The 115,343-nt window shown below is 52.1% G+C and carries 68 protein-coding genes (1 of these 68 running past the window's edge); 58 read left to right on the top strand and 10 right to left on the bottom strand.

Annotation, left to right across the window (positions count from 1 at the left end):
• From DQG23_RS33585 to DQG23_RS33565, 5 genes are all read left to right on the top strand, one after another.
• On the top strand, positions 1 to 2,172 hold the 3' portion of the coding sequence (locus DQG23_RS33585; protein WP_113035411.1) for a helix-turn-helix domain-containing protein. It extends 165 nt beyond the left edge of the window; only the last 2,172 of its 2,337 coding nucleotides appear in the window; the start codon falls outside the window, past its left edge; its stop codon occupies positions 2,170 to 2,172.
• A 213-nt stretch (positions 2,173 to 2,385) separates the two neighbouring features.
• Positions 2,386 to 3,303, top strand: a complete 918-nt coding sequence (locus DQG23_RS33580) for an ABC transporter permease (RefSeq protein ID WP_113035410.1) — start codon at positions 2,386 to 2,388, stop codon at positions 3,301 to 3,303.
• A gap of 16 nt (positions 3,304 to 3,319) precedes the next feature.
• Positions 3,320 to 4,207 carry a carbohydrate ABC transporter permease gene (locus tag DQG23_RS33575; protein ID WP_113035409.1) on the top strand — a complete coding sequence of 296 codons (888 nt, stop codon included), beginning with the start codon at positions 3,320 to 3,322 and terminating at the stop codon, positions 4,205 to 4,207.
• Positions 4,208 to 4,297: 90 nt separating this feature from the next.
• A complete protein-coding gene (locus DQG23_RS33570) occupies positions 4,298 to 5,890 on the top strand; it encodes an extracellular solute-binding protein (protein ID WP_113035408.1) in 1,593 nt (530 codons plus the stop codon).
• 130 nt (positions 5,891 to 6,020) lie between these two features.
• On the top strand, positions 6,021 to 7,985 hold the full coding sequence (locus DQG23_RS33565; protein WP_113035407.1) for a hypothetical protein: 1,965 nt from the start codon (positions 6,021 to 6,023) through the stop codon (positions 7,983 to 7,985).
• A 75-nt stretch (positions 7,986 to 8,060) separates the two neighbouring features.
• Here the strand turns inward: DQG23_RS33565 and DQG23_RS33560 are convergent, their stop codons facing one another.
• Positions 8,061 to 8,672, bottom strand: a complete 612-nt coding sequence (locus tag DQG23_RS33560; protein ID WP_113035406.1) for a TVP38/TMEM64 family protein — start codon at positions 8,670 to 8,672, stop codon at positions 8,061 to 8,063.
• A gap of 467 nt (positions 8,673 to 9,139) precedes the next feature.
• Here DQG23_RS33560 and DQG23_RS33555 point away from each other — a divergent pair, with 467 nt between their 5' ends.
• The 6 genes from DQG23_RS33555 (at position 9,140) to DQG23_RS33530 (ending at position 24,354) form a co-directional block, all read left to right on the top strand.
• The gene (locus DQG23_RS33555) at positions 9,140 to 15,865 is read left to right on the top strand and encodes a X2-like carbohydrate binding domain-containing protein (protein ID WP_113035405.1); all 6,726 of its coding nucleotides are present in this window, start codon (positions 9,140 to 9,142) and stop codon (positions 15,863 to 15,865) included.
• Between the two features lie 362 nt (positions 15,866 to 16,227).
• The gene (locus tag DQG23_RS33550) at positions 16,228 to 18,588 is read left to right on the top strand and encodes a helix-turn-helix domain-containing protein (protein WP_113035404.1); all 2,361 of its coding nucleotides are present in this window, start codon (positions 16,228 to 16,230) and stop codon (positions 18,586 to 18,588) included.
• Positions 18,589 to 18,877: 289 nt separating this feature from the next.
• Complete coding sequence (locus tag DQG23_RS33545; RefSeq protein WP_113035403.1) at positions 18,878 to 20,491, top strand: type 2 periplasmic-binding domain-containing protein; 1,614 nt, start codon at positions 18,878 to 18,880, stop codon at positions 20,489 to 20,491.
• Positions 20,492 to 20,666: 175 nt separating this feature from the next.
• Positions 20,667 to 21,629: an ABC transporter permease gene (locus tag DQG23_RS33540; RefSeq protein ID WP_238178160.1), complete on the top strand. Its 963-nt coding sequence runs from the start codon at positions 20,667 to 20,669 to the stop codon at positions 21,627 to 21,629.
• Positions 21,630 to 21,644: 15 nt separating this feature from the next.
• Positions 21,645 to 22,535 (top strand): carbohydrate ABC transporter permease, encoded by an 891-nt coding sequence (locus tag DQG23_RS33535; protein WP_113035402.1) that lies wholly within the window; start codon positions 21,645 to 21,647, stop codon positions 22,533 to 22,535.
• Positions 22,536 to 22,737: 202 nt separating this feature from the next.
• A complete protein-coding gene (locus DQG23_RS33530; RefSeq protein ID WP_158560829.1) occupies positions 22,738 to 24,354 on the top strand; it encodes an amidohydrolase family protein in 1,617 nt (538 codons plus the stop codon).
• 148 nt (positions 24,355 to 24,502) lie between these two features.
• Here the strand turns inward: DQG23_RS33530 and DQG23_RS33525 are convergent, their stop codons facing one another.
• The gene (locus tag DQG23_RS33525) at positions 24,503 to 25,366 is read right to left on the bottom strand and encodes an AraC family transcriptional regulator (protein ID WP_113035400.1); all 864 of its coding nucleotides are present in this window, start codon (positions 25,364 to 25,366) and stop codon (positions 24,503 to 24,505) included.
• 379 nt (positions 25,367 to 25,745) lie between these two features.
• Here DQG23_RS33525 and DQG23_RS33520 point away from each other — a divergent pair, with 379 nt between their 5' ends.
• Together DQG23_RS33520 and DQG23_RS33515 are read left to right on the top strand one after the other, a co-directional pair.
• Positions 25,746 to 32,111 (top strand): S-layer homology domain-containing protein, encoded by a 6,366-nt coding sequence (locus DQG23_RS33520; protein ID WP_113035399.1) that lies wholly within the window; start codon positions 25,746 to 25,748, stop codon positions 32,109 to 32,111.
• 42 nt (positions 32,112 to 32,153) lie between these two features.
• Positions 32,154 to 33,506: a neutral/alkaline non-lysosomal ceramidase N-terminal domain-containing protein gene (locus tag DQG23_RS33515; protein WP_113035398.1), complete on the top strand. Its 1,353-nt coding sequence runs from the start codon at positions 32,154 to 32,156 to the stop codon at positions 33,504 to 33,506.
• A gap of 90 nt (positions 33,507 to 33,596) precedes the next feature.
• On the opposite strand, the gene DQG23_RS33510 is transcribed toward DQG23_RS33515, so the two are convergent.
• Positions 33,597 to 34,985, bottom strand: a complete 1,389-nt coding sequence (locus DQG23_RS33510; protein ID WP_113035397.1) for an extracellular solute-binding protein — start codon at positions 34,983 to 34,985, stop codon at positions 33,597 to 33,599.
• Between the two features lie 249 nt (positions 34,986 to 35,234).
• On the opposite strand from DQG23_RS33510, the gene DQG23_RS33505 reads away from it, so the two are divergent.
• Entirely contained in the window at positions 35,235 to 36,233 is a 999-nt protein-coding gene (locus tag DQG23_RS33505) for a Gfo/Idh/MocA family protein (protein WP_113035396.1), read from the top strand.
• 119 nt (positions 36,234 to 36,352) lie between these two features.
• Here DQG23_RS33505 and DQG23_RS33500 read toward each other — a convergent pair whose 3' ends face one another.
• On the bottom strand, positions 36,353 to 37,222 hold the full coding sequence (locus tag DQG23_RS33500) for an AraC family transcriptional regulator (RefSeq protein ID WP_158560828.1): 870 nt from the start codon (positions 37,220 to 37,222) through the stop codon (positions 36,353 to 36,355).
• A 306-nt stretch (positions 37,223 to 37,528) separates the two neighbouring features.
• Between DQG23_RS33500 and DQG23_RS33495 the strand changes: the two genes are divergently transcribed.
• The 7 genes from DQG23_RS33495 (at position 37,529) to DQG23_RS33460 (ending at position 53,639) form a co-directional block, all read left to right on the top strand.
• Positions 37,529 to 38,869, top strand: coding sequence for a neutral/alkaline non-lysosomal ceramidase N-terminal domain-containing protein (locus DQG23_RS33495; RefSeq protein WP_113035394.1), 1,341 nt, complete (start codon positions 37,529 to 37,531; stop codon positions 38,867 to 38,869).
• A 766-nt stretch (positions 38,870 to 39,635) separates the two neighbouring features.
• A complete protein-coding gene (locus DQG23_RS33490; RefSeq protein WP_146762436.1) occupies positions 39,636 to 45,761 on the top strand; it encodes an S-layer homology domain-containing protein in 6,126 nt (2,041 codons plus the stop codon).
• A gap of 222 nt (positions 45,762 to 45,983) precedes the next feature.
• Complete coding sequence (locus DQG23_RS33485; RefSeq protein ID WP_113035392.1) at positions 45,984 to 47,669, top strand: hypothetical protein; 1,686 nt, start codon at positions 45,984 to 45,986, stop codon at positions 47,667 to 47,669.
• Between the two features lie 172 nt (positions 47,670 to 47,841).
• Positions 47,842 to 49,248 (top strand): extracellular solute-binding protein, encoded by a 1,407-nt coding sequence (locus DQG23_RS33480; protein WP_113035391.1) that lies wholly within the window; start codon positions 47,842 to 47,844, stop codon positions 49,246 to 49,248.
• A 666-nt stretch (positions 49,249 to 49,914) separates the two neighbouring features.
• Positions 49,915 to 50,877 (top strand): ABC transporter permease, encoded by a 963-nt coding sequence (locus tag DQG23_RS33470; RefSeq protein ID WP_420330265.1) that lies wholly within the window; start codon positions 49,915 to 49,917, stop codon positions 50,875 to 50,877.
• Between the two features lie 50 nt (positions 50,878 to 50,927).
• On the top strand, positions 50,928 to 51,809 hold the full coding sequence (locus tag DQG23_RS33465) for a carbohydrate ABC transporter permease (protein WP_113035389.1): 882 nt from the start codon (positions 50,928 to 50,930) through the stop codon (positions 51,807 to 51,809).
• 213 nt (positions 51,810 to 52,022) lie between these two features.
• Positions 52,023 to 53,639, top strand: a complete 1,617-nt coding sequence (locus DQG23_RS33460; protein WP_158560827.1) for an extracellular solute-binding protein — start codon at positions 52,023 to 52,025, stop codon at positions 53,637 to 53,639.
• A 195-nt stretch (positions 53,640 to 53,834) separates the two neighbouring features.
• Here the strand turns inward: DQG23_RS33460 and DQG23_RS33455 are convergent, their stop codons facing one another.
• Positions 53,835 to 54,710 carry an AraC family transcriptional regulator gene (locus DQG23_RS33455; protein WP_113035387.1) on the bottom strand — a complete coding sequence of 292 codons (876 nt, stop codon included), beginning with the start codon at positions 54,708 to 54,710 and terminating at the stop codon, positions 53,835 to 53,837.
• A 420-nt stretch (positions 54,711 to 55,130) separates the two neighbouring features.
• Between DQG23_RS33455 and DQG23_RS33450 the strand changes: the two genes are divergently transcribed.
• Positions 55,131 to 56,189, top strand: a complete 1,059-nt coding sequence (locus DQG23_RS33450) for an alpha-amylase family protein (protein WP_113035386.1) — start codon at positions 55,131 to 55,133, stop codon at positions 56,187 to 56,189.
• Between the two features lie 273 nt (positions 56,190 to 56,462).
• Entirely contained in the window at positions 56,463 to 57,701 is a 1,239-nt protein-coding gene (gene pepT, locus DQG23_RS33445) for a peptidase T (protein WP_113035385.1), read from the top strand.
• A 377-nt stretch (positions 57,702 to 58,078) separates the two neighbouring features.
• Here pepT and DQG23_RS33440 read toward each other — a convergent pair whose 3' ends face one another.
• Positions 58,079 to 58,912, bottom strand: coding sequence for an alpha/beta fold hydrolase (locus tag DQG23_RS33440; protein ID WP_158560826.1), 834 nt, complete (start codon positions 58,910 to 58,912; stop codon positions 58,079 to 58,081).
• 273 nt (positions 58,913 to 59,185) lie between these two features.
• Between DQG23_RS33440 and DQG23_RS33435 the strand changes: the two genes are divergently transcribed.
• Positions 59,186 to 65,437, top strand: coding sequence for a DUF4838 domain-containing protein (locus DQG23_RS33435; protein ID WP_113035383.1), 6,252 nt, complete (start codon positions 59,186 to 59,188; stop codon positions 65,435 to 65,437).
• A 171-nt stretch (positions 65,438 to 65,608) separates the two neighbouring features.
• On the opposite strand, the gene DQG23_RS33430 is transcribed toward DQG23_RS33435, so the two are convergent.
• Positions 65,609 to 66,274, bottom strand: a complete 666-nt coding sequence (locus tag DQG23_RS33430) for a sulfite oxidase-like oxidoreductase (protein WP_113035382.1) — start codon at positions 66,272 to 66,274, stop codon at positions 65,609 to 65,611.
• 730 nt (positions 66,275 to 67,004) lie between these two features.
• Here DQG23_RS33430 and DQG23_RS33420 point away from each other — a divergent pair.
• From DQG23_RS33420 to DQG23_RS33310, 21 genes are all read left to right on the top strand, one after another.
• On the top strand, positions 67,005 to 67,940 hold the full coding sequence (locus DQG23_RS33420) for a dihydrodipicolinate synthase family protein (protein WP_113035415.1): 936 nt from the start codon (positions 67,005 to 67,007) through the stop codon (positions 67,938 to 67,940).
• Between the two features lie 466 nt (positions 67,941 to 68,406).
• A complete protein-coding gene (locus DQG23_RS33415) occupies positions 68,407 to 70,008 on the top strand; it encodes a response regulator (protein WP_158560825.1) in 1,602 nt (533 codons plus the stop codon).
• Positions 69,992 to 72,763, top strand: coding sequence for a sensor histidine kinase (locus tag DQG23_RS33410; RefSeq protein WP_158560824.1), 2,772 nt, complete (start codon positions 69,992 to 69,994; stop codon positions 72,761 to 72,763). Before DQG23_RS33415 ends, DQG23_RS33410 begins: the two co-directional genes overlap by 17 nt.
• Before the next feature lie 714 nt (positions 72,764 to 73,477).
• The gene (locus DQG23_RS33400) at positions 73,478 to 74,440 is read left to right on the top strand and encodes an ABC transporter permease (RefSeq protein ID WP_113035377.1); all 963 of its coding nucleotides are present in this window, start codon (positions 73,478 to 73,480) and stop codon (positions 74,438 to 74,440) included.
• A gap of 19 nt (positions 74,441 to 74,459) precedes the next feature.
• Complete coding sequence (locus tag DQG23_RS33395) at positions 74,460 to 75,356, top strand: carbohydrate ABC transporter permease (RefSeq protein WP_113035376.1); 897 nt, start codon at positions 74,460 to 74,462, stop codon at positions 75,354 to 75,356.
• A 120-nt stretch (positions 75,357 to 75,476) separates the two neighbouring features.
• The gene (locus DQG23_RS33390; RefSeq protein WP_113035375.1) at positions 75,477 to 77,186 is read left to right on the top strand and encodes a type 2 periplasmic-binding domain-containing protein; all 1,710 of its coding nucleotides are present in this window, start codon (positions 75,477 to 75,479) and stop codon (positions 77,184 to 77,186) included.
• Between the two features lie 57 nt (positions 77,187 to 77,243).
• Entirely contained in the window at positions 77,244 to 78,311 is a 1,068-nt protein-coding gene (locus tag DQG23_RS33385) for a sialidase family protein (RefSeq protein WP_113035374.1), read from the top strand.
• A gap of 13 nt (positions 78,312 to 78,324) precedes the next feature.
• On the top strand, positions 78,325 to 79,665 hold the full coding sequence (locus tag DQG23_RS33380; RefSeq protein WP_113035373.1) for a sialidase family protein: 1,341 nt from the start codon (positions 78,325 to 78,327) through the stop codon (positions 79,663 to 79,665).
• 1,472 nt (positions 79,666 to 81,137) lie between these two features.
• On the top strand, positions 81,138 to 82,238 hold the full coding sequence (locus DQG23_RS33370; protein ID WP_113035371.1) for a Gfo/Idh/MocA family protein: 1,101 nt from the start codon (positions 81,138 to 81,140) through the stop codon (positions 82,236 to 82,238).
• A gap of 17 nt (positions 82,239 to 82,255) precedes the next feature.
• Positions 82,256 to 83,347 carry a Gfo/Idh/MocA family protein gene (locus DQG23_RS33365; protein WP_158560823.1) on the top strand — a complete coding sequence of 364 codons (1,092 nt, stop codon included), beginning with the start codon at positions 82,256 to 82,258 and terminating at the stop codon, positions 83,345 to 83,347.
• Between the two features lie 587 nt (positions 83,348 to 83,934).
• Positions 83,935 to 84,804: an AraC family transcriptional regulator gene (locus DQG23_RS33360; protein WP_113035369.1), complete on the top strand. Its 870-nt coding sequence runs from the start codon at positions 83,935 to 83,937 to the stop codon at positions 84,802 to 84,804.
• A 174-nt stretch (positions 84,805 to 84,978) separates the two neighbouring features.
• Entirely contained in the window at positions 84,979 to 86,001 is a 1,023-nt protein-coding gene (locus DQG23_RS33355; RefSeq protein WP_113035368.1) for a response regulator transcription factor, read from the top strand.
• A complete protein-coding gene (locus tag DQG23_RS33350) occupies positions 85,998 to 87,815 on the top strand; it encodes a cache domain-containing sensor histidine kinase (protein ID WP_113035367.1) in 1,818 nt (605 codons plus the stop codon). Before DQG23_RS33355 ends, DQG23_RS33350 begins: the two co-directional genes overlap by 4 nt.
• A gap of 94 nt (positions 87,816 to 87,909) precedes the next feature.
• Positions 87,910 to 89,451 (top strand): extracellular solute-binding protein, encoded by a 1,542-nt coding sequence (locus tag DQG23_RS33345; protein ID WP_158560822.1) that lies wholly within the window; start codon positions 87,910 to 87,912, stop codon positions 89,449 to 89,451.
• Between the two features lie 86 nt (positions 89,452 to 89,537).
• Positions 89,538 to 90,446 (top strand): ABC transporter permease, encoded by a 909-nt coding sequence (locus DQG23_RS33340; protein ID WP_113035365.1) that lies wholly within the window; start codon positions 89,538 to 89,540, stop codon positions 90,444 to 90,446.
• A gap of 1 nt (position 90,447) precedes the next feature.
• Complete coding sequence (locus DQG23_RS33335) at positions 90,448 to 91,317, top strand: carbohydrate ABC transporter permease (RefSeq protein WP_113035364.1); 870 nt, start codon at positions 90,448 to 90,450, stop codon at positions 91,315 to 91,317.
• Between the two features lie 164 nt (positions 91,318 to 91,481).
• Positions 91,482 to 92,477, top strand: coding sequence for a LacI family DNA-binding transcriptional regulator (locus tag DQG23_RS33330; RefSeq protein ID WP_158560821.1), 996 nt, complete (start codon positions 91,482 to 91,484; stop codon positions 92,475 to 92,477).
• 502 nt (positions 92,478 to 92,979) lie between these two features.
• Positions 92,980 to 94,017 (top strand): alpha/beta hydrolase family protein, encoded by a 1,038-nt coding sequence (locus DQG23_RS33325; RefSeq protein WP_113035362.1) that lies wholly within the window; start codon positions 92,980 to 92,982, stop codon positions 94,015 to 94,017.
• Positions 94,018 to 94,072: 55 nt separating this feature from the next.
• A complete protein-coding gene (locus DQG23_RS33320) occupies positions 94,073 to 95,308 on the top strand; it encodes a Gfo/Idh/MocA family protein (protein ID WP_158560820.1) in 1,236 nt (411 codons plus the stop codon).
• On the top strand, positions 95,305 to 96,270 hold the full coding sequence (locus DQG23_RS33315; protein WP_113035360.1) for a Gfo/Idh/MocA family protein: 966 nt from the start codon (positions 95,305 to 95,307) through the stop codon (positions 96,268 to 96,270). The genes DQG23_RS33320 and DQG23_RS33315 overlap by 4 nt, the downstream gene beginning before the upstream one ends.
• A gap of 95 nt (positions 96,271 to 96,365) precedes the next feature.
• Positions 96,366 to 98,459 (top strand): hypothetical protein, encoded by a 2,094-nt coding sequence (locus DQG23_RS33310; protein ID WP_113035359.1) that lies wholly within the window; start codon positions 96,366 to 96,368, stop codon positions 98,457 to 98,459.
• Positions 98,460 to 98,727: 268 nt separating this feature from the next.
• Here the strand turns inward: DQG23_RS33310 and DQG23_RS33305 are convergent, their stop codons facing one another.
• Positions 98,728 to 99,387, bottom strand: a complete 660-nt coding sequence (locus DQG23_RS33305) for a GntR family transcriptional regulator (protein WP_158560819.1) — start codon at positions 99,385 to 99,387, stop codon at positions 98,728 to 98,730.
• A 231-nt stretch (positions 99,388 to 99,618) separates the two neighbouring features.
• On the opposite strand from DQG23_RS33305, the gene DQG23_RS33300 reads away from it, so the two are divergent.
• From DQG23_RS33300 to DQG23_RS33250, 11 genes are all read left to right on the top strand, one after another.
• Complete coding sequence (locus DQG23_RS33300) at positions 99,619 to 100,758, top strand: mandelate racemase/muconate lactonizing enzyme family protein (RefSeq protein ID WP_113035357.1); 1,140 nt, start codon at positions 99,619 to 99,621, stop codon at positions 100,756 to 100,758.
• A 20-nt stretch (positions 100,759 to 100,778) separates the two neighbouring features.
• Positions 100,779 to 101,795 carry a zinc-dependent alcohol dehydrogenase gene (locus DQG23_RS33295; protein WP_158560818.1) on the top strand — a complete coding sequence of 339 codons (1,017 nt, stop codon included), beginning with the start codon at positions 100,779 to 100,781 and terminating at the stop codon, positions 101,793 to 101,795.
• Between the two features lie 47 nt (positions 101,796 to 101,842).
• A complete protein-coding gene (locus DQG23_RS33290) occupies positions 101,843 to 102,544 on the top strand; it encodes a PIG-L deacetylase family protein (RefSeq protein ID WP_113035355.1) in 702 nt (233 codons plus the stop codon).
• 21 nt (positions 102,545 to 102,565) lie between these two features.
• The gene (locus tag DQG23_RS33285) at positions 102,566 to 103,699 is read left to right on the top strand and encodes an alpha/beta hydrolase family protein (RefSeq protein ID WP_113035354.1); all 1,134 of its coding nucleotides are present in this window, start codon (positions 102,566 to 102,568) and stop codon (positions 103,697 to 103,699) included.
• Between the two features lie 238 nt (positions 103,700 to 103,937).
• The gene (locus tag DQG23_RS33280; RefSeq protein WP_113035353.1) at positions 103,938 to 104,603 is read left to right on the top strand and encodes a Crp/Fnr family transcriptional regulator; all 666 of its coding nucleotides are present in this window, start codon (positions 103,938 to 103,940) and stop codon (positions 104,601 to 104,603) included.
• A gap of 101 nt (positions 104,604 to 104,704) precedes the next feature.
• Positions 104,705 to 105,550: a DNA alkylation repair protein gene (locus DQG23_RS33275; protein WP_113035352.1), complete on the top strand. Its 846-nt coding sequence runs from the start codon at positions 104,705 to 104,707 to the stop codon at positions 105,548 to 105,550.
• 219 nt (positions 105,551 to 105,769) lie between these two features.
• Positions 105,770 to 106,939 (top strand): DUF2515 domain-containing protein, encoded by a 1,170-nt coding sequence (locus DQG23_RS33270; protein ID WP_113035351.1) that lies wholly within the window; start codon positions 105,770 to 105,772, stop codon positions 106,937 to 106,939.
• Positions 106,908 to 107,318, top strand: a complete 411-nt coding sequence (locus DQG23_RS33265) for a CBO0543 family protein (RefSeq protein ID WP_238178159.1) — start codon at positions 106,908 to 106,910, stop codon at positions 107,316 to 107,318. The genes DQG23_RS33270 and DQG23_RS33265 overlap by 32 nt, the downstream gene beginning before the upstream one ends.
• Positions 107,319 to 107,615: 297 nt before the next feature.
• Positions 107,616 to 109,571: an ATP-dependent DNA helicase gene (locus DQG23_RS33260; RefSeq protein WP_113035350.1), complete on the top strand. Its 1,956-nt coding sequence runs from the start codon at positions 107,616 to 107,618 to the stop codon at positions 109,569 to 109,571.
• A gap of 439 nt (positions 109,572 to 110,010) precedes the next feature.
• Positions 110,011 to 110,256 carry a hypothetical protein gene (locus DQG23_RS41955; RefSeq protein ID WP_146762432.1) on the top strand — a complete coding sequence of 82 codons (246 nt, stop codon included), beginning with the start codon at positions 110,011 to 110,013 and terminating at the stop codon, positions 110,254 to 110,256.
• Positions 110,257 to 110,412: 156 nt separating this feature from the next.
• Positions 110,413 to 111,204, top strand: a complete 792-nt coding sequence (locus DQG23_RS33250) for an HAD-IIA family hydrolase (protein WP_113035348.1) — start codon at positions 110,413 to 110,415, stop codon at positions 111,202 to 111,204.
• Between the two features lie 44 nt (positions 111,205 to 111,248).
• Here the strand turns inward: DQG23_RS33250 and DQG23_RS33245 are convergent, their stop codons facing one another.
• Positions 111,249 to 111,608, bottom strand: a complete 360-nt coding sequence (locus DQG23_RS33245; protein WP_113035347.1) for a hypothetical protein — start codon at positions 111,606 to 111,608, stop codon at positions 111,249 to 111,251.
• Between the two features lie 6 nt (positions 111,609 to 111,614).
• Positions 111,615 to 113,003: a class II fumarate hydratase gene (fumC, locus tag DQG23_RS33240; RefSeq protein ID WP_113035346.1), complete on the bottom strand. Its 1,389-nt coding sequence runs from the start codon at positions 113,001 to 113,003 to the stop codon at positions 111,615 to 111,617.
• A 399-nt stretch (positions 113,004 to 113,402) separates the two neighbouring features.
• On the opposite strand from fumC, the gene DQG23_RS33235 reads away from it, so the two are divergent.
• Positions 113,403 to 114,149: a sugar phosphate isomerase/epimerase family protein gene (locus DQG23_RS33235; RefSeq protein WP_113035345.1), complete on the top strand. Its 747-nt coding sequence runs from the start codon at positions 113,403 to 113,405 to the stop codon at positions 114,147 to 114,149.
• Positions 114,150 to 114,307: 158 nt separating this feature from the next.
• Positions 114,308 to 114,979 carry a class I SAM-dependent methyltransferase gene (locus DQG23_RS33230; protein WP_158560817.1) on the top strand — a complete coding sequence of 224 codons (672 nt, stop codon included), beginning with the start codon at positions 114,308 to 114,310 and terminating at the stop codon, positions 114,977 to 114,979.
• The last annotated feature ends 364 nt before the right edge of the window (positions 114,980 to 115,343 follow it).

Below are 115,343 nucleotides of genomic sequence, written 5' to 3'. Positions count from 1 at the left end.
CAAATGAAGGATCAGATGGATCAGCTCATCCAACAAATCGAAGGCAGTACGACGCAATTCTCCTTTCAATCGAATGTGCTCGATTTCGCGAATATCGGCGAGGAGCCTCCGCTCGGTTCCCTGCTTACTTCCGCGCGCTTGATGAACGATATATCGTCCATGAAAAATTCCTTGCATTCCCTGGACTCCATCTACTTGTACCACATCCCGCAAAACATTTCGATTTCTTCCAACTATATCGTGACCGTAAGCGATATGAGCTTTCCGGACAACAAATGGATCGCCGCGGTTGAGGAAGCGGTCGAACAAAAGATTCAAACCTTCTGGATCGCTCCCCGAACGATTAAGGAAGCCGGCGCGGAAAAAAACGTGTTTACGTATATCCGCATCTTGCCTCCTCTATATACCGAACCGAAGGCTGCGCTTGTCATCAACGTGGATGCCGGGTTTATCCACGATATGATGCAAAGCTTTCCGCTCGACGCGGATGGGCAGCTGATCGTGTTCACGAACGACGGCAAGCTCATTACGCAAACAGGCAAGCCGCCGGCCCCTAATTCGGACATCATTCAGCGGCTGTTGTCGTTCAAATCCGATCAGCTGTCGGAAAATAACAGCGCTTTGCTGAGCAAACCGGATGCGTTTGTCACGCTCGAGCACTCCGCTTTGAACGGGTGGAATTACGCGCTGCTAATTCCCGCGAAGGTGCCCGCCGAGAAGGTGCGGCTGCTGAAACAAGCGATTATCGCCCTCTCGATTTTCCTGTCGCTGTTCGCTCTTCTGACCGCTTATTTTAGCTTTCAGCGATTTCAACGAGGCGTTCGCCGCATATTCGAATTGTTGACGAAGCATGACGAGGGGACCCGCGACGCGGAACCGGATTTGCCGGGAATTCCCTATCATGCGGAAGTGCAGAGCATTGAACATCGCGTCTCCTATTTATTGAAGGAAGTAGACTCGGGGCGGGCGAGATGGAAAGAGCAGCTGCCCTTGCTGCGGTCCCATTATTTGCTCTCGGCCATTGTCGGAAGCTACAGCTCGGTGGAGGCGTTGTCCGCCTTGGACCGGCAAAAAACCTTCGAAGCGTTCGATTTCCCCGTTTTCTCCGTGCTGGTCATCGAAATGAACGAGCCTGCGGAGGACAGCCGGTTCGGGCCCGGAGACGAAGGTTTATTTATCAATGCCGTATCCAATATCGCAAGCGAGCTCCTGAACCGCTACAGGACGGAAACGATCGTATCGAAAACAAGCGCGATCCTCATTCTGAATATGCAAGACGATACGCAGCCGAGCGAAATATTGCAGGCGGCCGAATTGATCCGGCAAGCGATCAAAAAGTATTTGAAGCAGACCGTTTCCATCGGTGTCGGCCCCAAAGTGCAATCGTTCCAAGAGTTGTCGGCAAGCTACCGGGAAGCGATTCAGGCGATGCATTTGTACGGAACGAAAGCCGGCGATGAAGTGGTAAGGCTGGACTATGACCGCTCGAAAGATTATAAAACCATTCATTACCCTGCCCATATCGAGCAGGAATTGACGGAGCGGTTTCGCGTCGGCGACCAGCACGGCGTAGCGGCAAGCTTGCAGCAATTCGAGCTCCACTTTGCTGCGAACCCGATTTCGTTCTCCTTGCTGCGCACGTTTTATTTGCAGCTGCTCGTTACGTCGATTCGGATTGTGCAGGGATACGATCAGGAGCTGGAGACGATTTTCCCGAACCGCAATCCGTATGCGGAGTTTTTGCAATTGGAACGAAGCGCCGAGCTGAATGAATGGTTGCAAAAACAGTTTTTCGAACCGGCCATCCGCTTTATGGAGTCGGTAAGGAAACGCAAAACGAAAGAAACCGTCGCACATGTGCTGGATTATATTCATCGCAACTACGCGTCGGATCCGGCATTTAAAACGGCGGCCGAGCAATTGGAAATCAGCCAATCGTATTTGAGCCAATTGTTTAAAGAAGAAATCGGCGAGACCTATACCGACTATTTGACCAAATATCGGGTAGCGCAAATCAAGAAGCTCCTGCTCCGAACGGAGCTGACGATTGCCGACATCGCCAAGGAAGTCGGGTACGGCAACGCGCAGCAGCTGATCCGGGCCTTTAAGAAGCTGGAGCAAATGACGCCGGGCGAGTTTCGGACGCTTCACAAACAAAATTCCCCCGAATAGCTGAGCGGCGTCGCACCGAACATTTGAACATCGTTTCGTAATGCAAGGTTGCCTCAAAGCCGCGCGCCATATCGGGTTTACGTTTGATCGGATCGAAACGCTTCGGCGGTTCGATCTTTCTTTTTTCCTGCTAAACATTTGAATATCGACTTGTAACGAAAGATCGGGCTATGATAGGCGGCATAAAGACAACACGGAAAGGATGCCGACAGGATGGCAAATGCCAAATTACGATCTCTTTGGAACACGTATAAAGAAAACAAGTTTTTAATCGCGCTGTTTTTGCCCGGCTTCTGTATCTTTTTCTTATTCGCATATGTGCCGATTTACGGGCTGCAAATCGCATTTAAGGATTTTCACGTGTTGGAAGGCGTGTGGGGCAGTCCGTGGGTTGGATTCGACAATTTCCAGCGGCTGTTCACGGGACACGGATTCACCAATGCATTGCGGAATACGATTGTGATTTCGCTGCTCAAGTATTTGATTACTTTTCCTGCTCCCATTATTTTGGCGCTTATGCTGAACGAGGTGCGGAATGTGATGTTCCGCCGGGTCATTCAGACGATATCGTACTTGCCCCATTTTTTCTCTTGGGTCATTCTGGCTTCGATTCTTTTCGCCTTTCTGGGATTAAACGGCGCGGTGAACGCGATCATCGGCCTATTCGGGTTCGAGCCGGTTCTTTGGCTCCAGCAGCCGAGCAAATTTTACGGGATTCTCATTTTATCCGATATTTGGGCAGGGGTCGGCTGGGGCTCCATCATTTATTTCGCCGCATTATCGGGCATCGATCCGACGTTATACGAAGCGGCCATCGTTGACGGCGCAAGCCGCTGGCAGCGGTTGTGGAACGTCACGATTCCCGGCATCATGCCGACAATTCTCGTGATGCTGCTCCTCAGTATCGGCAGCTTCCTGTCGGTCGGTTTCGACCAGATCTACAATCTGGTCACACCGATGACGAGCAATGTCGGCGATATTTTGGATACCTACGTGCTGCGGAATTTGCTTTCCATGGATTACGGCTTGGGAACTGCGGCAGGCTTGTTCTCTTCCGTATTCGGACTGGTTCTGATCTTCACGACGAACTGGCTGGTGAAGCGGTACGACCGCGATCAAGGACTATGGTGAAAGGAGGGGCGATACAATGCATGCGATCAAAAAAACAACGGGCGAACGCTTGTTCAATTTCGTGAACATCTTTCTGTTATGCTTGCTTGGTGTCTCAACGCTTTATCCGTTTCTTTATGAGCTGACGCTTTCGTTAAGCCCTCCGGAGGTAGCCGTGCAGTCCGGCTGGCATCTGTTCCCTTCGGACCCTACCCTGCAAGCTTATGCGCAGATTTTGAAGCGAAGCGAGATTCAGGATGCGTATTTGATTACGATTGCGCGCACCGTCGGCGGCACTACGCTCGCTTTATTGCTCACGTCGATGGTCGCGTATCCGCTTTCGAGGAAGAGGTTTCCGCACCGGGGGATGCTAATGTTCCTGCTGATTTTCAGCATGATGTTCGGCGGAGGGTTGATTCCTTCCTATCTGCTCAAGAAGGAACTCGGCTTGATCGATAATTTTCTGGTATATATTGTTCCTGGCGCCGTCAGCGCATTTAATGTCATCATTATGCGAAATTTCTTTCAATCGATTCCGGAGGAATTGATCGAATCGATCAAATTGGATGGCGCCAGCGAACGGGTCGTATTGTTCAAGCTGATCATTCCGCTCAGTCTGCCCGTATTGGCGGTTGTCGGTTTATGGACCGCGGTCGAGCAATGGAACGCCTGGTTCGATTCGCTCATCTATACGAACAAACCGAATTTGCAAGTGCTGCAGCTCTTTCTGCGCCAGGTGGTCATTACCGAGACGAGCTCGTTTCTCGGCGACGTGTCCAGGGAAATGAACGCGCAAAAGGCCATGACGCCGGAATCGATGAAAGCGGCTACGGTCATGATCATTTCCATGCCGATCGTTATCCTGTATCCGTTTATTCAACGCTTTTTCGTCAAAGGCATTATGCTCGGTTCCGTCAAAGGGTAACGCTTGGACCAAAAGGAAATGCTTGACGCAGGTATGTCGCCGGACGGCTTCATATAAACGTATGAATCATTAAGGGAGGGAATAAGCAATATGAAAAAACAAGGAAAACGTATTGCCGAAAGCCGGTTTTTAGTAGGGGGAATTACTGCTGCCGCTTTACTTGCCACCGTTCTTAGCGGATGCGGCAAGAGCGAAACGGAGAAACCTGCGGCAAGCTCTTCGCCTGCGCCGAAGCAGTCGGAGGCGGCAAAAACGTCAGAACCGCCAATGGAAATCAATTGGATGCTCCGTACGAATGTCAGCGCGCTTCCGGAAAATTCATACGGCCAGAAGTACATTGAAGAGAAGTTTAACGTCAAATTAAAAGTAACGTCGATCGGTTACGACGATTATCAGCAGAAACAGAAAATTTTGCTTTCTTCCGGCACCGTTCCCGATGTCTTCTATGCCGCAACTCCGGCGGACTTGAAAAAATTCCAATCCATGGGCATTTTGGCCGAAGTGCCGATGAAATCGATCGAGCAGCACGCACCCGGTATTTTCGCTGGGATCAACAAGTACGCCGCAAGCAGCTGGTACATTCCGAATGTCGAGGGCAAAAACTACGGATTGCCGACGTATTATTACTCGGGTCAATTTGCCAGCAGAGCAGTATGGCGCACGGATCTGCTGAAGAAAGCCGGCATCGATAAAATTCCGGATACGCTTGAAGAGCTGGAGGCAGCGTTTGCCGCGCTTAAGAAAATCGGCGTAACCGGCATGACCAGCCGGGGCAATTCCGAATTTGCGGCCTTCCTGCAAATTTTCGGCGCTCATGGCGTCATGCCGACGCAATGGGAGCTGAAGAGCGGCAAGGCGGTCAACGGCGCCACGCAGCCGGAGGCCAAACAAGCGCTGACGCTGCTCGCCGACTGGTATAAGAAAGGTTATATCGATCCCGAGTTCGTAACCGGCAAGGACACCCAGCAGAAGGTGCTGGACGGCAAAGTGGCGATGTTCGACTATGTTGGCGCAGACACGTTCCCTTCGTGGGTGGAAGCCCAGAAGAAGGCTAACCCGGATGCGAAAATAGAAATGGCTCCGCCGCCGCAAGGTCCGGGTGGAAGATCGACTTGGGCATGGGGATTAACGGGCAATTCGTGGGTATTCGGCAAGCAGTTGGAGAAACAGCCGGAGAAGATGAACAAAATCCTTCAAATTTTCGATAAGCTGCAAAACGATGAAGAACTGTACCGCGGCATGTTCTGGGGCGTGCAAGGTACGCATTGGGATTATATCGATCCTGCCAAGGGCGTAGAGGGCGGACTCAAATACCTCCCGCCGTACAATGACGGAGCGGAAAGGGATAAGCTCGGGATGGACGGCAGCTATGCCAATCTGTTCGTTCAGCAGCCGAATCCGGCAATTGCCGACAAATATTACGACCAGGCGCTGCTGAAGGTACAGAGAGAATACAATTATCCGCGGGTAGGCTTGTTCGGCAAGGCGGACGCCGTCCCGGACGCCGGGAAATATTGGCCGGATATGATGAAGCTGAAGGTTGAAACGTATGCCAAGATCGTCAACGGCACCTTGCCGGTATCTGCGTTCGACGACTTTGTGAAGCAATGGAACGACTTGGGCGGTACCGTGCTTGAGAAAAATGCCAATGAGCTTTATCAGCAATTGAAGATCGACAAGTAAAAGACTAGGACGCTTCGCAACAATCTTGTCCTTCATAAAATGCTTTCCTCCAAGTGAAATCGTTCCGTATGCCAGGATGATTTCACTTGGGATTTTATTTTAATATGGTGATTTAAAAGGAGCAGGTGCAATGTTCTACGATGTGCCAGGTCAAATCGAAAGACAGCGGCAAATATACGCCAAGCTGGCGGCGTACAGTTTGGACTATTTCGACGAAGCGGGCCGGTGGATCGGAGCGGAGGCGCCGCCTAGACTGAGAGAGCGGTTGTGGTACGCAATTTCTTACGTTTCCGGCGGGAATGCGGAAGCGATCAAAACCGCCAACCGGATTATAGCCGCATCCGCGTTCGCCGCATGCCACTTTACACCGATGGCCGCGTTGCAGCTTTTAGTAAAATACAAACGGTACCTCGACGATCAGGCGATCGGCGCGCTGGAAGCTTATTTGCTTGATGTGCTGGATTCGTTCCGGCATACCGATCTTGAATTCCGCGGCGCCAACGACAATTTCCCGACGATGGGATGTTATACGCTGCTTGCGGCCGGAATCTACTTCAGCCGCCCGGACGATTCCGCGCTGGCCGTCCGCCGCATGCATGACTTGAAAGACATGCTGACGCGCCGAGGGTTTATGAGCGAATTCAACAGCCCGACATACTCGCCCATCCAAGTTTATTGCATGGCGGAAATCGCGGAGCTGGTTGAGGAGCCGACGATTCGCATGTTGGCGCTGCAGATCGAAGAGCGGTTATGGGCCGATGTGTGGAGCCATTATCATCCCTCCACGTATCAGACCGCCGGTCCTTATTCCAGGGTATACGAAGTCGACTCGACGGCGCATACCCATCAATCGCGGTTCATTTTGTATGCGCTTCTGGGCGACAAGATGGCGATCAACCCGATGAACACGTTATTTTCCTCCAAGTACGGCAAAACGGACGAATTGGTTCATAATAACTTGCCTTTCATGCAAGTAAGCGTCGGGTGGCTGCTGAATACGACCTTCCATTGCCCGGACTATTTAGTGGAGCATGGACTTCATAAAACTTATCCTTACCGCGTGCAGGGTACTTATGAACTTGCATCGTCAACCGATCATCCGCAGCCGGCCGATCCCGCCGTTTCCGACAATATTGTGGAATTACCCGCCGGTTCGGGCAGCAACTCGACTTATATGACTGCGGACTACGCTCTCGGCGTCATTGCGCGCGAATTCCGGACCGGTGTCTTTACCGATTCCTTTCACCTGCTTTACCGGCGGAAGGAGCATGTGGCCACTCAAGCGGATGTGGCGACGGTATACGCCAACTACATCGTGAACGACAAAAGACCAAGCGAAATGAATCAATACGTCGGGTTGAATTGGCTCAATTGGGTCGACTCCATACTGGACGAAGGCCGAAAAATCGGCATGCAGCACGACCGGACAGCGATGCTGCTGTATAAGCCCAAGCTGTGCTTGAGCGAACAGGTCACAAGCTTGAAGCTGACGCTTCTGTTTCCCGCGCGATACGGCTTTGTCGAAGAAGTTTGGCTGGGCGAACGGAACCTGTCCGGCCTGGAGGGCGGCAGTGTGGAGCCTTGCCCGGTGTTCGTGAAGGATGGCCCGGTCTATATGGCCTTCTTCCCGCTTCTATTCGGCAATCATGGACGAGATAAAGCGGTAAAAGTGGAGAGGATCAACGATTACCTTGCGGTATCCTTCTACAATTATGAGGGAGAAGCGCGCGATTTTGCCAAACGCGGCTTTTTGCTGACGGGGAACGGCTTTGTTGCGGAAGTGCGCAGCGAAGCGGAAGTAGGCAGCTTTGATAACTTCCGGCACATGTTCCAGGACGGGAAGATCGTCGACGAATGGGCCTACGGCAATGCCATTACCTCCATGCGCCGCACCGTGTACGAACGGGACGGGCTTAAGATGGAGTGCATCTGGAGTCCGCTTACCGAAGGGGTGAAGATGGCGGCCATCAACGGAAAAATCCCCAAAGAACCGTTACTCGCGATTACCGGACTCGATACCGCCCGGCTTCCTTTTCTCGAAGACGAGGCAAACGGCTCCGCGCCCCGAGGAAGCTGCAGTACGGCTCCGCGGTAAAAGCCCTGTACCAAAGAACCGGTTTCCTCGACATGATTGTCGGCGAGACCGGTTGTTTTCGTTGCGCGGCAGGACCTACAAAGCAGAAAAGTAACGGCGGTAAATGAGATAGGTGACCAATAAAAACGCGGCGTATATGCCGATGACCGTCAGCAGCCGTAATGTGTCGGAAAATAAATATTGGCCGATATAAGCATAAACGAGCATGGCCGGAATTTTGCCGATCGCGGATGCCGCTGCGTAAGTCGGAAGACGAATGGAGAGCAGCGCCGAATAAACGTTGACTGCAGCCTGCGGCAGTACGGGGATGATGCGGGCGAAAACGATCGTCCAAAACGGATGCCGCTCCATCTTTTGCTGCAGCTTTTCAAGCCGGCTGAATTTGGATAAGTAAGCGCGGGCTTGCTTTTGGAAGAAAAATTGCACGAACAGGTAAACGATCACGGTTCCGACGGATGCGGCCAGCCAACTGATAAAGGCGCCAAGCAGCGGTCCGTATATGTATCCGAAGATCCCGATGACGATTTTGAATGGAATGACGGGAAATAAGATAAAACCTACGGCAATAAGAAAAATAAGGACAAGCGGCGCGTCCCCGCTCCGAAGCCAATCGATAATTTCATCCCTATAGATGAAGCATAGAATCGCGGACACCGCGTAACCAAAAATTGCGACGAATGTTCTCATGTTACTAGTTTACTTTACGGAGTCGGATCTAATCAATGAAGCAGTTCGGGCTCGACGAAAACGAACGACGCAGCAAACAGCCAAGCTAATTAGCCGGCTGTTTTTTTCGTTGTCCGGCAGTCTGTCCGAAAGTGAATCATGCTGCGGAATCACAGCACCAAATGTGCAGTTTGTTCCAAAAGTACAGTCGATTTCTAGCATGGAACTATCCGATTTTACAGTATACCTGGCAGAACGGCTATGAAATGATGGAAGCGTGCTTGCAATCGGCGTGAGAATACGCGAAGGGCAGGCGGAATCCCGATCATAGCTTGGGAGGGGCGATCAGGAGTTTGTAAGCGTTTTCTGTCGATTCAAAAAATGCGTTCTGTTAAAAAGGAGGTATTCGGAGGAGATCTGAAAGCTATTCGTGTTTCATTGCTTGATTTAGAGAATGGATTAATTGAAGTCAAGGAGGAATCAGTTACATGCTGCCTTATCTAACAAGGCCTCGTTCCGTTCGCAAATTCATCCTGCTTGTCACGGTATTCTGTATGATAATCGGCTATTGGCCAACCCCTTCCTATGCGGAGAACGGAGGTTCGCCGGCGGATTTTTCGACGATGGCAATCGGGGTAACCAATATGGTTTATAACCCCGGTTTTGAAGACGGCGCTTCTTCTCCTAGCCGATGGACATTGAATAAGGTCAATACGAATGGCGCAGCGGAGCTCGATCTCGCGACGGCGAATAGCGGCAGCCGTTCGGTAAAGCTGACGGTTCCTACCTCTGCGGACAGAGCCCTGGCCACACAAGGGAGCATACCTGTGGAAGCGGGCGAAGCCTATGATTTTAGCGTGTATTACAAAACGGAAAATTTACAAGGCCAGCCGTTGATTCAACTGTCATGGTATAACGGCTCGACTTACCTGAGCGCCGAGAATATACGAGCGAATCAAGTTGTAAACGATTGGACGAAGCTTGCCGCATCCGTTCAGGCGCCGGCGAACGCGACCATTGTGACCATTTCCCTGCACAATCTTTATACGCCTGGGACTGTTTGGTTTGACGATGTATCGCTTGCCAAGGCACAACCGTTTGCGGCGATCTCTCCAACTTCGGCGCAGTTCGATAAGTTTCCGCTTAATCAACAGGATATTCAGATTAACATGACAGTCCTTCATACGACGCTAACGGCGATATCGAACGGCGCGCATACGTTGACATCCGGTGCCGATTATACGGTGTCCGGCGATGCGGTCACGATCAAAAAAGGGTATTTGGCTTCACTTCCAGAAGGCTTGCAAGAGCTTGCCTTTTCCTTCAGCTCCGGTAAAACGCTTATGCTGCAAATTACCATAACCAATGGAACGTCTGCAGGCGGAAATGTGGTCGATAACCCCGGTTTTGAAGACGGCGCATCTTCCCCTGCCGGATGGACTTTGAATAAGGTGAACACGAATGGGACAGCAGAGCTCGATCTCGCGACGGCGAATAGCGGCAGCCGTTCGGTAAAGCTGACGGTTCCTACCGCTTCCGACAGAGCTGTGGTTACACGGAGCGGCGTCCCGGTGCAAGCGGGCAAAAATTATAACTTTAGCGTCTATTATAAAACGGAAAATTTGGCCGGCCAGCCGCTCATTCAGCTGTCCTGGTATAACGGTTCGACTTACCTGAGCGCGGATAGCGTTCGAGCCGATCGGAATGCGAGCGAATGGAAAAAGTTCTCCATGAATGTGCTGTCACCCGTGAACGCTACATCGGTCGTCATATCTTTGCACAATATTTATACGCCCGGGACGGTTTGGTTTGACGATGTTTCGCTTCATAGAATCGTATTAAATTCTTCCATATCGCCTTCTTTCGCTGCATTTGATCAAAATATTCCCGCTCAGCAGGATATACCCGTGGTCATATACGCGAATGGCAATACGCTGCGAGAAATTAGATCCGGCGGCGGTATTCTGGAAGCAGGCACAGATTATACGCTGGAACAAAATCAAGTGATCCTGAAAAAACAATACTTATCGCAGCTCCTCTCGGGAGTAACGGCCTTCGAATTTGCATTTAGCGAAGGGGCCGATCAATCGTTTTCCTTGTTGATCGTCAATTCCACAAAATTACTCGCTTCTGATGTTACATTCGATAAGAACGAGTTGCTGCGGCAGCCGTTAACGATTGATTTTAAAGAAAGCGAAGGGGAACTGACAGCGCTTCGGATCGGGAATCAGCTGTTGACTTCTCAGCAATATTCGGTTCAAGGCAATCGCGTGACGCTTAACGAGGGTTACCTTGCTTCTTTAGCGACCAAGATGTATGGCTTGTCTTTTGCGTTCTCAAGCGGTTCCATAGCATCTGCGGCACTGACGATTATCGATACGACGACTCCCTTTACGACCAATTTGTTGAACAATGCGGGCTTTGAAGAAGGGGGCGGCTCGCCCGATTCTTGGCAATTCTCCAACGACGGCACAATCGGAAGCTGGAGCTGGGACGACTCCGTTTCCCATGACGGCAATAAATCCATAAAGCTGATAAACGGCCATGAGACCGATATATCGAGCATCATACACCCGTATACAGTCATCGTACCGGACAATGCTTATCAAGTGGAGACGTTCTATCGGACGGACAATCTGCAAGGCGACGTTGCGATGTCGATCGAATGGTATTCAACGCCTGATTCCGCGGGCTTCCTTTCCCGAGAGATCGTTACGGGTGTACGGAATGGAAACGATTGGCGTAAATTATTCCATGAACAGATTGCGCCGAGAGATGCCCGCTACGTCAAGGTCTCCCTTATGGTAAAGGAAGGAACGGGAAGCGTCTGGTTTGACCAGGCGAGATTGGTTAACCATAATCTGCTGCGCAACCACGGGTTTGAGAAAGGAGATTCCGTCCCGGATTCATGGGTGTACGATAAACAAGCGACGAACGGCTCGATGGAACTCGTTTCTGACGAAACGTATACCGGAGCAAAATCCTTGAAAGTAACAAGGGCTTCTCAAGACGACATTGCGATCGTTTCGCAGCCGAATATTGCCGTATTTGGCGGGAAAATGTACAACGCTCAGCTGCGCTACAAGACGGAGAACGGTGCAAGCGCAATCGCTCTCGTATTCGAGTGGTTTAATGAAGCGGGCGAACGATTGCGGCTAGATGAGATTACAGGCGCCGCCGCATCGGAATGGAAGCTTCTTACCGCTCAGAAATGGGCTCCGGAAGCGGCAACGCAATTAGACATACAGATAAAACCGGTTGGCGGACCGGGCGGCGTATGGCTGGACGAAGCGGAGCTTCGGCAAACGCTGGTGGATTCGGCGCGAAATTTAGTTCCCGTGACGGATCTCTACGATGTGAATGAACAGATGGAGCCCGCAGACTTCTGGTCGCTGATGCCCGGCATCGAATTGAATCCGCCGGCGGCTTCGGTATGGACGCAAAAACCGTTAGCCGACTATTACTTCGGTCCCACCGAGGGCGAAGCGCTCAATTACATTACCTTAAGCACGCCGGAGCTGACATTGGCTAGAGATGCGACGGTTCCTGTAATGAACGGATTGCTCGGGCAAGCTATAGCGCCCGGAATGCCGCTTGCAATTGCCGGGGATATCGAGTTCAATCCGTTATTAAGCGCTCATGCCGGGTACAGCAACAAATATTTTCCAAGAAGCATGCAAAGGTATGTGCAAAGCGAATACAATCCGTCTTATGTACTGACCGGAGAACCATATTTTAAAGAGAGATCGAATGAATTGCTTCAATACTTATTGTTCTCTCAGTGGCAGCCTGACGGCAGCAACCGGTTTGTATCTAAATACTTTCCTTCTCAATATGTGCCGCATCCGGAATGGGCAGGCGGATGGGACGATGTATTCGACTGGGAGTGGTTGGATGGTTATGGTTACAAATGGAGCTTGCATGAACCGGATCATCATGTGAACAGCCAAATCGCCTCGACCATGATTAACTCTTATGAATTATATGGAAACGCAGATTATTTGCAGGCCGCAAAAAGCTTCTATTATAACCAAGTGCCGCGTTACGGGTTCCATAAAGGGGTATGGAATAATCACGTGTATTACTGGACCGAGTATAATCCGTCGGGAGCCTCGGCCGGCATCACGAGCGACGATTCTACCGATAACGTTAGCTCGCTTGTCATGCTGACAGCCGCCAAATTGGGTTATTACGAGACGGACCCGCAGTTGAAGGCGCAATATTTAGAATATGCCCGCGGATTGTTATGGTACTTGGTGCGGGAATTTTACCTGGAAGGAAGATGGTATTACGACGGTTTCGAGAATAAGCTGAATCCGGATCGATTTGCCGTCTCGCATGATGGCGTCGTTATCCAGGATGCTTACTTGGCCATAGTTTATTTGTACAAGGCCGGCGTGGATATTTCCGAATTTTTGCAATACTTGTCCGGCGTTGAGGAAGAATATTCCGAAATATGGGCGCTGCTCCAACGCAAAGCGTATTTGAAAATGGCTAAAATATACGACGGAGAGCCTGCTCCGAATTCGCCGGTTACATTCAGCACGTTTGTACACACGATGAGTACGGATTTGAATGAAGTTCGCTTCCAAGATAAAATTCCAGCGGGTTTTGTAGAGCAAGAGACGTTGGATATTCGCATTTCCAAAATCCTGCCGCCTGACGGCAATAACCCGAACTGGACCATCGATCCCGAAAATGACGTCGTGTTTACCATCACGCCCGCGCAACTGGAAGAAGGCGTGATTATTCCTTTCGCGATGCCGAAACGGACGACGTACAAAATTGCCTATGAAGCAGTAGCAGCTTCCGGCTTCGACAGGGCGAAGGCAGTCGACGAGGATTCGTCCGTATCCGCTTGGATCGTGGATGACGACAATACGGCTACATTCGTTAGACTTACTTCGGGAACGAGCGGGGAAAAGACGAAATCGCACACAATGCCGTTAAACATGCCTTCCAGAGTGAACGCGGAAAACTTCTTATCTTTTAGCGCTCAACTGCTGTTCCCGTTCGGAGACGAAACTTCAGCCGTTCTCGAAACGTCCCCGGCACCTGCAGGAACGGTCTACCGGCACGATGACGACTGGGGAGATCTTGCCGCCAGCAAATATATTTATCCCATTCAGTCGTTATATCCGGTGAAAGAACCTGTCGGTCTTCAGATGTACAGCGATTCTTACGGGGAAAAAGGAAGAGTGCTGTCGGCGACGAAAGCCGGCGATTACGTGGGGCTGGAATTCGAGCTTTTCCGTCCGGCTGAGGAATATACCGTATTCGCGTATTATGCGAAGGATGATTCCCGCGGCATAGCGGCTATGTATATGGACGGGGAACGGATTGGCGCGGATTTTGATCTTTATGCGAGCAAAAATACGGCTTACGACGCTCCCGTTCCTGTTGCGGTCGATATGGGAGCCCAAACGTTGGATGCCGGAAAGCATGAGCTCAAGTATGAGGTCATCGGCAAAAATACATCGTCCAAAGGTTATGAAATCGGCCTATACGAAGGACTCATTCTTCAGCCGACAAACCTGTCTTTGCCGTCATTCAGCGTCTATGCGAACGGCGGCAAGATGAAAGAAGGGGCGGTTTTCAAAGAGGGAGACAATGTTATTTTTACTGCCAAGCTTCAGGATGGGAACTGGCCGGGTGTGAGGGTAGAAACGTTTATCGACGATGTTCCTTATGAAGGCGGGGAACTCGAGATGGATGGAAGCGCGAGCGACCATGTACTGAAGGTAGTCGTTTCGGATGCCGCCGCAAACCGCAAGGAAAAAATATATCCGTTTACGGTTTTGGCTAACGATCGCGTAATGAATAACAATGCCAACTTAAGCGACTTGAAAGTAGACGGTTTAACCATTAGCGGTTTCAATGCCGATGTGGTGAATTATACGGTTTCGCGACCCGAGGGAACGAGCAGTATTCCAACCGTAACCGCGGCTGCAGAAGATGCAAATGCAGCGGTCGATATTGAAGCGGCGGCGGCATGGTCCGGCAAAACCAAAATTACGGTCACAGCCGAAGACGGCGTTACCCGCAAAACCTATACGGTTCATTTCATTCTAGTGCCGAATGCTGTTGAAAATACGGGAACGAATGAACCGGGAGCCGGGCAAGCTGTCGTTGAGAAGCCGCCGGCTCCGAAGCCGAATCAAGACGGGATCGTTTTCCTGGCACTGCAAGCAGGGCAGACGGAAATGACGGTATCCCGCGAATTGTTGGAAGAAGCCGAACAAATAGCGATCGTTAAAGACGGTTTAACGCTTTGGCTATCGAAAGAGGCGATGGGGCAGGTAAGAGAACTTTTGAATTTCTCAGCAAATAAGGAGGAAAAACTGGTCGTCTCCATTCAAGCCGGGTGGGGTGAAGCGGAAAAACAGCAACTTGCACAGTTGAGCGAGCAAGCGAATGCCGAGTTGAAAGCAGCAAGCGCCGTATACGATATCCGGCTGTCCGCTGTAGAAGACGGCGAACATTTAGCGCTGCCGCTGACGGTCAGCTTAGCCTACGATGAGCAAGCCGATGCAGGTTTAATCGGGGTATATAGGCTGGGAGAAGACGGAAAACTCGAATATTTGGGCGGCAAGGTAAACGGCGATCGGATCGAAGCGATGCTGCCACGCCCCGGTAAAGTGGTCGTGCTTGCCTATGACAAAACGTTCGAGGATGTCCCGGCCGGACACTGGGCTTACCGGATGCTGAAGGAGACGGCTGCCCGCCATCTCGTCGAAGGAGTATCGGACAACGCATTTGAGCCGTCCCGCGATGTGAATCGTGCCGAGTTCGCAACCCTGCTCGTCCGCATGCTGGGACTTGAGACGGGTGGAACGGTATCGTTCGCAGATGTGGATCCGGATGCATGGTACCCGGGATACGTCGCAGCGGCGGCCAAAGCCGGGCTTGTCAATGGTACGGATACCGGCCTATTTGCACCGGAACGAACCATTACCCGCGAAGAAATGGCGGTCATGCTCGTTCGCGCCTACGCTCTGAAACAGGGAAGCAAGAACGAACAAACGCCGATAGCTCCGATAGCCGCGTTCGCCGACCGCGATTTAACAAGCGAATGGGCGCGGCAAGCGCTGGATGCCGCAGCGTCGCTTGGGCTGGTTGCCGGCAGAAGCGGCGACAGGTTTTTTCCGCTTGGCTCGACGAATCGCGCCGAAGCGGCGCAAGCGATTTATAATCTGGCGAAGCTGGATTCCTGATCGTTTGCAGGTGCTCAAACCGTTATCCTATGCCGGCAGGCTTTCTCTGCCGGCATTTCGACATGTCAGCACGTATATCGCAGATGCGGCTCCATTTCCCGGTAAACGCGCCGTCTAGAAAACGGCGAAGCCGTTTATCCTTGGTTTATCAGAAAGTATATCGTGGAAGCGGCTCTAAACCTCGGTAAACGTGCCAGTCCTTAAGGACGGCGAAGCCGTTTATCCTTGCTATGTGCAGCGCTGCCGGCATTCCGCAATTTTGCAGTCTATTCTCGTATTTTACAGTTTACGGTTCGTCCATTTCTGTATAGGATTAAACTAACTTTCGGAATGCCGGATCGTCGGGAGAAGGAGTAGAGCAGATGAAATGGATTCGCAAGGCAGCATCAAGAAAATACTGGCTGAAAATGTTTCTGTCCGTCGTCCTTTTATCCATTCTTTTTATTGTAATCGTTTCCACAGCGTTGTTCTACAATTCCAAATCGACGCTATCCAGCATCCAATTCGAGGCGAACGGCAAGATGCTGGACCAGGTCATCTATAACATCGATTTTACGAACAAATTGCTGCAAACCTTGATTGCATCCACCTATTCGGATTCGAGAACGGCCTATTTGATGGACACGGCGCAAACGGAGGCGTACAAACGGTATCCGAGCATTATGTCGTTCGAGAAAATTATGAATTCCTCGCCGCTGCTGCAGGCGGTAACGGTCTACAACGCGCATAGCGGCTGTTATTATTACTACGCCGACAATGAGGTGTTGGATTGCAAAGGCGACGGCATGTCGGGCAAGCTGGATCATTATTTGCGTACGGCGAAGCATATTCCGAAGCTGCAGCTCGTGCCGATGTATTTCGAGGACGAACCGGAAGGCGGCCGGAAAGCCAGCCATTTTTCGTTCTTCATGTACACGAAGGATGAAACGTCCGGAGACCGGGGAAGCATGCTTATTTTTCATGTGAAGCCGGAATGGCTCTTTGCCAATATTTCCGAAATCAATCGTCTCACCAAATACGCGAACAGCAAAATCATGATTCTCGACAAAAACGGCATTGCCCTGAACGCATGGAATGACGGCGAATTCAGCTCGCAGTACCAACTGGCCATAAGTGAAAAAATAGGCTTCGAGAAGCTTCGGAACGGAGAGCCTTCTTCCTTCTTTCTCAATGAAACGGATAACGGCACAAATTTGATCACCTATGCCACGTCGCAAGCTAACGGCTGGACGATCGTCAGCATTCAGCCTTACGATACCGTCATGAATGTGATCGGCAGAATGCAATCGTTCTCGATCACGATCATCGCGCTGGTGCTGTTAGGCGTGCTGGCAAGCTCCATCCTGCTCGTCTCGCGCTTGTACAACCCGATCGCGAGGGTATTGTATCAAATTCGCCGAAGCATCCAGAAGGAGGGGACGGCGAGCAACAGTACGCTGCTTGAGCGAAGAGGGGAATTCGGATTTATTTCGTCGATGTTCGAGGAAGCGATGACCGAAGTGCGCATGCTGAAGGTCGACAAACAGGCTCAGAGCGCAATCGTCAAAAGCTATTTTTGGCGCAAGCTGATCCTCGACAGCTCCAATATTACGCTGGAGGAGCTGCAGGCGCAAACGGATGCGGCCTTATCCGAAAGCGAGAAATACGTGCTGTGCTTGCTCAAGCTCGACCGTTATCACGAGTTTACGTCCAAGTTCGATCAAGCGGAACGGAAGCTGTACAAATTTGCGATCGGCAACATCGCGCAGGATCTGCTTTCCGAATGCTCCGTCAGCCATATCGTCGATATGGGAAACGATCATCTGATCATCCTGGTCAGGATCGGGCAGTCCGAAACGGACGCTTATGCCCGCATCTGCGAATCGCTGCAGGCTTTGCAGGGAACGGTCAGAGCTTATTACAAATTGGGGCTGACTGCGGTCATAAGCGACGAAACGGTCGGACATCGGGACATTACACAGCAATACGAAGCGGTTATGGACCATGCCAAATACAGGCTCGTTTTCGGCAAGCACTCGCTCATCACCCCCGCCATGATCCGGGAGCGCTTGGAAAATACGAATATTCGGTTCCCGGCGGAATGGGAGCGAAAGTGGGTCGAGGCGTTCAAGTCGGCGGATTACAGCATGTATCAATCGTATTTGTCGCGATTTTTCGAACGGATGGCACAGCTGAATTACGACAACGTGATCGATCTGTTATTGCATTTGCGGGTGCTGGCCAATCAAACGATCCAGGAAATGAACCGCAATACGCAGCGTCAACGCTCTTTGGAGATGGGCAATTTCCTTCAGCAGATTATGGTGCAGGAGACGCTTGAGGATATAAGCCGGCTGTTTCTCGACTTGTTTCATGAAGTATCCGAGAAGAGGCAGAGCAGGTCGCCGGACAATCAGGCGAATCGACGCCTTGTCGTCGATACGATTAAAGAAATCGTGGAACAGCAATATGCGGACCCCAATTTATGTCTGCAAACGGTGGCCGATATGGTCAAGCTTTCCCCGGCATACGCCGGCAAGCTGTATCGCAGCAGCGAAGACATGTCGGTAGCCGAATATATAACGGCAGTCCGTTTGAATCATGCGATCCGTCTGATGGAGAACAACAGCCTAAGCATCAACCATATTATGGAGAGCGTCGGCTTCAGTAATCAGAGCTATTTCTTCAAGCTGTTTAAGCGCAGATTCGGAGCGACGCCGAACGAGTACCGTTCGAATATTTAAAGCTTACAGGGCACCTGCTTCTTGGAAGCGGGTGTTTTGTTCAAATAGAAGCGATTCTTGGATAACGGGGGCTCCCCCGAAAGTAATAGGAATAAGCTGCAGAGGCATGCTTCACTTTTGGGGGGGCTTTGTTGTAGATTGCCCGAAATTACAGCAGCATCAAAAAGTACAGTCCAAAAACAATGGCCGAAAAGCCCGTTTTTGCAGTATACCGGGTGCAGCTTGCCGTGAAATGATTAGGATGCGATCGAACAACTACCATACAACACTTTGGAGGGGATGTTGACAAATGAAAAAGAGAAGCATGATTTTGGCGTTGACAGCGGTTGCGCTCGTTGCCGTCGGATGCACGAAGCAAGCTGACACGCCGCCTTCGGCGAAGCCGGGCGAGGCGTCTCCCGGGGCGGGGACGGCCAAACCGGAAGCCAAAATGAAGCTGAATTGGTTCGTCGACGGCGATCAGGGAAGCTTGCTGCCGAAGGATGCGAAGGACGATTTTGTGAAACGGACGATCGAAGAGAAATTCAATGTCGAGCTGACCGTGCAAAGCTACCCGATGGGTGCGGACTACGACAACAAAGTTTCCCTGGCGCTGGCCAGCGGCGATGTGCCCGACATGTTCGTAGGCACAGGGATATTCTCCCAAAAATTAGCTAAGGACGGCTTGCTTGCCGTGATGACACCGTATGTCTCTCCGCAAACGATGCCGAATTACTACAAGTATTGGATGACGGACGAAGTCGAAATGAGGACGTTCCAGATCGAGAACGATTTTTACCGGGCGCCGCTACCTTATAATAAAAAATCCAGCCTAGCGTACTACATTCGCAAGGATTGGCTAGATAAATTCGGCTTGCCCGTGCCGACCTCCTACGATCAAATGATGGAAGCGATGAAGAAGTTTACGACCGGCGACCCGGATGGGAACGGCAAGCCGGATACGTACGGCTATTCGACAAGCGGGAGCGGAACGAGCTTTCCGCGCGATTTTCCGCAATTCCGCAATAACGGCTTGTACACCTACTATTTCGTCTCGAACGGAAAGTTTATCGATGTTGCGACCGATCCGGGGGTAGGCAAGGTTGCAGACGAGGTTCTGCAAATGATCGACGAAGGCTTGGTCGACCCGGACTGGTTTCTGAACAAGGCGCCGCAGGTAATCGATAAGGCGGTGCAGGGCAAAGTCGGCATTGTGTATTCCGCGCTTCCGAACTTTGCGATGGAAAGCGACCCGAACAGCGTACAGGCGAAGACGAAAGGATTAAACCCGAAGGCGGACTGGGTGCCGTTCAATCCGTTTCCGGGCAAGCCGTTCTATACGGAGAACGAGGCCGGGAATTCGTTTCTGTTCAGCACGAAGACGGCCAAGGACAATCCGGAGAAAATCAAGAAAACGGTCGAGATTTTGGACTGGCTGGCCGGCGAGGAAGGCTTCCTGCTTACGCAGCTCGGATTGAAAGACAAGCACTATACGATGAACGGCAAAACGATCAATTGGAATAAGGAGCAATTCAAGAAGGACGTAGTCCAGAACGGTAATTTCTTGACGATTTACGATTTCTTCTCGCCGAACGCGCCGGAGAAATTCGGCTTTACCGTCAACGATCCGGACTTGACGCCCCGCGATGCGGAAATCCAAGCGTATCTAAAATCCAATTTTATTTATGCGCCGCCGGTAGGCGCCAGCACGACTCCTCCCGCAGGCACGAATCTCGGCGAGATGCGGGGCAAGATGAACGAATATCACGTGAAAATGCTGTTTGAGGACAAGTCCGGCACAAATTGGCCGAAATACCGGGAAGAGCTGATGACCAAGTATAAAGCGAAGGAAATATTCGAGGCTTACGCCAAACAAATTAGCGATGCGACGGGCAAGCCGGTCGAATTTGTTTCAAGCAATTGACGATAGCCGCAGGGAGATCGAACATCCTGCTCTCCGGCAAAACCGGGGGCAGGATGTTTGTCCAACTATGAAGGATAAGCTTCACATTTTCCAATGCGCAGCTTTCAACGCTAAACGAGTCGTCATGAAAGACGGCGAAGTTGTTTATGCTTGCAGAGCGTGAAGGAGCAAAAGAATGCTGAACAGAGCGAATGCACACATGCGTTTACCGTCAACCGACCGGCGCCGGATCGGCCAGCCGTTAAGGAAGAGGATGCTTGCCAGCCGATGGTTTTATTTGATGATGCTGCCGGGCATCGCCTACTATATCATTTTCTGTTATTTGCCGATGGGCGGACTGATGATTGCATTTCAAGATTACAATTTGTTCAAAGGGGTTTGGCACAGCCCGTGGGTCGGGTTCAAGCATTTTCAGACCGTGTTCGCGTATCCGGATTTTCCGGTCATTCTCAAAAATACGCTGATCATCAGCGTTTACCGCATTTTATTCAATATGATCCCGGACGTTATGCTTGCTCTGGTGTTGAACGAAATTCGTCTCAAATGGTTTAAAAAAATCGTGCAGACGATCACATACGGACCGCATTTTTTATCATGGGTTATCGTTTACGGCCTCGTATATGCCTTTCTTGCACCCGGGTCGGGAATCGCCAGCGGCTGGGTCCGGGATTTGTGGGGGATGGAGCTCAATCTTCTCGTCGACAAGGATTGGTTTCGCACGCTGCTGATCACGTCGGATTTATGGAAAAACGTCGGCTTCGGCGCCATCATTTATTTGGCGGCGCTCGCGAGCATCAACACGGAATTGTACGAGGCGGCGGTAGTGGACGGAGCGGGCAGGTGGCGGCAAATGTGGCATATTACGCTCCCGGGCATCCGTAACGTATTCGTGCTGCTGCTCATTTTGCGAATCGGCCATATTCTCGATGCCGGGTTCGAGCAGATTTACATTTTTCTAAATTCCCGCGTGTACCAGGTCGGCGACATAATCGATACCTGGGTGTTCCGGCGCGGCTTGGAGCAGCTGGATTACAGCGTGGCGGCGGCGGTCGGTTTTTTCAAATCGGTCATCGGGCTCGTGCTCGTATTCGGCGCAAACAAGCTGGCCAAAAAAATGGGCGGGAACGGCTTATGGTAGAGAGGAGCGGAGTTCATGTCGTTTGTGCTGCACAGATCGAAAGCCGATAAGTCGGTCGATGCGCTGTTTTACGCCGTGCTCGGTTTGTTCGCGCTGAGTACTTTATTTCCGCTGTATTACGTATTTATTATGTCGGTCACACCTTACCAGGAAGTGATGAAGCACGGGGGATTCGTGCTGTTTCCGCAGCAGTTCACACTCGAGGCGTATCGTGAGATTTTCTCCAGCAACCGAGTGCCGGACGCCTTCAAAATAACGCTGACGGTTACGACGATCGGCACCTTCCTGAATTTGCTCGTTACGACGCTGCTTGCTTACGCCTTGTCGAAGAAAACCGTTCCGGGCAGAAGCTTCATCCTGATGGGCATCGTGTTTACGATGCTGTTCAACGGAGGGCTGATTCCGACCTACCTTGTCGTGCGCGGCCTGGGTCTCGTCGATACGATTTGGGCTTTGATGCTGCCGAGCCTCGTATCCACCTTCAATATGCTCATTATGAAAACGTATTTCGACAACTTGCCGGTTGAAATCGAAGAAGCCGCCAAGGTGGACGGATGCGGGGACGTGCGTACGCTGTTTCAGATCGTGCTGCCTCTCTCCGCCCCGACGATGGCGACCATCGGGCTGTTCTACGGCGTTTCGAATTGGAACGCATACTTTGCCGGCATCATGTATTTGAACGACAAGACGCTGTATCCTCTGCAGGTCGTGCTGCAAAATATGATCCGCTCGCCCGATGTCAGTCAGGAGCTGGAGGTGCGCAATCCGGCGATGTTTATGCAGCTGCCGCCGGAAACGATCAAGATGGCGACCGTCGTCGTCGCGATCGTGCCGATTTTACTCGTGTATCCGTTCCTGCAGCGGTATTTTATCAAGGGCATGCTGCTCGGTTCGGTTAAGGGGTAAGTGAAACGGAACAAGGAACATACATGGCTGGCGAGTTTTGGCTTTGCGTTTCCCCAATCCGAAGGCCCATACAATCAAGGAAATGCGAAACAAGATGTTTGAAGCAGGCCATGTTATGTCCTTGTGCAGTGGAACGGGCCTTCTCAATCTTTTCTGCCGAACATATAGTCTATCAGATTACCGAAATCGGAGGCGTTCCTTTATGGATAAAACGGAATCGCAGTTCGCTCGATCGCCGCTGCAATTTTTCGACTGCAATTCGAATGTCGGCAAGATCGGGTATAAGCATCGTTTGCAAATGTGGCGGACGGAGGATATTCTAGCCGAGATGGACCGGGCAGGCATTGCCGGAGCGTTGGTGTATCACGGGATGGCAAAGTCGCACTCTCCATCCTATGGAAACGGCGTATTGGCGGGGGAGCTGCAAAAAAGTCAGAGACTGTTCGGCTGCTGGGCGGCGATGCCGGATCAGGCGGGCGACTTCCTTTCCCCGGAGACGCTTGTTTCCGAGTTGAAGGCGAACGGCATTCGCGCCGTGAAAATATTCCCGAAAACGCATCAATTCGATCCCGACCGGCGGACGGCAGGCAAGCTGTTTGCCGAGCTGGAACGGCAGCGTATTCCGCTGCTGGTCGATGCGGCGGAGCTAACGTTCAGCCAGCTTGCGGATATGCTGGCGGATCATCCCGAGCTGACTTTACTGCTGCAAGGACAGCCCTGGAGTCAAGAACGGCGTTTATTTCCGCTAATGGACGAATACCCGCAGCTGTGCATCGAGTTTTCTGCGCTGCAGAGCAATGCCATTATCGAAACGGCTTACGAACGCTACGGGGCGGAACGGCTTTTGTTCGGGAGCGGCATGCCTTTCAAAAGCCCGGGAGCGGCAAGATCGCTGATCGATTACGCGCAAATTCCCGAGGAAGCGAAACGGCTTATTGCGGGCGGCAATTTATGCCGGCTGCTTGGCGTGACGCTTTCCCATACCGCTTTGCCGGCCGAAGACGAAGTAACGGCCCGGGCGTCGCTCGGCCTGCCGATCCAAATTCCCGTTTACGATTCGCATACGCATCTGATCGAAGACGGGGGAGGAACAGGAAGCGGGTTTCCGATGCTGCGCGGGGACATCGATAACATGATCAAAGCTTACCGCGCGATCGGCATTCGGAAAATGTCCATTGCGCCTTGGGCAGGCATCAACGGCGGCGATTCGGAAGCGGGCAATACGATCGCCGAACAGGCGATTGGGAAATATCCGGACGAAGTCGAGGGTTACGTCGTCATAGATCCGAATTATGTGACGGACGTCGAAGCGGAGGCGCGCAAATGGCATGTAGAGAAGGGCTTTAAAGGTATGAAGCCGTATTACTTCTTGTCCCGGACGCCTTACACGGCACCGGTCTATGCGCCTTGGTGGAAGCTGGCCAATGAGCTCAGGCTGTACGCGCTTGTCGATCCGGCAGGACAGAGCGACAGCGTCTACACATCGCAAATCGAAGAGCTTGCCGGCCGGTATCCGGAAGTTTCGATCTTCATGGACCATGCCGCAAGAAGCTGGGAAATTGCCGAGCTGTACGCGAAGGTTGCGAACCGGTTCGACAATGTGTATCTGCAGCTGACCTATACGTCCGTAACGCTCGGCTCTATCGAATATCTTGTCCGCGAAGCGGGCGTCCATAAGATCATGTTCGGCACCGATTCCCCGATGCGCGATCCGCGGCCGCAGGTCGGCTGGCTCGCTTACGCCAATCTGTCCATTGAAGAGAAGAAGGCGCTTTTCGGCGGGAATATGAAAAGAGTTTGGGACCGCTGTCTTGTATAGCAGTTTCCAGGCTTCCGGCGTTTGACGGAAGGAATACATATAAAGGCCCGGCATCCGCTATTTGCGGAAGGCCGGGCTTTTGTGTCGCGTAACCCATATCGCCATAAGCTTATACCATTTAGGACGGCGGGGCCGTTTATCCTTGTCCCTACTCTTCGTTGCGATATCCGTTCGCCGACATTTCCGCGTATTTCTTGAACAATCGAGAGAAGTAGGTATGATCTTCATAGCCGAGCATTTGCGCGATCTCCTTAATCTGCAGCTGCGTCAGCCGGAGAAGCTTTTTGGCCTCCGCAATTTTAAGCCGATTTACGTATTCGTTCAAGGAATAGCCGGTGTTCTGCTGAACGATCCTGCGTAGTGTAGAGCGCGACAAATGATGACGCATCAGCACCTGTTCCTCGTTCCATTCTTTGTAAAGGTTTTCCGAAATATCATGGAGAACGCGGCGCACGAATTCGGGTTTACGGTCGCGGGACGCCGCTCTCAACCCTTCATTGGCGGCATTGAAGTCATAGATAAGCGATTCCAGCAGCAGTGCCGCGCGATCGGCGCTTTCCGGGACGCCGCTCTCGAGGTAGTCTCCGATCGTCTCTATTTTGCGGATCCACTTGTTGTCCACTCCGATCCGATAAACGTTGTTCGGCTGCAGAATATTGTTGGCGATCCATTCCTGCACTCTGCTGCCGTGGAAATGTATGTAATACTCGTCCCAATCGCCTCCGTCTTCGGGACCGTACCGGAATGTGCTTTTGGGCCATTCCCAAAATAAGCTCCCCGCTTCCAGTTTTTGCACCGGACCGTTGCCGGCCTGATAGTATCCCGTTCCCCTTACAATATAGGTGAACGCCCAATGCTTGTCATTCATTCCTAACACCTTAACGGTTCGGCCCGGTAAATATCCGAAATGGGTAACGGTTAATCCTTTGATCCGCAGCAGGGAAGGATCTGCTTTCGCTTCCTCGATTCGAATCGGAAGAGGACTGATTACATAGTCCAACATTTTGGCCATTGGCGAGTTACCCTCCGATCATGTGCGTTGGTGAACGCATAGGAAGCAAATTCCTGTTCTTCCATTCTATCAGATGAGTGAAACGGGGGAATAGGAATTTAGATAGAAATACGTTAGATCCCTGTAATGAGCGGTCAGAGTGAATTTTCAAACTTTGTCTCAGACTGCATCTTTTTTTGAAAATAAATCGCTGATCACACATTTTTTTGAGAAAATAGTCCAATTTCATGGTCACTATAAGCGTTCTCATATAGGGGTCAACCCGATAAAATGGGGACGAGCTTCAAAAGGCCGATACCTAACCGATGGAAGAAACGGATCGGACCGGGGGGCGGCAGTTTGCCGGGAACGGAATATCCACTATTTAAGGAGGCAAGGTATGAGAATGACCGTGAAGGTTCCAATGTTCAAAAGGCTGGCATCGATGATGATCATTGCAATACTGTTTTTCGATTGCTTATCGAAAGCGCTTACTCCGCATGCCGCTTATGCGTCAGACGGCGGAAACGCGGGCAGCGTAACGCAGAGCGCGTATGGCGCCGGAGAAGCTGCGGCGGACTTTCGGTATGCGTTTAAAGACGCGAATAAAATTCCGGAATTATCGGTAATCGAAGAGGAAACGGAGATGGGTCAATACGGCTGGGATTATCAGGCATACGGCATTAAAGCGGAAGCATACAATGCCGGAGAACATATCACATTCGGCTTCGACGTTCCGGCCGATGGATTTTATGCCGTGTATTTCAAAGGTCTGAATTCCTCCGGCGGGGGCTTAGGCGAAATCCGAATAGACGGTTCGAAGTTGGATAGCTACAATTTTTACGGGCCGTCGACGGTAGAAGGACAGGATATGTATTTGTGGACGATCGGGCTGACGAAGGGCGTGCATAAGCTTTCTTTGACGGCTGTGGCAAGGCCGAACGGATCTTGGGGGATGAATATGTACCCGATGACGATGAGGTTAGTGGCCAAGGAAGGCTTGCCTGTGCTGGAAAGCGTACAAGCCGAAGCCGACAAACAGCTGCTCATGGTTGGACAGCAGGCGGCTTTGTCGGTGAAGGTAACGTATGATGACGGGTATACCGGTGCTATTAAAGACGGTCTTATTTCATTCGGCAGCAGTGACGAACAGGTTTTACAGACAAACGCGAACGGTCAAGTAACGGCGATAACGCCAGGAACGGCCGATATTATCGTAAAGGCAAGCGTTCGCGGTACGGAGCGGCAAACCTCGGTGCCGTTTAGCGTAACCGACAAGCAGCTAGGAAGTCTAGATGTAATTGCCGCTCAGCCGGAGCTTGTGGTCGGCCTGTCGACAACCTTGACCGTCACGGGCAAGCTGACCGACGGAACGCCGATCGGACTGGATGACGTGCAGCTCAGGTACCGCAGCCTAGACGAAAGCATAGCCAGCGTCGATGCTTTGGGGAATGTCAAGGCGGTTGCGGAAGGAACGGCCGGGATCGAGGTTGAAGCGACGCTCGGCGGGGCCGTCGTCAAGCAAACGGTAACGATTACCGTCGTTAAGGTAGCGCTCGCTCAAGTCATGATCACGCTGCCGCGCGAGCAGGTATATCCCGGACAAGTTACGAAAGCGAAAGTGACAGGCGTGATGAATAACGGGGCTGCGGCCGATTTATCGGAAGTAGGAACGCAGCTGACGTTTACGAGTCTTGACGAACGGATTGCAGCAGTCGATGCTGACGGAACGATTCGTCCCGCAGTGCCGGGCGAAACGGAAATTCAAGTGCGGGTCGTTCGCGACGGGGGAGAGAAAACAGCCAAGGCGAAGCTGGTCGTTCTCGACGACACGAATATTCAAAACGCGAAGGAGCGTACGACGGTGTATACGCCGGAGAAAATCGCAAACGCAAGAGCGAATATCGATCGCTTCGAATGGGCGAAGGCGGAACGGGACAATGCGGTTCATGAGGCTGACAAATATGTGGCGCTTGGATACGACTTTTGGTGGAATTTGATTACTACACAGGAACTTCCGCGGGGATCCGCCGTTAACGAGGAAGCGGGCAGCCCGATAACAGGCAGGGAAATCGACCGATACGGCTTTTATCCTTATTCTTACGATCCGGCGGGCGATCCCTGGAAAATTACGGATCCGAGCAGCGGATATAAGTTTCCTACCAACGACTTTGCCGCTTATTACAAGAGCGGGTTGAACGTACAAGGGGAATTCGACCCGGCGCGTGCGGACCGCAGTCTTCTCGTCAATACGCTGTATCCGGAGAAAGGCGAGAAGTGGGGTGTCGACGACGGCTTCGGCTGGACGGACGAAAAGGGCAATAAATATACCTTCGTAGCTTATTACAATCACTGGGCGATTTGGAACGGTGAAAAAGGGGTTATTGTCAAAGCGTTAAACGCTTTGCGCGATGCATATGTGTATACGGGGGACTTGAAATACGCCCGTACCGGCGCAATTCTGCTGGACAGAGTCGCCGATGTATACCCGGATATGGACAGTACGGTCTTCAAATGGGATGACGGCTTTCGTAACTCGCATGGCGGCACGGGAGTAGGGAAGGCGATCGGCTCTATCTGGGAAACGCTGCTTATCCCCAGCTTTGTTAAAGCGTACGACGCTTTCTTTCCGGCGATGGACGACCCTGAAATCGTAGGATTTCTGAAAGAGAAGGCAGCCGAACACCAAATAGCCGTTCCGAAATCGACGGCCGAGGCCGTTCGCAAAAATATCGAGGACGGTATACTCAAGCAAGTATACCCGGCTGTCAAGCAGGCTCAAATCAGAGGAAATACCGGTATGCACCAGAGCGCCTTGGCGCTTGCGGCAGTCGTTTACGATACGTTTCCCGAGACGAAGGAATGGCTGGATTTCAATTTCCAGGCGGGGGGCTTGGAAAGCTCGCCATGGCGCACTACCGGCGGTAATTTGCTTCCGCTGCTTGTAAACGATCTGGATCGCGACGGACTAGGCTATGAAGCCTCGCCGGGTTATAACCGGCTCTGGTTCGAGCAGCTCAAGCAGGTGGCGGATGTGTTGATCGGCTACGATAAATACCCTGCGGCCGATATGTACCAGCATCCGAAATTCAAAAAAATGTTTACGTCTTTCCATCCGCTGATCTTATCCGAGCGTTATACCGCGAATATAGGCGATAACGGCAATACCGGAAAACCTGGCTTAGTCTTGTCCTATAATGATTTTGTCGCTGCCTTCGAGGCATACGGCGATCCGGAATTCGCGCAGCTCGCTTATTTGTACAACGGCAACAGAACGGACGGGATCCGCGGCGATATTTTCTCGGCCGATCCGGAGAAGGTATCGCGCGATATCCGTCAAGTTGTCGATCAGTACGGGCGCGTGAAGGCGAAGAGCGGCAATTTGACGGGCTTCGGCTTTACGGCGCTTCGCGACGGCGTCAATTACGCGATATCGGCGGGAATCTCGTACTCATTCATTGGGATGAGCCCGTCGGAAGCGTCGGTCGCATTCAAAAATTTTCCGGCCAGCGGTACCGTTCAGTTGGAAGCGGAAACGGATGGCGCTGTGCTTTCATACGAATTCGAGGTTGCCGAAGGCGGGACGTACGATCTTGATCTGCGGGCGTTTAAAGCGACGAGCTATGGAATTTACGACATTTATCTCGACGGCCGGAAGCTGCGCGAATTCGATTTTTACGGATCGAGCGGAGCCGCTACGAAGCAGGAGACGATTGAGGCTGCTTCCAGGCTGGAAGCGGGCAAGCATACGATATCGTTCGTCGGGACAAAGAAAAACGACAAATCGAGCAATTATAAACTGGGCGTCATCAGCCTGATTATGCTTGACGCCGAAGCGCGGCGGCAGCAGAACGACGCAGAGCTGAAAGGCAATACGCTTCGCGACCTGACGCTTTACTACGGGCGCACCTCAGAGAGCCATGCCCACCGGGACGCTTTGAACTTGGGCCTGCATGCATTCGGCTTGGATCTGGCTCCGGATCTCGGTTATCCCGAGCGTACCGGCGAATGGCCGACCAGGCAGGAATGGTCCAGCAATACGATCAGCCATAACACGGTTGTCGTCGATAAGGTCATGCAAGAAGGCATCTGGGACGGCACTCCGCTGCACTATGACGGCAACGGCGATGTACAGCTGATCGATGTCGACATGCCGGCGGCGTATCCGCAAACGGATATGTACCGGCGCACCTCGGCCATGATCAAGGTTGACGATATGAATTCCTATTACGTCGATTTGTTCCGAGTGAACGGCGGCAGCGAGCATCATTTCAGCTTCCATGGCGGAGAAGGGACCGTAACGACGGAAGGGCTGCAGCTGACGAAGCAGGCTTCCGGCACCTACGCGGGTCCGGACATCGCTTACGGACAGCGGCCGGACAGCGTACCGGGATGGGGCTACAAGGGAAGCGGTTTTCATTACTTGGCCAATGTCGAGAAGGATCAAGCGCCGGCGGGGCCGTTCAGCGTCGATTGGAAGCTTAAGAACGACGGGACGCTGCCTGCGGACAAGGAGCCGCATCTGAAGCTTACGATGCTGAATAAAGTGAACGACGTCGCTTTGGCTGACGGCATACCTCCGGTCAACGGCTCGAATCCGGATAGCTTGAAATATATGATTGCCCACCGGAAAGGCAGCGGTTTAAACAGCTTGTTCGCTTCCGTTCTGCAGCCGTATTTGAACGAAGCGTTTATCGCAGCGGTCGAGCAGGTTCCCGTTCTGGCAAACGGACAGCCGGTAGGCGACGATCAAGCTGCCGCCGTCAAGGTTGTGCTGAAGAACGGCAGAACCGACTATATCGTACAGGCGCTCGATTCGAAAACGGTCTATACAATTGACGAAGCTATCGTCTTCCAAGGATTTTTCGGCGTATATTCGGAGAAGGACGGTTTGCCCGTATCCGGATATGTGAACGACGGGACGATGATCGGCCGTGCGGACCGGCTTTACGTTCAAGCCGAACAAGGCCAAATAACCGGCAAGATCGCCGATTTTACCAAGTCGCTTTCGATGGCAAATGAAATCGTTGTCGAGGCGGATTTGCAAGGGTTGGATCCAAGCAAGCTTGCAGGAACGAGCATTTATGTTGCAAATGACGGCAAGCGGAACGCCGTTTATGAAATTATAGGCGTAACCAGGCTGGACGAAGGCAAGTACAAGTTCGACATCGGCGACATTACGCTGATTCGCAGTTATTTGGATAGTAATGACTTAAGCAAGGGCTTCGTTTACGACATCGCAGCAGGTCAGTCATTCGTGATTCCTCTGTCGGCCAGCCGTTCCGCTTCCGAACCGGAAGAACCGGCAATTGAGCTGAAAACGCTAAGCATTTCGGGACTGCCGGCGGCGTTGAAAGCAGGCACAAAAGCGTCGGCGGCGGTAACCGCAGGGTATGATGACGGCTCGGAAGCCGATGTTACGCCATTTGCCGGCTTTGCAAGCAGCAAGGAAAGCGTGGCGGAAATCGCCGCTAACGGTACGGTGACTGCAAGAACGGCAGGGCAAACGGTTATCACCGCCACTTACGGAGGACTGAGCACGGCATTTACGTTGACTGTACTGGCGGACGACCGTAATCCGGGCGTGCCTCCGGCCACGGGTACGGATCAGCAGTCCGGTTCGGATACGAACCAGCCGAATTCGAGCATGCTGCTGGAGCTGATGCCCGCGCAAGCACTAGCCGAAAGCGGCAAAATGCCGGCAGTCAGTCTGCCTGCGGGCAAGCAGGGCGTCGTCATTGCGGCGGCCATCGTCCATAAATTGGCGGAAACCGGATTGAATATTACCGGCGATGCGATTGAGCTAACGATTCCGAAGGACGTGTTCGGCGAGCTTTTGAAGCGCGCTTCCTCCGAGGGGATGATGAATGCCAAGGTGACCGTATGGTTGATGCCGCTTAACGAAGCGGACGAGGATAACATGCTTGAACAGGTGAAGGTATCGGGCAATGTCGTGCTGAAGCCGGGAGGCGGGATGTATGAATTGAAACTGACGGCGGAGGAGAACGGCGAACGGATTTCGCTGGAAGTTTTCCCGGCTCCGATCCGTGTGAAGCTTAAAATCGCGCAAGGAGCGGACGACAGGCTGCTCGGCGTCTATTTGATCGGCGAGGACGGCGAATTATCGTACATGGGGGGACAAAAAAGCGGCGAATATATGGAGGCCGATCTAAATCATTTTAGCACCTATGCGCTTCTGGAGTACGCCAGAACCTATGAGGACGTAGCGGACGGCTACTGGGCCGCTGAAGTTATCAAGGAGCTGTCGGCCAAGCATATCGTTACCGGCACGACGGATACGTTGTTTGCCCCGCTCAGAGAAGTTACGCGCGCCGAGTTTGCCGCATTGCTGACAAGGACATTAGGCTTGCGCGAACCGGCGGGTCAAACGGATGCTCTGATTTTTGCCGATGTTCTGCCGGAGCAATGGTATGCCGGAGCTGTAGCGGCTGCCGTCAAGGCGGGGCTGGTCGAAGGTATCGGGGCTTCGCAATTCGCTCCCGACCGTCCGGTGAGCCGCGAGGAGATGGCGGTTATGCTGGTTCGCGCTTACGAGCTATCGACGGGAAGGAAAGCGGAGCCGGAGGAAGAAGCGTCTTTTGCGGATCGCGATCAGGCAAGCGATTGGGCGCTGCATTCTCTAGCGGCCGCTGAGAAACTGGGCTTACTCGCCGGGCGGGAAGACGGCATGTTCGTTCCCCGCGGAACGCTCAACCGTGCGGAAAGCGCACAAGCGGTTTACAGACTGGTGCCTATGAACCAATAATGCATGTGTCTATACAGATCATAAGCAAAGGGGTTCTTATAGATGAGATTTTGTCTAACAAGCGAGGTTATGACACCGGATAAGCCTATTTTCATGCATGGTTTCGGCAGCAGAACAAGCAAAAGCGAAGGCGTTCACGACCAGCTCTATATTAAGGCTGCCATGTTGGAAGCGAACAAGACGCTGCTGATCCTGACGATCGACGCGCTCGGCTCGGACCGCAGCTTCGTCGTCGGCATCAAGGACGCGCTGAAGGAGAAATTCGGTTTTGAGCATGACGAAGTGCTGATCAATTTCTCGCACACGCATCATTCTGTCTTCCTGACAGGAATGGATGCCGGGTTGCGCCGCGGCGCGTACAGCATGGCGCAAGAGGGATGGACCGAGAGCGAAGAGGAGCTCGATTACAGCGAGGATGAAGCTTATTACCTTTTCATGCGGGACACGATCTTGCGAATGACGGAATACTGCCGAGATCATTTGGAGGAAGGCGAGCTTGCGATCGGGCGGGGGAAATCCGGCTTTGCGGTCAGCAGACGCAAGCCGGTCGGCGACGGGGTTGTTTGGGCGCCTTATTACGAAGGCGAAATCGATAAGGAATTGCTTGTTTTGACGCTTACGGACAGCTCGGGCGCGATGAAAGGCATTTTGTACAATTACGGTTGCCATACGACGGCCATGGGACCGGACAATCTGCTGCTTTCCAACGACTTTGCCGGTCAAACCTCGCGCGTGCTTGAAGAGGCGTATCCGGACGTAACCGCAATATTTCTCCAAGGCTGCGGGGGCGAATTGAAACCGTTGCGAAGCGCGGCAGGCAGCGTATTCAAAAGCTTGTCTATCGCGGAAATGGAAGAGGCCGGAACGGAGCTTGCGAATGATGTGAAAGGCATTTTGAATCGAGGGGAGCTTAGGCCGGTACGCTGCAAGTTTAAGACGGCAATGGCGGATCCGCTTTTATATACGGAGCAAACGGAGGCCGCGTTTTATGATCCGATGACCAATCATCCCGACTATAATGCATTTTATTGGAATGCTGCGAAACGGACGATTAGGGCGATCGAGGACGGCACGATCAAGGATCGTCTGCCGCATTGCATTTGCATTTGGCAGCTTGACGACGATACGAAGCTGGTGGCGATGGAGGGGGAAGTTTCCACCGAGTACTCGCTGCTTGTCAAAAAGCTGATCGGCAGTTCGTGTACGGTCCTGACGCTAGGTTATACAAACGGCGTATACAGCTATGTGCCGACGCGCAAAATGATCCGCGAAGGCGGATATGAGGCGGGATGCAACTTTTTCTTTCATTTGCGGGGGCCGTTCGTGCCTGAAATCGAAGACATAATCGTCGGGCAAATCGTTCGTTTGGACTATAACCTGTCGAATGCCGAATAACGTGTCGAATGCGGAGGTGCCGGGTACCGGCACCTCTTTGCGTTGGCATGAGGGCTTCGGAGCTTACGAGTCCTTTTTTACTATCGTCGTTCATTCTTCCTTGAACAAATCCTTCGCCCGCTCGCAAAGCTCCTCCTCGTCGATCAGATCCGACCAGTACTGCTTCAACAGCTGCCGCAGCTTTGCGAAGGCTTGCCTGGAAAGATTCAGCTCCCGGTGCAGCCGGTACGAGAACATAATTTCCCGGAACAGAAAATACCGCGACGGACGGTTGAGCGCTTCCCCGGGCCGAAGCGGCTGCTCGGCCGCTTCCTTGAGAGCGGGCAAGCTCAGGGTTAGCTCCCTGATCAGCTGCTGCGCGCGCGGCGAGCCGAAATAATCGGCGAGCAGAAGAGCGGCCTCCTTTTCCTTGGCCAGCCGGTTAACGGCAACGCCGATAGCGTGAATCAAAGAGCGGGGCTCGTGCAAATACGGCAAAGGCGAAATATCGTACCGGATATCCGAGTGTTTGATTTCGTTGAGCGTCATGTAGTTGGTAAGAATCATCGACACTTTGCCCTGCATGAACAGCTCGTTGACGTCCCGATTATTTTCGGATAAATAGTTCAGGTAAACGTCGCTGTTTGTAAGAATCGATTTGCATAATCGGATGCTTTCCAGCAGGCGGGTTCCGGACAGATGAAAAAGCCCGTCGGCGTCCGGCTCGAATTTCATGCCGCTCTGCAGCAGAAAAGCCGGCCAGCGGTTGTCCGACAGCAGGTGAAAATAAAAGCCGTGCCGTTTGCCCGGTATGGTCAGCGCAGCCGCGGCATGCAGCGCTTCGCGCCAGGTCCAGCTTCCGTCCGGCTCCGGTATACCCGCTTCGATAAAGTGATCCCGGTTGTAAGCCAGCAGGATCGGGGAAAAGATGACGGGTTTTGCGAACTGCTCGCCTTCCCAAGCGAAAGCGTCGTTTGAGAACGCATATGCCCCTGGATTTGCGGCTGCCGGCTCCAGCAAATGCGTGGAACGGGTATCGACCATATCCATAAAAATGGCGTTATTGATCGTAAACACATCGACGGCCGCACTCTGCAAATAATCGTTTATGATTTCGTGATCGGTGGAACGCAGCGGTACTGCTTTAACATGGATAGTTGGGTGCAGAGCTTCAAAATCCTTCAACAGATGCGAAAGCATGAAGTCGCGTTCGATCGAGTGATGATGGCCGAAGGTAACGGTGACGGACGATCCGGCATTTTCGGTGACGCGGCTGCCCACGCGGTTGATTTTGACGATTAAGCCTTCTGCAATCAGCTGATCGAGTCCTTTGCGGACGGATTTGTTGCTTAACTGGAACTTTTCCACAAGCTCCGTCTCGGAGGGAAGAAAATCCCCTGCTGTATATTTGCCTTCGCGAATCTCATCTCTAAGGCGCGCTACCATATAGTCGAGCCTGCGCTGAAACGTTTTGCGGCTCGGTTGGTTCAATGGCTCCATTCTGGTTGTCCCCTTCCAAACCGTATAGAAGAACTATATCGAAAATAGGTCGAATTGTACAGCAGACAGCTGTACATAAGCGTTGAAAAAATGATGTTGACACCTACAGGTACTGTACGTAAACTATACTCGTAACATATACAGTAATATATACAGTAGATTTGAGTTTAATGGTCTTTTTCATGAAAGATGTACAGCAGAAGTGCTTGGACGGTAACCAATTGAGAGGCGAAAGGGAGTAGACTATCCATGAAGCAAATTAAAGCGGGCATCATCGGCTGCGGCAAGCTGGCAAGAACGCATGCGGATTGCATCAAGCAGCTGGACGGAATGAGCTTGACGGCATATTGCGACGTATTTGAGGAAAATGCGCACCGAATGCTGGCGGATTACGGCGGCGATTACGCCACCTCCGACATCGACAAGCTTTTGGCGGATGAAACGCTGGACGCGATCTATATTACGACCCTGCACGATACGCATGCGGAGTATTGCATTCGGGCGCTTGAAGCGGGGAAACATGTATTGGTTGAAAAACCGCTCGCCATGTCGCTTGAGGAATGCATGAGAATCGGCGAAGCCGTAAACCGCAGCGGCAAGAAGCTGTTCACCGCTTATAAAATGCGCTACTTCGACATGCTCTGGAAAGCGAAGGAGCTCATTCCGCAGCCGGTGATGGTCACGATGCAAATGATGGACGACCGTTGGGGCGAAGGACTTTGGGTGAACGATCCGGTCAAAGGAGGCGGCAATGTCATCAGCCAAGGCTGCCATTCGACCGATATTATGAGGTTCGTGGCAGGCTCCGAGCCCGTAGAAGTGTACGCGGCAGGCGGCAACTATTATCAGTCGTCGGGCGTTATCGACAACCTGGCGGCCGTATTCCGGTTCGAGAACGGTGCGGCAGGCAATTTAATTCAAGGGGATAGCTCTTGTCCGACGGTAACGAGCAAGTTTTTTATGCAGCTTTTTGCGGAGAACCGCTCGATTACGATATCCGACCGTTTGACGACGTTGACTTATAAAGAAAACGGAAAAGATCCCGTCGTTTACAAAGGCTCGGAAACCGGATTTCTCGAAGAAAACAAAGCGTTTCTCCAATGCATCGTCGAAGACAAACCGCCGATGATCGATCACATCGACGGCCTGTATGCTACGCTGATGGTGCTGCAGGCGATCGAATCGCTCAAAAGCGGCAAGCCGGAGCCGATCAAAGCGGTTGTCGAGCAGGCGATGGCGAAGCTGTAGCATTCGGAAAAATGAAGTCATGACGCTTATACGAAAACCGCCTCATGCGCAAGCGCAGGGGCGGTTTTTAGCGGTTTGGCGGACGATTCTCATGAAACGGTTACGGCCCGATCGGCGCTTCAGTTCAAATTATTGCGGAACTGGTTGGCGGAAGTGCCGGTATACTTTTTAAATAATCGCGAAAAGTACGCGTTATCCTCGTACCCGAGCATTTGCGCGATTTCCTTGATTTGCAGCTCGGTCAGCCGGAGCAGCTTTTTGGCTTCGGTTATTTTAAGCCGGTTGACGTATTCGTTCAAGGGGTACCCCGTGTTTTGCAGCACGATTCTGCGCAGCGTGGAGCGGGACAGATGATTGCGCTCCATCGCTTGTCCTTCGTCCCACGGCTGGTACAAATTGTTCGCGATATCCTCAAGTACCTGAAGGACGAATTCCGGCTTGCGGCTCGGCCTGCTGCCCGATTTGATTCCTTCGTTTGCAATGCAGAAATCGTAAACAAGCGATTCGAGCAGCATTGCCGCGCGATCCCCATTTTCGGGAATGCCGCTTTCGATGTAGTCCCCGATCGTCTCGATTTTGCGGATCCACGTATTGTTAACTCCGATCCGGTATACGCTGTCGGTTTGAAGGAGTTTGTTGTCCAGCCATTCCTGAACCCGGCTGCCGTTAAAAGTCACGTAATATTCATCCCAGCCGGCCTCCTCCTCCGGTCCATACCGAAACGTCGTTCCGGGCCATTCCCAGAACAAGCTTCCGGCTTCGAGCTTTTGAATGGGACCGTTATCGACCTGGTAAAAACCTTTCCCGCGAACGATATACGTAAACGCCCATTGATTATGCGTAATGCCTTTCGTCCTTAACGTCCGTCCGGGCAAATGTCCGAATTGCGAAACGGTCAGCCCTTTTATTCTGAGCAAGGAGCTGTCCAATTTGAGTTCTTCAATCCGAATCGGAATTGGACTGATCATATAGTCCAACAGTTTTGTCATAGAAGACAACCCTCCATTATATTGCATGGTTCAGGGATGTAAGAGAAGTCGTAATCCATTGTACCAGATAAGTGCCGACAGGCTCAAAGGGATTTGATTCAAAAGATATTAAATACAGATGAATCGAGCATATAATCCAATTTATTGGTTATGGGGGGCATTCCGCAGGAACGTCCTTTCACGTAGAATGAGCTTACGTCGAGGATCCGTGTCCCAGTTCATGCTTACGATGTCGCTTTCTTCGAAAACGTCCGGGAAGGCGAAGCCGTTTATCCTTATTTTAAGCTGAAGAAAGAGGGGAGCCGAATGAAGGCTGGAATCGGCACGGCCGATATTACGCCGGATACGGGCGCGCATACGTCTTTGTATATCGGTTACCGCATCACCGAAATTGTAACGCCGCTGCGGTTAAAGGTATGTTTGCTGCAAGATGACGGCGGCGAAAAGGCGGCCATCGTATCGGTTGAGACGATGTGCTTGTACGAGCGGGTGATCGACGATATACGATCGAGAATAGCCGAGGCAGCCGGAATGGCGAAATCGCGTATTTTTTTGAATGCTACGCATACGCATTCTTCGCCTTATTTGAATCGCTCGGTGCAGGAATATTTACAGCCGTCGGGGCTGCAGTTTCTGGATGCCGACTACTATGCCAAAGTGCTGTCCGCAGCGGAGCGGGCCGCCAGGGAAGCCTTGAGCGGGCTGACCGACGTGCGCATCAAGCGTTCGTCGGCACCGGTTAGCGGCGTCGCTTGCAACAGGCGGGTCAAGCTTCCGGACGGAACGATCGGAACGCGCTACGGGAGAGGAGTATCCGCGGAGCTGCGCGCGCTGCCGGACGGTTTGATCGACCCGGACGTATATTGCGTCTGGTTTGTGGATGACCGGGAAAAGGTGGTAGGGAGTCTGCTCCATTACGCCTGCCATGCGACATCGTATAACCGGTACGATCATATTAGCTGGGATTATCCCGGCTATGCGGCGGCGGATGTGGAGCGTGAGCTGGGCGGAACCTGTCTGTTTCTGCAGGGCTGCGCGGGAAATATCAGCCCCGGCAAATATACGGTCGGCGAACCGCTCGACGATTGCATCCGGCTCGGGAGACGAGTGGCGGAGGCTGCCGTAAGCAGCTACGCGGACGCTCGTTACGCGAAAGGCGACGGACTGCTCGTCGAGTGCGGCAAGCTGCCGGCGGAGCTTCGCATTTTGCATACCAAGGAAGCGTTGGAGAAGATGCTTGGGGAAGAAATCGCCAAGTTCCGCAAGGAACGCGAGCTGCACCCGCAGCGGTACGGAGGGGCGGATATCGTCAGCCTTGCGGCGCGGATCGGGCTCGTCGAGCGGTATCCCGGTTTGCGCATGCCTGCGGAAGCGGCGGCTGTGAAGATAGCGGACGTTTTGCTCGTTTTTTTGCCGGGCGAAATGTTCATCGAATCCGCCCTAGCGCTCAAAAAGCGGTTTCCGGAAACGGATGCGCTTATTATGGCTTATGGCGACGCTTCGCTTGAATATATTCCGACCCGCGAAGCGTTTAACGAAAAGGGCGGATACGAGACCTGTGAGGAATGGTGCTTCTCCGCGCCGGGCAATGCGGAAGCGCTGGAGTCGCTTGCGGGCGGGATGATGGAGAAGATTATTTGTGGCTAAGTTGAAAGGGCTGCTCCGGAAGCGAACGGTTTGCTTTCGGGGCAGCTTTTTTGTGTCAGACGATGCGGGAACAGTACTTGTTAATAAAACATACATGGCTATGCGGCTATTCTTGTCCTTACCGCCATTGTTCTGCACGGGAAGGAAGGTAATGAAAAAAAGGCGGTAATAGGATTTTATCTGGAGACATAATGAGGAAAAGGTTACTATTCGTTGCGCAAAACTCACTATTTCTATTCGAAAATCCGTGTAATAGTGAGATAGTGAGGCAAACGCAATTATCAGTGAGGCAAACGAAATTGATCGTAACGTTTGCCTCACTATGTGGCGGGAACGATCATTTTAGCGGTGAAATAATAAGGATAGCCTCATGAACAATAAGCTTTTCCCCACTAAGCGCACGCTCTGCGCATAACCATTTCGATATCCGGGTTTGCTTCGTAACCAGCTCTTCATTAATCCCCTAGTTTAAGACTTGATCCCGTATTAAGCCGTTATGGATCAGCCACGAGGTCTTGTGGTGCAGCGTTGTATCACACAGTTGATTTTGAGCTTCTTTATCACTCAATATCATCCTGTAAAATACCTGTATTAATTTTCTTGTCTATGTTAATATACATGTTAAATACAGGTATTATTTTAACTTAAGCGTTTACAAATTCTATACCGAAAGGCGGTGCGCGGCTCATTCAAGAAAGCGGATGTAGAATCGGTGAGGAAGATCGAGCCGATCAGAACCGATCATTTTTATTATGGAGGGGTAAACGTGTTAAAGCGAAAAGCAATCATTTTATGGTTATGTTTGAGTATGCTGATGCTTTCATTCGGGCAAATGCCGAGCGGATATGCAGACGGAGCGGAACAACCGGAAGGCGCCGGATTGGCGAATGCGGGCTTTGAAGCGGCCGGTTCGCCGGGCAGCGTTCCCGGCTGGACGCAAATTATCGGTCAGGGGAAAAACGTCAGTTATACGGTCGATTCCGCCGTTTATCATGGAGGAGCCCAAAGCTTGAAGCTGATCGACAATGACACCGTAAATTTAACGGTGGAGAGCGTTAAGGTTCCGGTAACGGCAGGCGAGCTTTATAAAGCGGAGTCGAGCTGGTACATAACAAGCGGAGCGGCTCAGCTTCAGATCCGCTATTACGACGCTTCGGGAACGCGAGTCGGACTGTTCGAGCATGATCCGAATTTTACATCCGAGCCCAAAAACGTTTGGCAAACGCTTTCCGTACAAGCGGCAGCTCCGTCCGGAGCGGCGTTTCTAACGGTCGTTTTATCCACAGGCAAAAATACAAAAGGAACGATGTACGCAGACGACATCAAGCTGAGCCGCGTACTGCCCGTCGCCAACCCGGGCTTCGAGGACGTTCAAACCGGTCAGGACGTGCCCGGCTGGACCCAGTTTGATCGTGCCGGCAAAAGCGGCACTGTTACGACGGATACTTACGCTGCAGCCGGAAGCGGCAGCTTAAAGATTGACGATCAGGACACAACGAGCGATTTTGGCGTTGAAAGCGTCAAAATGGCCGTGTACGGCGGGAGTCAGCTCCGGGCTTCCGCTCAGTTAAACATTCAGGGAGGGCTTGTTCAGCTCCAAATCCGTTACTATGACAGCGCGGGCAAGCTTATACCGGGTTCCATTTCCGTCAACGATCCGAACTATACGAGCGGACCGATCGGCGAATGGCAGACGATTGCTTTTCAAGCGCAAGCTCCCGCTGGAGCGGAAAAGGCTTCCATCGTGCTGGTTAGCGGCAAAACGAAAAAAGGCTTCAGCTATTGGGATGACATCCGTTTGGAGGAGATCATGACGGAAAGACAAACGGTTCCGAATCCCGATCCCAGCCCGAGTCCGAGTTCTAGCCCAAGCCCGAGCTCAAGCCCAAGCCCAAGTCCAAGTCCAAGTCCAACACCTGCCGGGAACGCGAATTTGCTTAATGCAAGCTTCGAGCAGCCGCTGACAGAAGGGAAAATTCCCGGCTGGAAAGTCAACGCGGGTTCGCCCGGGTTGAGCGCCGATACGGCAGCCGCCGGGAGCCAAAGCTTGCTCATTCACAATGTGAATACGACGGGCGGCGGCATCAACATGGAAAGCGATCCGATCGATGTGGAAGAGGGGGCGGCTTATCGTCTCTCCGCGCAAGCATACCTGGAAATCGGAAATCTCGAAGGGCTGTACGCGTATGTTTACGATGCCGACGGCAAGCTGATCAAAAGCCAAGACGGCAAAGATTTTCAAGCGTATTTGTCCTTGTTGGCGACTAAGGCGCCTATAGGCAAGTGGGCATATATCGAGACTAAGCTCACCGTTCCGTCAGGCGGTAAAAAGCTGAAGATATCGATTATTCAATCCAATAAAAAAGATTACCGGTATTATCTCGACGATTTGAGCGTTTTGCGGACGCTTTCCAATGAGGACATGGAAAAACCGCTCGCAGACGGCGTTATCCCCGGCTGGAAAAAGTTCGCTGCAAGCGACGCCTCCAGCTTCTCCATAACAAACCAACGGGCCTTCGGCGGCAACAATAGCTTGAAATTCGTCAATACGCCCGGCGCTTACCTCAATGTAGTGAGCGATATGATTCCGGTCGAGCCCGGAGCGGTTTATACCGCACTATCCAAAACGTACATTCAAACGGGCTCGTCCGGTATGTACGTCCGTTTTTTCGATGCGAACCGGGCCTATATCGGCAAGCAAAATTGGAGCATCGTAGCTTCGCCGACCGATACATGGTTCGATCAGTTCGTCAAATTTACGGTGCCCGAAGAAGCGAGGTTCGCAGCCGTCATGTACGCGGGAAGCAACAACAGGGTGTACGAATACTACGTCGATGACGTTCGCATTTTGCGCGGCGATCATGAGGTAAAGGAAGTAGAGACGCCTGACAATTCGATCGTCAAAATCGGCGAAGATTTAGGCGTACAGATTCAGAAGGCGACCTTGATGCGCGGCGCTTACGGCAAAGACGGCCAAGGACGCGACGTGATCTACTCGGTGGCGGTCGGCGCACCGGCGATGTTTACGATCATCGATATAGCGACGGAAAAGGTGCTCAAAAGCTATCCGATGCCGGACGTGACCGGGGCTTGGTCCGTAACGACGTCGAGCGACGGCTCCGTTTATTTGGGCGGATACAATAAAGGCCTGCTTTACCGCTATATTCCGCAAACCGACGAGCTGATCAACCTCGGCCATCCGCTGCAGACGATGGACAGCGTGCTTTATCCGATGGCAAGCGGCAAGGATGGCATCATGTACGGCTCGACGTATCCGACCGCCGTGTTATACGAATATAATCCGGCGACAAACGCGTTCAAAAACTACGGGACGATGTCGTTCGGCTCCAGCGGCGAAAGATGGACTCGCGTTGTCGTCTATGACGAACAGACGCATAAAATCTATGCGGGTGTGGGCAATACGCCACGTCTTTTGGAATACGATCTGGCGACCGGAAATAAGCGGGACCTGCTGCCGGCGAAGTTCAACAATATCATCGCGGTTTACGATTTGAATCTGGCCGGCGGCAAGCTGTTTGCGCGTAAGGAAGCGAATAACGCGAACGAATATTTCGTCATCGACGTAGAGTCAGGCCAGCTGGTCGAAGTGACGAACGGAGACACGGGAGCGAAAGCCGATGTGTTTACGAACGTTTCCCGAGGCGTTTCGCCCGTATCGCCTGTCGCGAACAAAATCTATTTCGCGGGGCTCGGCGGCGAGCTGTTCGAATACGATCTCGATACGAACGTATACCGTTCGCTCGGCGCTTCGATCGAAGGAGCGGCGATCTCGTATTCGTTCGTCGAGCTGCATGAGGAAGGCTTCCCGGGTTACAGTCTGGTCGGCCTGTCCGGAAACGACGGGAAGCTCTATAAGTACAATTTGACGACCGGGGCCGTTCGGGTTACGGATGTGAAGGTGCCGGCCGAGCCCGTCATGATTCACGACATCCTGCAAGGACCGGACGGCAGCATTTATACGGCGGGTTATCTGCAAGGAAATCTCGGCAAGTATACGCCGTCAAGCGGGGAAAATCGTTATTTTAACGGCATCGGCCAGGGTGAAGGAATGGCTGCGACATCGGATAAACTGTTCATCGGCGCTTATCCGGATGCCAAAATATACGAATACGACTTGAACGAACCGTGGAACAGGTCGAATCCGGAGCTGCTGAATCCGAAGCCGATTTTCAGCATGACCTATAATCCGAATATTCCGGGATACACCTTGCAGGACCGGCCCTTTGCCGTAGAGACGGCCGAAGAGCTGAATAAATTGTTTGTCGGCACGGTCCCGAAAAACAGCTTGCTCGGCGGCGCTTTGGCGGTTTACGATTACGCGCAAAGAGGCGAGCCGGACATTTATTGGAATATCGTGCCGGATCAGAGCATCCTGTCGCTTGTATACAAAGACGGCTTGCTCTACGGCGGGACTTCGATTCACGGAGGCCAGGGCGGAACGCCGAAGGCGGCCGAAGCAAAGCTGTTCGTGTGGGACGTCGCTAAAGGGGAGAAGGTGTTCGAGATCGTTCCGGTTAAAGGCGGCCAGGCGATCACAGCTCTCCATCTCGGTCCGGACGGCAACATTTGGGGATTATCGAACGGCGCGCTGTTCATTTTCGACCCGGCTACCTGCGAAGTCGTTTACAGCAAGAACGAATTTCCGGACGCAAGCGGCAGATGGATCGACGGCTCCATGACGACGGGAACGGATGGCAACGTTTATGCGACGGTTGCAGGGAGATTTTTCAAAATCAATGCCGCGACGAAAGCCGTTACCGTATTGGCGACGGAAGCCCGTAAGGTGGCGCAGGACGATTTTGGCCGGTTTTATCTATATGCCAATCCCGAAGGGCCTAATTTATACCGCTATACGATTCCCGAGCTTGTGCTGGGCCTGGCAGGCGCGGAATTGACCGCATCGTCTACGGAACTGAAGGCTGGGGAACAAACGGAGCTGTCGATAAAAGGATTGCTGGAGAAAGGGCGGACGACGCGCGATATGTCGGGAGCGCAAGTGACGTATTCGGTTAGCGGCACGGGCGCGGTATCGATCGAGGACGGCAAGCTGTCGGCGGTACGCGCGGGAGAAGCGCAAATCACTGCTTCGGTAACGCTGAACGGCGCAACCGTGCAATCCAATACGTTAACCGTTCGAGTAGCTGCGGAAGCAAGCGCAGCTTTGTCCGGATTGACGGTCAGCACCGGAAGCCTGAGTCCGGATTTCCAACCGGATGAGCTGCAATATGCGGTTCGTGCCGTTCACGAAACGGAAAACATAACGGTTACGGCTATTGCCGCCGACGTGGGAGCATCAATTACTGTGAACAGGCAGTCCGTGCCAAGCGGCGGCATTTCTCAGTCGATTGCGCTCCGTGAAGGAACGAACGAGATCAGTATAGTCGTATCGGCTGCGGACGGATTAACGACCAGGGGGTACAAGGTAACGGTAATCAGAGAGGAGGCTTCCGAGCCGACGCCGACACCATCGCCGACACCGACGCCGACGCCGACACCGACAACATCGCCGACGCCGACAACATCGCCGACACCGACGCCGACACCGACACAATCACCAACACAATCGTCATCGCCAAACGCCTCCGCGGCGCCGTCGCAGTCGCCTAAGCCGGAGACGAATACTGAAGTCGTCGTCAACGGAAAAGCGCAGACCGATCTGGCGGCGATAAGTAAGGAAGCCGATGACCAAGGACGCGAGGTCGTGAGCATCCGGCTGAATCCGGCTAAGTTGGCTGCTTATCTGCAAACGGCAGAGGATCGCTCCACTTTCGTTATAGAGGCGGAGGCAGCTGACCGAATGATTGGGGAGCTGACAGGCGAATCCGTCAAGCAAATGGATGAACACGAAGTGGTGCTGGAGATCCGAACGGCTATCGCCGCCTACAGGCTGCCGATGACGCTTGCCGGGATCGGGGAAATCGCGTCACGCTTGGGCGCAGATGCGTCGCTGGACGAGATCCGCATTCGCATCGAAGTCGCAGCCGGCTCCAACCAGAGCGTTCAAGCGCTGGAAAACGCGGCGGGCGAGGCCGGTGTCCTGTTGGCTGCGCCTCCGGTCGAGTTTACGCTGACGGCGGAATTTGACGGCCGGACCGTTACCATCGACAGCTTTACCGGTTACGTAGAAAGGGAGCTTCGCATTCCGGCCGATAACGATCCGTCCCGCATCGCTACGGCGGTCGTTCTGGAGCCGAACGGCAGCTTGCGGCATGTGCCTACGCGAGTCGTCCAAAGGGACGGCGTTTGGTACGCAGTCGTTCGCAGTATGACGAACAGCGTTTATGCGTTGATTTATAACGAGGTCGCATTCGCAGACACCGCATCGCATTGGTCGCAGGCATCGGTTCATGCGCTCGCTTCCCGCCTTATTCTGCAAGGGGAGCCGAACGGGTTGTTCGCGCCCGACCGCGCCATGACGCGCGCCGAGCTCGCAGCCGCGTTATTGCGGACGCTCGGATTGCCTGAACGGATGGCAGCCGCTCCCGGTTCGTTCGCCGATGTTGCATCAAACAGTTGGTATGCGGATACGGTTGCCCAAGCCGCAAGCTTCGGCTTGCTTGAGGGTTACGAGGACGGAACGTTCCGTCCGGAAAGCCTCGTCACTCGAGCCGAAGCGTTCGTCGTGCTGCAGCGTGCGTTTGCATTTGCCGACATGAATGAGAACGCTCCGGATATGGAACGGCTATCCGCGTTCAGCGATGCGTCGAGCTTACCGGAATGGGCGGCAGCATCCGCCGCCGCTCTTGCCGCGGCAGGCTTGCTGGAAGGCGACGACGCCTCTAGGCTAATCCCGGAGCGTCATGTTTCCCGTGCGGAGGGTGCGTCGATGTTAAGGCGTTTGCTCGAGCGCGTGCAAGCCGGCAAGGAGTAGCTTTTTCAGCTGCAAGTCCAAGCTCGGACAAGAAGGCCCGGATGTATTCCGGGTCTTCGGATATTAGAAGAGACTCGCTTCGTTCGTGGACGAAGGGAGGAAACAAGCCGGATAACGGCTGGCATACAATGTTGACAGCATGTTTGTATACCTGTAGTATACAAGTGTGTTAAAGTGAAAAAAAACTAGCATAAATGACTACTGGACAGGAGAGTGGCGAACATGAAAATGGCGCGTGTTGCGCTTTTACTTGATACGATTGCAGCTGAACGCCGCTGGAAATACGGGGTCGATGTATTTGAAGCTTATGTCGGGGAGATGCTGAAAAGCTCCGGCATTCCGTACAGTGAAATCCATACCGCGGAAAAATTGTCCGAGCAAGGATATGATGTCGTAATCGCAGCGTTGTCCGAGGAGAGCGAGGAGTCGATCGGACAGCTCTTGCAGTATGCCGAGCAAGGGGGAACGCTGATCTCGAGCGGCGGATTGAACCGGATGGCCGGGAGGCTGTCCTGCCGGGAAATAGCGGGAGAAGCCGGTTATGCGGAAATCCCCGAATACGCGGGAGAGCCGCTGCGTTATTTAAAAGCGAAGCCGTGGCTGCCGGTTTCCGCCGATGGGGCTCATGCCGTTAAAGGTGCCGGACAACTGCACCGTCATACGCGTGAAGGGGAACCGCTCGCGCCCGCGATACTTGAGATTTCGGTCGGCAAAGGCAAAGTCATCCGCTGGAACGTCGATATTCCGTATACGATCGTCGGTTTTCAGCAAGGGACGGGACCGGTTGTCGAGGACGGCATACCGGCGCCGGACGGAACGGGCAGCTTGGACGAAGGCATTTTGAAGGCGGACGACCGCTGCGAAATGGATTGGGAGCTTGACCGGAAACGGACGGAAACGGGTTATCCGTACTACGCGTATCCGTACGCGGATTGGTGGAGGGATGCATGGGTAAGCGTCCTGCTGAAAGCGGTCGTCGCCAAAAACATGACGCTTCCGTTCGTCGATTATTGGCCGGACGGGGTCGAGCGGGTTGCGATGATCTCGCATGACAGCGATGTGAATGCGGACGAATCCGCGTACGAAACGCTTTCGGTGCTGAAGGAATGCGATGTCCGTTCCACATGGTGCATGATCGAGCCGGGCTATTCGCCGGACGTCTACGAGCAGGTCAAAGCCGAAGGCCACGAGCTGGCTTTTCATTATAACGCATTACATTTGGATAAAGGGTTTTGGGCACAGACAGAGTTCGAACGTCAGCTTGCTTTTATCCGCGAGAAAACAGGCGTGCCGATCGTGTCGAATAAGAATCACTATACCCGCGTGGAGGGCTGGGGCGAGCTGTTCGAATGGTGCGAGCGGAACGGCATACGGAGCGACCAAACCCGCGGACCGAGCAAAAAGGGCAACGTCGGCTTCTTATTCGGAACATGCCGTCCGTATTATCCGATCGCAAGATTCGATGACCGCAACAGGCTATACAACGTGCTTGAAATCGGCTTTTTGACCCAGGATTTGGAGCATCCTTCTCTTCCCGATACGAGCGTCATAACGCCGTTTTTGGAAACGGCAGCCGGCGTTCGGGGCGGCGTCGCCCATTTCTTGTTCCACCAATATCATATATTGAACCAGGCGCATGTAGCCGATGCGCTGCGCGAGGTTGTCGGCAGCGCGCGCAAGCGGAATTTTACGTTCTGGACTGGCGAGCAAATATTCCGCTGGGAAGAGTCGAGAAGAGCCGTCTCCATCCTGCCTGACGAAAGCGAAGGTTATCGGATTGAGCGCGCCCAGCCGGGAACGGTCGTATGGGTGCCGGTTCCCGATGGTGCCAAGGCGACGAAGGAAACGAACCTCTTGTTCGGCGTAACCTGCGAACGGCACGCCGTCACAGCAGAAGCGAGCGTATAACGGAGCGCTTGGCGGCTGTAGCGGACGGCTGCGACAACGAAAAAAGCGGCAGCGGAAACATGCGAAAGGTAGGGGAATAGCCGGGCAATGCGTCAACAGGGCGCTCCGCATGACTTTTGCCTCCCGGACATGGTATACTTGTAAATTATTGAAATGTATAGGGGCGGTATAAGTGCTTGGGAGACGAAACGAATTTAAAGAGCGTTACGACCAATTCCATAAGCAGCTTCGAGACGAAATTGTCAGCGGTCAGCTCAAGCCCGGAGAATTTATTTTGCCCGAAAATACGCTAAGCGAGAAATATAACTTAAGCCGCGTTTCGATTCGCAAAGTGCTGGCCGATCTGGTCGATGAAGGGCTGATCGAGAAAATTGCCGGCAAGGGCAATCGCGTTGTTATCCCCGAGGGGGAGCTGCCTGTTGAAACGCTTCATATTGCCTGGTTTTCCGGTTCATACGAGATCGAGATCGTACGCAGGATCATACGTTTGTTCGAGGAACGCCATCCGTTCGTGCGTATTGAGCTTTCGGTGCTTTCGGTCGACGATTACACCGAGACTCTGATCCGGCTGATCGAGCAAGATCAAGGGCCGGATGTATTTATGATGTCGGAATCGCATTACCGCGCGTGGGTCCAAAGCGGCCGGACGGATATGCTTGCCGGTTACGTTCCTCCTCATTTGAATCCCGAAAGCACGAGTTATGCGGAAGTATTCGCGCTTTTTGCTCACGATGGCCGTATGCTTGCAGCGCCGTTCGTATTTTCGCCGGTCGTGATATGTTATAACCAAACGATTATGCAAAATAAAGGAATGGATCAGCCTATCATCGAAAGCTGGGACGATCTGCTTGAAATCGCCCTTCGCTGCACGGGAACGCCGAATGCGGACGGGATTGTCGAGCAGTACGGGTTTTGCTTCTCGTCGTCGATCAACCGGTGGCCGGTGTTCCTGATGCAAAACGGCGGGCAAATCATTTCCCCCGAAAACGGGCGCAGCACATTATCGCTGCCGAGCAACGTCGAAGCGTTGGAGTATTGCGTTCAGCTTATGTATAAGCATCAGGTTTCGCCTATATTTACGCACGGAAGCAATCACTTGGCGGAAAGCTTGTTTGTCAAAGAACGCATCGCCATGATTATGACCACGTATTACTTTATGAACGAATTTCGCGACCATCCGATACAATGGGATGTGCTCCCGACATCGCAAAATACGCTGCTCCTTGGGGGCGGCCTTGCGATTAACGGCATGAGCTCCAAGACCGAGCTGGCGCAGAGGGTCGTCGATTTTATGACGGGCGAGGAAGCGCAAAAGCTGTTGAAGCAGCAAGGCTGCACGATACCTGCCCTTCGCTCCGTCGCAGAGGATACCGGCCTGTATAACCCGGAGGTGCATCCGCCGCATTACCATCGGTTTATGGACGTGCTGCCCAAGGCGAAGCCGCTTACGAGCCTCGGACTGATGCAAAACGGGATCAATATGCTGTACGACGAGCTGAACCTGCTGTGGGCTAACATGGAAAGTCCGGAAAATGCCTGCAAACGAATAGAAGTTTTATTGAATGAAACGAATCCATAAAACCGGAAGGGGTGCCGCCTCAACCGGTTTTTTTTAATGTCTGAAAGTATATCCTCCGCTGATTGTTCGATTTCGCGGTAATCGCGCCAGTCCTTTAAAGGACTGGCGCAGCCGTTTAGCCTTGTGATGAGCGAACGAAACGAGGGCGACAACGGGGGACGGGGACGTTAGGGAAAAAAGGAAGACGCTGCGCCTTACTCCTGCCAGGCATTCGAATGGGAACTTAATGTTATGCATCGTTACATTAGGAGGACTCCCTAACTCCAATTGTTCTGGATTGGATTAAGTGTTGAAAATTAATCGTCATATATTTCATAAACGATAAACATATAATCCAACTTTTGAACACAGGGTTCATTCACATTGCGAATTTGCTTTGATAAAATCATAAACAACAAGAGCGAAAGGACAGCGGAAAATAAAAGACATCTGAAGTTTATATCCTTATATGGATATAAATAGCGCAATGTAAACGCTTTATGTTTGATCGTTTGCTCCAAGCGCTTCAAGCCGCATTTTGCGCAAGATTTCTGTGTGTTCCAATTATTATGAATATAAAATCCAATACAACGATGTTATTTTACATGACATTGGTATTTGACGACGGCAAAAACATCAATCGCCATAGTCGGGATATGTATTGGCAGAGACTAAGGGGGGCTTGTTTTGAACGTGCTTGAGAAAGAAACCTCTGCGGTGATGGCTGCGGCCGTACCGGGGAAAAAATCCTTTTTTCGGAAGCGCATATGGAACGAACGCTATATGTATTTGCTTGTGCTGCCGGGACTGCTTTATTTCATCGTCTATCGCTATATTCCGCTGCTTGGCTCGGTAATCGCTTTTCAGGATTACAGCCCGTTCTCCGGATTTCTGCACAGCGAATGGGTGGGATGGCGCCATTTTGCCAAAATATTCGAAGATCAGGAAGTCATCCGCGTCTTGTATAACACGCTGTTCATTTCGTTCATGCAAATATTGTTCGTTTTTCCCGCGCCGATCCTGCTTTCTCTGATGCTGAACGAAGTCAGGGGCCGGGCATTCAAAAGAATCGTGCAATCCGTCGTTTATTTGCCGCACTTTTTGTCCTGGGTCGTCGTCATCAGTATCGTTACGGCGCTGCTCCGAAATGCGGGTGTTATCAATCAGCTCCTCCATTTGCTTTTCGGCATGGAGCCGATTCCTTTCCTGACAAGCACGGACATGTTCGTACCGTTAGTCGTTTTCGAGGTCATCTGGAAGGAAACGGGCTGGGGCACGATCATTTTTCTCGCCGCTTTGGCCAGCATCAATCCGGAGCTTTACGAAGCGGCCGTCATGGACGGAGCCGGGCGTTTCCGCAGAATTTGGCATATTACGCTTCCGGCATTAAAAAGCACGATCGTTATCCTCCTGATCATGCGGCTTGGCAGCGTTCTCGATACGGGCTTCGAGCAAATCTTCCTCATGTTGAATCCGTTCAACAAAGAGGTTGGCGACGTCCTTGACACTTTCGTTTATTACAAGGGGATTCAGCAATCCGACTTCAGCTTTGCGACCGCCGTCGGCCTGTTTAAAGGAGTTGTCGGTCTCATCCTGGTCGTAACGGCGAACTATTTCGTGAAGAAGATGGGCGAAGACGGGCTTTACTAGAAAGAGGATCGTCAGGCGCTTTCAGATTACAGGCAAAGGGGATCGTAGCAATGAAACATCGAACATGGGCCGAAAAGATAGGAGATTCGATCAACGTTTTGCTTCTCGTTGTCGTGGCCGTCATTATGATTTTTCCTATCCTATATATATTTTCCGTATCGTTCTCTTCTCCTAAAGATATCATGACGAAATCGTTTATTTTGTGGCCGACCAACTGGGATGCCGGCGCTTACACGTACATCATCGAATCGCCGTCTTTCCTGCGATCTCTGATATATACAGTCTATATCACGGTTCTCGGCACATTTACGAACCTGTTTTTCACCTCAACGATGGCTTACGCACTGACGAGGCCGATCGTCGGGCAGAAGACGATGGTATTTATGGTTTTGTTCTCGATGCTGTTCGGAGCGGGGCTCATTCCGTCGTATCTGATTGTTAAAGAAACGGGCTTGCTCGATTCGATCTGGGCGCTCATCATACCGGGCGCGATCAGCTCGTACAATTTGATCATCATCCGGCAGTTTTTCTACAACATCCCGCAGGAGCTTACGGAGGCGGCGATCATCGACGGTGCGACGGGCCTGCAAATATTCCGGAAGATCGTGCTCCCGCTTTCGAAGCCCGCTCTCGCGGCTTTCGGCTTGTTTTATGCGGTAGGACACTGGAACAACTATTTCAGCGCCATCCTTTACATCAACGATCCGGCCAAATGGCCGATCCAAGCGATCCTGCGGCAAATCGTCATCGTAAACCAGCCGGCTTCAGCCTTAAACGGGGATAAAGTCAGACAGTTGATGGAGAACCCGCCGCCGATGGAATCGGTGCAGATGGCTGCGATTTTGGTTGCGACGCTGCCGATTTTGCTGGTGTACCCTTTCCTGCAAAAGCATTTCGCCAAAGGCGTACTGTTAGGCTCGGTTAAAGGCTAGCGCGTTTATTCGGAGAATTGACGGTACCGGCGTTCGCCTGCCAATCGGCGGCGTTCGGCGAGCAGCATTCGATTGAAAGGGGTGATGCCGACTTTTGGACAGCTGCTTTTTGTTCAACGAAAAGGAAGCGTTTAGGGCAGCGAAGCCGTTTATCCTTCCAATGTAAGGGCTTATGGGGTATTGCCAAATATTTTTAAAATGGGGGAAATTCCAATGACAACAAGTTTGAAAAAAGTGTCGGCCTTCGCGCTTTCGGCTGTCATGCTCTCCGGGGTAGTAGCTTGCTCTTCCACGAAAGAACCGGAAACGAAAGCTTCGGATAAGCCGGCCAGCAGCAGTCCGGGCGCAAGTCCGGAGGCGACGGGCTCCGCAGGCAAAAAAATCGCGATTTCGTCGATGACCTTTACGTACGGCAATCCGTCCCCGGTTGACGGCCAAGGCTTAAAAATGGTCAATGAAAAATTCAATGTGGATCTTAAGCCTTCGATCATTCCGTATGCCGACTACCAGCAAAAGCTGGCCGCTACGGTCGCTTCCGGCTCCATTCCCGATGTGGTCATGATCGAGGATCCGTCGCAAGGCTTCTATAAATGGGCGAAGCAAGGCGCGTTTCTTGATTTGAAAGAGTATATCGACAAATACGAATCGTTAAAACGCGTACCGAAGGAAATATGGGATGCGGTTACGGTTGACGGCAAAATCATCGGGATTCCGCGATATTATCCCGCGATCTACAACGATCAGATTATGATCCGCAAAGACTGGCTGGATAATCTGGGCCTGAAGGAACCGACCAATTTCGAAGAGCTGAAGCAAGTGGCTATCGCTTTCACGAAGAACGATCCCGATAAGAACGGCAAGGACGATACGTACGGCATGGTCATGTCCGCTAACTTATGGCCGTATTATAACGCATCCGCCTACTACACGGGCACGGCCTGGTATCATAAAAACAGCGACGGCCAAATCATTCCCGGTTATATCGCTCCTGCGCGCAAAGAATACATTTCATTCCTGACCGACGTCTATAAAGCCGGCGCGATGACCAAAGACTTCCCAGTCATTAAAAATGTCGTCGATTCCGCCAAAGATTTCTGGACGAGCAAGGCCGGCATTTACCGGATCTCGGCTAGAGGCATGAGCGAGACCGATATGAAATCGCTTACCGACGCGGCTCCGGGCGCCAAAGTCATTCCGATTCCGCCTTTCAAAGGAGCGGACGGCTCGCAAGGTCATGTCGCGCAAGCGGGCTACTACGGCATCACCACCCTGAGCGCCAAGCTGAAGGGCGACAAGGACAAAATCGAACGCATTTTGCAAATGCTCGACTTTGGCCGCCAGTTTTACGCGCTTGACCAGCGTAACGATTCCAACAAAGATTACGACTGGCTGTACGGCTTGAAGGGGCAAGGCTACCAGATTACGGACGGAAAAGTGACGCCGTCAAAGCCGGAGGAAGGCAAAGCGCCGGTCAATTACTTGGTCGATATCGTGGGTTGGCCGAAGCAGGATGCGGATAACCAATATTCGAAAATTTACATTGCTCCTCAACTGAAGGAAGCGATTGAAATCGTCGAAAAATACGATGGAACCTACAAACATTTCGTCGATCCGACGTTCCGCGTTTTTGTCGAGTCGCTCAGCACGAAATATCCCGAAATCGTCCAGAAGCACATCGACGAAGAAGTCAAAATTGTCGTAGGCGAGCGTCCATTGTCCGATTGGGATAAGCTGCCGCAAGAGTTTATGAACAAAGGTGGTGCCGAGATCGTGAAAGAAGTGAATGAAGCGATTAAAGCGGCCGGCTTCGATCCGCTTTCTTGGAAATAGAAACTAGAGCCTAGACGAACGATAAAACCCTTCGATCACCCCTGTGCGGGATGGATTGAAGGGTTTTTCCAAGTTGGAGGCTTTAGGGCCGGCGGGGAGAGCCGCAATTCCGGCTTCGGGCGTACATGCCGGGGCCGGGTCACGGGAGCACCTTTGCTATCCGATGTTACCGTGGGGGCATGAGCCGGTCTTTCTTCAATACTTAGTCGTCTTTTTCCGGTACGATAACGCCGATTCGCCCGTGTATTTTTTGAACAGCCTAGAAAAGTACGTGATATCCTCGATGCCGAGCATTAAAGCGATCTCCTGGATTTGCAGCGAAGTATGGTTCAGCAGCTTTTTGGCTTCGGCTATTTTCAGGCGGTGTATATATTCGTTCAAGGAATAGCCGGTGTAATGGTGAACGATTCTCCTCAAAGTCGAACGCGAAACGTGGTTCCGCTCCCACACCTCCTGCTCGTTCCACTCCTGGTAAAGGTGATTGGAGAGATCCTCCAGAATGCGCAGGGCCAAATCCTGTTTGATCGTATAGCGGTCGGCGGCGCTGTTGATGAAATGGGTTTGTGCAAGATCGTACACCAGCGATTCCAGCAAAAATGCGGCACGATCGGCGTTATCCGGCACACCGCTTTCCAAATACGCTCCAATGGCGCCCATTTTGTGGGACCAAAGCGGATCGCTGCCCACCTCCATTACGCTTTCGGTTGCGAAGATGCCGCTGTCGATCCATTCCTGAACGCGCATGCCTTCGAAGCATACGTACTGCTCGTCCCAATCCTCGCCGGGATAAGGGCCGTAATTAAACTTGGTGTCCGGCCATTCCCAGAACAGGTTTCCGGCCTTCAGCTCCTGCACGGGTCCGCCTTCGATCTGATAGGTGCCCCTGCCTCTTGAAATGTATGTGAATGACCAAAAGTCGTTTTGATTGCCTTTCATCTTGACGGTTCTGCCCGGTAAATGGCCGTATTGCAGCACGGTCAAGCTTTTAACCTTCAATTTAGCGCGATCGACCTTCAGATCCACAATTTGAATAGGCTGCGGACTGATCACATAATCCAAAAACGTGGCCATGAAGCCTCATGCCTCCCGTATACGTCGAATGTTTTACCTTGCGATTACGAGCTTTTGTTGCCGAAAGCCGAGAGGATGCCGGAAAGCTGTGCCGGAGAAATAGATGTTGATTATATAATCCAAACACATGGCTATAGAAAGCATACCCTCCCATCGCAATCGCTGATATTGTGAAAGTGACCGATTGCTATTACTATAAACCAACCTTTCGATTTGCGCTACGGAGGAAAACAGGATGATTGACAAAACCGATCGGAGTTCGGAAAAGGTCCAGACGCAAGGCGAACTTCCGCTTCCCGTATCGGTGAGCATGCAGGGGAAACGCAAAGGGAGCCGTTTTGGGCGTGCCTGAGTAAACCGTTTTATCGCGGATGTAGAACAAACTTTTGACATGATCATTTGCTTAAGGAGTGAGTTATGATGACGACTAATCAATCGAATAAGCTTGTAAAAGGCATCGCTTACCACGGTAACAGAATATTGCGGCATGTAGAAACCGATCTTCGCGACATCGTCAATCATCATTTCAACCTGGTCGTCCATATGTTTTCGCATACGGACTGGGATCGTCACCGCAGCATCATGAAGGAAATCGTGCAAATGACCGAAGATCACGGCTTGGATGTTTGGATCGACAACTGGGGGCTTGGCGGACCTCCGGGGGATAAATCGCATTTCTTGGCCTATTACCCGGACAGCCACCAGGTTTATTCGGACGGCACGGTCGACCCGGTCAGGGCATGCTTGAACAGCCCGCATTTCCGCAGCTTTACGAAGGAATGGATCGACGTCGTGCAGGATATCGGCGGGAAAAGCATTTTTTGGGACGAGCCGCATTTGGCCGCCAAATCGATGGAGAACGGCAAGCCGAAGGTGTGGACTTGTTACTGCGAACGGTGCAAAGCGTTATTCCGCGAGCGTTACGGAAAACCGATGCCGGCAACGTTCGACGAGCAGGTGGAACAATTCCGCATCTGGTCCGTCGTCGATTATTTCCGAGAGGTTACGGCGCACAGCCATCAAAAGCAGATGGAAAATATCGTCTGCGTCATGCTCGGAGGCTCATACGGGATCAATCTCGACTCCATCGAAGCGATTTGCAGCCTCGATTCGCTGAGCAATATCGGCTCCGATCCGTACTGGAGCCATTACCCGGAAGCTCACCCATACGATTTCGTCTACGAAAGAACCAAACGGAATCTGGAGGTTTGCGAGAAGTTCAACAAAGACCACAACATTTGGATACAGGGCTACGGCACGCACAAAGGAAGGGAAGAAGAAATCATTTGGGCGACCGACGCAGCCTATGATGCTGGAGCGCGGAACATTCTCGTATGGGGCTTCCGCGGTTCCGAATCCAATGACTATCGGGCTCATTATCCGGACATGACGTGGAATGCGATCGGAGAAGCGATGCGCCGAATCTCCGACAGGCATCGCGATGAAATCAGACGGCAAAGGCTCGCCGGATTGAAGTAGTGAGAATGCGCCGGGGACGGCAGCGATGCTGTTGTCCTTCGGCGTCTTTTTGCGTCAGAAAGTATATCGTGGAAAAGGCTCTAAACCTACGGTAAACGCCGGCGTCAAAGACGCCGATAAGCGTTTATTCTTGTTCGTTTGGGGGGGAGGGGAGAGCCAAGGTTATGTTCGCTTATCGAGCAGCCGATCCGAGCAGGTTAGGCGGAGATCAATCGCAGGTTTCCCATGAGGCAGCCGTTGTATTAGAATGATCGTAAAGGAGCTGATTGAAGCGTGAAAAATGAGATCATAACAAGATTTACTTCCTACGTGCAGGTGGATACCCAATCGGATGACGGCAGCCAAACTTGTCCGACTACGCCCGGGCAGCTGACGCTTGGCCGCATGCTTGTCGAAGAACTGAAGGAAATCGGCATGGAAGACGTGACGATGGACGAGCACGGTTATGTCATGGCGACGCTTCCCGCCAATACGGACAAGCCCGTGCCGACGATCGGCTTTCTAGCGCACATCGATACGGCGACCGATTTCACGGGCGCGAACGTCAAGCCGCAGATCGTGGAGCGATACGACGGCAAGGACATTATTTTGAACGAAGGGATGCAAATCATCTTGTCTCCGCGGGACTTTCCGGAGCTGGCCGGATACGAAGGGCATACGCTGATCACGACGGACGGCACGACGCTGCTGGGGGCCGACGATAAAGCTGGGATGGCCGAGATCATGACCGCAATGGCCTATTTGATCCGGCATCCGGAAATCAAGCGCGGGAAAGTGAGAGTGGCGTTCACCCCCGATGAAGAAATCGGAAGAGGCCCGCACCGCTTCGACGTGGCGGCTTTTCAAGCAAGCTGCGCCTACACGATGGACGGAGGAGCGCTCGGCGAGCTGCAATACGAGAGCTTTAACGCGGCTGCCGCACGTATAACATGCAAAGGGAAAATCGTGCATCCCGGCTCCGCCAAAGGAAAAATGGTGAATGCCGCCAAGATCGCGATGGAAATCAACGGCAGACTGCCGATCGGCGAAGCGCCCGAGTTTACCGAAGGGTATGAAGGCTTTTATCATCTTCAGTCCGTTCACGGCGATGTGGAAGAGACGAAGCTGCAGTATCTCATCCGGGATTTCGACCGCGAACGGTTCGAGGCGAGAAAAGCGGAGCTGATTCGTATCGTCGAGGAGCTGAGAGCAGTTTACGGAGAAGAACGGATCAGCCTGGAAATACGCGATCAATATTTCAATATGCGGGAGCGAATCGAGCCTGTTATGGAAATCGTCGATATCGCCCATCAGGCCATGACGAACTTGGGCATCGAACCGATCGTACGGCCGATCCGCGGCGGTACCGACGGCTCCCAGTTGTCCTATATGGGACTGCCGACGCCTAATATTTTTACGGGCAGCGAGAACGCTCACGGTCGTTACGAATATGTCTCGGTCGATACGATGCTCAAGGCGGTTGAAGTGATCGTAGAGATCGTCCGGCTTTTCGAACGGAAGGCGGAAGCGTAAGGAAGCTGAATTAATCCGAAGCTCTGGCGGTTTTTGCCGCGCAGCTTTTGTTATCCCTCGCTCTTTCAATCGTCGCGGCTTATGCCGCTCTTTATGCCCAGTCCGCCAGCAGGGTGGAGAAGCGGGCTAATAAAAGAAGCTGTCCGACGAGGTCTTCATGACCGAAGGACAGCTTTTTCGTTTTGAAAATAGCCGTTGCAAATGGGCTTTTTCGGACTGGAGGATAGAAAAGTACGACGCACTCGATACCAATTGGGCGGAATCGGACTGCAGCGCACGGAAGCGGCGAACAGGGATGTGAGGTTGGGATTCCATCCTCCGTCTTTTCCAAAAGTGTTTTTAATTCAACAGAAATCGCGAGCGTCCCAAAGGACAGTTTATCCTTGGCGGCTGAAAAAATTCAAAAGCGCTTCTTTGACTTGTTCCCTCGGTTCAAAGACGTCATGCCCCGCCTGATGAACCCGAACGATCTCGGGATTGTAGTTAAGATATGCGTTTATTTGTTCGTCGTTAAGCAGTGAACCAGGTTCCATTCCTTTAAGGATCAACATTTTCCCTTGGATATTGTCTAGCGCCGGCGTAAGATCGTAATCGGCGGATTCGAGCTGAAGCCTGACGGGAAAGTCTTTTGAGTATCTTTTTTGGATTACACCCGCTTTTTCAACATAATAGGTTTCTTTGCCGGCCTCGAACGCTTCTCTGCTTAATAGCTCGGAGGAAGCCAGCACGTTATATAAACTTTCCCAAGAGTCATATAGCTTGTATGCGTTCACCATACTTTTAGCCCAATCTTCGTTGAACTTCGTATAATGTGCCGGGTAGTCGCCGATGACAAGTCCTTGAACGCTGTCGGGATTTCGCAAAGCGTATTGCAACGCGTAAGCCGTACCTCTTGAATAGGCTATAAAGTGGGCTTTACTTATTCCTAGACGAATCATTACAGCCTCAATATCGGATGCCATATGCTGTAATGAAAACCCGGCTTCCGGCAAACCGCTATCCCCGCACCCTCTAAAGTCAATGGCAACCACATGTCTTGGCTTCTCAAGTTTCGCGGAAGACAACTCGTCCCCGACCCACTTGTACATCCTTGCATTGGAGAGATTGCCATGTAAACAAATGACGGGGAGCCGATCGCTTGCCGTCTGCGGCTTCCATTCCAAAAAATGAAGCTGGAATCCGCCTTCTCTTTCTATGAAATTGCTCTTCATGACCATCTCATCCTCCCTTGCATTACTTTACCTAATTATAATTCAAAAATGGCAAGAAGCGTAATAGAGAGCAATAGAGTGCGGAACAAGACAAGTATTTGCCCTTGTTCGGGACGACCGTTTTACATAAAGTAAATATATACATTCGAATGTAATGTCTGTGGGATAGGAGGGGCGTCGCTACTACGTAAACGTATCGTCTTCCATACCACGCAGCCTGCTGCGAGGTTATTTCGTGCTGCCCATTTGGCTACATTCTGTTGGAGGTGTCATGTGAAATCTAAAAAATATAGTCGAAAGCTGATCGTCGTTCTGATGACTTTTTGTTTGCTTTTTACAACCGTTCAGCATGCGTTCGCGGATGAAAATCTCAAGCGGAATTCTTCAGACATTGCCGAGGGAAATGCCCTGCCTGCCGACGCTTCCGCTCGCCCGGCGGCTTCCTCCTTGCTTTCCGATATGAAGGGGCATTGGGCTGAAAAGCAGGTGCTTGACTGGCTGCATTCAGGCCGAATACAAGGCTATCCGGACGACACATTCAAACCTGATCAGCCGATAACGAGAGGGGAATTTATCGCTTTAGTCAACCGTTCCTTTGCTTTCGAAGAGAAGGCGCCCGTCAGCTTTACGGATTTGCAGGCATCGGACTGGGAATATGAAGAAGCGGCCAAAGCGGTGAAAGCCGGTTATATGGAAGGTTATCCAGACGGTACGATCGGTTTGAAGCATCTGATCAGCAGGCTGGAAGCGGCAGCTATGATTGCCCGGCTGCTGAAGCATGACGAACAGGTTGACGATACGGCTGCTGCTGCGTTCCGTGATTACGAACAAATCGCCGAATGGGGACAAGCCGCTGTCGCGCTAGTTGCCGGCAAGCAAATCATGGTGGGATACGAGGATCAAATCTTCCGTCCGTCGGCACCCATAACGCGAGCCGAAACTGTCGTATCGCTCGCTCGAGCGTTATTGCCGAGGAGTTATGAGAAAGCCGGCCTATATGGACCTGCTGCCGGGAACGAAACGGTTCGTGGAGATGTTGCGGTTAACGCCGGCGAAGTCACGCTGCGGAATATGACCATAACCGGAAACCTGCTGCTCGCGGAAGGAATCGGCGAAGGCGACGTCACCTTGGAAAATGTGACGGTGCAGGGAGTAACGAAGGTGAACGGAGGAGGCCGAAACAGCGTCCATTTCCGGGACTCCAAGCTCGGGAACGTTATCGTTGACAAGCGTAACGGAACGGTCAGAGTCGTATTGGAAGGATCCACAACCGTCGTAAAGCTTACGGTCATTTCTTCGGCGATACTTGAAACGGCGGATTTGACAAGTCAAGGCGCTGCGGAAGTGCAGCTCGGCGAGGAATTGCCTGCCGATGGAATCGTAGAGCTGAAAGGCAGCTTTGAAGCCGTGAATGTTCTTGCGAAAGGCATCAGATTGGAAATCTCGCAAGGGACGGTTAAGCGGCTGCATGTGTACGAACAGGCGACCGGTATCGTTCTGGACACCGGAGATGACGCAGCCGTTATACTACTCATTCTTGACGCCGTCATTCAAGCGCTTGGCCAAGGCAGAATTGAAAGCGTAACCATTGCGGAGAAAGCGAATACGTCTGTGTTTGAAAAGCAACCTCTTAAGAAAAATGGAAAGGGCGTTACGAGTCCGAGCCCTGGCGGCAATACGGCGACGCCTAGCCCGGGCGGCAATACGGCGACGCCGAGCCCGGGCGGCGGTACGGCAACGCCGAACCCGGGCGGCAGTACGGCAACGCCGAGCCCGGGCGGCAGTACGGCAACGCCAAGTCCGGGCGGTGGTACGGCGACGCCGAGTCCGAGCGGCGGTACGGCAACGCCGAGTCCGGGCGGCAGTACGGCAACGCCAAGTCCGGACGGTGGTACGGCAACGCCGAGTCCGAGCGGCGGTACGGCAACGCCGAGCCCTAGCTCGACACCGACGCCGGATCTGAGGATTGTCGATAATGGCCAGGGACAAGCGGTAATCGTCATTGAGCCGAGTGCAGCCGACCAGGTTATTGCGGCAGCGAATACGTTGGCCGAGTATGTTAATAAATCTACGGGCGCAGCGCTTCCGGTACTGACTACGACGGAGCTCGCCGCAGCCGGCAGCCAGTATGACGGCGACGTGCGAATTTATGTCGGCTCCCAAGCTCCCGACGCGCAAGCTGCAGTCGCAGCAGAAATGCAAGGCTTAAAGGACGACGGGTTCGTCATTCATCCGTACGAGGATACAATCGCTATTGTCGGACCAACCGGATGGGGGACTCAATTCGGCGTCAACGAATTTCTGGAGCGTTATTTCGGCATACGCTGGCTGATGCCGGGGCCGGATGGCGAGGATGTGCCGCTGCACACCACAATCGACATTTCTGCAGAAAGCGTTCGCATCGATCCTGCGACGATTTCGCGTTCTTATTTTTACCTGAATACGCCGGCCAATATGGAGTGGGGACGCCGTAACGGCATACATGACAACATCCAATTTCATCATAATCTGGCCAATTTATTTGATCCGACAGATGCGGAGCTAAAGCTTCATCCCGAATATTATGTAGACGGCGTGCTGCCCACGCACCCCTATGAATGGCAGCCTTGCTTCAACGACACGACAGCTGCAGTCGCGATCGGGAGGATTAAGCAATTTTTCGATGCGAATCCCGGCGTTAGCTCGTATTCGCTAGGAATTAATGATAGCGAGAATTATTGCGCAGCCGATAAATTGCTTGCCGGCGGCGAACTCAATTCCAACGGATTTTTGAATATGTCGGAAGTATATTACCCGTGGGTTAACAAAATAGTTGAGGGTGTCCTGGCGGACGAACGCTACGAAGATAAATATTTCGGTCTGCTGGCGTACTGGAGCGTGTACGATCCCCCGACAACCGTGCAGTTGAATCCCCGCGTGATCCCTTATATTACGGATGACCGCATGTCCTGGGAGGATCCGACCTTAGCGGCTGAAGGCATGCAGATAACCGAAGCGTGGGAGGACGCAGCCGAATATGTAGGATGGTATGAATATTTATACGGATCTCCGTATAACGTACCCCGGGTTTACATGCAGAGGATGGCGGAAAACTATAAATACGCTCAGGATCACAGCGTTATTGCCCATGTGGCGGAGTTGTTTCCGAACTTCAGCGAAGGACCGAAGCCGTGGGTATCGGCCAAGCTGCAGTGGAACGCCGATCAGGATGTAGACGATTTGCTGAACGAGTGGTATGCGCAAGCGGTCGGTGTAGAGGCGGCAGCCGATTTGAAGGCGTATTACGATTTGTGGGAGGATTTTTGGACTACTCGTATCTTTGAATCGGAATGGTATCAAAGATGGAAGCAGTCGGATCCTAGAAGCAATTTTATGAGATTCGATCAGCCTGATTATTTAGAAGCGGTAACGAAGGAAGATATAACAGAAAGCAGACGATTGCTGGAACAGGCAGTGATTAAAGCGCAGACAAGCAAGCAGAAAAAACGGGCCGAGCAGCTCCTTCGCGGCTTTGAGTTTTACGAAGCTTCCGCACTCAGCTATCCGCGAACCGGTGCCGTTGCCGCACCGACGAACGGGACTGAAGCGCTTGTCATGCTGGACGACATCAAGCTTAGCTTTGAGATGGTGAAGAAGCGGTTCGTTCTGCCGTCCGAGTTTGAAGGGGATCCCATTCTGAATATACCGCTTGCGCCGCCGAAAAACGGCGGAACCTGGGACGGCATACAGACCGCGCTTATTACGGCATTGCAAAGCTATATAGCAGCGCATCCGGAAGACACAGCCGTCAGTGAAGGCTTGGACGAATTTTTGGCCTTTATCAATAATACCGACTATTCTGCAAAAGCAGTCAAAACGACCGCGGGCAAATCGCGAATTTTGCAATCGCTTGATTTCAACGAGGGACCATGGAGGGACGCCGAACCGTTCAGCGATTTTATGGTGATGGGTACCCGAATCGATGTGCCGGATACGACAAAGGTTTATCTGCTTTGGGATGATGTGAATCTCTACGTCGGCTATGAAAACTTCGACAGCAATATCGGCGGAATGATTGCTAGCGACTCTGCCCCTAATTTTTGGTGGAGCAGCGGTGCGGACGATTCGGTTGAAACCTATGTGACCTCCGATCCGGATGTAAGCTTTAAAGGATTTTTCTCCAACCCGAAGGATGTCAGGTTCAGCTACCGGAAAATCGGTTCCGGGGGTCCTGCTCCGAATGCCGGTGAAGTATGGGAAACGAATTCCGTCAAAAAAAGCGATCGCTGGAATACGGTTCAAGCGATTCCGTTTGTAAGCATCGGCATCGATCCGAATGAGACGGATGCATTGAAGGGGTTCTTTTTGCGAAATTATCATGGACAAAAATGGTTTTTGAGCTGGGGAGGCGGGTATCCTTGGCAGGCGGCGTATTTTAACCCCATTCAGTTGGTTATGCCGAATAATTTAGTGACGGACCCGTCATTTGAAATAGGGGAGCCGAATGATCCCGTATTGTCGGCGAATTGGTGGTATTGGGGGGCTGATCCTTCGAATCCCGGCAAGCGGACATCGGAAATCAAGCGTTCCGGAAGCTACAGCTTTGATGCCGGAAGCCCGTCGCATGCGGGGCTGGTTCAGGATGTGCCGGTTTCAAGCGGAAAATACAAATTCACGATGTATTATTATGTACCCCAAGGCATGGAAACCACAGGCTCCATTCAATTTTGGGGTACGGTTAAGGATCAAGTCGGAGGAACGAATTTGGCTGCCGCGGTTTCGGACGCAGCGCCGATTTCCGATTCGGAGAGCGGCTGGGTAAAGTTCGAATACGATTTTGACATTCAACCGGATTATGCCGGCGTACAGCCTCATAATTTAAATTTTACGGTTGTCGTTCACGATCTGGAGCCGGGCGAGAAGCTGTATATCGATGACATTGCGATCAACAAGCTGCCAGATTATTCGGTGCATGCCGAGCCGGGTACGGTACATGTGTTATTCAATAATACTTACGTACAGGCGCCGGATATGAGTAAATTCACCGTGCAGCAGCAAATCAACGGGCATGCCGCAACGCCGGTAACGCCTTTGGCATTACAATGGGATTCCTCAACGAAGACGGCATCATTAACCGTTCCGGTCATTGCGCCGTCTTCGGAGCAGCAAAACGTCTGGTACCTTGTAACTTACGATGGCGGCGATGTCGCCGAATCGACCCCTCTCAATATTGCAGCCGAAGGAGGCGTCACGAATTTGATTCGGAATCCGTCGTTCGAAGCGGGAGATCCGAATCCTGCAATGCTGCCGAATTGGTGGTATTGGGGCGCTAACCCGGACGATCCCGGCAAACGAACGACGGCAATCAAACGAACGGGCAGCTACAGCTTTGACGCAGGAAGTCCGGCCCATGCGGGGCTGGTGCAGGATGTTCCGGTTTCAAGCGGCAAATACAAATTTACGATGTATTATTATGTACCCCAAGGCTTGGAAACCACAGGCTCCATTCAAATGTGGGGCACGATCAAGGATCAAGTCGCAGGGACAAATCTCGCTAATATCGTGTCGGGCGCAGAACCGATCTCCAATTCGAGCAATGGCAGTTGGGTAAAGTTTGACTATGTTTTCGACATCCAACCCGACTATGCAGGCGCACAGCCTCATAACTTGAATCTTACGGTTGTGATTCGCGACCTCGAACTAGGCGAGAAGTTGTACATCGATGATATCGCGATTTATAAGTTGCCGGAGTATTCGGTGCAAGCGGAGCAAGGTACGGTTAACGTAATATTCGACAACACGCTTTTGCAGCAGCCGGATATAAACAAATTTACCGTTCGGCAGCAAATCAACGGGCTTGAAGCGGTGCCGGTAACGCCTTCGGCGATGACGTGGAATGCTGCAGCTCAAACGGCGGCATTAACCGTTCCTGTCATTCCGGTTTCATCGGAAGAACAGCATGTGGCGTACCTTGTCTCGTACGATGATGGTACTGTGAAGGAATCCTTGCCTTTTGTTGTTGCCGCAGAAGGAGGGATAATCAATTTAGTCCTGAATTCCTCGTTCGAAACCGGAGATGCCGGAGATATGAGCGTAACGCCGAATTGGTGGTACTGGGGCGCTAATCCGGATGATCCCGGCAAGCGAACCGCAGAAATCAAACGTTCCGGCAGCTACAGCTTTGACGCAGGAAGTCCGTCTCATGCAGGGCTGGTCCAGGACGTTTCCGTTACGAGCGGAACATACAAATTTACATTGTACTATTATGTACCTGTGGGCGTGGAAACGATGGGCACCATTCAATTATGGGGAGCGGTCAAGGATCAAGCAGGCGGAACAACTCTAGCCGCAATTGTGTCCGACGCAGCGCCAATTTCATCTTCAGGCAACGGCACTTGGGTCATGTTCGAATATGATTTCGAAATTCAGCCCGACTATGACGGCGTACAGCCGAACAGCCTGAACTTAACGATTGTACTCCGCGATCTGGTGCTCGGCGAGAAACTGTATATCGATGATATCGCGATCTATAGGCTGCCGGATTAACAGTGAAAGTGATTCGAATGTCAATGTGGAACCGTAACGGATTATACAGATCGAAATGAATGGATCGCAGATGAAAAACGCAATGAAAAAAGGATCTGCCTTTGGGGTTGGGGCAGATCCTTTTTGTAATCCTATCTCAAACCTCAAACCTCAAGCCTCAAGCCTCAAGCCTCAATCGAATTCCTTGCGGACCCACTCATCCTCCGGAATATCGAACGCTTCGCCCGAGAAACGCATTTCCTTGAATGGGTCGGCATAGTTGTGGAAGCCGTTCCGTTCCCAGAAGCCGGGCCGGTCTTCTTTCATAAACTCGATGCCGCGTATCCATTTGGCGCTTTTCCAAAAGTACAAATGCGGTACGACGAGCCGGAGCGGCCACCCGTGCTTGTCGGTCAAAGGACTGCCGTTATAATGATACGCAAGCAATACGTCGTCACGAATCAGATCGTCAAGCGGCACGTTCGTATCGTAATCGTTGTCGGCATGAATCATCACATGCTTGGCCTCCGGCTTCACCTTCAGCAGTTCAAGCAGGTCGCGGAAACGGACGCCTTCCCAAACGGTGTCGAATTTGGACCATCGCGTCACGCAGTGAATATCGCAGACGACGCGGGTAAGCGGAAGCGATTTGATTTCCTCAAATGTGAACACGCGCTCGGCATCTACCTCGCCGAATATTTTCAAATTCCAAGCGTCTATGTCATAAACCGGCACTTCCCCTTCGTGCAAAATCGGAAAGCGCTCCGTCAACACTTGTCCCGGCGGCAATCGATCGGCCAGCTCGGCAGGGATCTCCGGCGATTTCATTCGTTTAATGCGGTCGGCTTTCGTGCTCATGATGTTCCTCCTTGATGTTCCGTCCTTCGTATCGTCGTGCTGAATTTGTTTGAAAAGCAGGAAGTGTATCTCGATGATTGTTCGATTTCCTGTTGATCGTGCCAGTACTTTGTGTTTTTTATATTCATTCGCGGATGGAGCAAATGTATGCGATATTTCATGTACATTCGCGGAAAATTCTGCAGATGAATCAAATGTGTATGATATTTCATATACATTTGCAGAAAATCCTGCAGAAGGAGCAAATGTATGCGATTTTTCATATATATCGTGTTGCACAGTATGCACGAATCCTCTACGCCCTTCATTACGCATCGCACATTACCCCCAGCTTGCATCACTCGCTTTATGACGTAGGGGAGTCGCCCTATTTTATATACTCGCTTCTGTGTTGAACCTGGAACCAAGCGTGATTTGCTGTTGAGCCCTATATGTTTCACAGTATTTAGCGGCAATATCCTATACTATACCTCGAATCCGCCATTTACGCCAATGTCGCGAATTGCGGCGGAATTCCGCTTAAGAGCTGCAGGAAATCGCTGCACGATCGGTTATTTTTCTGTTGTCCTGGAGGGTTTGTGAGGAAAAGGCAAAGTCATTGTTACAAAAGGCAACCGCATAAGCAAGAGCAGACGTCTTCTTCCCGAATTACCTAAAAATTGAACAACAACATCTAAAAAAATTGTCAGCGGACTCCTTTATAATGATCCGGAAACAGATCCGATGGGAGATGGAACCGGTGGCCAAGATTGATATCGAGAAGTTCAAAGGCGTAACGATCGCCATGTACGCGTGCTACGATAAAAGCGGAGCAATCGACCCTGCGGCAATCAGGCGGCTGGTCCGGCATTACTGCGAAACGGGCGTTCGCGGATTGTATGTGGGGGGCAGCACCGGGGAAGGTATGCTGCAAAGCGTGGAAGAGCGTAAGCAAACTCTCGAAGCGGTTATGCAGGAAGCACGGCAGCATGAGCGGCAACTGAGCGTCATCGTTCATGTCGGCGCTCCTTCCACTCGCGACAGCGTCGAGCTGGCGGTTCATGCCGAGTCGGTCGGCGCGGATGCCGTATCGGCGGTTCCCGCCATCTACTACCGCTTGTCGCCGCAGAGCGTGGAGCGGCACTGGCAAGCGATCATCGACAGCACCTCGCTGCCTTTTATCATTTACCATATCCCGCAGACGACTGGCTTCACGCTAAGCAAGGAGCTGCTATCCAGGATGGCGGCACAGGAGAAGGTAATCGGCGTAAAAATATCGTCCGAAAGCACGTTCGAACTGCAGCAGTTCAAGGCGGCGGGAGGCCCGGATTTTCTAGTGTTTAACGGACCGGATGAGCAGTACCTGGCAGGCAGAAGTATCGGAGCTGACGGCGGAATCGGCGGTACGTACGGCATTATGCCGGAGCTGTTCCTGAAGATCGAGCGCTGCTTCAACGAGGGACGTTTGGTGGAAGCGAAGGAATGGCAGTTCCGCGTGAATGAGATTATCGTCGAGCTGCTCGCGCTTCCGTCCTTGTACGGAGGCTGCAAAGCGATATTAAACCTGCGCGGCTTCGATATCGGTGAGCCGCGGATGCCGCTGCTGCCGATTCCGGAGTCGGACATGGAACGGGTCGCACGTTTGAACGACAAAATAATGAGCTTCATTGAGCAAAGCGGGATATAACCGCGCATGGGGCCGACCGTCGTCAAATCGACACTATACCGCGCAGCATTCAGCGCACGAGGTGTGCGCCGCACCGTTTTGAACCCCGGCGCTCTACGCTCTGTACGGATGTGCGCCGCACCGTTCTGAGCTCCGACACTTTTCTCAATGCACGGGTTACGCACCGGTCTAAGCCACGGCGTTCTTCACAGCGCACGGGGGGCTCCGTATCTATCTGGGCCCCGGCGCTCTTCATAGTGTACGGGGTCGCTCCGTATCTGTCTGAGTGCCGGCGCTCTTCACAGCGCACGGGGTCGCTACGTATATCTGTTTGAGCCTCGGCGCTCTTCACAACGCGCCGCTCTGAGCCTCGTCGGTTCTTCACAGAGCGCGCGCCGAACCGAGTTATGCATTAAAGGCATCCAATTGGTGACATTGACAAAAAGCCGGTCACGGCCATAAAGTGAGCATGACGGGAGGAAGCAGGATGACACAACCGTATAGAGTCATAGTGGCGGACGACGAGAAGCAGGTCAGAGAGCGGATTGTTCAATCGTTTCCTTGGGAAAGCCTGGGGATGCGGATCGTCGGCGCGGCATGCGACGGGCGGGAGGCGCTTCGGCTGGCCGAGAGCTGCAAACCTCATGTCGTGCTGACGGATATCCGAATGCCCGGTATGGACGGGCTTGAGCTGGCCGGTTCGCTTCGGGAACGGTATCCCGACGTGAAGGTCGTGATCTTGAGCGCTTACGACGATTTTAAATATGCACAGGACGCCATTCGGGCGGGGGTTAAAGGATATTTGCTGAAGCCGCTTGCTCAAGATGAATTTAGAGAGCTGTTCCAGCGGATCGCTTGCGAATTGGACCAAGAGCATGGTTCAAGAAGCGGCGAGGATACAAGGGAACGGTTTTTGATCGATTTGCTCAAAGGAACGCATACGGAGCCGTTAAGCGAACGCTTGACCGAGCTCAAGCTGCAAGGCTTGAATCATTACACGCGCGTTGCGATATGCGCCTTCGAGCATCGGGCCGGGCGGGAAATGCGGTTTTCGAGCCTGCAAAGCGCGCTTCACATGAGCGCGAAGTTTTGGGGCGGTCACGACATCCCTGCGATTTATTACGGCGGGTGCCACGTTATTTTTTTTCACGATAAGAAACCGCTTTCAAAAGGGAGCGTACAGCGTTTACTCCTTGATTTTGCCGAAAAGCTGGAGCGGCTCGGCGACGAGCTTGACGGTTCGGCGGGATTGACGATTGGGGTAGGCAATTTATATGATGAGCCAGGCGCGATCGCCCGTTCCTACAATGAGGCGATTTTTGCTTCCAGCTGCCGGTATTTCCGGCCGGCTGAAAGCCTCTTTTTTTACCAGGATATCGTACGGCATGAACCGCCGGCGAGCAGCATAAATGATCTGATCGAGGAGACGGTGCAGTCGCTTTTCACCCAATCGACTACTGGCGGCGGCATTCATCCACTTGAAGCGTTCTTCCGGCAGGTCGAGCAGCACGGCAAAAGCGACGTTCGCGATCTGCACTCCGCATGCATCGAGCTGCTGATTGCAATCCATCTAAAGGCGAGAGAGCGGAGCATCAGGATCAGGCTGCCGGAAAGGAAGGAAGCGCTGGAGCGCATTCAGTCGTTCCGTTCCTTGTACGAGCTGAAAGCCTGGTTTCTCGACATGGCAGGCGGATGGGGCGTTGAGCCGGAGGCGAGCTTGGCGGAAAACCCTCATGACTATGTCGCCCGCGCCAAAGCGCATGTGCAGCGCCATCTGGCAGACAAAATATCGCTCGAAGAGGTGGCGGAATCGCTGTTCATCAACGCTTCTTATTTCAGCCATATGTTCAAGAAGCAAACCGGTCAAAATTTCGTCGATTATGTCAACGAAGCCCGGGTAAATAAAGCGGCCGAGCTGATCAAGCAAACGAATTACCGGATCAAAGAAGTTTCGCTCATGGTCGGGTACAAAAATTTTTCCTATTTCAATAAAGTGTTCAAGTCGATCGTCGGCGTAAAACCGCTCTTGTACAGATCGGGTATTTTTGCAGCGAAGACGGAGTATGAGCCGAATGAAGCGAAATCGTAAAATCAAATTCAGCCGTTTTCTGATAATCGTCGCGCTTGCGGTCGGACTTGTGCTGATGCTGCTGACAGGCTCGATTCTTTACGTCAAAACCAAAATGTTCATCACCGAGAAAAAAGATTTCATTCACAGCACGAGAATGAATCAGATCGCCTATGATGTCGGTAAAATTTTCGACGGGCTGTATCATATCGCCGATAATTTGAAGCACAACGAAAGGCTGATCTCCTACATCGAAGATTTGCAGAACGACAAACTCGATCCATACCGGAAATATTTTCTCTCCAAAGAGATCGAATCGTACCTGTACAATATTGAGAAAGAGAACGCCTTCGTCAAGCATATTCTCGTCCTAACGGATAACAATCAGTTCAGCTCGAATCAGAAATATGTCGATTACGGACTTGTTGGCAGGGACATGCTTGTCAAAAAAAACAATGAAACGAGTCTTGTGCCTCCGGGCAAGACAAGGGACTTTTTCTCGGCGGGCGAGGAGAACGGCAAAACGATAAGCGACGCGACGCTTGCGATGCTGGACGGAAGCCTGTACCTTGCGAATGTGCTGACCGACAAAAACGGCAAACGGTACGGGACGCTGTTCGTCGTTCTCGATTCGACCGAATTTACCGAGGCGGTTGCGGGACATGAGCATATCGCGCTGATAAACGATCGGATGATCGATATTTTCAAAGGCGGCACCTTCAACGAGCTAAAGCTCGAGGACATAGGCGATGCGATAGAGCGGGCGGGCGACTCGGGAAAAATCGTGAAAAACAACATCAACATCAGGATCAAAAATATTCCGTTCTACCAGCTTAAGCTTCTGTATTTGGAGGAAAATGGTTTTCACAACAAGCAGGTTCGGCTGATCGGCACGCTGATTGCGGGAACGTTCGTCCTTTGCATCGGGATGGCGTTCGTTTCGTCACGGAGCATTTCCGGCAAAATATTGTTTCCGGTCCGGCGCTTGATTCTCCTGCTGGAGCGGTACGATATCGAGAAAAACCCGCTAAATAGGTTCAGGGGGCCGGGGAAGTCGCGGAAGCTGTATTTGCGCGACCGGTTTTTTCTGTATTTTCTGATCACGATCATGCTGCCGCTGCTCTCGTTCATCGTCATTTACTACTGGCAGTCCTCGACGATTATGGCTAATGAAATCAAAAGAAGCTATTATACCGTCTACGAGAAAAACGCCAATGAAATCGAGCATTTTCTGAACCAGAAAGAAATCATTATGACGAGGCTGGCATTCGATAGCATTGTACAGTCGGATTTGCGGATGCAGCCGGGCGGCGTTAAAGCGGGATTCAAGGAGATTCACAAGATTGTCAGCGAATACCGGTATTTGGGAAGCGACAAGGATACGATCCGGATTTTCGACCGTCATTTCCAGCTGCTGTATTCGAACCGGGTCGAGCTGCCCGAGTTGGACGGCAAGCAGATTTTCGATAAGATGAAATCATCCGGCAGCTTTTTCGGTTATTCCGTCGAAACGGACGATTTGGGCAACCATGCGGTGACGCTGGGTATTCCCGTCAAAAATTTGTCTCAGATATCCGAGACGATCGGTTATATCACCTTAAGCATCGACGGCATTTATTTGCGGAATTTGTACGCCAACGGGAAGGGCGGCGACAACGAGACGTTCCTGGTCGATTGGAATCAGCAAATCATTTCCCATCAGAACAAGGATGCAATCCTGCAAAAGTTCGACTCGGAAGCCATCGCGCCCGGCGAAGACGGCTACACCGTCGTTAATGGGAAAAAGCAGTACGTCTACACGACGAAGCTGAAGCATTTGCCGTGGACTTACGTATCCGTTTACGACTATTCGAGCGTGCGCAACGAAAGTCTCCGGCTGATCTATAACGATCTGTATTTGGTCGTTATCATTTTTCTGCTTGTTCTGATCTTGTCCTACGTGATGGCTCATCTGCTGCTCAAGCCGTTAAACAGGCTGAATTTGCTGTTTATGCGCTTCGAGCTTGAGGATGTCGACTCTCATTACGCCGACGGGGAGGCGATGATCGATGAGGTGGATCAACTCGGACGCACCTTCAATGCGATGATCGGAAGAATCGAGGATTTGATCGACGAGGCGATGATCGCAGACCGGGAGCGGATCAGACTGCAATACGAGAAACGGGAAACGCAAATTACCGCGCTGCAGGCGCAGATCAATCCGCATTTTTTGTACAATACGCTCGACACGTTCATCTTTATGATCGAGAAGGACGAACGAGCGAAAGCGATCGAGATGGTCACATCTTTAAGCCGGCTGTTCCGCTATATTACGAACAAAGAACAGCTGCTGGTGCCGCTTAAAGAAGAAATCGCCTATGCCAAATCGTATGTTCACTTAATGAAGCACCGGTACGAGCATATCGTCTGCGAATGGAATATCGATGATGCGGCGTTGGAGTGCCGGACGCTGAAGCTGATTTTGCAGCCGGTCATCGAGAATGCGATCCAGCACGGTTCCTTCGGGCAGGATAGTTTGCGGATCGAGGTGTCGATTCGCGCCGCAGGCGGCTTCATCGAGCTGGAGGTCAAGGATGACGGAAACGGAATCGGCGAGCGCGAGCTTCGAGAAATCAGAGATCAGCTGGCCGGTCCGACCGTGCAAAGAATCGGCATTTTCAACGTAAATGCAAGGATGAAGCTGAACTATGGGGAGAGCTGCGGCCTTCAAATCGAAAGCGAACTGGGGCGCGGGACGACGGTAAGGATGATCATTCCAATGTTTCCGATGGATTGAACTTTATATGCTGTAATGGGACCGCAGGCTGAGAAGCTTGCGGTTTTTTTTTGAAGATAAAGAGAGATATGAAGTCGGGGTATGCCTTACTTGACTCGTAAGAAAGCATGGCTCGTTCCGGTAAACACGCCAGACCTTTAATGGATAGACGGTAATGCGGTTCATCCATACGCTGCCAGTAAGGCTCCTCTATATGCTGTAGTCCGAAATAGCCCGCTTGGAGCAAGGAGTCGAGGTTCGCTTTACGCTGTAGTCCGATTTTGCCGGCTTGGAGAACGGATTCGTCGGTGTACCGGAAAAATAGCTGCTGCAAGTAGGCGTTTTCGGACTACAGACTGGGAAAGGAAGCCATGCTCGATTCCAAGTGGGCAAAATCGGACTGCAATGCATTCAAGCGACGAGCGAGGATGCGCACTTTGAATACCGGCTGGAGGACCGGTAAATGTCAAAGACGTGACTGAAAGCACTGAAGGCGAACAAGAGGTATTCCCATGGAATCCCCTAACCCGTTTCTCTCCAACGCGCAAACGTAGTGGTTCGCACAAGAAAAGACAGTCTGGCGATCGCTTTCAGGCAGTTTCCTTCTCACCGCCTCAACGTACAAAATCCGTGTTATTTCATCCAAAAATCGTTCCAATCCTTTGCTCTATACTGAATCCATAAACCGAAAGCGCTACCAAAACAGGCGCGGATTACGATCAGGGAGGTTTGCACATGTCGGTACACGACGCGCCATTGCACAGTGTCGAGCGAGTCAAGCCGTTACGGGCGGGTTATACGCGCTTGAAGCAGATGAAAAAGATGAAGCTGCTTTATCTTATGATGCTTATTCCGATCATTCATCTTTTCATTTTTCACTATATTCCGATTTACGGGATTGTCATCGCATTCAAAAAGTTTTCGCCCGGCCGGGGTATCATCGATAGCCCGTGGAACAATTTCGAGCATTTCAAATTTTTGTTTACCGATTTTTTGTTCATACGCGCGCTCAAAAATACGATCATCATCAGTCTCCTGAAGCTGGTTGTGGGATTCCCGGCGCCGATCATTTTCGCCTTGCTGCTGAATGAAATCCGGCAAGCGGTATTCAAGCGGATCGCGCAGTCCATCTCGTATTTGCCCCACTTCATGTCATGGGTCATTCTTGCCACGATGCTCGGTGAGGTGCTGTCTCCACAGCGGGGGATCGTGAATTTCGTGATCACCTCCTTCGGCGGTCAGCCGACCAATTTTTTGGCGGAGCCGCATTTGTTCGTGCCGATTCTGATCCTTTCGGACGTATGGAAGGAGATCGGCTGGGGGGCCATTATCTACTTGGCTGCGCTCTCATCGATCAATCCCGATCTGTATGAAGCCGCCGAGGTGGACGGGGCGAACCGGTTCAAGCAGGCGCTGCATATTACGCTGCCTTCGCTGATGCCGATCATGACGATTTTATTCATTTTGAACCTCGGAAATATTTTGAACGTCGGATTCGATCAAATTTTGAACCTGTACAATCCGATGGTGTACGAGGTTGCCGACGTTATCGATACGTACGTGTACCGCAAAGGGCTGGAGCAGTTCAATTTCGATTACGCCGCCGCGGTAGGACTTTTCAAAAATGTGGTCGGCGTCGTCCTCATACTCGGAGCCAACTTTATTATCCGCAGATACAGCGAACACGGAATCTGGTAGTCGAAAGGAGTTATTGCTCATGTCCCAGCTTCGAAAAAAGCGCTCGTTTTCTTCAACGCTTTTCGATATAGGCAATGCCGTTTTTTTATCGCTCGTTTGTTTAACGATCCTTTACCCGTTCTGGCAAACGCTCGTGCTTTCGTTCTCCGATGCGAAGGAAGCGTCCAGCTTGGGCGTCCATCTGTGGCCGAGTCATTGGGTGACCGATACGTACCGCTTCTTGTTCACTTATGAAGATATCATGATGCCGTATGCCAATACGATATTCCGTACGGTTGCCGGGACGATTCTGATCTTGATTTTCACGGTATTGGTAGCGTTTCCGCTGTCCAAAAAAGATTTGCCGTACCGCAACGTGTTCACCGTCTACTTTTTGATCGCGATGTTTTTTTCCGGCGGGCTGATTCCCACTTACCTGCTGATCAAAGAAATCGGGCTGCTAGACAACCGGCTAGCGTTAATCCTTCCCGGAGCCGTCAGCGTCTTCAACATTATCATCATGCGCAATTATTTTATGACCATCGACAAAGGGATCGAGGAATCGGCGATGATCGACGGGGCCAATTATTATACCGTGCTGACCAAAATCATTCTCCCGCTCTCGAAACCCGTCATTGCGACGATCGCCTTATGGTCGGCCGTAGGCCACTGGAACGCTTGGTTCGACGCGATGATTTACATTCGGGACGACAGCAAAACCGTCATGCAGATGGTGATCCGCAAAATGATGAATGCAATCGACATGGCTTCCTCGGAAGCGCAAATCGGAGAGGCGAACCGCATCAATCAAAATTTGCTGCTTGCCAACGTAAGGGCGGCGGCGGTCATCATTTCGATCGGGCCGATCATTCTCCTATATCCGTTCGTGCAAAAGTATTTCATCAAAGGGATTACGATCGGATCGCTGAAAGGGTAGGCGAACGCGATGAAAGGGGTGATGCAGCCGGACGGCGTGCTGTCCTAGCGGCGTAATCGTGTTGATGCGGCAAACAGGGTAGAGTAGAATCAATTAGATGCACAGGGAGGTTGTTCGGTTATGCGTAAACGCGCGAAAATGTTGGTTTTGTCCGGCTTGGCGGGTCTGCTCGCAGTCGGCGGCATCGGATGTTCTTCGAATAATGAGGTTTCTCCCGCACCGGAGCAGACCAAAGACAATGCGGGCAAAGAGGGGCCGTATGCCAAAAATTTGGAGCTCAAGTTAACCGGCTCTTGGACGAAAGGGAAAGTGGAGGACGGGAGCTGGGTTCAAAAAAAGCTGGAAGACATGTTCAACGTGAAAATCGTCAACTCGAAGGTTGATACCTGGAATAAGGATCAGGTTTCGCTGCTCATCGCATCGGGAGAGGTGCCGGACGCATTCGCTTTCACATCGGGAGGCAAAACGCCGGTTGAAATGTTCGATGCAGGCTTGACCAGAACGATTCCGAAGGACATGATCCAGAAATATGCGCCGCGTTACGCCAAAATGCTCGACGAAAATTCGCCGGGCTGGCAGATGAATCTCGCGCCGGGCAAAAAGGATGAATACGTCGCTTTGATCGGCCATCAAACGCATACCGAAGGCCTGCTTTGGACGCCGACGTTCCGTCTCGATTGGCTTGAGAAATTAAATATCAAGCCGCCGGGCGAAATGAAAGCGGTCGGACCAAGCGGCGGACGGGAGCGTGTTTATTTTACCGATAAAGCGTACACGCTCGAAGAGCTTGAAAAAATATTGGTCGCCTTTACGTTCGACGATCCCGACGGGAACGGCAAAAACGATACTTACGGGCTGTCGCCTTACAACAATGCGTTCGATACATGGTCGGCGACGCTGATGGGTTCGTTCGGAATCGGAAGCGGCTATAATTTGCTCGAGGACGGCAAGCTCGTCAGAACCGAAATTTCGCAGAAATATAAAGAGTTTTTGAAGCTGTTGGCCAAATGGTACAAGATGGGTGTAATCGATCCCGAATGGACGACGCTGAACGACAAGAAAAGCTGGGAAAAGTACGCCACAGGCAAGATCGGCTACTATGAGGCGCAGCGCGCATATATCGCGATCGACGACTGGGCCAAGGAGCGGGCGCCGCAAAACCTGGTACAGAAGGATTCGGCCGTTAAGCTGTTGGCTACGGCGCCGGAAATCGGTCCGGGCGGGCAGCAGGGTCACAAGTCTTACCAGGCGGTGAATTTGCTTGGCGACGCTTATTACATCAACAAAAACGTGTCCGACGAGAAGCTGATCCGGATCCTGCAAATGTTCGATTACATCAACCATGACGAGGAAGGCGCCAGATGGACGAAGTACGGGGAAATAGGCGTTCATTCCGCATGGGAAGGCACGCCGGAGAAATCGGCTTTGAAGGTGAAGGCGGATCCGACGCCTGAGGAAGGCAGCACGGGTTTGTACGCTTATTCGTTCCGATCGTACGACAAAAAGCAGATGCAGTATTTTACGTCCGAATATACGATGAACTTGATCAGAGACTTTTTTGCCAAGCCGGATGTGATGAAGAAGATGGAAATACGTCCGTACAAATGGGATCTGCTGAATCAAACGAAGCTCTCCGAGCTTAGCACGAAATATAATACGCAGCTGAATACGATCGTGGAGGAATTCCGGATGAAAGCGATCGTCGGCCAGTTCGACATCGACAAAGAATGGGACGGCTACGTGAAAAAATGGCTTGATGCGGGCGGCAGCCAAATTCTCCAGGAGCTGGACAAAGCGCCGAAGGTCGAGGATTTGCTCAATTCGAAGTAAGTCTTGGGCTTCGAAGTACGCTTCATATTGCAGGGGTATTCGGAGAGGAAGATACGGATGAAATTCGAAACGTTCGTCGTCAGCCGGGACGACTCGGTCTACGAAGCGTTTCCCGCTCTCGGACTGACCGAAGACGGGCATTTGATTTGCGTGTACGCCGAGTGCACGAGACATACCGACCGCTCGTATACGCGGATCGTATATCGGATCAGCCGCGACAGAGGGCGGACTTGGGGAGACAAGGCGGCGCTCACGGAAGGGACGCTGGGACTCGACTATTTTTACGATTGCCCGAGTATCGCCAGGCTGCGCGACGGCCGGATGATCATCGTCACGAGCAAGCTGTCCAAGAACGGGGAAGATACCCGTAAAGGATATTTTCATGAGGCGGTTAACGAGCTGTATATCGGCTCATCCGACGGAACGAGCTGGGAGGGCCCCGTCGCCACGCCGGTAACGGGCATCGTGCCCGATACGCTGTGCGAGCTTCCTTCCGGCAGATGGCTGCTGTCGGCTCACCGGAAAAGCAAGGCGCACGGCGGCTTGGAGCAAATGCTTTGGTATTCGGACGATGAAGGCCGGGACTGGCAAGGCCCGGTCACGCTGGCAAGCGTCGAAGGGCTTCATCTTTGCGAAGTGAGCATACTGCCGCTGCCGGACGGAACGCTTGTCGCTTTCCTTCGGGAAAATACCGGCGAAGGCTGGGACTGCTACAAATCGATATCGAGAGACCGCGGCGAAACATGGGAAGGACCGTACCGGATGCCGATCCCGGGCTGTCATCGTCCGGTTGTGCGTTTGCTTAAGAGCGGCAACGTGATGATGACGTACCGTTTTTATCAAGGCGGACCGGTCGGTTACGGCAGCACGCAAAATTTTTTCGCGGCATGGATGACTGCGGAGGCGGCGCTGGAGCCCGACCGCCGCAAGCAGTGGGTCCGCATCATGCCGATCGATTACGACCGATCGCCGCTGGCGGATAACGGCTACTCGGGTTGGGTGCAGTTCGACGACGGCGAAATTTACGTTGTACAGTATGTCGCCGACGATGCCCCCAAATGCCAAATACGCGGATACAGTTTGCATGAAGAGGATTTTTTAGCTGGCCTAGAACTGACATCATAGGAGGAAATCTCGCATGCTGGATATGAATGATTACCGTACGGAACCGATCGGGCTGTTCGAGCCGGGCATGCTCGAGTCGGCGGCCTACCGCATCCCGTCGCTCCTGACGACGAAGAAAGGAACGGTCATCGCGGGTATCGACGTACGCTGGAAAAGCGCGCGGGACAACCCGAACCATATTGCGATCGGCATCCGCAGGAGCGGGGACGGCGGCGAAACATGGGGGCCGATTCAACTGCCTGTGCGGTATCCCGGCGAAGGCGCGGAAGGAGCGGCAGCGATCGACTCGGCCTTGCTGGAGGACGCGGAAACGGGAACGATTTGGATGCTGTTCTCCCATACTCCTGGAGGCATCGGTCTCTGGCAGTCGCAGCAATCGATAGGCTTTGACGATCAAGGACGAAGACTGCTGTATGACGAAGCGGGCGACGAATATATTTGCGATTCGTTAGGGGCGGTGTACGACAAGGCAGGAGCCCGGACCGTTTATACCGTCGAGGAGAACGGCGACGTCATTCGGGATGGAGCATACACGGGAAATATTTATCTGGCTGAGACCGTATCGCCGCGAAGTCTGCTGGAGGCAAGAACGTCATTCCTGCAAATGATTCGCAGCGATGACGACGGCTTGACATGGTCTGCACCGATCGAATTGAATCCGCAGGTTAAGACGCCGTGGATGAAGTTTATCGGCGCCGGCCCCGGACGGGGGCTGCAGCTGCGCCGAGGGCCGCAAGCCGGACGTCTCGTCTTTCCGGTTTATTTCAACAATACGAACGAGCGGATGTCCAATGCCCTGATATACAGCGATGACCATGGCCATAGCTGGCAGCTTGGGGAATCGCCGAATGTCGGCCGCATCTGGGAAGGGAAGCCGGTTTCACCCGAAACGCTGGACGATGCAGCTGCTCAGCTGACGGAGTCACAGGCCGTGGAATTGGCCGACGGGACTGTTCGCATCTATATGCGGAATCATGCCGGAACGGGGCGAACGGCCGTATCGGAAAGCGCGGACGGAGGATTGACCTGGGGCGAAGTGACGTTCGACGAAACGCTGCTCGATCCGATTTGCCAATCGACAGTCATTGCTTATCCTGATGGTGCGGCGGACGGACAATCACGGCTGATCTGGGCAAACCCTGCTCATCCGGCGGAGCGGATCAACGGCACCGTCCGGCTGAGCGAGGACGGCGGCCGGACATGGGCGCATGCCAGAACCGTTCATCCGGGAGCGTTCTGGTATTCCTGCTTGACGGTATTGGACAATGGGGATATCGGCCTGCTTTATGAGGGGGACGGGGGCGTCATCTACTTCACCAAATTCACCCTGGAGTGGATCAAAAGCGGGCGTTGAATGACGTGATTAACGAGCGACAATCGAGAAATCCCATCGCTGCGGTACGCTATTTTGCTGGAGCGTCGAACCTAAAAGCCCTTTGTTTCGGGATATTGTCGAAGCGCGACTTCCTAGCATGCACAGTATCAGAGCTAATACTATGCTATGACAGAGGTCTGATCCCGGCACGCAAACGTTTCCTTCCTACAGTTTTAAATCTGATGCCGCACTAGTAGACTTTCAACGCTTAAACTAGGGATTACGTTTCGTAGCATGGCACCAGTTTACCAGGTAATGTCAGTTATCCGAATCCCTAGTTTTAGACTTGATGGGGTACTAGTAGCCTTTCAACGCTTAAACTAGGGATTACGTTTCGTAGCATGGCACCAGTTTACCAGGTAATGTCAGTTATCCGAATCCCTAGTTTTAGACTTGATGGGGTACTAGTAGCCTTTCAACGCTTAAACTAGGGATTAACGTTTCGTAGCATGGCACCATTTTACCAGGTAATGTCCGTTTATCCGAATCCCTAGTTTTAGACTTGACGGCGTACTAGTAGACTTTCAACGCTTAAACTAGGGATTACGTTTCGTAGCATGGCACCAGTTTACCAGGTAATGTCAGTTATCCGAATCCCTAGTTTTAGACTTGATGGGGTACTAGTAGCCTTTCAACGCTTAAACTAGGGATTAACGTTTCGTAGCATGGCACCATTTTACCAGGTAATGTCCGTTTATCCGAATCCCTAGTTTTAGACTTGACGGCGTACTAGTAGACTTTCAACGCTTAAACTAGGGATTACGTTTCGTAGCATGGCACCAGTTTACCAGGTAATGTCAGTTATCCGAATCCCTAGTTTTAGACTTGACGGCGTACTAGTAGGCCGTCAAGTCTTATATTAGGGATTGATGACCTGGTTAGGAAAGCAAACACGGAACTCGTAACGGTTATGCACGAACCGTGGGATTAGTGGAGAAAACCTTATTGTTCATGAGGCTGGCCTCCGCACTAACGGAAATGTGAACAAGCGACTGAGCGGCACTACCCGCAGCGCGAACAAGCAATCGAGCTGTTAGTATAGGCGGGTGACTCGTACTTTTCAGTTTTTTGGCGTTATTGAGGAAGGCGGCGTCGCCCATAGCGTCTCTCTTTTCCGTTAAACGTTCAAATCACTTTTTATTAACAAAATAATGCCAGCCGTAAGAGAAGAATGCTTGCTTCCTGCTTCAAGAATGATCGCTGACGAAGTCAAAAAAAAGTGAACATTTCCACAAATATTGTGAACGATTTCGAATTTTCAAAGGAAAGTGAACGAGGAACGAAGATTCTTACCTATTCTCTTAAATATCGAGGAGGTATAATTAGTCATGTAAGCGCTTGAATGGGTATTTGCACGGAGAGCGCGGAATATTTTATTAATTGCGGCACAAAGCAGATTGCAAATTCGCAAGTTGAAGTGTAAAAATACGCTGTTGTCTGGAGGATCTCATATGGAAATCGTTCGTTTCGGAGTGGTCGGCTGCGGTTACTTCGGCGGGGAGCTCGCTCGGGTTTTGAACGGAATGGAAGATTGCAGGCTTGTCGCCGTGCATGGCGGAACCCGCGCTTCGGTGCTCGCCGAAGAGCTTCAATGCGAAGCGGTCGAGCGCTTGGAAGCGCTGACGGAGCGCAGCGATATCGACGCGATTGTGGTTGCGAGCCCTAGCCACCTCCATAAAGAAGCGGTCGTACAAGCTGCGAGGAACGGGAAGCACGTATTTTGCGAAAAGCCGATAGCGCTTACGCTGCAGGACTGCGAAGAAATGGTGGAGGCTTGCCGGAAAGCCGGCGTCATCTTTATGGCGGGCCATATTATGCATTTTATGAACGGAGTCGAACAAATCAAGCGTTGGATCGAGGAAGGCGCGATCGGCCGGCCGCTCGTCTGCCATTCGGAAAGAACGGGCTGGGAAGAGCCGCAGCAAAAGGTGAGCTGGAAGAAAAATAACGCCACCTCCGGCGGCCATCTGTTCCATCACATTCACGAGCTCGATTTTCTTCAGGCGATTATGGGACCGGCACTGTCGGTTTGTACTGCGGGCGGCAACCTGGCGCATCAAGGGGAAGGCTTCGGCGACGAGGACGACGTTCTGCTGCTGACGCTGCAGTTCGAGGGGGGGGCGCTGGGCACGATGCAATACGGCTCAGGCTTCCGCTGGGGGGAGCATTTTGTCAAAATCAACGGCACGGAGGGCGCCATTCTCCTTGATCTGAAGCGGTCCAAGGTCGAGCTGAAAAAAGGAAGCGGCATCGAGCACTTTCTTCTGAATGCCTCCGCAGAAGAAGATATGGAGCGTGCACAGTCTTATGTGCGGGCCGATGGCGGAGTCGCTTACGGAACGGCTTCTTCCCGCATGCCGGGGTGGCTGGCAAACCTGATCCGCAAGGAACTGGGCGCTTTTTCGGAAGCCGTGCTCGGCAAGCCGATTCTGGAAAGCCTGAAGGCGCTGTTCGACGGTACGGCCGCACTTTCCTCGATTGCGGCGGCGGAAGCCTCAATGGTTTCCTTGCAGCAGAAAAAATGGATCGATATCAAACCAAAGCAGCGTTAGTGGAAGGAGGAAGACCATTGTTAAGATTCGGCGTCATTGGCTGCGGCAATTTCGGTGCGGAGCTGGCTAGGGTCTTGCATGAACTGGAGGGCACGCGTGTCGCTGCAGTCACAGGAGGAGCCGACGACAGCGCCAAGCTTCTTGCCGGGGAGTTAAACTGCGAAATGACGGACAGCGTGGAAGAACTCGCCGGCCGGAGCGACATCGACGCGATCGTTGTGGCAAGTCCGAACGATCTTCATAAGGAGCATGTCCTACTCGCCGCGCATAACGGGAAGCATGTGTTTTGCGAGAAGCCGATCGCATTATCGTCAACCGACTGCGAAGAGATGATCAAGGCATGCGGGAATGCTAACGTCCAACTGATGGCGGGCCATATTTTGCATTTTTTGGACGGCATTCGGCGGGCCAAGCAATTGATAACCGGCGGCGCAATCGGACGGCCGCTCGTCGTGCATGCGGAACGTACAGGCTGGCTCGATAAGCGGACGGGCAGCGGCTGGAAGCATGACCCCGGGCGTACCGGGGGACTGCTCTTTCATTTCATACACGAGCTGGATTTAATTCAGGCGTTTCTCGGACCGGCTTCTTCCGCGCTTCTGGCTGGCGGAAATATAAATCCGGGAGAAGCGGCACCCGGGAGCATTCCGGATAATTTGCTGCTGACGCTTGAATTTTCGAACGGAGCGGTCGGGACGATGCAGTACGGCTCCGGTTTCCGGTGGGGCGGACACTTCGTCAAAATCAACGGTACGGAAGGCGCCGTTCTGATCGATTTTCAGCGCTCCGAAATATCCGTCAAAACGATATCGGGGATCGAAACGTTCGGCATCAACGGGAAGCCGGATGAAGACGAGGAACGGCGCGGCAGCTACCTGCAGCTGGATGGGAAAACCGCATTTACCGGGCCGAATTCGCGTCCGCCTCAGTTTTTAAGAAGCGCGATTCAAGCGGAAATGATCCGTTTGCGAGATGCGATTCAAGGCAAGCCGGTCGAGGAGGAATTTGCGATGCTGTTCGACGGAACGGCGGCTCGTGATTCCGTAGCGACGGCGGAGGCGGCAATGTCTTCGTTAACCAACCATGCTTGGGTTAAGATCAAGCCATAATTTATAAGTATTCGCTTTTGCAACCTCGTCCCTAAACGGACGGGGTTGCTTGTTTTGACGGCGGGAATGTTAGCTCCCAATAAGAGAGTCACTCTGTGAAATCAGGAAATGTCCGTCATTTGGATGCCGACAGTTCTAAAGCAGATCTTGTACTTGAAAACCTACAATTCTAAGCCACAGATTGACAAAAGGAATCGTTCAATCGTCCCCAAGCGAAATGGAAAAACTACAGCTAAATTTCGGAAATTCCATTGATTTATAGATCTTGATGGAAAAACTACAGTTATTATTATTGAAAATACTCATAAACGCAGAAACACCTAAAATTACCTGTAGTTTTTCCCGTTAAATGTCTTTTTCTCGTCTTGAATCTGAAAATAGATGTAGATTTTCCAGTTAGCACTACTTCTCCATACGCGTAGGCTTGCGTAAATGGCGAAAACACGAAGAGGCAACTCGAATGATATAACGTTTTGAATATTTTATCCAAAACGTCTATTAAAATAGCGATATTTATAATAATATAGGGATAATATCGCCATGAACATATATATAACAAATTGAATATAAAAGAAAGGGGAACGGACATGTCGACAGTCCGTATCATTCGTTTTTTTGCGCCGCCGACCGTTCCGATGCCTTTGTACGTGCACACGGTCGGCTACAATAAGCAAAGCCGTATGGCGCGGCCGGACGGATTTTCCACACATCAGCTTCTTTTTGCCCGCGGCGGGCAGGGGCGCGTTCATTTATCGGACAAGGAGTCGTTTCTTTTCGGTCCGTATCAGTACATGCTAATGCCTGCCGGACTGCCGCACGAATACTATCCCGTATCGGAAGGACCGTGGGAGGTCGGATACGTTTCCTTTGCGGGTACGAAGACGGAGCGATTGCTGGAGCATTTCGGGATCGAAGCTTGCCGGCTGAGAGGGATGTCGGAAATCGAGGCGGAGCTAATTTGGAGCGGGCTCGACGATATTTGGAAGCTCGGCGATGCAGCCGAAGAAGGCGCGGAGTGGGCGGCTGTTCGTTTGTTGTACGGATTGCTTGCCGATCTGAACAGGATGATGCTTTGCCATGAACATTCCGAATCGGCTGCGAACGTATCGCAGGAAGATGTCCTAGCAGGAGATGCCGTAGTACGGCTGGCGGCGCTATACCTGCAAGAGCATTACAACGAAAATATCGCGCTGTCCAACGTCGCTTCTTCCTTGGGTTACACGCATCAATATTTGAACCGCTTGTTCGTGAAGACGCATGGCATCAGCATGCTGCAATATGTTCAAAAGATCAGGCTGGATAAAGCGATCGAGCTGATGGATTCGCACGAGAACATTACCGTCAAGGACATCGCCGGACGTATCGGCATGGAAACGAACTATTTTATCCGGATGTTTCGCAAGGCTGCGGGGATGACGCCGGATCAATTCAGAAAAAAACGGGCGGAACGCAAATAACCGCCGGAATTCGAGCGTGCCCGGAGACTGATGATTGCAATGGAAAACGGGAATGGCCTTGCGTGAGAGAACGGAAAACAGGATGACTTAACGGGAAGAAAAGTCCTTATGGATCCCAAGGGACTCCCGTCGGTTCGCTTTTATAAATAAACACTTGCAAGGGAGAGCGAAGTTATGTACCAAGTCATTGTTGCGGAAGATGAAGGTTGGATTCGCAAGGCGATCGTCGAGATGATCGAGCGGAACCATTACGGCTTCAAGGTCGTAGGCGAAGCGGCGGACGGCGAGGAGGCGTGGGCGCTTATCAACGAGCTGTGGCCGACGGTGCTTATTACGGACATTATGATGCCGAACCGCGACGGGCTTTGGGTCATTCGCCAAATTGCGGAGCATAAGCTGCCGGTCGTGCCGATCATCATCAGCGGCTACGATCAATTCGATTACGCCAAGCAGGCGATCCGGTACAACGTGTCGGAATATTTGCTGAAGCCCGTCGACGCCGAAGAATTGGAAAGCGCTTTAAAAAGGTCGCTGGATAGGCTCGCCAACATCAAAGAGTTGAACGGCTGCTACCTCCGCATCCAATCGTTCGTCGACGAGATGCCGAATAGGGATCCGAAGCAGCTGCTTACGGAGCAAGGCTTGCTTGTAAAGTCGATTTTGCGGATGAAGGATGTTCATCCCGGCGTTCGCATCGGCATGCTGCGTATTTTGGACGCCAAGCTCGGCGCGATGCTTGACCTTGCCGATGGCGAAACAGCGGGCGGGCTGCCTTGCGAATCCGAGCCGATACGCGAAGACGATGTGCGTTTATATTTTCACCGGGTTGTGGAAATGTGGATTCAGGGCCGCAAGAAGCAAGGCGATTACAGACTCAAGCATTCGATCAAGCAAGCATGCGATTATGTCAAGCAAAACTACATGCACGACGTCACGCTTAAGATCGTCGCGGAGCGGTCGGAGCTCAGCTTGTCGTATTTCAGCACGGTTTTTAAGCAAGTCGCAGGCGAATCGTTTATCAACTATTTAAACCAGACCCGCATCGAGCAAGCGAAGCTGCTGCTTTTGGAATCGGATATGAAAATATACGAGGTCGCCGAGCTGGTCGGTTTCGCATCCCTGCATTATTTCAACCGGGTATTCAAATCGGTCGCCGGCATGGCGCCGAACGAATACAGAAGGAGCATCGGACTGTGAAACGTTTGCGGCTGCCGATCCCTTTTTCCATCAAGACGAACATGATCCTGGCTTTCCTCGGCGTCAGCCTGATTTCCATCCTCATTCTCAATTTGTTCACGATCCATTATTTCAGCGAAGCGGTCAAAAAAGATTTCTTCACGATTTCCGGCGAAGCGCAATCCCGGCTGAACTATCATCTCGACGACTACTTCAAGCAGATCGCCAGCTCCACCTCCACGCTTCTCAAGAGCGATCTGAATCAAAGCTGGCTAAGCGGCAAGCGCGTGCATACGTCCGACGATATCGACAACATCCAGATGGAGCTGAAGCGTTACGTCGCATTCAACTTCCCCGAAATTATCGGCATGTTTCTGGTGAACCGGGAGCAGCGCATTATTTCGATGACCGGCAATATCAATACCGACAGCTTGTCGTATCGGAACGAGCCTTGGTACGACCTGCCGCCGAACGATTCGCTTGTCATTTTGCCTACGCATCGCACCGCATACCCGTATCCGCAGCAGAACGGCACCCCCGTGCTTTCTTTGCTCATTCCGATTTACAGTACGGACGATTTGAACGTAACGGGAAAGCTTGTCATCGATATTACATTCTCCAAAATTCACGACATTCTGGGCAAATCGGCGCTCGGGAAGACGGGATTTTTTTTCATTCTCGCGGACGACCGCATCGTTTATCATCCGAATCAGGACTGGCTGGGCATGGGTGTCGGCCGAACGGACCTGGCTTCGCTCTCCTTCGATCGCGAGGAGCAGTCGTCCATCCAATATTGGAACGGCGATAAAATGCTCGTGTCCGTCAAACGGTCTACGATCACCGATTGGAATATCGTTTCGATCGTCCCGTTCGACGAGATGTCGAGCGGCTTGAAGGCGGCCAGAGGGTCTACGTTTTTTGCGTTTATGATCGTAAGCGTCGCGATTATCGCAGTCGTTCCGCTCGTTTCGAACATCTTCGTGAAGCCGATCATCCGTCTCAAGCAGGTAATGCAGAGCGTAGCAAGGGGAGATTTCTCCGTACGTGCGGTCGACGACGCAGGACAGATGGAATTCCAACAGCTGGGCCACAGCTTCAACCGGATGGTGGAGCAAATCAACGAGCTGCTGGAAACGGTATACGAGCTGCGCATTCAGGAGATGCATGTCCGGCTGCGGCAGAAGGAAGCGCTCATCCAGGCGCTGCAAAATCAGATCAATCCGCATCTGCTGTACAATTCGCTCGACATCATCAAAAGCATCGCGTATCTCGAAAACGTGCCGAGGGTCGAGAAGATGGCCAAAAATTTGGCCGACGTATACCGGTATACCGCCAAATATGCGGAAAGCGAAGTGACGATCGGCGACGAGCTGACGCATCTGTCCAAATATTTGGAAATCATTCGCGTGCGCTTCCCTCATTATTTCGAAAGCCATATTTACGTAAACGAAAAATTTCACGATTGCCTAATCGAGAAGCTGACCCTGCAGCCGCTTGTCGAAAACGCCGTCAAATACGGCATCGAGCCGAAGGGGGGCCATGGCGCTATTATGGTGAGCGCCTTTCAGGACGATGCGGTTCTCGTGATCGAAATCGCGGACAACGGCCCCGGCATTTCCGAGGAACGGATGCGCGAGCTGAACGAACGGCTTGCTTTCATTACGAATCATGTGAAGGACAAGCAGCTGCCCCAGGAATCGCTGGGCATTGCCAGCGTCCAAGCCCGGCTGGTGCTGAAGTACGGGGAAGACTACGGCGTCGCCCTGCATTCTTTTCCTGGACGGGGGACGGTCGTATCGATCCGCATTCCGTACCGCAGTCCAAAAATCGGATAACAAATGAAACGATTGTGTAAGGCGGCAGGCGGTTTGTTTTGTTACCCTGAAAGCGTAGACAAACGATTGCATGAACTTGGGAGGGGTAATAAACATGAACAGAAAGCTTGCTTCATGGGGAGCGGCGGCGTTGGCGGGAGCGCTCGCCGCAAGCGCGCTGACCGGCTGCGCGGGCAAATCCGCGAACACGCCGGCGGCGGAGAGCGCTGCACCGAATTCGCCTGCCGGCGACAAGGAAAATAAAGAGAAGCTGCCGATTACGATCATGACCCAAAGCTGGGCGGGCGGCGGCTGGCCGGACGATTATTCGGTCATCAAGAAGCTGAACGAGAAGCTGAACATCGATCTGAAAATCCAGTGGGTGCCCGCGGACAATTACACCGAGAAGCTCAACGTGCTCGCGGCGTCCAACAGCTTCCCCGACGCGTTTTATTTGGGCGGGGATTTGTTCAGCAAATGGCGCGACAAGGGCATTTTTCTCGATATTAAAGACGAGCTTCCGAATTACCCGAATCTGACGAAGCATTTGTCCGAAAGCACGTACAAGGTGCTGAATCCGAAGGATAAAATATTCGGCATCCCGCATTACGGCATCGAGGCGCGCGACCCGCTCATGATCCGCAAGGATTGGCTGGATAAGCTCGGGCTGAAGGTTCCGGATACGCTGGACGAATTTTACGAGGTGGCGAAAGCGTTCGTAAACGGGGATCCGGACGGAAACGGCCAGAAGGACACGATCGGGATTACGTTCGGCATGACGAAGACGGGATCGCTTTTTAATATCGAGCATGTGATGGGCGCTTTCGGGCTGATCGCCTGGAAGGACGCGAACGGCAGCCTCGTGCCGCTGCAGGCGCAGACGCAGGAATGGAAAGATTTTTTGACCTTCATGCAGAAAGCCTATAAAGAAGGCGTGCTGGACAAAGACTTCGCAGTCAACAAATCGCGCGATCCGTGGAGCAAGTTCGAAGCGGGCAAGACGGGCATTACGATCGCCAATCCGTTCGAGTTTTATACGGATTCGGTGCCGCTGATCAAGAAAACGTCGCCTAATGCGGAGTTCGTGCAATTGAACCCGCCTGCCGGACCGACCGGGCTTCGGGGCGGCATTACGAGCAGCCTGTCGACGGCGAAAATCGTGCTGAACGCCAAAACCGACAAGGCCAAGCAGAAGCGCATCATGGAGCTGTTCGATTATATGCTGTCCGACGAAGGCTTCGATCTGATCAAACACGGTATCGAAGGCGTGCATTACAAGAAGAACGGCGACAAATTCGAGAAGCTGGAAGCGTTCGACAAGGATCGGCCGTATTTGATTTCGACATGGCTCATCCGCCGCAACGATCCGCTTATCCAGGTGCGGAAGTGGGATGACCCGACCTACACGAAGACGATTCAGAGCATTTTTGAAATCAACGAAAAGTTTAAAAGACCGAATCCGGCGACAGGCCTCGTTTCGGATACCAATACGAAGATCGGTCCGGAGCTGTCCACGAAGTTCGGCGAGACCGTAACCAAAATCATTACAGGCGAGCTGCCTGTCGGCGCGATCGATAAGGCGATTGCGGACTGGAATTCCGGCGGCGGAGACAAAATCGTCAAAGAAATGAACGAGGAATACGCAAAAACGAAATAGGTGCGATCGAGACAAGGCCCTTATCGCAAGGGCCTTGTACGTTCCGGCTGTTTGCCGGAGCCGTCGATAGACGAAAGGATGGTAGTATGGCAACGAATCGATGGCTGCAGTGGAGAAGAGGTCTGCCGCTTTATGCGATGATCGCGCCCGGTCTCGTTTTCTTTTTGCTCTTCAAGTATTTGCCGATGGGCGGCATCGTCATCGCCTTTCAGGAATTCGACCCGATCAGCGGGTTTGCGGACAGTCCCTGGATCGGTCTCGGCAATTTTGAGCGTTTGTTCACAGCCCCGGATTTTTGGAAGCTGCTCCGCAACACGATGATGTTAAGCTTGCTGAATTTGGTATTGTTCTTCCCGGCGCCGATCGTGCTTGCCGTGCTGCTCTACGAGGTACGCAAATCATGGTTTCGCAAAGCGGTGCAAACGATCGTTTATTTGCCCCACTTTTTGTCCTGGGTCGTCATCGTAGGCGTGACCGTGCTGCTGTTCGCAACGCAGGACGGAGGCATCAACAATTTGCTCGCAACAAAGGGCTTTGAGCGGATCGAGCTGCTGACGGATCCCGATTACTTCCGTTCGCTGTACGTGTCGCAAAACATTTGGAAGGAAGCGGGCTGGAACGCGATTATTTTCCTCGCGGCGCTGGCCGCCGTCGATCCGACCTTGTACGAGGCGGCGGTCGTAGACGGAGCCGGACGCTGGCGCCAAATGTGGCATATTACGCTGCCCGCGCTCAAGTCGACGATCGTCATCCTGTTTATTTTGCGGCTCGGCAGCGTTATGGACATCGGCTTCGAGCATGTGTATCTGCTGCAAAATGCGATGAATCTGCGCGTTTCGGACGTGTTCGACACCTATGTATACCGCGTGGGCATTTTACAAGGCGAATTCGGGTTTACGACGGCAGTCGGGCTGTTTAAATCGATCGTCGGGCTGGTGCTGATTCTGCTTGCGAGCCGGCTGTCCAAAAAAATGGGCGAGGAGGGGGTTTACTAACATGAAGACATTCGATGCCAGAGGCTCGGGAAAAGCGTTCCCCTTTATTTTGTACGGGGTGCTTACACTGGCGATGCTTGTCGTGCTGATCCCGCTCATTTATGTGGTATGCATTTCGTTTGCGACCAAGCAGGAAATTTTGACGCGCGGCTTTTTCCTCATTCCTAGGGAGTGGACGATCAACGCATACGGCTATTTGTTCACGAACCGGAATTTTCTGAATGCGTTCAACAACGCGCTGTACATCACGGTCGTCGGTACGGTGATCAATATCGTCCTGACCGGACTGATGGCTTACGGTTTGTCCAAAAGCTGGCTGAAGGGGAGGAAAACGATCAACCTGCTGGTGCTGTTCACGATGCTGTTCGGGGGCGGCATGATTCCGACTTATTTGGTTGTCAAGGAGCTGCATTTGCTAAACAGCTATTGGTCGCTTTTTTTGACCGGGGCGATCGCGCCCTTTAACTTGATCGTGATGCGCAGCTTCTTTCAGAACATCCCGATCGAGCTGGAGGAATCGGCAAGGATGGACGGCTGCGGCGAGTTTCGCCTGCTGTGGAAAATCATTTTGCCGCTTTCGCTGCCGGTCGTGGCGACATTCGTCCTGTTTTATGCGGTCAACAACTGGAATACTTACTTCAATGCCATCCTGTATTTGAACGATACGGCGAAGTGGCCGCTGCAGGTGTTTTTGCGGCAAATGCTGATCGAGACCGATATGGGCATGGAATCCAACAGCGACGGGTTCGAATACAGCCAGGCGGTCAAAATGGCGGCCGTCGTAATCACGGCGCTTCCGCTTAGCATCGTTTATCCGTTTCTGCAAAAGCATTTCAACCAAGGGATGATGCTGGGCTCGGTCAAGGGCTGAACGAAAGCCGTCACGACATGATACAGAGCTTTCGCGCTGCAGCTTCATCTGCAGTCTAATCCGATCCCATTTTCCAGAAATAATTGGCATTGGCCGCGGCGGATGTTGTATAGTTAGGTTAACGAACGTTACTTAACGGAATGGAAAGGGATCGATGGACTGGCATGGTGACCAAAAAAGAGATTGCCGAATATTTGGGCATATCGAGAACCGCCGTTTCTTTTGTTCTCAATAATGTGCAGAACAATAAAATATCGGACGAGACCAGGGAACGAGTACTGAAAGCGGCCAAGGAGCTTGGGTACAAGAGCAATGAAGCCCCCAAAAATATTTGCTATATCCTTTGCAACAGGGAGCTTAAAGATTCCCGATATTCCTTGCTAATGGAAGACTTAGAGGATATCGTCAGTGGAATTGGCTACAATTTAATGTTTATGAGTATCAAGAGTCCTTCCCTTATCGGCAAACTGGAAAATTTTCTGGAACGGAACGAGGCCGACGGGCTTGTGGTAACGGGGCTTTTGGACGATACGATCGTTAACGCGCTGGAACGTTCCGGCATTCCTTATGTCCTATACGGTGTAATCGAGAATGAGAAGGCGAATATCGTAACGCCCGATTCCGAACGAATAGCGAAGGATGCCGTACAATACCTTATCGATAAAGGTCATTCCAAAATAGCGCTGTTCAGCGGAAGATTGGATCTGCTTATCCATCGTCAGCTTTTGGAAGGATACAAAAAAGCGCTTGAAGAAAACGGTTTGCCCTTCGACAAGCTATTGGTGCAAGTCGTTAACCAGGACGGCGGCTATGAGATGGCCGGTCGGATGAAGCTGCTTGACATCGAGTATACTGCGGCGTTTTGCGTTGAAAATGTCGTTCAATTCGGCGTCTTGCAAGGGCTGAGGGAGTACGGGCTGGAGGCGCCCAAGGATATCAGCCTATTGGGGTACGGATTTACGGAGCTCGTCAAATTAAGCAAGCCGCATTTATCGTCCATCTATTTCGATAGGGGGGAAGTGGCGAAGCTGATCGTAAACAGACTGCAGCAATTGATCGCCGACCGGAATACGCCTCCGCAAAAAATTGTGCTGGATTGCATCCGTTTTTATCCGGGGGATACGGCAGGAGCTGTCCCCAATACCGAAGTGCAAACATAGACTTAGCGAAACGCGGTGATTCCTTTCGGAACACTGTGTTTTTTTGTGTGCAAATACTTGATGATAATAGCCTCCGCCAATTACTTCTCATTTTCGGATATACAAGCTTTCCTTGATTGAACAGACGGTAAGCATTGATTGGAAAGAGACTCTTGGCCTTGGATGAACGCCAGTGTTAAGCTGCGGCAGCCCTTAACCTGGGGATAATCGTGATTGACACTATAGGTAACGCGTGTTACTATGCAATTGTAATTCGAAATTTGTTGAGATAATGACAATAATAAAGGTGAATTAAACGTTTTTGAGAGGAGGCTAGCGTTCGGAGAAGGCGCGTCTGGTAATAGTTTTGCTAACGTCGTTACCTTGACGCGAAACGTCATCATATCCCATTACAGCTTCGTTATGATGCAGCATCAAAGTCATATTTTGCCCCGATGGGAACTTTGCAAAAAATAACTTATCCAGGGCCTTCGCTGTCCGAATGAAAGGATGATAAACGAATATGAGTCGGCATTTGTCAATGGGAGAATACCTCAAAAGCTATCAAGCCGAGCTTCGGCCTGCGTTCAAATTTCAGGCGAAAACGGCAGCCGAATGGAGTAGCTGGAGGGAGCAATTCCTTCATAAGCTGATCGAACTGATGGGCGAGTGGCCGAGGGAAAAGGTGGATTTACAGCCCGTCATTTTGGAAAGAACCGAGTTTGAAACCTATACCTGCGAGAAAATCGTTATCCAAAGCGAACGCAATATGAAAATTCCATTCTACATGCTGATTCCCCGTAACGCGAGAAAAGGCAATCCCGCTGTGTTGTGCTTGCACGGCCATGGAGCAGGCAAAGACGATGTGATGGGTATCCAGCATGGGGAGAGGCAGAGAGAGGTCGACTACAAGGAGCTGAACTATCATATCGCGCCGAGGCTTGCCGAAGACGGCTTTGTCGTACTCGCTCCCGATGCGAGGGGATTCGGAGAAAGGAGCCTCGGCTACGGCAAGCCTCATCGGCATGGGGAGAAAGACGGCTGCGATCTTGTGTTTCTCAAGTCGATCATGATGGGCTTGAACCCGTTAACGCTTAATGTTTGGGACATCATGAGATGCATCGACTATTTGGAGACGAGGGAGGAAGTCGATCCGGGGAGAATCGGTTGTGCAGGACTTTCCTTCGGCGGGGCATGGAGCCTGTTTTCGACAATAGTGGAGGATCGAATCAAGGCATCCGCCGTGTGCGGCTACTTCAACACGTTTGAGTCATTTGCCATCAACTGGGGGAATTTCTGCGGCTCGATGACGGTTCCCCATCTATTGAAATATGGAGAAATGGGAGATGTGGCTGCCTTGATTGCGCCGAGACCACTGCTCTTGTCGAACGGGAGACTGGATCACGGTTTTCCGGTCGAAGCCGCGCGTGAGGCTTTTCCAGTCGTAGAAGAGGCATACCGTACGGCTGGATGTCCGGACAGAGTAAAGCTTGATATTTTCGAAGGCGGGCATGAATTTCATTACGAGGAAGTGGTCGGATGGATGAATCGATGGCTTTAACGGCAGACATATGGGGATACCGATACACGGAGTTGCAGAAAGCGAAGGAACTCATATGAGACGTACTAAAGCTGCGCTGATCGGAATAAACGGCTTCGGGAGAAAACATCTGGATCAAATGCTCCGGCTTCGGGAGAAGGGCGTAATGGAGCTTGCGGCGGTGAGCGAAATCAGGCTTGCCGCGGAAGATCGCCGGATGCTTGAAGGCGAAGACATCAAATGCTATACGGATTATAAAGCGATGTTGTCATCCGAACGGGATCTGGATTTTATTTCCTTGTCGACGCCTATTCATTTGCATGCGGATATGGGGATCGACATCATGGAATCGGGGTTTAATGTTTTGTTGGAGAAGCCGCCCGCCGTCGTCATTCAGGATGTCGACCGGTTGATCCGTGCCTCGCGGCAAACGGGCAAGCATTGTGCCGTCAATTTTCAGCTGACCTCGGGAAAAGCCTTTACAAAGTTGAAGGAAGCGATTTCAGGCGGGGCGTTCGGACGCATTCATACGATTACGGGCATCGGCATGTTCCGCAGAACGGACGACTATTATCGCCGAACCCCCTGGGCGGGAAAAACGAAGTTAGGCGAAACGTACATTTTGGACGGGACGATTAACAATCCTTTGTCTCATCTTCTTAACAATATGCTGGCACTCTCCGGCATGCAGAAAGGGGAGAACGGTCAAGAGGCCGCGCCTTATGAAGTGACAGGCGAATTGTACCGGGCCAATCGGATTGAAGGCGAAGATACCTCGTGTATCCGAGTCCAAATGAACAACGGCGTGACGATGTGCTTTTATGCCACTTTATGCCATTCGCAAGAAACGATGCCGACGATTCGGGTTCTGGGAGAAAGAGGATCGGCGATATGGAGCTACGATAATACGCTGATGATGGAATCGGGCGGGAAGCCGGAATCGTTCTCGTTCGGCGAGGAAGACAGTTTGGAAAATATTTACCTCAACATGATCCGGGTGATTGCGGGAGAAGAACGTCAATTGATTTGTCCGGTCGCTTCGACCCGAAACTTTGTGCTTGTATCCAACGGCGCCTATGAGTCTTCCGGAGCGATCTTTGACATTCCGGATAGGCACAAGCTTCGTTCGGTTCTGGACGGGACGGCGGTTACCACAATCAAAGACGCTGAAGCGATAATCTATGCGGCGGCCGACGGAAGCCTGTTATTTTCGGAGTCGGGCGTGCCTTGGGGAGTACCCGCCAAGCCTGTGGACATGCGGACATACGACAAGTTTCCGGTGAATTTTGGCCGAGTGGTGCAATCGGTATGAAAATCGGAACGGGCTTATACGGCTGCAACGGCCACCAGATCCAGCATTTGCTGGAGAATCATCCTCGAGCCCGGCTTGCGGCGACCGCTTGCATAGATTTATCCAGTTTGCCTGTCTCGCTTAGAAACGATCCGGGCGTACGCCATTACGCGACGCTTCGAGAGCTATTGGCGGATCCCGACGTTCGTCTCGTATCGCTTTGCTCGCCTTTGCGAAGCGATCAAGCAGAAGATGCCATTCAATGCATGCTGGCTGGAAAGGACGTTTATGCCGAGAAACCATGCGCGCTTAGCGAAGAGGAGCTGGATGCGATTATCCGCACCGCGAGGATTACTGGGTGCCGCTTTCGCGAAATGGCAGGGACGGCATTCGAGCAGCCGTATTTGTCGATGCGAAATCTCGTAAGAGCGGGCGTCATCGGCGAAGTCGTCCAAGTGTTCGCGCAAAAGTCCTATCCGTATTTTGAACAGCGTCCGCAAGACGAGCGTATCGACGGAGGGCTTTCCCGTCAGGCCGGGGTCCATGCCGTTCGTTTCGTCGAGCATGTCGCGATGCAAAAGGTAAGCGAGATTGCGGTCGTCGAAACCCAGCTCGGTAATCCCGTTTCAAACGGCGGACTCCATATGGCGGCTTCGTTCATGATGAGCCTGGCGAACGGCGGAGTGGCGAGTGCGGTTGTCAATTATTTGAATCCGCAAGGATTCGGAAGGTGGGGGAACGAACATCTTCGTATTTTCGGCACTTCGGGCTTTATGGAGGCAACTGACGGAGGAGTCAGAACGAGGCTGATTGCAGGCGACCGCGATCTGGGGGAAATCGATCGATCCGAACCGTCCCAAGACTACTTCGATAGGTATGTCGATGAACTGATCGGCTTAGCCGCGATGCCTTATGAGCCTGAAGAAGAACTGCACCCGACCAGAATGGTCATTCGGGCGAAAAGCCATTCATGGTTCGAGTGAAAGAAGGCGAGTTCCATGAAACACTCGTGCTTAATCTGGGGAATTTTTACTGATGAATCATGCGTACCTCTCAACGGGGAGACAAGGAGGACGATATGAAAAGCTTATCGGCTAAGGTCTTCGTTATGGGAATCGGTTTGCTGCTGGTTTTATCTTCAGTCGCCGGAGCCTTCGCTTGGGGTCCGAATACAAGTTTGCCGACAAACACGAATACGTATTGGCCTGCGCCGGCTCTGGCGAAGCCCGGGTATTTGCAAACGGTAACGGACCCGACTTTTGGCAGCAGGATCACACGGGTTTCTGGCGATCCAGGGACAAGTATCGCCAATGTGCCCGGCGGTGTTTGGGGAACGACAGCAAGGCATAATTATCCGAAGGACGCGGCATGGAATGCGGATCAAACAAAGCTGCTGCTTAAATACAATTTTAACGGTCCGGGGCCCGGCGATCCGTCTGAGCGTATGGTTTTTTTAGACGGCTCGACTTATGTTCCGCTATTTTCAAGGCTCCATTGGGCCAACGAGCTCAGATGGCATCCTACAGATCCCAATCTAATGGTTTACGTTTCGGGCAATGAGCTTGGCTATTGGAATCCTGTAACCGATGCCAAAACCGTCAAAAAAACATTCGCCGATGTGACTGACGGCCATTTTGGGCCATGGGAAGGGAATTTGTCTGACGACGGGCGTTTCGTCGTGATCCAATCCGGCAATTTCGCGTTTGCGTACGATATCGCCAATGACGTGCGCTACCCGAACATATCGACAACCGCCGACGGGATGACGCTTGACTTTGCGACGATCTCGCCGCTTGGAAGCTACGTTGTCGTGACGGGAACGGTTGCCGGCAATCCGAATTACACGAAGATCTATACCAAGGACGGAACTTTGGTGCAAACATGGTCCGAGCTGTGGACACCCTCGCATTACGATCTTACCGTCGATGCGGACGGCGCCGAGGTAGCTGTAGGAAGCTCCAGAGGAGCGCCTTATGACGGTATTGTTCTGAAGAGAAGATTGACGGATGGTGCTGCGACCGCGCTGACGACCGGCGGTTATGCCGGACATACGTCTGCGCGCAACGTGAACAGGAACGGCTGGGTTTTCGTGACATATCCGTATCGGGACGCCGGCTGGGAGCCATATAAGAACGAGCTGGTCGCCGTTAAGCTTGATGGAACGAGAGTGGAGCGAATCGCCCATTTGCATGCCAACAACAGAGAAGCCAACGGTTATTGGGCACAAGCCCAAGGGAGCGTTTCTCCGGACGGCCTAAGGGTCATTTATGCAAGCAATTGGGATGGCGATACGAACCCGACTCAAGCATTCGTTGTCGATTTCAGGGATAAGGAGCTATCGTCCGTCTGGTCGGACGGCTTCGATAATAACGACTATTCGACAGGCGGATGGTTGAATAATGGGACAACGCTGGGAACGCCTTATGTGTACACGGGTTATTATGGCGCTAAATTCACCGGGACCAATTCGTTAACCAAGTCGGTCAGCACAGTGGGGAAAGGAAATATTACGATTTCCTATGCTTTGAAGACGCTGAACTCCCCAACGCCAAACGATCATTTCATCTGCGAATGGTGGAATGGCACTAACTGGGTCGTAGCTGACCATCAAACCGGGTATTTCGGCTGGGCGGTCAAAACGCTGACTCTGCCTGCGGCTGCAAATAATTTGCCGTATTTCCAGGTTCGTTTCCGAACGAATATGAACACGGCATATGCCTATTTGGATAAAGTCGAAATTACGGGAAGTCCTCTTGTCACAATCTGGTCGGATGGCTTCGATAATAACGATTTTACGACAGGAGGTTGGTCGAATAACGGGACGACGCTGGGGACGCCTTATGTATATTCGGGTTATTACGGCGCCAAGTTAACCGGGACCAATTCGTTGACCAAAGCGGTTAGTACGACCGGTAGAAGCAATATCGTCGTTTCATATGCCTTGAAGACATTGAATTCTCCTGCTGCAAGCGATCATTTTATATGCGAATGGTGGAATGGCACCGACTGGGTCGTAGCTGACGATCAAACCGGGTATTTCGGCTGGGCGGTCAAAACGTTGACGCTGCCTGCGGCCGCGAATAATTTGCCGTATTTCCAAGTTCGTTTCCGAACGAATATCGGGAGCGCGGCTTATGCCTACCTGGATAAAGTGGAGATTACAGGGTATTAATGAAAACAGGGGCTGTCCCAAACGTATTTGCATAACATGGGAACCTATACGAAAGGACCTCAATTGCCACTGCAAAGTGGAAGTTGAGGTCCTTTTCTCAAGGCAAATAGGTTTTAAGCGGGCTCGACTAAGCGCAAACTGACTTTTGGTTCCGCCCCTTCGCATGGTATTTGTCTGCAGCGGCCATGCCTCCGGCGAAGCTTGCGTTATTTGGAAGCCGGTTCCGATCCGCCCTTATAGGCATGCATGCACGGCATGTTCATAGCCCTTACAAGTAAAGCAGACAGTCTTCGTCGCGAATATGCTTTTCCCAGGCTTCTTTAATACGGACGAAATCCCGGGACTGAAGCGCTTCGATAAGCTGCTTATGCTCCGCGGGCATCCGGGCAAGATCGGAATATCGGCTCGTATTTTTCATAAAATGCAGCCGCATCCGGTTGACAATGCCTGCCCAAACCTGCTGCGTATAGGTAGAGTCACTGTGGATAAATAATATTTTCTCGTGAAATTGAATATCTTCCTCTACAAGTCCTGCGATATTGCCGGAAGCCGCGAATTCCTCCATCCGCTCGGCAATGGCTTCCAATGTGCGAATAATATCTTCATCCAAGTGATCCAGGCTATATTTGATCGCATACAGCTCCAGTTGAAGCCGGATCGGCAGCAGCAAATCGACGATTTCTTCCTTCTGGACGTCTGCAACGACGGTTTCCTTGTAAGGAAGGCTCACGACAAGCCCCATTGCCTCCAAGTCGCGCAACGCTTCCCTCACCGGTCCCCGGCTTATTCCCATCTGCTCGGATATTTCCTGTTCCTTCAGCTTTGTTCCCGGTTTAAGATCGCCTTGAATGATGGCGTTGCGGATATCCGTCGCGATCTTCTGGCGGAGCGGGATCGTTTCTTGGCTTTTAAACTGAAATTTAGTCATGAGCATCTCCTCGCACGTGAAACGGCAATCTTTATCTAATCATAACCGAATTAGTAACGAAAGTACACAGAAATCAATTGACAGTAGATTGTTGACAATTACGGGGCGGGCAATTTATATTGGTCATATACTTCATTAAAAAATCATTTTGTGAGTACCCCGTAATGCGGCAAGCCGATTGCACAGTTCGCTGCAGCTGTGGGCAATTATTTTACTTTAGGAGGCATTCCAATGAAAATTACGAAGGTCGAAGCGATTCCGGTTCGTCAGAAGAACGACGTACAGCTGAACAACGACAGCGCACAGGACGGTATCATTATTAAGGTTCATACGGATGAAGGCATTGTGGGCTACGGCGAAGTGGATTCCGCGCCATGGGTCGTGAAAGCGATTATCGAGTCGCCATCCTCCCACCGGATTTGCCGCGGGCTGGGCGAGATGATCATCGGCGAGGATCCTTTCGAGATGGAGCGCATTTGGGAAAAAATGTACGTCGGCAGCCAGTTTTACGGCAGACGCGGCGTCGTCATTCATGCGATGAGCGGAATCGACATCGCGCTTTGGGATATCGTCGGCAAAGCGCTCAACAAGCCGATCTACAAGCTGCTTGGCGGCGCGCAGCGCGGAAAAGTGCGGGCTTACGCAAGCACGCTTATGCCGTATACGCCGGAAGAAGCGTATGACGAAACGAAAAAATGGGTCGAGCAAGGTTATACCGCGATTAAGCTCGGTTGGGGAGGTTTTGAGCAAGGGAACCGCGAAATTATTGAACTAGTAAGGGCATCCCGTGAAGCTGCCGGACCGAACGTCGATCTGCTGTTTGATCTTGGCTTTATCCCGTCCGACGATCACCCGATCGACGCCGCTTCCCGCATGCCGCTTATTAAAGAGTTGGAGCAATATAAACCGTATTGGATCGAAGAGCCGCTGTTCGCCGACGATTATGACGGCTACCGGAAGCTGGCCGAAACGACGACGATCCGGATTGCCGGCGGCGAGAACGAAACGACGCGTTATGGTTTCAGGCAGCTGATCGAGCAAGGCGGCGTCGACATTATTCAGCCTGACGTCACCCGCTGCGGAGGCTTGAGCGAAGCGAAAAAGATCGCCCAGCTGGCCCATTCGCATCACATTACATGCGTTCCTCACGCATGGAGCAGCGGCATCGTCATCGCGGCGTCTCTGCATCTGGTTACGGCGATTCCGAACGGCAGCCTGCTGGAATATTGCGTCGCCGAAACGCCGATTCGCCAGGAAATGCTGCAAAGCGATATCGTCGTCAAAGACGGCTACGCTCAAATTACCGACAAACCGGGACTCGGCATCGAAATCAATGAGGACGCGCTTGAAAAATACCGCTGCGACCGGTAATGACAAAGGAGACTGCGGGAATGGAAACACGGGCTTGGATATGGAACGGATCGATCGTACCCGAGTTGACGTCGCTGCCGCTGCCGGAGCTGCGCGAGCATGACGTGCTTGTGAAAATTCGGGCGATCGGCATTTGCGCGACGGATTTGCACATTATGAAACGTTCCGCTATTTTCGCGGAGCCGCCTTATGCGCTTGGGCACGAAGCGGCCGGCGAGGTGATAAAGGTCGGGGGTGCGGTCACGCGGGTTCGCGTTGGAGACCGCTGCACGCTGGACCCGAGCATCGGCTGCGGCAGCTGCAACGCATGTCTTTCGGGCGACAAGCATCAATGCGTCCGCAATAGGGAGTATGGCATTAATCAGTCTGGCTTCTGGCAGGAATATGTTGTCATTCCGGAGAATAATTTGTACATATTGCCGGAATCGATCGGATACGATGAAGCGTCGCAATGCGAGACGATCCATGTTTGCCTGGGCGGCATGGATAAAGTGCAGCTTCGCGGCGGTGAAAGAGCCATTATTATCGGCGACGGACCGACCGGATTGTTTTTTGCCAGATTGTGCAGGCTGATGGGAGCCTCCCATGTAACGGTGGCGGGATCGAGAAAAAAACGGCTCGAGCTCGCGCTTGCTTACGGAGCTGACGAAGCGTTCAGCATCAGGGAGAAGGATGCTTTGTCCGTCGTCGAGGAACGCAGCTTTGACGTCGTGATCGAAGCCGTCGGCAAAGCGGAGACGATTCAGCTTGCCCAGAAGCTGGTTGCGAATAAGGGACGCGTTCTGCTATTCGGCTTGCCCGAGCATAAGGTGGAGTTCGACGTTATGGACCTTATTTTGCGGGAAATCACCTGCATCGGAAGCGCAAATGCGCCTCGTGTATGGCCGCGGGTGATCGAGCTGCTTGCATCCGAAAGGATTAGCGTCGCGCCGATGATTACGGACCGCTTTCCTTATGAGCAGCTGGATCAAGCGATTGCTTGCGCCTTCGCGGGCGGACAGGAACGAATTAAAGTCATCGTGGAGAATAACGGCTAGCGAACGTGCGAAAAACGAGCGGCTGAACAGCCGGGAAGGGGATTGTTATGAGAGTATTGGCAGTAGGCGCGCATCCGGACGACGTGGAAATTTTATGCGGCGGAACGTTGGCCAAATATGCGGCGAGAGGCGATCATGTCACGATCATGGTCGCGACCAACGGCAACGTCGGATCTCCGACACATACGAAGGAGGAGATCGCTGCGATTCGCCGGAAAGAAGCGGAGAATGCCGCAGCAGTCATCGGAGCGGACTTGATCTGGCTCGGCTACGACGATGAATTTCTGTTTCACGACAGGGAAACGCGGATGGCGTTCATCAATGCCATTCGTCAAGCGAATCCGGATGTCATGTTTGTGCACGGCGCGAACGACTACCATCCGGACCACCGGATTTGCGGCGAGATTGCCGCAGACTGCCGCATTCCCGTCACCGTCCGGCTGATCGAAACGGAGTTTCCGCAAATGGACAAGGTTCCTCATGTGTTCATCATGGACAATGTCGGCTCGATCGGCTTCGAGCCGGAGGCTTACGTCGACATCACGGACACGTTCGAGACAAAAAGCAGGATGCTGCGCTGCCACGAAAGCCAGGATGCATGGCTGCAGCATATTTACGGCATGGAATACGTCGAGTTCATGGCGAAGGCGTCCTCGATGCGGGGTATGGCCATCGGCGTGAAATACGCCGAGGCGTTCCGCAGCCTGCCGATGTACCCGGTAAGCGGCGGTCCGCATTTGCTGCCGTAAAACGTAAAGGGGGAAGGTTCGATGGATGCAAGTAAAAGCGCGCTTTACAGCGAGAGCGAGCAAGCCGGCAATGCTTACCGAGAACGGCAGATAACGGAATGGGAAGCCTTGATCGATCATTTGCGTAACGAGTCCGAAGAGCGGCGCCGTTTGTATTTTCAGCCGGATACGAGCTCCATCGAGGCCTATGAGCAAGGAATTAAGCCGTATCGCGCCAAGTTTCGGGAAATGCTCGGATGGCCGCTGGCGATGCCTGGCCGGTCCGCCGGGGAGCGGACAGGAGCAGGAAGCCTTGCTGCAAAGACCGGCGGCGATGCCGTACCGCCTAAAGCGGAGATTACTTTCGTGGCCGAGGACGAATTAAGCATGATTTACCGGGTTGAAATTGACGCGGGTTATTCCTTGACTACGTACGGCTTGTTGTTTCTGCCCAAATGCGGCGGTTCGAGCGCTCCTTATCCGCTCGTCATTTCCCAGCATGGCGGCTCCGGAACTCCCGAGCTTTGCTCCGGCTTTTACGGGGAAACGAACTACCGGGACATGTCCCGGCTGCTCCTTCGCCAAGGCGTTGCCGTATTTGCGCCGCAGCTTTTGCTGTGGCAATCGCCGAGATTCGGGCCCGACAATAAAAGGCTCGAAATTGACAAGCAGCTTAAGCAGCTCGGAAGCTCGGTCACAGCGGTTGAAATATATAAAATCCAGCGAAGCCTGGATTACCTTCTAGCCCGCGAAGATATCGATTCCGCAAGAGTCGGCATGCTCGGATTGTCGTACGGCGGCTTTTATACGTTATTCACTACGGCGGTCGAAACCCGGATTAAAGCGGCCTATTCCTCTTGCTTCATAAACGACCGGTTCGTTTACGACTGGCCTGACTTCACTTGGTTCGATGCGGGCAACACGTTTCTGGATGCGGAAGTGTGCGGGCTTATATGCCCTCGGTTTTTATATCTCGAAGCGGCTCGGAGCGATGAGGTTTTCGTTATCGAACCGGCTGTGAAAGAGATGGACAAAGTCGCCCGTTTGTATGAGCAATTAAACATAGCGGACCGTTTATCCTGCGATGTTTTTGAAGGCGTCCATGAGTTAAACCCCTCCGATGACGGCATCGAGCTTTTTTGCCGCTATTTGAAAAATTTGCCGGATGAGCAGTGATGATCATTATTTATATGTCTTCGTCAAAACCGATACTGTGCGTATCGGTTTTGGCTTTTTTAGTTTAACTGATGTGGAAGCTGCTTCGCTGTATGTTCTCGTATCAAGCCCGATCTCATGGTTCACGCGCGTTCAAGCGAATATCGTAAGTAATGACGCTGCATATCGGATTTTGCGGCTTAATCGTTTATTATAGAAACAGCATGTCACAGGCTTCCTGAAGCATATGGAGGAAACAATGGATAAAATTTTTTACTTGTCGCAGTTCAATCTATTGCAATCGCTGCCGGCGGAAGATTTGCTCGAAATGGATGAAATGACGTCAATAACGACAATCGCAAAAAACACGTTTATTCAAACGCCGGATACGTTTACGGAAGGGCTCAGCTTTGTAAAAAAGGGAAAGGTGCGCATTTATAAGCTGAATGCCGACGGCAAGCAGTTTACATTGGATATTCTCGGGGAAGGCAACGTTTTCGGCGAAATGGATTCGATTTCGTTCGGGACGAGGGATACATACATCGAAGCGTTAGAGGAATGCCATATTTGCATAATGAATAGAGGCAGATTTGAAAGCTTCTTAACGCAGCGGCCCCGCTTCATGATGAAGCTTTTTAAAGTATTGAGCGAACGAATGACGGCTATGAGCAGTCTGGCTGAATATTTGGCGCTTGGAAATTTGCATGAAAAAATTATGCATACCTTGAAGCGGCTGTCCGGCCAGTTCGGGTTTACGGGCGACGACGGCGATTACCGCAAAATCGATTTTCCGCTCACGCATCAAGAGCTTGCCAATCTAGTCGGAGCGACCAGAGAAGCGGTAACGGCGGCATTGCACGAACTGGCCGAAGCGGGAAGCATTCGAACGGGCTTTAAATCGATTTCTATTCGCCGCGACTTGTAACCTGCTTTACATCTTCTCTTAAACAAGGAAGGTATCCTGTAAAAGGGAGTGAGCGTACAGGTTTCCGCTTTCTCATACATCACAGAAGGAGTGGAGAGGGCTTGAACAACCAAAAAGCGATCGCGATTCCGGAGCATCTTTTGCAGCGAAAAGGAGCTCAAAAAGCTGCCGATATTCCGGCAGAAGCGGTCGAACTGCTAAATAGGGGGCGGCTGGAAACGGTGAATTTGACCGAATGGCTTGCCGTCGATCATCGGATTTTGCTGCATCATGTAATAAATGAGCTTGGCTTGCTGCAGGAACAGGATACGGCGTTTGCGGAAGCCGGGCTTGCGAACGAAAGCAAAATCATGAAAATCATTCCTGCGATCGCCCAGGGATGGCTTGAGCTGGCGGAGCGTAAGCCGGATGCGGAACGTGCCCGTATATTCGGCGCACTTGCCGCTCATCGTTCGGATAGCGTTCGCTGCTGGGCCGCCTACATCGTAGGACTGGATCAACGGCTGAGCCTGTCCCAAAAACTGAAGGGCATTCGTCCGTTTGCTGCGGATTCCCATTTTGGCGTACGCGAAATTGCTTGGATGGCTGTAAGGGAGCCTATCACGAACGAATTGGAGGAATCGCTTGCGATTTTGTACGAGTGGGCTCGAGACCAAGACGCGAATGTGCGAAGATTCGCCGTCGAAGCAATCCGTCCGCAAGGGGTGTGGGCCAAACATATTTCAGCGCTGAAGCAAAATCCCGGCATGGCGCTGCCGATCCTCGAGCATGTGAAATCCGATCCGGTCAAATACGTGCAGGACTCCGTAGGAAACTGGCTGAACGACGCGGGCAAAACCGCACCCGACTGGGTGAATCAAGTTTGCGACGCCTGGCTGGAGCTATCGGATACGAAGGAAACGAGACGAATCGTAACCAAGGGCAAAAGAAGCTTGCTAAAAAAATGAACCAGCCAACATGAAGCACAGAGGCTTGCCGAAAATCTCTAGCGGTAGAGATACGGCAGGTCTTTTTTATTATACAGACAAACTCTCCGTCATCAATCGCCGAGGATCGTAATAGGATGATGATAGACAGGCGTCTGCTTGGCTGCCATTGTCCGAATCGTCGTGCGCCGGTCTAGGCAGATCGCCATAAGGCTGCTCCGCATACAAGGAGAGAAGAGCATGAAAATCGGGTTCTTCACCCAAATGGAACGGCTGATAAGAAGTCCGTCTCTTCGCATCATCCGCAAACAACTGATGAAGAAATTGAAGCAATCCGGCAAAACGGCGGCAAGCGAAGCGGACTTGTCCGATAAAGACCGGACCCTAATTCGGCATATTCAAGAACGGACCCGACGGCTCAATTTAAATAACGTTACCCGAACGATGGCTTATTTCGATTACTATCTGAACCATTCGGAGGTCGAATGGGCTCTTTTGGGGCATATGGTGTCCAGGAACGGCGGCTGGAGCATGACGGATTTGCGGGGAGAGCTGCTTTCGAAGCTGCTGTCCGATACGGAGCAAAACCATTTCTTCCGATTTTTGGAGCGCGGAAACTGGCTGATTTTTCAGGACGCTTATCCTCAATTTCTTTTGTACGAAGAAAGCTTGCGAAGAAATACGCCTTTGTTTCACCTGCTGCCCCATTTTCACGTATCGGCCTTTATGGAGGTCATGTGGGAGCATTTCTGGACGAGCGGCGACCGTTATCTGCTTACGATGGCCCTAGTTATCAATGAACAAAGCTATCTGGAAAAAAGAGTGATTCAAAACGATCATTATCAAAGCACGATTCTCGGAACGTTCCCGTTTAAGCTCCAGGAGCTGCTCCGTTTAAATCAAATTTTGTTTCCGTATCATAAGGGGCTGAATAAGGGGGCGGGGCAAGCGGTCGGCATGATCGGAGAAACGCTTCGCCATTTCGGTTCGCTGCACGAACGGATTATGCTGGGAAAAAGGTTGTACGATGTGCTTTTCGGCAGTCCGGAGCATCTTCGGGGCGTACTGGCTTGGGCGAAGGAGCATCCGCATACGGGATCGCGTAAAGATTACTGGCCGCATGTGTTCAACGACGTGAACGAGTCCGCGCCTGGAGCTCCTTATAAAAAGCGAATGGACGATTGCCGAATTCAGCCCGGGTCGCCCCGACTGTACAGCCCGTCCCTGCAGCATGCATGGAAAAACTTCGATCATAAGGAAGCGGAGCCCGGAGACTGGTTCGACGATTGGAAGGTCATCGATTATTTCATGAAGGATGAAGAGAAGGGAGACGGTGACATCGGTCATGAATATTGTAAAACGTTGGAGAAAATCGAGTTTGCGGTCATCGCCAAATCAGCAATCTTCTAGCGCCAATTTTAAAGCGTATATTCCGGCATTGCTTTTCGTTTCTTGGCTGGGGACGTATTTGGACATCATTCTGGTCGGCAAAAAGCTGTTTTCCTTTCCCGCGCGGCCTCTGCCCGAGCTTTTTTCCTTCAATGCCGTTTCTACGCTGCTCGTTTTGCCCTTCATAACGGCCATTGCTATTTACTGGTTTCAAAAAATGGCAAGATGGCAGCGCATTGTCGCATTACTGGTCTTCGGTCTAATGGGGATGCTGGTCGAGCAAATATCGGAAAGGCTGGGCTGGTTCGCACATAGCGGCGATTGGAGCCATTTTTACTCGTTTTTCGGTTATATGCTCGTGATGTGGCTTGCCTGGAAAATGTATCGTTGGTTTGCTTAAGCTGGGGATAAGACAAATAGGAGACCTGGATGCCGGTGAAAGTTAGGCGCCGATGCGAGCGGGTTCCGTTATCGTGAAAAACCTTCGAAGCCGTTATTAAGCGGAATTGAAGGTTTTTAGCGCGTTCTTATTCTTTGTTGCTTTTATCGGGACCTCGTGCAATAATTATTATTTGTTCAAATATCGGATTCTGATTGTTTCATATTATATAGAGCTGATATTCACCGGAAAACACGAGGCGACTAAGCCGCAACAGACGTTTATCCTTGAAATATCGGATGCTGGAGGCAATGATAGATGGAGCGTTATCCCTTTGCACATGATCCTACTCTACCCTTTATTCCGCAGGTCGGCGAATGGGTGGCGGACGTCTTTTACGATATTTTGCCGGAAGCCGGGTTCGAGGTGCGGGACGAGCAGATTTATATGGCTTTTCAGCTGGAGCGGGCCTTTGCCGAGAAACGGACGATTTTCGCGGAGGCGGGAGTAGGGACGGGGAAAACGCTCGTTTATTTGTTATACGCGGTTTGCTACGCGCGTTTTATGCGCAAGCCCGCCGTCATCGCCTGTGCGGACGAATCTTTAATCGAGCAGCTGGTCAAGCCCGAAGGAGATATCGCCAAGCTGGCCAAACATCTGGGCCTTGCGATCGACGCGAGACTCGGCAAGTCTCCCGATCAATACGTATGCTTGAACAAGCTCGACCATGCAAGAACGCAGGATGAAGGCGACGGATTGCTTTTTGAAGAGCTTTACGAGGGGCTGCCGGATTTTGTGCGTTCCTATGAGGCGATGCAAACGTTTCATGCTTACGGCGACCGGAAAAACTATCCCCAACTGAGCGACGGCGAGTGGAACAAAATCAATTGGGATTCCTTCCAAGACTGCTTCGTCTGCGCCAAGCGCCATCGCTGCGGACAAACGCTGTCGCGCGATCATTACCGGAAGTCGGCCGACTTGATCATTTGCTCGCATGATTTTTACATGGAGCATGTGTGGACGTATGAAGGAAGGAAGCGGGAAGGGCAACTGCCTCTGCTTCCGGATCATTGCGCCGTCGTTTTCGACGAAGGGCATTTGCTGGAATCGGCTGCCCAGAAAGCGCTGACCTATAAGCTGAAGCATGCCGTCTTCGAGGAAGTGATTACGCGGCTGCTGCAGGGAGAAATACGCGAATCTTTGGCGATGCTTGTGGATGAGGCCATTTTGCAGAGTGAAGCCATGTTTGAAGTGCTTGAAGGCTTATGTATAGCGATACCGGGCTCCGACCGGAAGCGGGTCGAATGGAACGAGAGGCTGCTGAAGGAAGTGCGCCGTTTCCGTAAGGTACTCGATGAAATAGAGGAGGAATTGGTGTTTGAAGGCGGGCTTTTTACGCTGAGCGAATACCAGCTGAGGATCGTCGAGGAGCATTTGGAAATGATGCAAATCGCTCTAAGTTTGTTAGAAAAACCGGAAACGCTCATTTGCTGGGCGACGGAAAGCGAAAGCGGATTGGCGCTTGCGATCATGCCGAGAACCGTCAAGGAAGTGCTGCAGGAGCGGGTATTCGGATCGCCGATGCCGATCGTGTTCTCGTCGGCCACGCTATCCGTAGACGAATCGTTCGGTTACGTGGCGGAAAGTCTCGGAATTGCCGACTATTTATCGTTCTCCGTGGCTTCCCCCTACGATTACGAAAACAGTATGCAGGCGGTAGCGCCGAAGTGGCCGTCCGGCGTGACGCTCGCCGATAAAATGGCGGCGGCCGTCAAGCTGCTCGAGCGAACGGAAGGAAGAGCCTTGATTTTGTTCCCGAGCAAGGACGAATTGCAGCAATTCAAGCGGGAGCTCGTTTCTTATCCGGCATGCGCGGGGCTGCGTTTCCGATTTGAGGGGGACGGGGAAATCAGCCATTTGATCGCCAGCTTCCAGGAAGATGAACCGAGCATTCTTTGTGCGGTCAGCTTGTGGGAAGGACTCGACGTGCCCGGTCCGTCGCTGTCGAACGTAATCGTCTGGTCCTTGCCGTTCCCGCCGCAGGATCCGGTCTTTATGGCCAAACGCAGCGCTGCGGCTTCGCCGTACGACGAGGTCGACCTGCCCTACATGCTGCTGCGCTTAAGACAAGGCATCGGCCGGTTGATCCGCTCCCGCGGGGACAGCGGTTATGTCGCCATTCTCAGTGAGGAGGGCAACGGCCTGCAGGCTTCAAGGACGCATATCGAATCCGTTATGCCGCAAGGCGTGAAGCTGCAGGAAGCGCTGGTTTAGCTTATACGCTCCGGGAGAATTCACGTACCGGCGGTTCGATGACGATAAGCTGCTTATTGAGGAAGCAAGAAGAGGAAGTGTTCGAAATCAAAATGGTTAAGATTGGCGCTTTGATTGTTTTCGCAGCTTACCTCGTTCTCATGGCCACCGGGCTATTTCGTGGAACATTAACAGTCAAAACCGGTCTTTTTTGGACAGCTGTTTCCTGTGCTGTTGTCGTTTGTTTATTTTGGCTATCCAAACTGTTTGCCTATATAAACCGCAAGTTATATGAGAAGCTTAGAAGAATGATGAAATAGCCGCTGAAACGCGGCTTTTTTAATTTTCCAGACTTCGATGCCGTATCGAGGCACCATTGATAATGAAATATAGTTATTTCAGGGCAGAAAGTATATCGTAGAAGCAGCTCCTTTGTATGCTGTAGTCCGAAATAGCCCACATGGAGCAAGAAATCGAGGTTCGCCTTACGCTGGAGTCCGATTTTGCCGGCTTGGAGAAGGGATTCACCGATGTACCGATCAAAATACCCGCTGCAAGTAGGCGTTTTCGGATTGCAGGCGGGGAAAGGAAGCCGTACTCGATTCCAAGCGGGCAAAATCGGACTGTAAGCCACGAGAGGGTAAGTTGGCAGCCGCAAGGCGGCGTGGTAACCGCCCGCCTTTACATAATCGCAACATCCGATTGACATCTCTCGAACATTTTTTCGTTACGATTAACTTACTCCGGAGCTTTGGCGGCTGCGACGTATACGGCGCTTGACAGTTGCATGGTTTTGGCATACGCTGCAATTGATTTTGGATAAAGAATATACAAAGAAGCAAAAGCAGGAAGAGGGACAGCGATGCGCGGCAGCTTGCATGATGTGGATGGTTTTATTATCGATCTTGACGGTACGGTTTATCGAGGCAAAGAAATAATCGAGGGCGTTCCTGAAACGGTAGCGCTGCTGAAAGAGGCTGGTAAACGCGTACTGTTCCTAAGCAACCGGGGCAATATATCCCGCAAAATGTGCTATGACAAGCTTTGCGGCATGGGGCTTGCGGTGGCCGAGGAGGAAATTATGCTGTCGTCAACCGCGACGGCGCGGTATTTGCAGCAAAATAACCCCGGCTGCCAAGCGTGGGTGCTCGGCGAGCAGGGGCTGAAGGACGAGCTTATCGCAGGGGGTATCGCGCTCGCCGCAAAGCCCGAGGAGGCCGATTGGCTGGTCATCACGCTGCACGAGACGCTGACTTATCATGATTTGAATCAGGCGTTCCGCGCAGTCCGCAGCGGCGCCCGCATCATCGCCACGAACGCCGATAAGACGTTTCCCGGCGATGGAGGCGATTGTATCGACGTTGCGGGCATGATCGGCGCGATAGTCGCATCGACGGGCAAAGAAGCGGACGTCGTGATCGGGAAGCCGTCCCGTTTTATGGCGGAAACCGCCTTACAAGAGCTGGGACTCCCGGCGGACCGGTGCATCGTGATCGGCGACAGCCTCGAATCCGATATCGGGCTCGGCAAGCAGGCAGGCATGAAGACGGCGCTCGTATGGTCCGGCTCGACGAAGAAGGGGACGGCCATTCCCGAGGAACGCCGGCCGGACTGGATTTGGGATTCTATAAACGATTTGCGGGCGCTGCTTTGATGCTGCGCTTTTTTGTATATGTCGAACAGCCATTTTTCTGCACCTTATCCCGACATTCGCTGCTCCGTGTAAAACGCATGCGCCAAACGGCTGCCGTCCGTTCCTTCGATGGAAGGAATATCGATGCCGGCGACGCCGTCCAATATGCCGGTGCATTGGTATTGCAGCAAGCAATCCGTTTTGCCGAAGTGTTTCACCTGCTGATCGGCAAAATGCCGGATCGCGTCAAGCAACTGCTCGTAAGCTTCTTTATCGCGTATTAGCGTAAGGCAGATATCGATTTTGACGTTCAGACGATTACCGGCGGTTTCCGTTATGTTGGCGGACGCCGTCCAGTCCTGGGGATAATCATGCTCAGATTGAAACACAAACAATGTTGAGGTCAACGGGATAACGTTCCACATAGCGGTTCACTCCTTCGGGTGGATCATTTGCTCGGGACGGACGATTTGGTCGAATTGCTCCTCCGTCAGAAAACCGCTTCGCAGTGCGGCTTCTTTCAAAGTAATGCCTTCTTTATGCGCCATTTTGGCGACGGCGGCGGCTTTCTCATACCCGATATGCGGATTCAGCGCGGTGACGAGCATGAGCGAGCGCTCCACATTGCTGCGGATGACCGTTTCATCGGGCTCGATACCTACTGCGCAGTTGTCGTTGAACGAGTGCAGCGCATCGGCGAGCAGTCGGGCGGATTGCAGGAAATTGTAGATGATGACGGGCTTGAACACGTTCAGCTCGAAGTTGCCTTGGCTGGCGGCAAAGCCGATCGCCGCATCGTTGCCCATAACCTGGCAAACGACCATCGTCATCGCTTCGGATTGCGTCGGATTTACTTTGCCGGGCATAATCGAGCTTCCCGGCTCATTCGCCGGAATCGTAATTTCGCCGATGCCGCTTCGCGGACCGCTGGCGAGCCAGCGAACGTCGTTGGCGATTTTCATCAAATCGGCGGCAAGGGCCTTAAAGGCTCCATGTACATATACAAGCTCGTCATGGCTGGTCAAGGCGTGAAATTTATTTTCCGCCGTAACGAATGTTTTGCCCGTCAAGCGGCTGATTTCCTCGGCAACGAGCTCGCCGAAGCGGGGATGCGCATTAATGCCGGTGCCGACGGCGGTCCCGCCGATCGCGAGTTCGCGCAGAGAATCGGCGCTTGCCTTGATCATTCGCTCCGATTTGTCGAGCATGCGGTGCCAGCCGCTAATTTCCTGCCCGAGAGTAAGCGGAGTGGCGTCCTGCAAATGCGTGCGGCCAATTTTGATAATATCGGCGAACGCTTCGCTTTTTCGTGCCAGCGTCTCCTTAAGCACAGCGATAGCAGGAAGGACGCGGTCCTCGACAGCAGTCAGCGCTGCCATATGCATGGCGGTCGGGAACGTATCGTTGGAGCTCTGCGACTTGTTTACGTCATCATTGGGATGCACCCGGGATTCGCGGCCCTCCGCCTCCAACTTATCGTTAGCGAGGTGGGCAATCACTTCATTCACGTTCATGTTCGATTGCGTGCCGCTGCCCGTTTGCCAGACGACAAGCGGAAAATGCTCATCCCAGCGGCCGTCCAAAACTTCGTCAGCCGCCGAAATAATCGCCCCGGCCTTGATTTCGTCAAGCTTGCCGAGCGCGCGGTTTACCGCCGCTGCGCTTTTTTTGAGCACGGCGAATTGGCGGATCAGCTCGAGCGGCATCGTTTCCGTGCCGATACGAAAGTTTTCCGAGCTTCGCTGGGTTTGCGCGCCCCATTTTTTATGTATGGGAACCTGAATTTCTCCGATCGTATCCTTCTCAATACGAAATTGCATCGGTAAGCCCTCCTCGAAATATTCGATAATGATAATCATTATCATAAATGATATCATGTTGGCGATGCGGTGGCAAATCGGTTTTTATTAGGATGCATTTTAGCGGCGTGGACAGCCGGATATCCGTGCAAGTGTTGTGCTTCCGAACATCAGCTGCTAAGCATGCTGTATCCATGGATAGTATGGCTTTATTTCCGGAATGTTTGCTTGGGTAATAAAAATGTGCGATTCCTTCATTATAGATTGTGCTGCCGTTATAAAAGACGGAAAAACGTTTGTTCGAAAAGGAAGCCCATTATATAATGATTGCGGATGATTAGACTTGTTTTATACAAGCAGCTGTCCCGGTGGTGCTAGGTCAACATTAATTAGTTATTTTACGAAAGAGGGGAAATCCGAATGCTGTATTCCGGTCTCGTATCGGTTACGTTCCGTCAGAAAAGCCCGGAGGAAATTATCGAGCTTGCAGCGAAAGCAGGTTTGAACGCAATAGAGTGGGGAGGAGACGTGCATGTGCCAGTCGGCGATTTGGCGCGTGCAAAAGCGATCGGCGATGCCACCCGCGAGGCGGGGCTGACTGTCGCTTCTTATGGCTCCTATTACAAGGCAGGTTACGGTCAATCGTTTGCGGATGTGCTGGAAACGGCCAAAGCGCTTAAAGCGCCGTCCATTCGTATTTGGGCAGGAGATAAAGGATCCGACAAGGCGGACGAAGCATGGTGGAAGGCCGTCGTTGAAGATACCAAGGCGGCTGCAGCAAGTGCCGGCGAGGCAGGGATCCGAATCGCATTCGAATTTCACGCCAATACGCTGACTGACGGAACCGCCGAAACGCTGCGTTTGCTCGAATTAGTCGGGAACGAAGCTGTTGCGACTTATTGGCAGCATAAACCCGAATTCAATACGGGGGAAAATTTGGACTCGCTAAGGAAGCTTGCTCCCCAGCTGTCAAACGTTCACGTTTTTCATTGGGAGCCCGGAATCCAATTGCCGTTGTCGGATGGAATTGAGCCATGGCGCATTTACATAGATGCTTTGCAAGCATTGGAAGGCGATCGCTACTTGCTTATGGAATTCGTAAAAGACGGCCTGGCGGAGCAATTTCTCGAGGATGCCGAGGTGCTCAAGGGATTGTTGACCCTATAGAAAAGTTTATAGCCTGTGCTTTTCACGGCTTGCCTATCAGCTTTACAAGTTTACGATTACCCTTCCTTGTGCAGGGTAATTTTTTTTGAATCGTTTTCTCCCAGGCGAATTGCCGTCTGCATATGCTATGCTCTTTACCATGGCGAGGGGGAGCGGCGATGGCAAAAAGCGATAACTTTCAATTGGAAGAAATGTCGCATTTTTTCGATAAGCGGGCACTAGGTTATGACAATCATATGAGGGGCGTCATCCGATCATTCGATCCTTTTTATGCCGCACTGTCAAAGCCGATCGATAGAACGGATTTGCCGGTACGCGTACTCGATTTGGGCTGCGGGACCGGTACGGAAATCAAGTGGATATTCAAAAAAGCGCCAAACGCGCAAATTACTTGCGTTGACGTTTCCGTTAATATGCTTGAACTGCTGCGCGTCAAGTATGAACAATGGTCCGACAGGTTGACGATTATGAACGCTTCTTATGTGGAGGCCGATTTTGAGCCGGACAGGTACGATTACATTGTTTCGGCGATGACCATGCACCATTTGCTGCGGGACGACAAGCTCAAGCTTTATAAGAAGCTTCATTCGGCTTTGAAGCCCGGCGGACTGTATATAGAAGGAGATTATGTAGAGACCCCGGATCGGGAACGAAGATGGCTTGAGGCGTACAAAAGCATCATTGGCGATAATTCGGCTCACGGCCAATACCACTACGATATCCCCAGCTCGATCGAAACGGAGCGCTGCCTGTTTGAGGCGGCAGGGTTTAAAGATTTTCAACTGCTTTGGCAGGAAGAGACCAATGCGGTTTATAGCGTAAGCAAATAAGCCGGACCAGCGCCCACCGATCGTCTCTGCAAATATTGTCGAAATAAGGCTTGACCTGCTTCCGGAACCGTGCTATTCTAAGGTTCCTGCTTCGGACAACACCTTTTGCAAGAGAGGCTGAGCACGAGGCCAGGNGAACCGTGCTATTCTAAGGTTCCTGCTTCGGACAACACCTTTTGCAAGAGAGGCTGAGCACGAGGCCAGGAAAAAAGTTTTAAAAAAAGCTTGCATAAAGATTTGAAACATGATAATCTGTAATTCCGGCCGAGAGAGACAAGCGGTTAGGACAAGCAAGCAAGTAAGAAGAATTGTCCTTTGAAAACTGAACAATGAGCGAAATAAAGCCAGCAAAAACAAGCAACAA

This window comes from Paenibacillus contaminans, assembly GCF_003285015.1.
GTDB lineage: Bacteria > Bacillota > Bacilli > Paenibacillales > NBRC-103111 > Paenibacillus_V > Paenibacillus_V contaminans.
Note: the sequence above shows the minus strand (reverse complement) of the source record. Positions and strands in the feature narration are given on the sequence as shown.

What these genes read in the sequence shown, in the direction of transcription:
- DQG23_RS33580 (WP_113035410.1), top strand. Translation starts at nt 2,386, where the DNA reads ATGGCAAATGCCAAATTACGATCTCTTTGGAACACGTATAAAGAAAAC.
- DQG23_RS33575 (WP_113035409.1), top strand. Translation starts at nt 3,320, where the DNA reads ATGCATGCGATCAAAAAAACAACGGGCGAACGCTTGTTCAATTTCGTG.
- DQG23_RS33570 (WP_113035408.1), top strand. Translation starts at nt 4,298, where the DNA reads ATGAAAAAACAAGGAAAACGTATTGCCGAAAGCCGGTTTTTAGTAGGG.
- DQG23_RS33565 (WP_113035407.1), top strand. Translation starts at nt 6,021, where the DNA reads ATGTTCTACGATGTGCCAGGTCAAATCGAAAGACAGCGGCAAATATAC.
- DQG23_RS33560 (WP_113035406.1), bottom strand. Translation starts at nt 8,672, where the DNA reads ATGAGAACATTCGTCGCAATTTTTGGTTACGCGGTGTCCGCGATTCTA.
- DQG23_RS33555 (WP_113035405.1), top strand. Translation starts at nt 9,140, where the DNA reads ATGCTGCCTTATCTAACAAGGCCTCGTTCCGTTCGCAAATTCATCCTG.
- DQG23_RS33550 (WP_113035404.1), top strand. Translation starts at nt 16,228, where the DNA reads ATGAAATGGATTCGCAAGGCAGCATCAAGAAAATACTGGCTGAAAATG.
- DQG23_RS33545 (WP_113035403.1), top strand. Translation starts at nt 18,878, where the DNA reads ATGAAAAAGAGAAGCATGATTTTGGCGTTGACAGCGGTTGCGCTCGTT.
- DQG23_RS33540 (WP_238178160.1), top strand. Translation starts at nt 20,667, where the DNA reads ATGCTGAACAGAGCGAATGCACACATGCGTTTACCGTCAACCGACCGG.
- DQG23_RS33535 (WP_113035402.1), top strand. Translation starts at nt 21,645, where the DNA reads ATGTCGTTTGTGCTGCACAGATCGAAAGCCGATAAGTCGGTCGATGCG.
- DQG23_RS33530 (WP_158560829.1), top strand. Translation starts at nt 22,738, where the DNA reads ATGGATAAAACGGAATCGCAGTTCGCTCGATCGCCGCTGCAATTTTTC.
- DQG23_RS33525 (WP_113035400.1), bottom strand. Translation starts at nt 25,366, where the DNA reads ATGGCCAAAATGTTGGACTATGTAATCAGTCCTCTTCCGATTCGAATC.
- DQG23_RS33520 (WP_113035399.1), top strand. Translation starts at nt 25,746, where the DNA reads ATGAGAATGACCGTGAAGGTTCCAATGTTCAAAAGGCTGGCATCGATG.
- DQG23_RS33515 (WP_113035398.1), top strand. Translation starts at nt 32,154, where the DNA reads ATGAGATTTTGTCTAACAAGCGAGGTTATGACACCGGATAAGCCTATT.
- DQG23_RS33510 (WP_113035397.1), bottom strand. Translation starts at nt 34,985, where the DNA reads ATGGAGCCATTGAACCAACCGAGCCGCAAAACGTTTCAGCGCAGGCTC.
- DQG23_RS33505 (WP_113035396.1), top strand. Translation starts at nt 35,235, where the DNA reads ATGAAGCAAATTAAAGCGGGCATCATCGGCTGCGGCAAGCTGGCAAGA.
- DQG23_RS33500 (WP_158560828.1), bottom strand. Translation starts at nt 37,222, where the DNA reads ATGACAAAACTGTTGGACTATATGATCAGTCCAATTCCGATTCGGATT.
- DQG23_RS33495 (WP_113035394.1), top strand. Translation starts at nt 37,529, where the DNA reads ATGAAGGCTGGAATCGGCACGGCCGATATTACGCCGGATACGGGCGCG.
- DQG23_RS33485 (WP_113035392.1), top strand. Translation starts at nt 45,984, where the DNA reads ATGAAAATGGCGCGTGTTGCGCTTTTACTTGATACGATTGCAGCTGAA.
- DQG23_RS33465 (WP_113035389.1), top strand. Translation starts at nt 50,928, where the DNA reads ATGAAACATCGAACATGGGCCGAAAAGATAGGAGATTCGATCAACGTT.
- DQG23_RS33460 (WP_158560827.1), top strand. Translation starts at nt 52,023, where the DNA reads ATGACAACAAGTTTGAAAAAAGTGTCGGCCTTCGCGCTTTCGGCTGTC.
- DQG23_RS33455 (WP_113035387.1), bottom strand. Translation starts at nt 54,710, where the DNA reads ATGGCCACGTTTTTGGATTATGTGATCAGTCCGCAGCCTATTCAAATT.
- DQG23_RS33450 (WP_113035386.1), top strand. Translation starts at nt 55,131, where the DNA reads ATGACGACTAATCAATCGAATAAGCTTGTAAAAGGCATCGCTTACCAC.
- DQG23_RS33440 (WP_158560826.1), bottom strand. Translation starts at nt 58,912, where the DNA reads ATGAAGAGCAATTTCATAGAAAGAGAAGGCGGATTCCAGCTTCATTTT.
- DQG23_RS33430 (WP_113035382.1), bottom strand. Translation starts at nt 66,274, where the DNA reads ATGAGCACGAAAGCCGACCGCATTAAACGAATGAAATCGCCGGAGATC.
- DQG23_RS33420 (WP_113035415.1), top strand. Translation starts at nt 67,005, where the DNA reads ATGGAACCGGTGGCCAAGATTGATATCGAGAAGTTCAAAGGCGTAACG.
- DQG23_RS33415 (WP_158560825.1), top strand. Translation starts at nt 68,407, where the DNA reads ATGACACAACCGTATAGAGTCATAGTGGCGGACGACGAGAAGCAGGTC.
- DQG23_RS33410 (WP_158560824.1), top strand. Translation starts at nt 69,992, where the DNA reads ATGAAGCGAAATCGTAAAATCAAATTCAGCCGTTTTCTGATAATCGTC.
- DQG23_RS33400 (WP_113035377.1), top strand. Translation starts at nt 73,478, where the DNA reads ATGTCGGTACACGACGCGCCATTGCACAGTGTCGAGCGAGTCAAGCCG.
- DQG23_RS33395 (WP_113035376.1), top strand. Translation starts at nt 74,460, where the DNA reads ATGTCCCAGCTTCGAAAAAAGCGCTCGTTTTCTTCAACGCTTTTCGAT.
- DQG23_RS33390 (WP_113035375.1), top strand. Translation starts at nt 75,477, where the DNA reads ATGCGTAAACGCGCGAAAATGTTGGTTTTGTCCGGCTTGGCGGGTCTG.
- DQG23_RS33385 (WP_113035374.1), top strand. Translation starts at nt 77,244, where the DNA reads ATGAAATTCGAAACGTTCGTCGTCAGCCGGGACGACTCGGTCTACGAA.
- DQG23_RS33380 (WP_113035373.1), top strand. Translation starts at nt 78,325, where the DNA reads ATGCTGGATATGAATGATTACCGTACGGAACCGATCGGGCTGTTCGAG.
- DQG23_RS33370 (WP_113035371.1), top strand. Translation starts at nt 81,138, where the DNA reads ATGGAAATCGTTCGTTTCGGAGTGGTCGGCTGCGGTTACTTCGGCGGG.
- DQG23_RS33360 (WP_113035369.1), top strand. Translation starts at nt 83,935, where the DNA reads ATGTCGACAGTCCGTATCATTCGTTTTTTTGCGCCGCCGACCGTTCCG.
- DQG23_RS33355 (WP_113035368.1), top strand. Translation starts at nt 84,979, where the DNA reads ATGTACCAAGTCATTGTTGCGGAAGATGAAGGTTGGATTCGCAAGGCG.
- DQG23_RS33345 (WP_158560822.1), top strand. Translation starts at nt 87,910, where the DNA reads ATGAACAGAAAGCTTGCTTCATGGGGAGCGGCGGCGTTGGCGGGAGCG.
- DQG23_RS33340 (WP_113035365.1), top strand. Translation starts at nt 89,538, where the DNA reads ATGGCAACGAATCGATGGCTGCAGTGGAGAAGAGGTCTGCCGCTTTAT.
- DQG23_RS33335 (WP_113035364.1), top strand. Translation starts at nt 90,448, where the DNA reads ATGAAGACATTCGATGCCAGAGGCTCGGGAAAAGCGTTCCCCTTTATT.
- DQG23_RS33330 (WP_158560821.1), top strand. Translation starts at nt 91,482, where the DNA reads ATGGTGACCAAAAAAGAGATTGCCGAATATTTGGGCATATCGAGAACC.
- DQG23_RS33325 (WP_113035362.1), top strand. Translation starts at nt 92,980, where the DNA reads ATGAGTCGGCATTTGTCAATGGGAGAATACCTCAAAAGCTATCAAGCC.
- DQG23_RS33320 (WP_158560820.1), top strand. Translation starts at nt 94,073, where the DNA reads ATGAGACGTACTAAAGCTGCGCTGATCGGAATAAACGGCTTCGGGAGA.
- DQG23_RS33315 (WP_113035360.1), top strand. Translation starts at nt 95,305, where the DNA reads ATGAAAATCGGAACGGGCTTATACGGCTGCAACGGCCACCAGATCCAG.
- DQG23_RS33310 (WP_113035359.1), top strand. Translation starts at nt 96,366, where the DNA reads ATGAAAAGCTTATCGGCTAAGGTCTTCGTTATGGGAATCGGTTTGCTG.
- DQG23_RS33305 (WP_158560819.1), bottom strand. Translation starts at nt 99,387, where the DNA reads ATGACTAAATTTCAGTTTAAAAGCCAAGAAACGATCCCGCTCCGCCAG.
- DQG23_RS33300 (WP_113035357.1), top strand. Translation starts at nt 99,619, where the DNA reads ATGAAAATTACGAAGGTCGAAGCGATTCCGGTTCGTCAGAAGAACGAC.
- DQG23_RS33295 (WP_158560818.1), top strand. Translation starts at nt 100,779, where the DNA reads ATGGAAACACGGGCTTGGATATGGAACGGATCGATCGTACCCGAGTTG.
- DQG23_RS33290 (WP_113035355.1), top strand. Translation starts at nt 101,843, where the DNA reads ATGAGAGTATTGGCAGTAGGCGCGCATCCGGACGACGTGGAAATTTTA.
- DQG23_RS33285 (WP_113035354.1), top strand. Translation starts at nt 102,566, where the DNA reads ATGGATGCAAGTAAAAGCGCGCTTTACAGCGAGAGCGAGCAAGCCGGC.
- DQG23_RS33280 (WP_113035353.1), top strand. Translation starts at nt 103,938, where the DNA reads ATGGATAAAATTTTTTACTTGTCGCAGTTCAATCTATTGCAATCGCTG.
- DQG23_RS33270 (WP_113035351.1), top strand. Translation starts at nt 105,770, where the DNA reads ATGAAAATCGGGTTCTTCACCCAAATGGAACGGCTGATAAGAAGTCCG.
- DQG23_RS33260 (WP_113035350.1), top strand. Translation starts at nt 107,616, where the DNA reads ATGGAGCGTTATCCCTTTGCACATGATCCTACTCTACCCTTTATTCCG.
- DQG23_RS41955 (WP_146762432.1), top strand. Translation starts at nt 110,011, where the DNA reads ATGGAGCAAGAAATCGAGGTTCGCCTTACGCTGGAGTCCGATTTTGCC.
- DQG23_RS33250 (WP_113035348.1), top strand. Translation starts at nt 110,413, where the DNA reads ATGCGCGGCAGCTTGCATGATGTGGATGGTTTTATTATCGATCTTGAC.
- DQG23_RS33245 (WP_113035347.1), bottom strand. Translation starts at nt 111,608, where the DNA reads ATGTGGAACGTTATCCCGTTGACCTCAACATTGTTTGTGTTTCAATCT.
- fumC (WP_113035346.1), bottom strand. Translation starts at nt 113,003, where the DNA reads ATGCAATTTCGTATTGAGAAGGATACGATCGGAGAAATTCAGGTTCCC.
- DQG23_RS33235 (WP_113035345.1), top strand. Translation starts at nt 113,403, where the DNA reads ATGCTGTATTCCGGTCTCGTATCGGTTACGTTCCGTCAGAAAAGCCCG.
- DQG23_RS33230 (WP_158560817.1), top strand. Translation starts at nt 114,308, where the DNA reads ATGGCAAAAAGCGATAACTTTCAATTGGAAGAAATGTCGCATTTTTTC.